At 64.0% G+C, this 114,492-nt stretch carries 104 protein-coding genes and 1 pseudogene (2 of these 105 running past the window's edge); 46 read left to right on the top strand and 59 right to left on the bottom strand.

The window, feature by feature from the left end:
• Positions 1-430, bottom strand: partial view of an aldose 1-epimerase family protein gene (locus BLS75_RS23230; RefSeq protein WP_072451856.1) — the 5' portion only. Its footprint begins 785 nt before the window's first position; only the first 430 of its 1,215 coding nucleotides appear in the window; its start codon is at positions 428-430; its stop codon lies off the left edge, out of view.
• A 113-nt stretch (positions 431-543) separates the two neighbouring features.
• Positions 544-1,122, bottom strand: coding sequence for a TetR/AcrR family transcriptional regulator (locus tag BLS75_RS23235; protein ID WP_015637458.1), 579 nt, complete (start codon positions 1,120-1,122; stop codon positions 544-546).
• 113 nt (positions 1,123-1,235) lie between these two features.
• On the opposite strand from BLS75_RS23235, the gene BLS75_RS23240 reads away from it, so the two are divergent.
• Entirely contained in the window at positions 1,236-2,162 is a 927-nt protein-coding gene (locus tag BLS75_RS23240) for an ABC transporter six-transmembrane domain-containing protein (protein WP_169892424.1), read from the top strand.
• A 3-nt stretch (positions 2,163-2,165) separates the two neighbouring features.
• On the opposite strand, the gene BLS75_RS23245 is transcribed toward BLS75_RS23240, so the two are convergent.
• From BLS75_RS23245 to BLS75_RS23255, 3 genes are all read right to left on the bottom strand, one after another.
• The gene (locus tag BLS75_RS23245; protein ID WP_015637460.1) at positions 2,166-3,134 is read right to left on the bottom strand and encodes a Ca2+-dependent phosphoinositide-specific phospholipase C; all 969 of its coding nucleotides are present in this window, start codon (positions 3,132-3,134) and stop codon (positions 2,166-2,168) included.
• A gap of 119 nt (positions 3,135-3,253) precedes the next feature.
• Positions 3,254-5,230, bottom strand: coding sequence for a methyl-accepting chemotaxis protein (locus BLS75_RS23250; protein WP_072451858.1), 1,977 nt, complete (start codon positions 5,228-5,230; stop codon positions 3,254-3,256).
• A 192-nt stretch (positions 5,231-5,422) separates the two neighbouring features.
• Positions 5,423-6,343 (bottom strand): LysR substrate-binding domain-containing protein, encoded by a 921-nt coding sequence (locus tag BLS75_RS23255; protein ID WP_011064199.1) that lies wholly within the window; start codon positions 6,341-6,343, stop codon positions 5,423-5,425.
• Positions 6,344-6,493: 150 nt separating this feature from the next.
• Between BLS75_RS23255 and BLS75_RS23260 the strand changes: the two genes are divergently transcribed.
• Positions 6,494-7,900, top strand: coding sequence for a NorM family multidrug efflux MATE transporter (locus BLS75_RS23260; RefSeq protein ID WP_011064200.1), 1,407 nt, complete (start codon positions 6,494-6,496; stop codon positions 7,898-7,900).
• 18 nt (positions 7,901-7,918) lie between these two features.
• On the opposite strand, the gene BLS75_RS23265 is transcribed toward BLS75_RS23260, so the two are convergent.
• Entirely contained in the window at positions 7,919-9,592 is a 1,674-nt protein-coding gene (locus tag BLS75_RS23265) for a putative bifunctional diguanylate cyclase/phosphodiesterase (protein WP_011064201.1), read from the bottom strand.
• 268 nt (positions 9,593-9,860) lie between these two features.
• On the opposite strand from BLS75_RS23265, the gene rep reads away from it, so the two are divergent.
• Positions 9,861-11,870 (top strand): DNA helicase Rep, encoded by a 2,010-nt coding sequence (gene rep, locus BLS75_RS23270; RefSeq protein WP_011064202.1) that lies wholly within the window; start codon positions 9,861-9,863, stop codon positions 11,868-11,870.
• A gap of 56 nt (positions 11,871-11,926) precedes the next feature.
• The gene (locus BLS75_RS23275; RefSeq protein WP_011064203.1) at positions 11,927-12,499 is read left to right on the top strand and encodes a xanthine phosphoribosyltransferase; all 573 of its coding nucleotides are present in this window, start codon (positions 11,927-11,929) and stop codon (positions 12,497-12,499) included.
• Positions 12,500-12,603: 104 nt separating this feature from the next.
• On the opposite strand, the gene BLS75_RS23280 is transcribed toward BLS75_RS23275, so the two are convergent.
• The 6 genes from BLS75_RS23280 to dadA all read right to left on the bottom strand — a co-directional run bounded on the left by BLS75_RS23280 (position 12,604) and on the right by dadA (position 18,742).
• Positions 12,604-14,535, bottom strand: a complete 1,932-nt coding sequence (locus tag BLS75_RS23280; RefSeq protein WP_072451859.1) for an acetyl-CoA hydrolase/transferase C-terminal domain-containing protein — start codon at positions 14,533-14,535, stop codon at positions 12,604-12,606.
• Between the two features lie 136 nt (positions 14,536-14,671).
• Positions 14,672-15,088: a c-type cytochrome gene (locus tag BLS75_RS23285; protein WP_011064205.1), complete on the bottom strand. Its 417-nt coding sequence runs from the start codon at positions 15,086-15,088 to the stop codon at positions 14,672-14,674.
• Between the two features lie 182 nt (positions 15,089-15,270).
• Positions 15,271-15,819: a cupin domain-containing protein gene (locus BLS75_RS23290; RefSeq protein ID WP_015637462.1), complete on the bottom strand. Its 549-nt coding sequence runs from the start codon at positions 15,817-15,819 to the stop codon at positions 15,271-15,273.
• A 131-nt stretch (positions 15,820-15,950) separates the two neighbouring features.
• Entirely contained in the window at positions 15,951-17,024 is a 1,074-nt protein-coding gene (alr, locus tag BLS75_RS23295) for an alanine racemase (protein WP_019093097.1), read from the bottom strand.
• A 91-nt stretch (positions 17,025-17,115) separates the two neighbouring features.
• A complete protein-coding gene (locus tag BLS75_RS23300) occupies positions 17,116-17,469 on the bottom strand; it encodes a RidA family protein (RefSeq protein WP_011064208.1) in 354 nt (117 codons plus the stop codon).
• On the bottom strand, positions 17,441-18,742 hold the full coding sequence (dadA, locus tag BLS75_RS23305) for a D-amino acid dehydrogenase (RefSeq protein WP_011064209.1): 1,302 nt from the start codon (positions 18,740-18,742) through the stop codon (positions 17,441-17,443). The genes BLS75_RS23300 and dadA overlap by 29 nt, the downstream gene beginning before the upstream one ends.
• A 156-nt stretch (positions 18,743-18,898) precedes the next feature.
• On the opposite strand from dadA, the gene BLS75_RS23310 reads away from it, so the two are divergent.
• Positions 18,899-19,387 (top strand): Lrp/AsnC ligand binding domain-containing protein, encoded by a 489-nt coding sequence (locus BLS75_RS23310; protein WP_011064210.1) that lies wholly within the window; start codon positions 18,899-18,901, stop codon positions 19,385-19,387.
• A gap of 44 nt (positions 19,388-19,431) precedes the next feature.
• Here BLS75_RS23310 and BLS75_RS23315 read toward each other — a convergent pair whose 3' ends face one another.
• Complete coding sequence (locus BLS75_RS23315) at positions 19,432-19,785, bottom strand: YkgJ family cysteine cluster protein (protein WP_072451860.1); 354 nt, start codon at positions 19,783-19,785, stop codon at positions 19,432-19,434.
• Between the two features lie 148 nt (positions 19,786-19,933).
• Between BLS75_RS23315 and BLS75_RS23320 the strand changes: the two genes are divergently transcribed.
• Positions 19,934-21,226 carry an NAD(P)/FAD-dependent oxidoreductase gene (locus BLS75_RS23320; protein WP_072451861.1) on the top strand — a complete coding sequence of 431 codons (1,293 nt, stop codon included), beginning with the start codon at positions 19,934-19,936 and terminating at the stop codon, positions 21,224-21,226.
• Between the two features lie 27 nt (positions 21,227-21,253).
• Here the strand turns inward: BLS75_RS23320 and BLS75_RS23325 are convergent, their stop codons facing one another.
• On the bottom strand, positions 21,254-21,499 hold the full coding sequence (locus tag BLS75_RS23325; RefSeq protein ID WP_011064213.1) for a DUF1127 domain-containing protein: 246 nt from the start codon (positions 21,497-21,499) through the stop codon (positions 21,254-21,256).
• Between the two features lie 180 nt (positions 21,500-21,679).
• On the opposite strand from BLS75_RS23325, the gene BLS75_RS23330 reads away from it, so the two are divergent.
• Positions 21,680-23,104, top strand: coding sequence for an aminotransferase-like domain-containing protein (locus BLS75_RS23330; RefSeq protein ID WP_011064214.1), 1,425 nt, complete (start codon positions 21,680-21,682; stop codon positions 23,102-23,104).
• 66 nt (positions 23,105-23,170) lie between these two features.
• Positions 23,171-24,739, top strand: a complete 1,569-nt coding sequence (locus BLS75_RS23335; protein WP_011064215.1) for a phospholipase D family protein — start codon at positions 23,171-23,173, stop codon at positions 24,737-24,739.
• Between the two features lie 4 nt (positions 24,740-24,743).
• Here the strand turns inward: BLS75_RS23335 and BLS75_RS23340 are convergent, their stop codons facing one another.
• A complete protein-coding gene (locus BLS75_RS23340) occupies positions 24,744-25,889 on the bottom strand; it encodes an MFS transporter (RefSeq protein ID WP_072451862.1) in 1,146 nt (381 codons plus the stop codon).
• Between the two features lie 128 nt (positions 25,890-26,017).
• Complete coding sequence (locus BLS75_RS23345; RefSeq protein WP_011064217.1) at positions 26,018-27,511, bottom strand: aldehyde dehydrogenase; 1,494 nt, start codon at positions 27,509-27,511, stop codon at positions 26,018-26,020.
• 238 nt (positions 27,512-27,749) lie between these two features.
• Between BLS75_RS23345 and BLS75_RS23350 the strand changes: the two genes are divergently transcribed.
• The gene (locus BLS75_RS23350) at positions 27,750-28,112 is read left to right on the top strand and encodes a cupin domain-containing protein (protein WP_015637468.1); all 363 of its coding nucleotides are present in this window, start codon (positions 27,750-27,752) and stop codon (positions 28,110-28,112) included.
• A gap of 58 nt (positions 28,113-28,170) precedes the next feature.
• Here BLS75_RS23350 and rpmG read toward each other — a convergent pair whose 3' ends face one another.
• Together rpmG and rpmB are read right to left on the bottom strand one after the other, a co-directional pair.
• The gene (gene rpmG / locus BLS75_RS23355; RefSeq protein ID WP_003177274.1) at positions 28,171-28,326 is read right to left on the bottom strand and encodes a 50S ribosomal protein L33; all 156 of its coding nucleotides are present in this window, start codon (positions 28,324-28,326) and stop codon (positions 28,171-28,173) included.
• A gap of 11 nt (positions 28,327-28,337) precedes the next feature.
• The gene (gene rpmB / locus BLS75_RS23360; RefSeq protein WP_011064219.1) at positions 28,338-28,574 is read right to left on the bottom strand and encodes a 50S ribosomal protein L28; all 237 of its coding nucleotides are present in this window, start codon (positions 28,572-28,574) and stop codon (positions 28,338-28,340) included.
• Between the two features lie 475 nt (positions 28,575-29,049).
• Here rpmB and BLS75_RS23365 point away from each other — a divergent pair, with 475 nt between their 5' ends.
• On the top strand, positions 29,050-30,633 hold the full coding sequence (locus tag BLS75_RS23365; RefSeq protein WP_072451863.1) for an ABC transporter substrate-binding protein: 1,584 nt from the start codon (positions 29,050-29,052) through the stop codon (positions 30,631-30,633).
• A 48-nt stretch (positions 30,634-30,681) separates the two neighbouring features.
• On the opposite strand, the gene radC is transcribed toward BLS75_RS23365, so the two are convergent.
• A complete protein-coding gene (radC, locus tag BLS75_RS23370) occupies positions 30,682-31,356 on the bottom strand; it encodes a RadC family protein (protein ID WP_011064221.1) in 675 nt (224 codons plus the stop codon).
• A gap of 132 nt (positions 31,357-31,488) precedes the next feature.
• Here radC and coaBC point away from each other — a divergent pair, with 132 nt between their 5' ends.
• From coaBC to argB, 4 genes and pseudogenes are all read left to right on the top strand, one after another.
• Positions 31,489-32,697 (top strand): bifunctional phosphopantothenoylcysteine decarboxylase/phosphopantothenate--cysteine ligase CoaBC, encoded by a 1,209-nt coding sequence (gene coaBC / locus BLS75_RS23375; RefSeq protein ID WP_072451864.1) that lies wholly within the window; start codon positions 31,489-31,491, stop codon positions 32,695-32,697.
• A gap of 5 nt (positions 32,698-32,702) precedes the next feature.
• Complete coding sequence (gene dut, locus BLS75_RS23380; protein WP_011064223.1) at positions 32,703-33,158, top strand: dUTP diphosphatase; 456 nt, start codon at positions 32,703-32,705, stop codon at positions 33,156-33,158.
• Between the two features lie 300 nt (positions 33,159-33,458).
• Positions 33,459-34,817: pseudogene (locus BLS75_RS23385) on the top strand (phosphomannomutase/phosphoglucomutase); the annotation flags it as partial.
• Between the two features lie 24 nt (positions 34,818-34,841).
• Positions 34,842-35,747, top strand: coding sequence for an acetylglutamate kinase (argB, locus tag BLS75_RS23390; RefSeq protein WP_011064225.1), 906 nt, complete (start codon positions 34,842-34,844; stop codon positions 35,745-35,747).
• A gap of 151 nt (positions 35,748-35,898) precedes the next feature.
• Here argB and pyrE read toward each other — a convergent pair whose 3' ends face one another.
• Complete coding sequence (pyrE, locus tag BLS75_RS23395; RefSeq protein WP_072451865.1) at positions 35,899-36,543, bottom strand: orotate phosphoribosyltransferase; 645 nt, start codon at positions 36,541-36,543, stop codon at positions 35,899-35,901.
• Positions 36,544-36,624: 81 nt separating this feature from the next.
• Here pyrE and BLS75_RS23400 point away from each other — a divergent pair, with 81 nt between their 5' ends.
• Positions 36,625-37,404 carry an exodeoxyribonuclease III gene (locus BLS75_RS23400; protein WP_011064227.1) on the top strand — a complete coding sequence of 260 codons (780 nt, stop codon included), beginning with the start codon at positions 36,625-36,627 and terminating at the stop codon, positions 37,402-37,404.
• Between the two features lie 61 nt (positions 37,405-37,465).
• Here BLS75_RS23400 and BLS75_RS23405 read toward each other — a convergent pair whose 3' ends face one another.
• Positions 37,466-37,834, bottom strand: coding sequence for a DUF4870 domain-containing protein (locus tag BLS75_RS23405; RefSeq protein ID WP_011064228.1), 369 nt, complete (start codon positions 37,832-37,834; stop codon positions 37,466-37,468).
• A gap of 30 nt (positions 37,835-37,864) precedes the next feature.
• Entirely contained in the window at positions 37,865-38,587 is a 723-nt protein-coding gene (gene rph, locus BLS75_RS23410; protein WP_011064229.1) for a ribonuclease PH, read from the bottom strand.
• Between the two features lie 272 nt (positions 38,588-38,859).
• Here rph and BLS75_RS23415 point away from each other — a divergent pair, with 272 nt between their 5' ends.
• From BLS75_RS23415 to BLS75_RS23440, 6 genes are all read left to right on the top strand, one after another.
• Positions 38,860-39,723, top strand: coding sequence for a YicC/YloC family endoribonuclease (locus tag BLS75_RS23415; protein ID WP_015637471.1), 864 nt, complete (start codon positions 38,860-38,862; stop codon positions 39,721-39,723).
• 10 nt (positions 39,724-39,733) lie between these two features.
• Positions 39,734-40,354: a guanylate kinase gene (gene gmk / locus BLS75_RS23420; protein ID WP_011064231.1), complete on the top strand. Its 621-nt coding sequence runs from the start codon at positions 39,734-39,736 to the stop codon at positions 40,352-40,354.
• 168 nt (positions 40,355-40,522) lie between these two features.
• The gene (rpoZ, locus tag BLS75_RS23425; RefSeq protein ID WP_007921129.1) at positions 40,523-40,786 is read left to right on the top strand and encodes a DNA-directed RNA polymerase subunit omega; all 264 of its coding nucleotides are present in this window, start codon (positions 40,523-40,525) and stop codon (positions 40,784-40,786) included.
• 57 nt (positions 40,787-40,843) lie between these two features.
• Positions 40,844-42,949, top strand: a complete 2,106-nt coding sequence (gene spoT, locus BLS75_RS23430; RefSeq protein ID WP_072451866.1) for a bifunctional GTP diphosphokinase/guanosine-3',5'-bis pyrophosphate 3'-pyrophosphohydrolase — start codon at positions 40,844-40,846, stop codon at positions 42,947-42,949.
• A gap of 24 nt (positions 42,950-42,973) precedes the next feature.
• Positions 42,974-43,354, top strand: a complete 381-nt coding sequence (locus BLS75_RS23435; protein ID WP_007921133.1) for a RidA family protein — start codon at positions 42,974-42,976, stop codon at positions 43,352-43,354.
• Between the two features lie 55 nt (positions 43,355-43,409).
• Complete coding sequence (locus BLS75_RS23440; protein WP_011064233.1) at positions 43,410-44,150, top strand: hypothetical protein; 741 nt, start codon at positions 43,410-43,412, stop codon at positions 44,148-44,150.
• A gap of 121 nt (positions 44,151-44,271) precedes the next feature.
• On the opposite strand, the gene BLS75_RS23445 is transcribed toward BLS75_RS23440, so the two are convergent.
• The gene (locus tag BLS75_RS23445; RefSeq protein ID WP_072451867.1) at positions 44,272-45,129 is read right to left on the bottom strand and encodes an SDR family oxidoreductase; all 858 of its coding nucleotides are present in this window, start codon (positions 45,127-45,129) and stop codon (positions 44,272-44,274) included.
• Between the two features lie 190 nt (positions 45,130-45,319).
• Here BLS75_RS23445 and exbB point away from each other — a divergent pair, with 190 nt between their 5' ends.
• The 6 genes from exbB to BLS75_RS23475 all read left to right on the top strand — a co-directional run bounded on the left by exbB (position 45,320) and on the right by BLS75_RS23475 (position 52,148).
• Positions 45,320-46,330, top strand: coding sequence for a tonB-system energizer ExbB (gene exbB, locus BLS75_RS23450; protein WP_072451868.1), 1,011 nt, complete (start codon positions 45,320-45,322; stop codon positions 46,328-46,330).
• A gap of 6 nt (positions 46,331-46,336) precedes the next feature.
• The gene (exbD, locus tag BLS75_RS23455) at positions 46,337-46,765 is read left to right on the top strand and encodes a TonB system transport protein ExbD (RefSeq protein ID WP_011064236.1); all 429 of its coding nucleotides are present in this window, start codon (positions 46,337-46,339) and stop codon (positions 46,763-46,765) included.
• On the top strand, positions 46,762-47,514 hold the full coding sequence (locus BLS75_RS23460; RefSeq protein WP_011064237.1) for an energy transducer TonB family protein: 753 nt from the start codon (positions 46,762-46,764) through the stop codon (positions 47,512-47,514). Before exbD ends, BLS75_RS23460 begins: the two co-directional genes overlap by 4 nt.
• A gap of 148 nt (positions 47,515-47,662) precedes the next feature.
• Positions 47,663-48,583 (top strand): hydrogen peroxide-inducible genes activator, encoded by a 921-nt coding sequence (locus BLS75_RS23465; protein ID WP_011064238.1) that lies wholly within the window; start codon positions 47,663-47,665, stop codon positions 48,581-48,583.
• Between the two features lie 9 nt (positions 48,584-48,592).
• Positions 48,593-50,668 carry an ATP-dependent DNA helicase RecG gene (gene recG / locus BLS75_RS23470; protein ID WP_015637474.1) on the top strand — a complete coding sequence of 692 codons (2,076 nt, stop codon included), beginning with the start codon at positions 48,593-48,595 and terminating at the stop codon, positions 50,666-50,668.
• 79 nt (positions 50,669-50,747) lie between these two features.
• Positions 50,748-52,148 carry an aminoacyl-tRNA deacylase and HDOD domain-containing protein gene (locus tag BLS75_RS23475; RefSeq protein ID WP_011064240.1) on the top strand — a complete coding sequence of 467 codons (1,401 nt, stop codon included), beginning with the start codon at positions 50,748-50,750 and terminating at the stop codon, positions 52,146-52,148.
• Positions 52,149-52,206: 58 nt separating this feature from the next.
• On the opposite strand, the gene BLS75_RS23480 is transcribed toward BLS75_RS23475, so the two are convergent.
• The 13 genes from BLS75_RS23480 to tagH all read right to left on the bottom strand — a co-directional run bounded on the left by BLS75_RS23480 (position 52,207) and on the right by tagH (position 70,078).
• Entirely contained in the window at positions 52,207-52,590 is a 384-nt protein-coding gene (locus tag BLS75_RS23480; RefSeq protein ID WP_015637475.1) for a hypothetical protein, read from the bottom strand.
• A 140-nt stretch (positions 52,591-52,730) separates the two neighbouring features.
• The gene (gene tagQ, locus BLS75_RS23485; protein WP_011064242.1) at positions 52,731-53,660 is read right to left on the bottom strand and encodes a type VI secretion system-associated lipoprotein TagQ; all 930 of its coding nucleotides are present in this window, start codon (positions 53,658-53,660) and stop codon (positions 52,731-52,733) included.
• Between the two features lie 83 nt (positions 53,661-53,743).
• The gene (locus BLS75_RS23490; protein WP_239690688.1) at positions 53,744-55,426 is read right to left on the bottom strand and encodes a formylglycine-generating enzyme family protein; all 1,683 of its coding nucleotides are present in this window, start codon (positions 55,424-55,426) and stop codon (positions 53,744-53,746) included.
• A 22-nt stretch (positions 55,427-55,448) separates the two neighbouring features.
• Positions 55,449-56,651 carry an ABC transporter permease gene (locus BLS75_RS23495; protein WP_015637478.1) on the bottom strand — a complete coding sequence of 401 codons (1,203 nt, stop codon included), beginning with the start codon at positions 56,649-56,651 and terminating at the stop codon, positions 55,449-55,451.
• The gene (locus BLS75_RS23500) at positions 56,651-57,367 is read right to left on the bottom strand and encodes an ABC transporter ATP-binding protein (protein WP_011064245.1); all 717 of its coding nucleotides are present in this window, start codon (positions 57,365-57,367) and stop codon (positions 56,651-56,653) included. Before BLS75_RS23500 ends, BLS75_RS23495 begins: the two co-directional genes overlap by 1 nt.
• Entirely contained in the window at positions 57,367-60,450 is a 3,084-nt protein-coding gene (locus BLS75_RS23505; RefSeq protein ID WP_072451870.1) for a serine/threonine-protein kinase, read from the bottom strand. Before BLS75_RS23505 ends, BLS75_RS23500 begins: the two co-directional genes overlap by 1 nt.
• Before the next feature lie 2 nt (positions 60,451-60,452).
• Positions 60,453-61,187, bottom strand: a complete 735-nt coding sequence (locus BLS75_RS23510; RefSeq protein WP_011064247.1) for a PP2C family protein-serine/threonine phosphatase — start codon at positions 61,185-61,187, stop codon at positions 60,453-60,455.
• Positions 61,188-61,841 carry a type VI secretion system-associated protein TagF gene (gene tagF / locus BLS75_RS23515; RefSeq protein WP_053154571.1) on the bottom strand — a complete coding sequence of 218 codons (654 nt, stop codon included), beginning with the start codon at positions 61,839-61,841 and terminating at the stop codon, positions 61,188-61,190. It abuts the gene before it with no gap.
• Positions 61,838-65,344 carry a type VI secretion system membrane subunit TssM gene (gene tssM / locus BLS75_RS23520; protein ID WP_072451871.1) on the bottom strand — a complete coding sequence of 1,169 codons (3,507 nt, stop codon included), beginning with the start codon at positions 65,342-65,344 and terminating at the stop codon, positions 61,838-61,840. Before tssM ends, tagF begins: the two co-directional genes overlap by 4 nt.
• The gene (locus tag BLS75_RS23525; RefSeq protein WP_072451872.1) at positions 65,341-66,666 is read right to left on the bottom strand and encodes a DotU family type VI secretion system protein; all 1,326 of its coding nucleotides are present in this window, start codon (positions 66,664-66,666) and stop codon (positions 65,341-65,343) included. Before BLS75_RS23525 ends, tssM begins: the two co-directional genes overlap by 4 nt.
• A 6-nt stretch (positions 66,667-66,672) precedes the next feature.
• Entirely contained in the window at positions 66,673-68,007 is a 1,335-nt protein-coding gene (tssK, locus tag BLS75_RS23530; RefSeq protein WP_011064251.1) for a type VI secretion system baseplate subunit TssK, read from the bottom strand.
• A 15-nt stretch (positions 68,008-68,022) separates the two neighbouring features.
• A complete protein-coding gene (gene tssJ, locus BLS75_RS23535) occupies positions 68,023-68,529 on the bottom strand; it encodes a type VI secretion system lipoprotein TssJ (RefSeq protein WP_011064252.1) in 507 nt (168 codons plus the stop codon).
• A 64-nt stretch (positions 68,530-68,593) separates the two neighbouring features.
• Positions 68,594-70,078 (bottom strand): type VI secretion system-associated FHA domain protein TagH, encoded by a 1,485-nt coding sequence (tagH, locus tag BLS75_RS23540; RefSeq protein ID WP_072451873.1) that lies wholly within the window; start codon positions 70,076-70,078, stop codon positions 68,594-68,596.
• A 392-nt stretch (positions 70,079-70,470) separates the two neighbouring features.
• Between tagH and tssA the strand changes: the two genes are divergently transcribed.
• The 12 genes from tssA to BLS75_RS23600 all read left to right on the top strand — a co-directional run bounded on the left by tssA (position 70,471) and on the right by BLS75_RS23600 (position 88,044).
• Positions 70,471-71,490: a type VI secretion system protein TssA gene (gene tssA / locus BLS75_RS23545; protein ID WP_072451874.1), complete on the top strand. Its 1,020-nt coding sequence runs from the start codon at positions 70,471-70,473 to the stop codon at positions 71,488-71,490.
• An 81-nt stretch (positions 71,491-71,571) separates the two neighbouring features.
• On the top strand, positions 71,572-72,087 hold the full coding sequence (gene tssB / locus BLS75_RS23550) for a type VI secretion system contractile sheath small subunit (protein WP_011064255.1): 516 nt from the start codon (positions 71,572-71,574) through the stop codon (positions 72,085-72,087).
• Between the two features lie 16 nt (positions 72,088-72,103).
• Positions 72,104-73,597, top strand: a complete 1,494-nt coding sequence (tssC, locus tag BLS75_RS23555; protein WP_011064256.1) for a type VI secretion system contractile sheath large subunit — start codon at positions 72,104-72,106, stop codon at positions 73,595-73,597.
• Between the two features lie 118 nt (positions 73,598-73,715).
• Positions 73,716-74,204, top strand: coding sequence for an Hcp family type VI secretion system effector (locus BLS75_RS23560; protein ID WP_011064257.1), 489 nt, complete (start codon positions 73,716-73,718; stop codon positions 74,202-74,204).
• A gap of 160 nt (positions 74,205-74,364) precedes the next feature.
• Positions 74,365-74,880, top strand: coding sequence for a type VI secretion system baseplate subunit TssE (gene tssE / locus BLS75_RS23565; protein ID WP_011064258.1), 516 nt, complete (start codon positions 74,365-74,367; stop codon positions 74,878-74,880).
• Complete coding sequence (gene tssF, locus BLS75_RS23570; RefSeq protein ID WP_011064259.1) at positions 74,877-76,736, top strand: type VI secretion system baseplate subunit TssF; 1,860 nt, start codon at positions 74,877-74,879, stop codon at positions 76,734-76,736. Before tssE ends, tssF begins: the two co-directional genes overlap by 4 nt.
• Positions 76,700-77,752 (top strand): type VI secretion system baseplate subunit TssG, encoded by a 1,053-nt coding sequence (gene tssG, locus BLS75_RS23575; protein WP_011064260.1) that lies wholly within the window; start codon positions 76,700-76,702, stop codon positions 77,750-77,752. The genes tssF and tssG overlap by 37 nt, the downstream gene beginning before the upstream one ends.
• Positions 77,745-80,420 carry a type VI secretion system ATPase TssH gene (gene tssH / locus BLS75_RS23580; RefSeq protein WP_072451875.1) on the top strand — a complete coding sequence of 892 codons (2,676 nt, stop codon included), beginning with the start codon at positions 77,745-77,747 and terminating at the stop codon, positions 80,418-80,420. Before tssG ends, tssH begins: the two co-directional genes overlap by 8 nt.
• Before the next feature lie 130 nt (positions 80,421-80,550).
• Entirely contained in the window at positions 80,551-82,488 is a 1,938-nt protein-coding gene (locus tag BLS75_RS23585; protein ID WP_065365024.1) for a type VI secretion system Vgr family protein, read from the top strand.
• Between the two features lie 18 nt (positions 82,489-82,506).
• Entirely contained in the window at positions 82,507-82,932 is a 426-nt protein-coding gene (locus BLS75_RS23590) for a DcrB-related protein (RefSeq protein ID WP_011064263.1), read from the top strand.
• Between the two features lie 9 nt (positions 82,933-82,941).
• Entirely contained in the window at positions 82,942-87,402 is a 4,461-nt protein-coding gene (locus BLS75_RS23595; RefSeq protein WP_072451876.1) for an RHS repeat-associated core domain-containing protein, read from the top strand.
• A 15-nt stretch (positions 87,403-87,417) separates the two neighbouring features.
• Entirely contained in the window at positions 87,418-88,044 is a 627-nt protein-coding gene (locus tag BLS75_RS23600) for a hypothetical protein (protein WP_072451877.1), read from the top strand.
• A gap of 19 nt (positions 88,045-88,063) precedes the next feature.
• Here BLS75_RS23600 and BLS75_RS23605 read toward each other — a convergent pair whose 3' ends face one another.
• The 7 genes from BLS75_RS23605 to BLS75_RS23635 form a co-directional block, all read right to left on the bottom strand.
• Positions 88,064-88,327: a hypothetical protein gene (locus BLS75_RS23605; protein ID WP_072451878.1), complete on the bottom strand. Its 264-nt coding sequence runs from the start codon at positions 88,325-88,327 to the stop codon at positions 88,064-88,066.
• 53 nt (positions 88,328-88,380) lie between these two features.
• Entirely contained in the window at positions 88,381-88,815 is a 435-nt protein-coding gene (locus BLS75_RS23610) for a DcrB-related protein (protein ID WP_011064267.1), read from the bottom strand.
• Positions 88,816-88,926: 111 nt separating this feature from the next.
• Positions 88,927-89,298: a hypothetical protein gene (locus tag BLS75_RS23615; RefSeq protein WP_072451879.1), complete on the bottom strand. Its 372-nt coding sequence runs from the start codon at positions 89,296-89,298 to the stop codon at positions 88,927-88,929.
• Positions 89,286-89,810: a hypothetical protein gene (locus BLS75_RS23620; protein WP_053154599.1), complete on the bottom strand. Its 525-nt coding sequence runs from the start codon at positions 89,808-89,810 to the stop codon at positions 89,286-89,288. The genes BLS75_RS23615 and BLS75_RS23620 overlap by 13 nt, the downstream gene beginning before the upstream one ends.
• 164 nt (positions 89,811-89,974) lie before the next feature.
• Positions 89,975-90,250, bottom strand: a complete 276-nt coding sequence (locus BLS75_RS23625; RefSeq protein WP_011064269.1) for an HU family DNA-binding protein — start codon at positions 90,248-90,250, stop codon at positions 89,975-89,977.
• 189 nt (positions 90,251-90,439) lie between these two features.
• Entirely contained in the window at positions 90,440-91,588 is a 1,149-nt protein-coding gene (locus tag BLS75_RS23630) for an NAD(P)/FAD-dependent oxidoreductase (protein WP_072451880.1), read from the bottom strand.
• A 42-nt stretch (positions 91,589-91,630) separates the two neighbouring features.
• Positions 91,631-91,798: a rubredoxin gene (locus tag BLS75_RS23635; RefSeq protein WP_011064271.1), complete on the bottom strand. Its 168-nt coding sequence runs from the start codon at positions 91,796-91,798 to the stop codon at positions 91,631-91,633.
• A 215-nt stretch (positions 91,799-92,013) separates the two neighbouring features.
• Here BLS75_RS23635 and BLS75_RS23640 point away from each other — a divergent pair, with 215 nt between their 5' ends.
• Together BLS75_RS23640 and ubiA are read left to right on the top strand one after the other, a co-directional pair.
• The gene (locus tag BLS75_RS23640) at positions 92,014-92,577 is read left to right on the top strand and encodes a chorismate--pyruvate lyase family protein (protein ID WP_041120419.1); all 564 of its coding nucleotides are present in this window, start codon (positions 92,014-92,016) and stop codon (positions 92,575-92,577) included.
• Positions 92,577-93,467, top strand: coding sequence for a 4-hydroxybenzoate octaprenyltransferase (gene ubiA / locus BLS75_RS23645; protein ID WP_072451881.1), 891 nt, complete (start codon positions 92,577-92,579; stop codon positions 93,465-93,467). The genes BLS75_RS23640 and ubiA overlap by 1 nt, the downstream gene beginning before the upstream one ends.
• Positions 93,468-93,583: 116 nt before the next feature.
• Here the strand turns inward: ubiA and BLS75_RS23650 are convergent, their stop codons facing one another.
• Positions 93,584-93,967, bottom strand: a complete 384-nt coding sequence (locus BLS75_RS23650) for a COG4315 family predicted lipoprotein (protein ID WP_072451882.1) — start codon at positions 93,965-93,967, stop codon at positions 93,584-93,586.
• A 151-nt stretch (positions 93,968-94,118) separates the two neighbouring features.
• On the opposite strand from BLS75_RS23650, the gene phoB reads away from it, so the two are divergent.
• The 3 genes from phoB (at position 94,119) to BLS75_RS23665 (ending at position 97,687) form a co-directional block, all read left to right on the top strand.
• A complete protein-coding gene (gene phoB, locus BLS75_RS23655) occupies positions 94,119-94,808 on the top strand; it encodes a phosphate regulon transcriptional regulator PhoB (protein WP_003177195.1) in 690 nt (229 codons plus the stop codon).
• Between the two features lie 128 nt (positions 94,809-94,936).
• Entirely contained in the window at positions 94,937-96,229 is a 1,293-nt protein-coding gene (phoR, locus tag BLS75_RS23660) for a phosphate regulon sensor histidine kinase PhoR (RefSeq protein WP_186355251.1), read from the top strand.
• A 117-nt stretch (positions 96,230-96,346) separates the two neighbouring features.
• Positions 96,347-97,687, top strand: a complete 1,341-nt coding sequence (locus BLS75_RS23665) for a hemolysin family protein (RefSeq protein ID WP_011064276.1) — start codon at positions 96,347-96,349, stop codon at positions 97,685-97,687.
• Between the two features lie 37 nt (positions 97,688-97,724).
• Here BLS75_RS23665 and BLS75_RS23670 read toward each other — a convergent pair whose 3' ends face one another.
• The 10 genes from BLS75_RS23670 to BLS75_RS23715 all read right to left on the bottom strand — a co-directional run bounded on the left by BLS75_RS23670 (position 97,725) and on the right by BLS75_RS23715 (position 109,509).
• Positions 97,725-98,621, bottom strand: a complete 897-nt coding sequence (locus BLS75_RS23670; RefSeq protein ID WP_011064277.1) for a peptidoglycan DD-metalloendopeptidase family protein — start codon at positions 98,619-98,621, stop codon at positions 97,725-97,727.
• Between the two features lie 61 nt (positions 98,622-98,682).
• A complete protein-coding gene (locus tag BLS75_RS23675) occupies positions 98,683-98,997 on the bottom strand; it encodes a helix-turn-helix domain-containing protein (protein ID WP_011064278.1) in 315 nt (104 codons plus the stop codon).
• The gene (locus BLS75_RS23680) at positions 98,990-99,325 is read right to left on the bottom strand and encodes a type II toxin-antitoxin system RelE/ParE family toxin (protein WP_019093931.1); all 336 of its coding nucleotides are present in this window, start codon (positions 99,323-99,325) and stop codon (positions 98,990-98,992) included. The genes BLS75_RS23675 and BLS75_RS23680 overlap by 8 nt, the downstream gene beginning before the upstream one ends.
• Before the next feature lie 437 nt (positions 99,326-99,762).
• Positions 99,763-100,722 (bottom strand): response regulator, encoded by a 960-nt coding sequence (locus tag BLS75_RS23685; RefSeq protein WP_019093932.1) that lies wholly within the window; start codon positions 100,720-100,722, stop codon positions 99,763-99,765.
• Positions 100,723-100,888: 166 nt separating this feature from the next.
• Positions 100,889-101,650 carry a phosphate signaling complex protein PhoU gene (phoU, locus tag BLS75_RS23690; RefSeq protein WP_011064281.1) on the bottom strand — a complete coding sequence of 254 codons (762 nt, stop codon included), beginning with the start codon at positions 101,648-101,650 and terminating at the stop codon, positions 100,889-100,891.
• A gap of 121 nt (positions 101,651-101,771) precedes the next feature.
• Positions 101,772-102,605 (bottom strand): phosphate ABC transporter ATP-binding protein PstB, encoded by an 834-nt coding sequence (gene pstB / locus BLS75_RS23695; protein WP_011064282.1) that lies wholly within the window; start codon positions 102,603-102,605, stop codon positions 101,772-101,774.
• 185 nt (positions 102,606-102,790) lie between these two features.
• Positions 102,791-104,461 (bottom strand): phosphate ABC transporter permease PstA, encoded by a 1,671-nt coding sequence (pstA, locus tag BLS75_RS23700; protein ID WP_011064283.1) that lies wholly within the window; start codon positions 104,459-104,461, stop codon positions 102,791-102,793.
• Between the two features lie 15 nt (positions 104,462-104,476).
• Positions 104,477-106,510, bottom strand: coding sequence for an ABC transporter permease subunit (locus tag BLS75_RS23705; protein WP_176876769.1), 2,034 nt, complete (start codon positions 106,508-106,510; stop codon positions 104,477-104,479).
• A 488-nt stretch (positions 106,511-106,998) separates the two neighbouring features.
• The gene (locus tag BLS75_RS23710; RefSeq protein ID WP_011064285.1) at positions 106,999-107,982 is read right to left on the bottom strand and encodes a phosphate ABC transporter substrate-binding protein PstS; all 984 of its coding nucleotides are present in this window, start codon (positions 107,980-107,982) and stop codon (positions 106,999-107,001) included.
• A 237-nt stretch (positions 107,983-108,219) separates the two neighbouring features.
• Complete coding sequence (locus BLS75_RS23715) at positions 108,220-109,509, bottom strand: MFS transporter (RefSeq protein ID WP_169892549.1); 1,290 nt, start codon at positions 109,507-109,509, stop codon at positions 108,220-108,222.
• 403 nt (positions 109,510-109,912) lie between these two features.
• Here BLS75_RS23715 and BLS75_RS23720 point away from each other — a divergent pair, with 403 nt between their 5' ends.
• Positions 109,913-110,317, top strand: a complete 405-nt coding sequence (locus BLS75_RS23720; protein ID WP_003229628.1) for an acyl-CoA thioesterase — start codon at positions 109,913-109,915, stop codon at positions 110,315-110,317.
• A 58-nt stretch (positions 110,318-110,375) separates the two neighbouring features.
• Positions 110,376-111,275, top strand: coding sequence for a D-hexose-6-phosphate mutarotase (locus BLS75_RS23725; protein WP_015637503.1), 900 nt, complete (start codon positions 110,376-110,378; stop codon positions 111,273-111,275).
• A gap of 104 nt (positions 111,276-111,379) precedes the next feature.
• Here the strand turns inward: BLS75_RS23725 and BLS75_RS23730 are convergent, their stop codons facing one another.
• The 5 genes from BLS75_RS23730 to BLS75_RS23755 all read right to left on the bottom strand — a co-directional run.
• A complete protein-coding gene (locus BLS75_RS23730; RefSeq protein ID WP_011064288.1) occupies positions 111,380-111,916 on the bottom strand; it encodes a DUF3299 domain-containing protein in 537 nt (178 codons plus the stop codon).
• A gap of 137 nt (positions 111,917-112,053) precedes the next feature.
• Positions 112,054-112,299, bottom strand: coding sequence for a GlsB/YeaQ/YmgE family stress response membrane protein (locus tag BLS75_RS23735; protein WP_011064289.1), 246 nt, complete (start codon positions 112,297-112,299; stop codon positions 112,054-112,056).
• A gap of 107 nt (positions 112,300-112,406) precedes the next feature.
• On the bottom strand, positions 112,407-113,489 hold the full coding sequence (locus BLS75_RS23740) for a 5-(carboxyamino)imidazole ribonucleotide synthase (RefSeq protein ID WP_065365019.1): 1,083 nt from the start codon (positions 113,487-113,489) through the stop codon (positions 112,407-112,409).
• An 11-nt stretch (positions 113,490-113,500) separates the two neighbouring features.
• Positions 113,501-113,992: a 5-(carboxyamino)imidazole ribonucleotide mutase gene (purE, locus tag BLS75_RS23745; RefSeq protein WP_011064291.1), complete on the bottom strand. Its 492-nt coding sequence runs from the start codon at positions 113,990-113,992 to the stop codon at positions 113,501-113,503.
• Positions 113,993-114,409: 417 nt separating this feature from the next.
• Positions 114,410-114,492, bottom strand: the 3' end of a protein-coding gene (locus BLS75_RS23755) for a LysR substrate-binding domain-containing protein (RefSeq protein WP_011064292.1). The gene runs 832 nt beyond the window's last position; only the last 83 of its 915 coding nucleotides appear in the window; the start codon falls outside the window, past its right edge; it ends in the stop codon at positions 114,410-114,412.

The following is a 114,492-nucleotide window of genomic DNA, read 5'->3' on the forward strand; positions in this document are numbered from 1 at the left end:
GGCCCGGGTGCCCGACCCACTCATAGCCACAGCGGGCCACCAGTTCGTTGAAGCCCTCCAGCCAGCCCAGGCCGCCGCGGCCGTTAAGCTCGATGAAGGCCGGGTTGACCACCTCCTTGACCGGCGAATCCCAGCCCAGGCGCACATCGCCCACCGAAGCCTGCAGCACGTTCATGCCCCGGGTCGGCACCACCGAGAGCTGCATCACGCCGTTGTCGATGTCGACGATGCTCACCCCCTCCTGGCGTCCGCCATGCAGGGTGCGCAGGGTCACGGAAAACGGCCGCTCGGTCTTGACCCCCAACTGTTCACTGGTCAGGTGCAGGTTGCGGGGAGCCTTGTCGGTATCGAGCAATACATAGTCCCAGGCCACGGCGTGGGAGGTGGCGGCCAGCGCGCCAAGGGTGACCAGCAGTTTCAGCGGAGTCATGCAGGAGTGCCTTTTTTTGGAGTTGTACGGTTTTTATAGCCATGAAGAATCGTTTCAGCAAGGCAAAAAACTCCAATTAGCCGGACAAACTCCACTCCACTGGCCGTTTCCTGTCAGCCCTCGAACCCCAGCAGCAGGCCGGCCACTTCCATGACTTCCTGCAACGCAGCCTGGGCAGCTTCAGGGGAAGCCCGCAGCAACAGGTCATCGGCGTAACCCATGGTCTGGGCGAACAGTTGCCTTGCCGCGCGCTCGGGGCTGGCGCAGCGGAACACCCCCGTGCGGACCCCATCGGCAATGATCGCCGCCAGCATGTCCCGCCACTGGCCGTTGATCCTCAGGTAGGCCTGCGCCAGCTCGGCGTCATGCATGGCTTCGTCCCAGGCATCGAGCCACAGCGCCCAGCCGGCTTCGGCGGAATCGGGCAGGCAGTCACGGAGAAACCCCAGCAAGGCGTCCATGGGCGCGGCACCGCGCAGGGGCTGGCCCACCGCCTCCAGCTGGTCATCGGCAAACCGCACGAAGGCTTCGCGGCGCAGCCCCTTCCAGTCACTGAAGTAGTGATAGACGTGGCTGCGAGACAGCCCCGCATGCTCGGCCAGGTCACGGGTGGAAACCTCGGCGAAACCCTTGCTGCGGAATAATTCCAGGGCCGCCTGGATGATCTGGTCTTTACGGTCGTTACGCGACATGTGCAATCAGGCCTCTTGGCGCCAGGATGGACGGCGCTTGCATTTTGAGCGTTCGCTCAAAGATAATTGAGCAGTCGCTCAATATTAACCGTTATCACTCTTGTGGTGCACTCATGTCCGCCGTCACCCCACTCATCGCCGTGGATCCAACCCAGAAAATCGGCCAGCAGACCGCCAGCCAGACCCTCAAGGCCATTGCCCGGGCCTATCCGGGCAAGCTGTTCGTCACCTTGTCCCTGGTGGCCCTGGAAAACGCCCTGCTGCTGGCCTACCCGCTGTTCGCCGGCTTCGCCGTGGATTCGATCCTGCGGGGCGACGCTGCCCATGCGCTGATCTATGCCCTGGTGGTGCTGGGCTTCTGGGTAGTGGGCGCGGCGCGGCGCGCGGTGGACACCCGTACCTTCACCCGCATCTACGCGGACCTGGCGGTGCCGGTGATTCTCAACCAGCGCCTGCAACAGCAGGACACCTCCACCGCCGCGGCGCGGGTGGTGCTGGCCCGGGAGTTCGTCGACTTTTTCGAAAAGCACGTGCCGACCATCGCCACGGCCCTGGTGTCGATCGTCGGGGCGGCAGTGATGCTGCTGGTGATCGAACCCTGGATCGGCCTCGCCTGCCTCACGGCGCTGTTGCTGTGCATGACCCTGCTGCCACGTTTTGCCCGGCGCAACCAGCAACTGCACGAACGCCTGAATAACCGGCTGGAAAAGGAAATCGGCCTGGTGGCCAGGGTCGGCGCGGTCTCGCTGCAGCGTCACTATCGCCTGCTGTCGCGGCTGCGCATCGGGCTCTCGGATCGGGAAGCCGCGGCCTATCTGTTCCTTGGCGCTGTGGCAGCGGTGCTGTTCGTCATTGCCATCAGCCAGTTGGCGCTATCGCCCGAGATCAAGGCCGGCCATGTGTATGCGGTGATGACCTACCTGTGGACCTTTGTCAGCAGCGTCGATGAAGCACCGACCATGGTCGATCAGCTGGCGCGCCTGCGGGACATCGGCAAGCGCGTGGACCCGGGGCTCGGTGAACCGACCGAACCCCGGTGAAGCTCAGAACGGCCGGATGCGATAGCCGCCGGCGTTCTGCTCGGCGAACTTGTAGTAGGCCGAGAGGTTGACCTTCTCGCTGATGTGCTGGGCGAACGACACCCCGTCATCGCCCCAGACCCGGCCCACATGGCTGTAGGCAAAGGCCTGGGCCGCCCACTTCTTATCGCCCTTGGACATGTTATTCATGGCCACGTAGCCGGACGACTGGCCGGACATGCCACTGACCTTGCCGCTGACATCGTTCTGGCCATTGGTCACTGGCGAGATGAACACCTTGGCGCTGGAAGTCCGGGCCTCGGCGTACTGCGAGAGCTTCTGGTTTTCCGAGTGGTTGAGCACCAGCAGGACCTTGCCCTGAAGCTGGCTGGCGGTGGGCCAGGACTTGCCCTTGAGGTTGCCCTGCAAGGCGCCCGCGCTGCTGCCGATGTGCGTGGCCAGGTCCTGGGGGGTATAGAGCTTGCCCTGGAAGACCCGGGTCACCAGCTCATCGAAATCCTTGGGCGTGCGCCCCGAGCTTTCCTTCGACCAGCCCTGCTTCTTGTCGAGGATCACCGTGATGGGAAAGTGCCCGGGGTGGTTGTCGCTCCAGTTCTTGACGTCGTTGAGGCAGGCTTCGAGATCGTTCTTGCCGGTGCCATCGCCCGTGCAATTGTTGTCGTTGCCGGACTGGAACAGGGTGCCGGGGTTGTGCCGCACGAACCAGTGCCGGGGCGAGCCGCCGGTCACCGCATCGCGCTGGTCCCAGAAGTCCAGTTCCAGGGTGCGCACACTGTCGAGCACGCTGCTGAAGGTGCTTGCGTATTGCTTCTCGTAGCAGTTGTGACAGGCCACCTGGGCGATGCCGTTGAACGGGGTATTCCAGGTAGCCGGGGCGATGAACGCCGGGCTTTCCTGGCTGAACGCCGCCGGGCTGAGCAAGAGTGCCGACAGCGCCAGGGCGCGGGGGACGAAACGGGAAAGATGAGTCATGCCAGCTCCTGCTGAAAGGGAGGTCCTTGGGGCAAACCACTGCTCATCTGTTTTAGTCGAATCAGGCCTCATTGCAACTTTCGCCCCCCAACGCGGATTGAGGGGCGAAGCGCCAGCCGTCAGCGGAAGCGATCGACTTCCTGGCGCAGGTCCGCGGCCAGGGTTTCCAGCTCACGGGCAGTGACCGCCAGGTTGGACACCACTTCACGCTGCTCGCTGTTGGCCTGGGCAATGCTCTGCAGATTGCTGCTGAGTACCGTGGCGGTGCTGCTCTGCTCCTGGGTCGCGGTGGTGATGGCGGCAAACTGCTCGCCGGCGCTGCGGCTCTGCTCGTCGATCAGGGCCAGGGCCGAGGCCACGTCGGCGTTGCGCGACAGGCCTTCCTGCATCAGGCGGTTGCCCTGCTCCATGGTCTGGATGGCGTGGCCGGTTTCCTGCTGGATGCTGGTGATCATCTGGGAGATTTCATCCGTGGCTTCACGGGTACGCGAGGCCAGGTTGCGTACCTCATCCGCCACCACGGCAAAACCGCGGCCCTGCTCACCGGCCCGGGCGGCCTCGATAGCGGCATTCAGGGCCAGCAGGTTGGTCTGGTCGGCAATCGCGGTGATCACTCCGACAATTCCGCCGATCTCCTGGGAGCGCTGGCCCAAGGTGTTGATCACCGTGGCCGTGCTGTTGAGGGCTCCGGCGATCTGTTCCAGGGAAGACGAGGCCTCTTGCATGGAGGTGCGGCCAATATGGGTCTGCTGGGCGTTTTCCTGCGCCAGGCGCTGGGTACTGCCCATGTTGTCGGCGATGTTCAGCGAGGTGGCGCTGAACTCCTCCACCGCCCCGGCCATGCTGGTGATCTCGCCGGACTGCTGCTCCATGCCTTCATATGCACCGCTGGACAAGCCGGACAGCACCTGGGCCCGACCATTGACCTCGGCGGCAGAGCGGCGGATGTGCTCGACCATGGTCGACAGGGCTTCGCCCATCTGGTTGAAGCTGCGGGCCAACTGGCCGATTTCGTCATGGCTGGCAACATTCAGCCGTGCGCTCAGGTCACCGCCGCCCAGGGCCTGGGCCTGGCGCACCAGGTCGCTCAGCGGTGCCAGCTTGCTGCGCAGCAGCCAGACCGTAGCGCCCACCGCCAGCAGCATGGCCAGCAGGCTGCCGATCACCAGCCGAATACCAACGCTCCAGGTCACCGCGCGGATCTCTGCCTTGGGCATGCTCGTCACCACCGACCAGGGGCCACCCTCGAACGGCACTGCCAGGCTGTAGAAGTCTTCGCCGTGATCACTCCAGAAACGCCCCTTGCCCGGCTCCTTGGCCGCTTGCGCCATGACCTGCGCCGCCTGCTCCGGCGCCTGCACGCCGGCCGGTGGCACCAGCCACTTGTTCTGCTCGTCGAGCAGGGCCAGGGAGCCGCTCTGGCCGATGCGGAAGCGCTTGAGGTTGGCGAACTGGGCATTTTGCGCATCGGTGTAATCGAAGCCGACAAACAGCACCGCGATGACCTTGCCGCTGCGGTCCAGCACCGGGGTGTACTGGGTCATGTAGAAGCGTTCGAAGAGCAAGGCCCGGCCCACATAACCCTGGCCCGCCATGAGTTTCTGATAGGCCGGGTGGGCATGGTCGAGCAAGGTGCCGATGGCACGGCTGCCATCCTGCTTGCTCAGGGAGGTACTGACCCGCACGAAGTCATCGCCACTGCGCACGAACAAGGTCGCCACACCGGCGGTCATCTGCTTGAACTGGTCGACTTCGGCGAAGTTGTTGTTCAGCACCACATCCCCCAGGTGCAATCCCGGGGTCTGCACCCCGGCCACGCTCACCGGTTGTTCCGGATGCAGGCTCAGGCCGCTGCTGAAGCGGTTTTCGAACAGGCCGCTGAGGCGCTGGGTGCTCTCGCGCAGGCTGCCGTGGAACGTGTTGAGCTGATCGGCCAGCAGACGGGCCTCACTGGCCAGGTGTTCCTCTCGGGTGTCGAGGTTCGCCGAGTCCAGCGAACGCAAGGCGAACAGGGTGCTGCCGCTGATCACCAGGGCGAGTATCAAGGCAAGGGCGAGCCCTAGCTGAGAGGCTATGCGGGCACGGGGTTGGGACATGATGGCTCCTTGCCGAGAAGGCGGATCATCCTGATCGGTCAGCACCCTCGGCAGTCATAATTCTAAGATTTTTAATCAGTTAGGACCTTCCTGAACGCTGGTTCCATAACCCATGGATTCGGCGGCACGAGCCAATACTTGAGCGCTTTGCAGGGATATTTGCACGCCCCGCCAGCCGGGTACTGCAACGTTTCAGCCCAGGCGCTCTACGGCGGGCAGTTGCATGGCCTGGACCTCGCCCTGAAGGAAGTCGCTGAGGCGCCGCAAACGCTCGCCTCCGGGCCGGGTCCTGGGCCACACCAGGTAGTAGTTCAGGCCACTGGCCACCGCTGTCGGCCAGGGCAGGCTCAAGCGACCCTGGGCCACATCCTCGGCCACCATCAGCAAGTCCCCCATGGACACGCCGTAACCCCGCGCGGCGGCAATCATCCCCAGCTCCAGGGTGTCGAACACCTGCCCGCCCTTGAGGGACACCTGGTCGGTCAGGCCCATGTGCTCCAGCCAACTGCGCCAGTCGCGGCGGTCCGGGGTCGGGTGCAACAGCTCGGTGGCTGCCAGACGCGCCACGTCCCAGGGCTGATCATTGAGCAGGTTCGGCGCGCCCACCGGAATCAGCAGTTCGGGAAACAGGTAGCTGGCCTCCCAGTCCGGGGGGAAGTGACCGTTGCTCAGCAGCACCGCGCAGTCGAAGGGCTCCTGGTTGAAGTCCACCGAGTCCACGTCCATCCAGGCACTGGTGAGCTGCACCTCATTGCCCGGCTGCAAATGGCGGAAGCGGCTGAGCCGCGCCAACAGCCAGCGCATGGTCAGGGTCGAGGGCGCCTTCATGCGCAGGATGTCATCTTCGGCACGCAGGGTATTGCAGGCCCGTTCCAGGGCACCGAAGCCCTCGCGTATCCCCGGCAGCAGCAAGCGCGCCGCCTCGGTCAGTTGCAAGTTGCGCCCGCTGCGCTGGAACAGCCGGCAAGCGAAGTGATCCTCTAGGGTCCGGATATGCCGGCTGACCGCGCTCTGGGTGATGGACAGCTCTTCGGCTGCCCGGGTGAACGAGCTGTGCCGGGCCGCTGCCTCGAAGGCGCGCAGGGCATACAGCGGAGGAAGACGACGGGACATGCAGGCACTCCAGAACGTGACAGGGCCACGCTACCAGAAAGTGCTTCGCATGAGTTTTAATCATGCCAGCAATCGTTTTTATCCCTTTGTGCTATGGGCCAAGAGCGCCGAGAATCAGCGCTCTCCCGGACTTTCCCCTGATCGAGCCTGATGACCATGCAGCATCCAGCACGTACCGAACTCTGGGCCATCCTGCGGCTGGCGGGGCCGCTGATCGCCTCGCAGCTGGCGCACATGCTGATGGTCCTCACCGACACCCTGATGATGGCCCGCCTGAGCCCCGAGGCCCTGGCCGGCGGCGGCCTGGGTGCGGCCAGCTACTCCTTCGTATCAATCTTCTGCATCGGCGTGATTGCCGCGGTGGGCACACTGGTAGCAATCCGCCAGGGCGCTGGCGACATCGAGGGCGCCGCGCGCCTGACCCAGGCCGGGCTCTGGCTGGCCTGGCTGATGGCCCTGGTGGCCGGCCTGCTGCTGTGGAACCTCAAGCCGCTGCTGTTGCTGTTCGGCCAGACCGAAAGCAACGTCCACGCCGCCGGCCAGTTCCTGCTGATCCTGCCGTTCGCCCTGCCCGGCTACCTGAGTTTCATGGCCCTGCGCGGCTTCACCAGCGCCATCGGCCGGGCCACGCCGGTGATGGTCATCAGCCTGGGCGGCACCGTGGCCAACTTCCTCCTCAACTACGCGCTGATCACCGGCATGTTCGGCCTGCCGAAGCTCGGCCTGGTGGGCATTGGCCTGGTGACCGCCATCGTCGCCAACTGCATGGCCGTGGCCCTGGCCTGGCACATCAAGCGCCACCCGGCCTACGCCGCCTACCCGCTGCGCCAGGGCCTGTCCCGGCTGAACACCCATTACCTGCGGGAACTGTGGCGCCTGGGCCTGCCCATCGGCGGCACCTACGCGGTGGAAGTCGGGCTGTTTGCCTTCGCCGCCCTGTGCATGGGCACCATGGGCAGCACGCAACTGGCAGCGCACCAGATCGCCCTGCAGATCGTCTCGGTGGCGTTCATGGTGCCGGCAGGGATTTCCTACGCCATCACCATGCGCATCGGCCAGCATTACGGCGCCGGGCAATTGCTCGATGCACGATTGGCCGGGCGCGTGGGCATCGCCTTTGGCGCGGTGGCGATGCTGGGGTTCGCCATGATCTTCTGGCTGCTGCCGAACCAACTGATCGGGCTGTTCCTCGACCACAACGACCCGGCCTTCGCCGAGGTGATCCGGCTGGCCGTGAGCCTGCTGGCGGTGGCCGCCTGGTTCGAGCTGTTCGACGGCACCCAGACCATCGCCATGGGCGCGATCCGTGGCCTCAAGGATGCCAAGACCACCTTCCTGGTGGGCCTGGGCTGCTACTGGCTGATTGGCGCACCTTCGGCCTGGCTGATGGCCTTCACCCTGGGCTGGGGGCCGACCGGTGTCTGGTGGGGCCTGGCCCTGGGGCTGGCGTGTGCGGCCATCAGCCTGACCCTGGCATTCGAGTGGCGGATGCGCCGCATGATCCGGCGCGAGCCCCCCGTGCCGGCCATGACTCTCCAGGCCGGCCAGGCGGATTGAGCCCGAACCGGCGCCGGTTTAAACCGTCCCTTCCTGCAGCGCCTGCTGGCTGCTGCCGAAGGTCAGATAGTCCATCAGTTCCGCCAGGGGCAGCGGCTTGCTGATCAGATAGCCCTGGGCCTGGTCGCAACCAAAGCCCCGCAGCAAGGCCAGCTGTTCCGCCGTCTCCACGCCTTCGGCCACCACATTCAGGTTCAGGTTATGGGCCAGGTTGATCATGGCGTGGACCAGCTTGCGGTTCTCTTCGCGCTGCTCCATGCCGCCGACAAAGCTCTTGTCCACCTTGAGCAGGGTAATGGGCAGGCTGTTGAGGTGGACGAAGGAAGAGAAGCCGGTACCGAAATCGTCCAGGGAGAAACGCACTCCCAGGCGCCCCAGGGCATCCATGGTCTGCTTCACCAGGTCACTGCGGCGCATCACTGCGGTCTCGGTCAATTCGAATTCCAGCCACTGGGCCTCGACTCCGCGTTCGGCAATCAGGCGGCTCAGGGTCGAGAGCAGTTGGCTGTCCTGGAACTGGCGGAACGACAGGTTCACCGCCATGTGCAACGGCGGCAGGCCGCGTTCGCGCAAGGCCTGCATGTCCCGCAGGGCTCGGGAAATCACCCAGTAGCCCAGGGGCACGATCAGCCCGCTCTGCTCGGCCAGGGGCACGAACTCGCTGGGCGGCAGCAGGCCGCGCTCGCCATGGCGCCAGCGCACCAGGGCTTCGAGGCCCACGATCTTGCCGTCATGCAGGTTCAGCCGGGGCTGGTAGTGCAGCTCCAGTTCGTCGCGGCGCAGGGCCCGGCGCAGTTCGCTTTCCAGGTCGGCCAGGCTGCGAGCGTTGCGATTGATCCGCTCGTTGAAGATATGAAAGGTACAGCCCTGGGTGCTCTTGGCCTGTTGCATGGCGATGTGTGCATGCCACATCAGCGGGTCGGCGCCGGCATTGGCCCGGGCATGGGCAATCCCCAGGCTGCAGCCGATCAACAGGCTTTCGCCATCGACCCAATAGGGCTCGGCCATGGCTTCGGTGATGCGCTCGGCCATCCACTCGGCCCGCTGTGGGGCGCGGCGGGTGTCGATGAGCAAGGCAAACTCATCACTGCCCAGGCGGGCCAGTTGATCGCCGGCCTCAAGCTGGCTTTTCAGGCGCGAGACCACCTGCAGGATCAGCCGGTCGCCGGCCTGGTGGCCCAGGGCGTCGTTGGCGTGGCGGAAATTGTCCAGGTCGAGATGGCCCAGGGCCAGGCCACGGCCTTCGTTTTCCGCCAGGCGCGCGGCCAGCAAGGTCTGGAACCCCTGGCGGTTGGCGATACCGGTCAGGGGGTCCTGTTCGGCCAGGCGCTGCAGGGTGTTTTCCAGCAGGCCGCGCTCACGTACATGGCGCAGGCAACGGCGCAGGGCATCGGTACTCAGGCAGGAACTCACCAGCCAGTCGCTGACGCCTACAGGGGCTACGGGCGGTTCCTGGTCCAGCAGCAACACGGTGGGCAGGCTGCAACGCCCGGGGCCGGGCTGCAAATGAGGAAGGGTCAACAGGACCGCGTTGCGGTCGTCTTCAAACAAACGGCTGACAGACTCCCAGCTGGGAGCACTGATCAATACCACCGAGTCTCCCAACGGAGCGACACACTCGCGCAACAACGCTGTCCACACCGGCTCTTCAGCCAGTAGCAGCAAACGCAAGGGTTCGACAGGCTTAGACAAGCTAGCTCCCTAGACTCTGCAAATTAAGTTGGCGGCGGGCATTATGGCGCGCAAATAAACAATAACAATTGATATTGATTATCATACGCAATTTCTTGTACCGCTCTAACTCGAACATTAGACGCATATTCAGCGCGCATCCTGAGGGAAAGTATCAAAACCGGCAAATTTAGATCGCGTTGTGCGTCACAAGTCGGACAGAGGCAGCAGAATCCGTCCAGCCTGTTAAAATGCCCGCCCTTTTCGTAACCGATCCCTTTTTACCGTCATGTCCCGACTCAATCCCCGGCAGCAAGAAGCCGTGAACTATGTCGGCGGCCCTCTTTTGGTGCTCGCCGGCGCAGGCTCCGGCAAGACCAGCGTGATCACCCGCAAGATCGCGCACCTGATCCAGAATTGCGGCATCCGCGCCCAGTACATTGTCGCCATGACCTTTACCAACAAGGCCGCGCGGGAAATGAAAGAGCGGGTCGGCACCCTGCTGCGCAGTGGCGAAGGCCGTGGCCTGACGGTCTCGACCTTCCACAACCTGGGCCTGAACATCATCCGCAAGGAGCATGTGCGGCTGGGCTACAAGCCGGGCTTCTCGATCTTTGACGAGACTGACGTCAAGGCCCTGATGACCGACATCATGCAGAAGGAGTATTCCGGGGACGACGGCGTCGACGAGATCAAGAACATGATCGGCTCGTGGAAGAACGACCTGATCCTGCCCGCCGAGGCCCTGGAAAACGCCCGCAACCCCAAGGAACAGACCGCCGCCATCGTCTACACCCACTACCAGCGCACGCTCAAGGCGTTCAACGCAGTGGACTTCGACGACCTGATCCTGCTGCCGGTGAAGCTGTTCGAAGAGCACGCCGACATCCTGGAGAAATGGCAGAACAAGGTGCGCTACCTGCTGGTGGACGAATACCAGGACACCAACGCCAGCCAGTACCTGCTGGTGAAGATGCTGATCGGCAAGCGCAACCAGTTCACCGTGGTGGGCGACGATGACCAGTCGATCTACGCCTGGCGCGGCGCACGCCCGGAAAACCTGATGCTGCTCAAGGACGACTACCCGTCCCTGAAAGTGGTGATGCTGGAGCAGAACTACCGCTCCACCAGCCGTATCCTGCGCTGCGCCAACGTGCTGATCTCCAACAACCCCCACGAATTCGAAAAGCAGCTGTGGAGCGAGATGGGCCACGGCGACGAGATCCGCGTGATCCGCTGCCGCAACGAAGATGCCGAGGCCGAACGGGTGGCCATGGAAATCCTCAGCCTGCACCTGCGCACCGACCGCCCCTACAGCGACTTCGCCATTCTTTACCGGGGCAACTACCAGGCCAAGCTGATCGAACTGAAGCTGCAGCACCACCAGGTGCCCTATCGCCTATCCGGCGGTAACAGCTTCTTCGGACGCCAGGAAGTAAAGGATCTGATGGCCTACTTCCGCCTGATCGTGAACCCGGATGACGACAACGCCTTCCTCCGGGTGATCAACGTGCCGCGCCGGGAAATCGGTTCCACGACCCTGGAAAAACTCGGCAACTATGCCACCGAACGCAAGATCTCGATGTACGCCGCCACCGACGAAATCGGCCTGGGCGAACATCTGGACAGCCGTTTCACCGACCGCCTGGCGCGCTTCAAGCGCTTCATGGACCGGGTCCGCGAACAGTGCGCCGGCGAAGACCCGATTTCCGCCCTGCGCAGCATGGTCATGGACATCGACTACGAGAACTGGCTGCGCACCAACAGCTCCAGCGACAAGGCGGCGGACTACCGGATGGGCAACGTCTGGTTCCTGATCGAGGCCTTGAAGAACACCCTGGAAAAAGACGAAGACGGCGAGATGACCGTCGAAGACGCCATCGGCAAGCTGGTCCTGCGCGACATGCTGGAACGTCAGCAGGAAGAGGAAGACGGCGCCGAGGGCGTGCAGATGATGACCTTGCATGCCTCCAAGGGTCTGGAATTTCCCTACGTGTTCATCATGGGCATGGAAGAGGAAATCCTCCCGCACCGCTCCAGTATCGAAGCCGATACCATCGAGGAAGAACGACGCCTGGCCTATGTGGGCATTACCCGCGCGCGTCAGACCCTGGCCTTTACCTTTGCGGCCAAGCGCAAGCAGTACGGTGAAATCATCGACTGCGCGCCAAGCCGCTTCCTCGATGAGCTGCCCCCGGACGATCTGGCCTGGGAAGGCAACGACGACACCCCGACCGAAGTGAAGGCCGTTCGCGGCAATAGCGCCTTGGCGGATATACGCGCGATGTTAAAGCGTTAAAATCGACTATTTTTTAACAGACCTTTGGCCCAGACGTGGCCAGTAGAGGAAGCTCCGTGGAAGCACTGCACAAGAAAATTCGCGAAGAAGGCATCGTGCTTTCCGATCAAGTACTGAAGGTCGACGCCTTTCTGAACCATCAGATCGACCCGCAGTTGATGAAGTTGATCGGCGACGAATTCGCCACGCTGTTCAAGGATTCGGGCATCACCAAGATCGTCACCATCGAAGCCTCAGGGATAGCCCCGGCGATCATGACCGGTCTGAACCTGGGCGTGCCGGTGATCTTCGCCCGCAAGCACCAGTCCCTGACCCTGACCGAGAACCTGCTGTCGGCCACCGTGTACTCCTTCACCAAGCAGGTGGAAAGCACCGTCGCCATTTCCCCGCGGCACCTGACCAGCAGCGACCGCGTGCTGATCATCGACGACTTCCTGGCCAACGGTAAGGCGTCCCAGGCCCTGATCTCGATCATCAAGCAGGCCGGCGCTACCGTGGCCGGCCTGGGCATCGTCATCGAGAAGTCGTTCCAGGGCGGCCGTGCCGAACTGGACTCCCAGGGCTACCGCGTGGAATCCCTGGCCCGGGTCAAATCCCTGGCCGGCGGCGTGGTCACCTTCATCGAGTAACCTCGCCCGCCAGAGCAATAGACTTGTGTAGGAACTGGCTTGCCAGCGAAGACGCCCTTATAGCAGCGCAAGACTTCAAGGCCCATTCGCCGGCAAGCCGTCTCCTACGACAAGGTGGGTGCCGTGGCCTGCAGACCCGCCAGCAGGAACCGCTGGTACAGGTCTTCACGCAGGCCTTCGGGTTTCTCCAGCCCCATGCGTTCCAAGTGCTCGGCAAACGCCGCGGGCTCCGGTGCGTCGAGTGCCGCCTTGCCCAGCTCGAGGATCTCACTGAGCTTGAACTTGCTCTTGAGCCAGTTCAGCGCCCGCAGCAGATCGCGCTCCTGGGCGCTGAAATCACTGCCCAGCGGATACTCCGGGAACAAGTGGCGATGACGCGCCTGAATGTTCTGCAAACGCTGTGGGCTGTTGTCGGCAAAACGCGGCTCCAGACGAAAGTCCTTCGCCAGCTTGCCGGCTTTCTGTGCCTGCTCGATCAATCCGGCCTGGAAGCGTGAATCGCTGATATTGAGCAACGCCTCGATCACCTTGGCGTCCGTCTTGCCCCGCAGATCGGCGATGCCGTACTCGGTGATCACGATGTCCCGCAGGTGACGGGGGATGGTGCAGTGGCCGTATTCCCAGACAATGTTGGAACTCACCTCCCCCGCCGACTCGCGCCAGCTGCGCAGGATCAGCACCGAGCGGGCATCCGCCAGGGCATGGCCCTGGGCGACGAAGTTGTATTGCCCGCCCACCCCGCTCAGCACGCGCCCGCCCTGCAACTGGTCGGACACCGCCGCCCCCATCAGGGTCATGGTGAAGGCGCTGTTGATAAAGCGCGCATCCCGGCGTTGCAGACGCTTGAGCTCCTCATGGCCATACAGCTCGTTGATGTAGCTGATGGCGGTCATGTTGAACTGCGCCAGCCTGCTCTTGGGCAGCTCCCGCAGGCGCTGATAGAAGCTGCGCGGGCCAAGGAAGAAACCGCCATGGATCGAGACCCCGCCGACAGCCGAATCCGGATCCAGGGTGCCGGCATTGGCTTGCTCTTGCAGCGCCACGGTCGGGTACACCTTGCGCCGCACGATGCCCGCGTCGGCCAGGGCCAGCAGGCCGTTGACGAACATTTCGCTGCAGCCGTAGAGCCCTTGGGCAAAGGGCTCGACACCCCCTTCGCGATCGATCAGCGGCTGCCAGTAATCCACCTGCAGGTCTGCCAGCAGTGCGCGGTAGCCCTCGTTGTCCGCCTGCCGTGCGAGCAAGGCCGCGGTCAGCGCATCGCCCATGGAGCCAATGCCGATCTGCAGGGTGCCGCCGTCGCGCACCAAGGTGCTGGCGTGCAGGCCTATGCAATGGTCCTGGATACCCACGGGCATGTTCGGCGTGGAGAACAACGTACTGCGCTCCTCCTCGTCGATCAGCAGGTCGAGGTCCGCGGCATCGATTTCCGAGTCACCCGGCATATAGGGCAGGTCGCTGTGGACCTGGCCGAGGATCAAGATGGTTTCCCCCTGCGCCCGGCGCTTGGCAATCATCGGCAACATGTCGAGGGTGATGTCCGGGTTGCAGCTCAGGCTCAGGCGTCCCGCGTCTTGCGGGTCCCTGGCCAGCAGTTGCGCCACCAGGTTCAGACCGGCTGCGTTGATGTCCCGGGCGGCATGGCTGTAGTTGCTGCTGACGTAGTCCTGCTGCGCCGGGGCACTGTGCAGGAGGCTGCCGGGCTGCATGAAGAACTGCTCGACGCGAATGTTCGCCGGCAGGCTGTCGCGATGCAGGTCAGCGAGAAAATCCAGCTCCGGGTAGTCACCGAATACCCGTTCGACGAAGGGTTCGAGGAAGCGCTTCTGCAAACCGTCGCCCAGGGCCGGCCGGCCCAGGCTCAAAGCGGTGTAGATGGTCAGCTGGCGTTCCGGCATCCCGGCGATGCGCCGGTACAGGGCATTGGCGAAACGGTTGGGTTTGCCCAGCCCCAGAGGCATGCCCATGTGAATGTGTTGCGGCAAACGCGCGAGCACTTCATCCACCGCATGCTCGATAGAACAGGATTGCAGCATCTGACCCTCCGGGGACCGTCCATGAATTGAGGTTGGACCGAGCTTGCCGGGAGTTTGCTGCATTGACCAGTACACAGGGCAAATTACGCCCACAAAAAAGCCGCTCGTAAGCGGCTTTTTCGCTGAAGATGGCGGCTTATTTCAGACCGGACATCTTCTGGATTGCACCTTTGAGCTCGTCATCGGAGCAATCGGCGCAAGTGCCTTTAGGCGGCATTGCGTTGATCCCGGTGATGGCCTTGGCCAGGATGCCGTCGAGGCCGCCCTGGTGATCGGCGCGCTCTTTCCAGGCTGCGGTGTCACCGATTTTCGGTGCGCCCAACAGGCCGGTGCCGTGGCAAGCGTTGCAGTGCTTGGCGATCACGTCATCCGGGGATTTCGCGCCACCGCCACCGCCCGCAGAGGCGGCCACTTCCATACCCTTGCATTCCTGCCCCTGGACGCAGACCTGGCCGACAGGCTCAAGACGCTTGGCAATATCATCATTAGTCGCAGCTTGAGCGCTGACTGCCCAAAGGGCCAATACGGTTGCTGGTGCGGCCAGCATTTTCATAATTAGGTTCACGCGTACACCCTCAATGGTGGCTAGTCACGCCTGCGGCCACGGTTTCGCAGGCGGGCGAAAGTATAACGGTTAGCCCGCCACACTGAAACAACCCCAAAGTCGAAGGGGTCTTATTCGCGGCAAAATGTCGCTGGGGGCCTCTCTGCAAGCCTTGCAGGACGCCTCTTGATCTAGAAGTTCGCCGGAGTGGCTGCGCTGATTAGCCGCGCCGGAACATCGAACGGATTACGGAAACGGTGCGGCTTCGTACTCTCAAAGTAGTAGCTGTCGCCGGCTTCGAGGACAAATGTTTCAAGCCCTACCACCAGTTCCAGACGCCCCTCGAGGAGAATCCCGGTTTCCTCGCCGTCGTGGGTGAGCATCTCTTCACCGGTATCGGCACCCGGCGGGTAGATCTCGTTGAGGAAGGCAATGGCGCGGCTCGGATGAGCCCGGCCCACCAGCTTCATGGTCACCGCACCATCGGAGATGTCGATCAGTTCGTGGGCCTTGTAGACGATCTGAGAAGGCGTTTCCTGGAGAATTTCCTCGGAAAAGAACTCCACCATGGACATGGGAATGCCGCCCAGCACCTTGCGCAGCGAGCTGATCGAGGGGCTGACGCTGTTCTTTTCGATCATTGAAATGGTGCTATTGGTGACGCCCGCACGCTTGGCGAGTTCACGCTGGGAAAGACCTTTCAGTTTACGGATGGATTGCAGTCGTTCACCGACGTCCAATGCGGCAGCCTCCTAGGCGGGAATCAGGCGTTGTTGTAATTGAGCGTTATCATGGCGACAGCGTTCAGTATTTACAACACTTGCTCCCGATTCCCTCCGGGAAGGCGACTTTCGGTACAGCCCACGGAATCTCAGCCTTCGCAGTACACCAACGGTACCCGGCGCAGGTTGCAGAACAGCTGATAAGGGATGGTATCGGCGGCCTGCGCAACATCGCTGGCGAGGATGTTCTTGCCCCACAACTCCACGGTCGAACCAAGACCGGCCTGGGGCACGTCCGTCAGGTCGACACACAGCATGTCCATGGACACCCGGCCCAGCAGGCGGCTGCGCTGGCCGGCCACCAGTACCGGCGTACCAGTAGGCGCATGGCGCGGATAACCGTCGGCATACCCCATGGCAACCACGCCGATGCGCATTGGCCTGTCGGTGATGAACCTGGCGCCGTAGCCCACCGGCTCGCCGGCCGGCAGTTCACGCACGCAGATCACCTTGGACTCCAGGGTCATTACCGGCTGCAAGCGCGCGGCCACCGAGTTGTTTTCTTCGAACGGCGTCGAACCGTAGAGCATGATGCCCGGGCGCACCCAATCACTGGGTACGCTGGGCCAGCCCATGACCGCCGGCGAATTGCGCAGGCTGATTTCCGCTCCGAGGCCCTGGCGAGCCGCTTCGAATACCGCCACCTGCTCGCTACTACGCGGGCAGTCCAGTTCATCGGCGCGGGCAAAGTGGCTCATCAGCACGATCTTCTCGACCTTGCCGCTGGCCTGCAGGCGCTGATACGCCGCCTGGTAATCCTTGGGATGCAGGCCGACCCGGTGCATGCCCGAATCCAGCTTGAGCCAGACCGTCAGTGGCTTGGCCACGGCCGCCTGCTCGATGGCTTCGAGTTGCCACAGCGAATGCACCACGCACCAGAAATCATGCTCGACGATCAGCGCCAGCTCGGATGCTTCGAAAAAACCTTCCAGCAGCAGCACCGGCGCACGAATGCCCGCGGCGCGCAGCTCCAGGGCTTCTTCGATGCAGGCCACGGCGAAACCGTCGGCCTCGCCTTCCAGTGCCTGGGCGCAGCGCACCGCGCCATGGCCGTAGGCATCGGCCTTGATCACCGCGAGAGCACGAACTCCCGAGATTTCACGGGCCAGTTGGTAGTTGTGACGCAGGGCTTGGAGATCGATCAGGGCACGGGCAGGGCGCATGGCGGCAGACTTCTAGGCGGTCATGGGGAATAAAAAACCGGTGCTGGATAACGGCGAGCCGCCACCGGCACCGGGAGAGGGATCTTGTCGCTTAAGGCAGAGCGGCCACTACGGACAGCTCGACCAGGATTTCCGGTTCGCACAGCTTGGCTTCGACCGTGGCCCGGGCCGGCGCCACGCCTTTTGGCAGCCACTGGTCCCAGACACTGTTCATGCCAGCGAAGTGGGCATCGATGTCCTTCAGGTAGATGGTCACCGACAGCAGCTTGCTCTTGTCGGTACCGGCCAGGTCCAGCAGGCGTTCGATGTTGGCCAGGGTCTCGCGGGTCTGCTGTTCGATCCCGGCCTGCATGTCATCGCCGACTTGCCCGGACAGATACACCGTACCGCCGTGGACAACAATCTGGCTCATGCGCTCATTGGTGAGCTGGCGCTGGATTGACATGTTTAGCTGACTCCTGAGGGTTACCGTAACGGGAAATATCGAGGCCTTCGGCGCTGATCTGCGGCTTTTTCTTGGCCATCAGGTCCGCCAGCAGGCGACCGGAACCGCAAGCCATGGTCCAGCCGAGCGTACCGTGGCCAGTGTTCAAGAACAGGTTGCGGAACGGTGTGGCGCCCACAATCGGCGTGCCATCCGGGGTGGTAGGACGCAGCCCCGTCCAGAAACTGGCCTGGGACAGGTCGCCGCCCTGAGGATAGAGATCGTTGACGATCATCTCCAGCGTTTCACGCCGGCGCGGATTGAGCGAGAGGTCAAAACCGGCTATCTCCGCCATGCCGCCGACCCGGATCCGGTTGTCGAAACGGGTGATCGCGACCTTGTAGGTTTCGTCGAGGATGGTGGAAGTCGGGGCCATGGCCGGGTTGGTGATCGGCACGGTCAGGGAGTAACCCTTGAGCGGGTACACCGGCGCCTTGATGCCCAGCGGCTTGAGCAATTGCGGCGAGTAGCTGCCCAGGGCCAGCACGTAGCGGTCGGCGGTTTCCAGCTTGCCGTCGATCCACACGCCGTTGATCCGGTCACCGGCAAAGTCGATGCGCTGGATGTCCTGGCCGAAGCGGAACTCCACACCCAGCTTGCTGGCCATTTCCGCCAGGCGCGTGGTGAAGATCTGGCAGTCGCCAGTCTGGTCGTTGGGCAGGCGCAGGGCACCGGCGAGGATGTCAGTGACGTTGGCCAGGGCCGGCTCGACCCGGGCGATGCCTTCGCGGTCCAGCAGTTCGAACGGCACGCCGGATTCCTTGAGCACGGCGATGTCTTTCGCCGCACCGTCCAGCTGCGCCTGGGTGCGGAACAGCTGGGTAGTGCCCAGGCTGCGGCCTTCGTAGGCAATGCCGGTTTCCGCTCGCAACTCGTCGAGGCAGTCACGGCTGTATTCGGACAGGCGCACCATGCGTTCCTTGTTCACCGCATAGCGGCTGGCGGTGCAGTTGCGCAGCATCTGTGCCATCCACAGGTACTGGTCGATGTCGGCCGTGGCCTTGATCGCCAGTGGCGCGTGGCGCTGCAGCAGCCATTTGATGGCTTTGAGCGGTACACCCGGAGCGGCCCAGGGCGACGCATAGCCAGGCGAGACCTGGCCGGCGTTGGCGAAGCTGGTTTCCATGGCGGCGGCCGGCTGACGGTCCACTACGGTCACTTCAAATCCGGCTCGAGCCAGATAATAGGCACTGGTGGTTCCGATAACGCCACTGCCCAAGACCAGAACGCGCATTTTCATATCCTCATCGCGGCTTGACCGCTGACGTTTGTTATTCAGAGCAAAGATGGGCGCAGTGTAAGAAACATTGAGCAGTGATTTTCACTATATAACCGCCTATATTTGGCGAGAATTCTCGGCGATATTGCTTTTCACGGAGGGGCATCCCCTATGCGCACCAACCATCAGACCCGTCGGGCCCTGGACAAGATCGATCGCAATATCTTGCGGATACTCCAGGCCGACGGACGCATTTCCTTCACCGAGCTGGGGGAGCGAGTGGGCCTCTCCACCACCCCCTGCACCGAGCGCGTGCGCCGCCTGGAGCGCGAAGGGATCATCATGGGCTACAACGCGCGGCTCAATCCGCAGCACCTCAAGGGCAGCCTGCTGGTGTTCGTCGAGATCAGCCTGGACTACAAGTCCGGCGATACCTTCGAGGAGTTTCGCCGGGCGGTGCTGAAGCTGCCCCACGTGCTGGAGTGCCACCTGGTGTCCGGCGACTTCGACTATCTGGTCAAGGCGCGGATCTCGGAAATGGCGTCCTACCGCAAGTTGCTGGGGGACATCCTGCTCAAGCTGCCCCACGTGCGCGAGTCCAAGAGCTACATCGTCATGGAAGAGGTGAAGGAGAGCCTGAGCCTGCCGATTCCGGATTGAAGCGAGAGGGTGCAGCCTTCGCCGGCAAGCCGGGGTGCTCGGGGCTAGACCAGGACCTGGCGAGTGCTGGCCATGTAGTCGTGGATCTGTTTTTCGACCCGGGGGTGGATCATATCCACCGGGCGCCGGCCGTTGGGGCAAGGCAGGCTCGGCGTGGTGCCGAACAGGCGGCAGATCAGCGGACGCTCGTCATACACGGTGCAACCGTTGGGTCCCAGGTGCACGCAGTTGAGCTCGTCCATGGCAGCTTCCTGCTCGGCAGCGGTCTTGCGCGGCAGGCGGGACATTTCCTCCGGCGAGGTGGTCACCGGGCCGCAGCAGTCGTGGCAGCCGGGAACGCACTCGAAAGAGGGAATCTGCTGACGCAGGCTGCGGACGATTTGACGGTTACAGCTCATGAAAAAGACTACCGGGGCATGAATAGCCGTGAATTCTGCCCTAAATGCCTGGCGGCAGACAGGACCGGGCGTCCTGCGGTTGCCCCGGCGCAAAGGCCCGACTTATGCTCCGCGCATTTTTACCGACACCATCATCAGGACGCATCCCATGCCCGCCAGCCTTCAGCACGCCGCTTCCTACTATGCCGCCAGCAGCCTGCCGCAACCTGACTACCCAGCGTTGGCGGGCGATCTGACAGCCGATGTGTGCGTGGTCGGGGGCGGTTTTTCCGGGCTCAACACCGCGCTGGAACTGGCCGAGCGTGGCCTCAGCGTGATCCTGCTGGAGGCACACAAGATCGGCTGGGGCGCCAGCGGGCGCAATGGCGGGCAGTTGATTCGCGGCGTCGGCCACGGCCTCGACCAGTTCACCAAGGTGATAGGCGAGGACGGAGTGCGGCAGATGAAGCTCATGGGGCTGGAGGCGGTGGAGATCGTCCGCCAACGCATCGAGCGTTTCCAGATCCCTTGCGACCTGACCTGGGGCTACTGCGACCTGGCCAACAAGCCGGCCGACCTTGAAGGCTTCGCCGAAGACGCCGAGGAACTGCGCAGCCTGGGCTATCGCCACCAGACCCGGCTGCTGCAGGCCGATGAAATGCACAGCGTGGTGGGTTCCAAGCGCTATGTTGGCGGCTTGATCGACATGGGTTCGGGCCACCTGCACCCGCTGAACCTGGCCCTGGGCGAAGCCCGGGCGGCGCAGCAACTGGGGGTGCAACTGTTCGAGCACTCTGCGGTGACCCGCATCGACTACAGCCCCGAGGTCAAGGTCCACAGCAGTCGCGGCACCGTCCGGGCCAAGACCCTGGTGCTGGGCTGCAACGCCTACCTCAACGATCTCAATCCGGAATTGGGGGGCAAGGTGCTTCCGGCCGGCAGCTACATCATCGCCACGGAACCCTTGAGCCCGGCCCTGGCCCAGGAACTGCTGCCGCAGAACATGGCGGTCTGCGACCAGCGCGTGGCCCTGGACTACTACCGCCTTTCGGCTGACCGGCGCCTGCTGTTCGGGGGTGCCTGTCATTATTCGGGGCGTGACCCCAAGGACATCGCCGCCTACATGCGGCCGAAGATGCTGGAAGTGTTCCCGCAACTGGCCGCAGTGAAGATCGACTACCAGTGGGGCGGCATGATCGGCATCGGCGCCAACCGCCTGCCGCAGATCGGCCGGCTCAAGGACCAGCCCAATGTGTATTACGCCCAGGCCTATTCGGGCCACGGCCTGAATGCCACGCACCTGGCGGGCAAGCTGCTGGGCGAGGCCATCAGCGGCCAGCACGGCGGCGGTTTCGACCTGTTCGCCAAGGTGCCGCACATCACCTTCCCGGGCGGCAAGCATCTGCGCTCGCCGCTGCTGGCCCTGGGCATGCTCTGGCACCGCTTGAAGGAACTGCTCTGACCCTCCCCGTGGCTGCGCGGCGTCGGCCTACAGCCGCCAGAACGGCTTGAGACCTTCGGCCCGCGCCTCTTCCCGACTCAGGCCGACATCGCGCAACTGCTCGGCAGTCAGCTCCAGCAACGCCTTGCGCGTGCGCAGCCGATGCCAGTACAGACCCAGCGGGCTCAGCCCGGGCGGTGCAGAACGTGGCAGGCGTGCCGCCAGTGCCTGCTCCTGCTCTGCCTGCAGCTCCTGACTCCGTAACGACAGACGCACATCGCTCAAGCCGTTCATCTGTATTGCTCCTGTTTGCTCAAAGTTGCCATGAGCCAATAGGATGCTTGGTGCGCAAAAACCATTACAGACTCAATACAGCAGTATTAACTCCATACAGTTTTGCCAAAAATCCTGCTGAATCCTGTATTTTTGCCCCATCTGTACCGGTCCTCGCGCCCCCCACTACGAGCCAATGCCATGACCCTCTACGTCAACCTCGCCGAACTCCTGGGCACCCGCATTGAGCAGGGCTTCTACCGCCCCGGCGATCGACTGCCCTCCGTGCGCGCCCTGAGCGTCGAGCACGGGGTCAGCCTGAGTACCGTGCAGCAGGCCTACCGCCTGCTGGAAGACAACGGCCTGGCGATGCCCAAGCCCAAGTCCGGCTACTTCGTGCCGCCCAGCCGCGAACTGCCCGCCCTGCCCGCCGTTGGCCGCCCGGCCCAGCGGCCGGTAGAGATCTCGCAGTGGGACCAGGTGCTGGAACTGATTCGCGCCGTGCCGCGCAAGGACGTGGTGCAACTGGGCCGCGGCATGCCGGACATCACCACACCCACCCTCAAGCCTCTGCTGCGGGCCCTGGCTCGCCTCAGCCGGCGCCAGGACATGCCAGGCCTGCACTACGACAACATCTACGGCGTGCTGGAGCTGCGCGAGCAGGTCGCGCGGCTGATGCTGGATTCCGGCTGCCAGCTGGGGGCCGGCGACCTGGTGATCACCACCGGCTGCCACGAGGCGCTGTCCACCAGCATTCGCGCCATCTGCGAACCGGGGGACATCGTCGCCGTGGACTCGCCGAGCTTCCACGGCGCCATGCAGACCCTCAAGGGCCTGGGCATGAAGGCCCTGGAGATCCCCACCGACCCCATTACCGGAATCAGTCTGGAAGCCCTGGAACTGGCTTTGGAACAGTGGCCGATCAAGGCCATACAGTTGACACCCAACTGCAACAACCCCCTGGGCTACATCATGCCGGAGCCGCGCAAGCGGGCACTGCTGACCCTGGCGCAGCGCTTCGACGTGGCGATCATCGAGGACGATGTGTATGGCGAACTGGCCTACACCTACCCGCGCCCGCGCACCATCAAGTCCTTCGACGATGATGGCCGGGTGCTGCTGTGCAGCTCGTTCTCGAAAACCCTGGCCCCAGGCCTGCGCATCGGCTGGGTGGCGCCCGGCCGCTACCTGGAACGTGTACTGCACATGAAATACATCAGCACCGGTTCCACGGCCCCGCAGCCCCAGGTAGCCATCGCCGAGTTTCTCAAGAGCGGCCACTTCGAGCCGCATTTGCGCAAGATGCGCACCCAGTACCAGCGCAATCGTGACCTGATGCTCGATTGGGTCAGCCGCTACTTCCCCGCCGGCACTCGCGCCAGCCGGCCACAGGGCAGTTTCATGCTGTGGATCGAACTCCCCGAGGGCTTTGATGCTCTGAAGCTCAACCGAGTGCTGCTCGAGCAAGGGGTGCAGATTGCTGTGGGCAGCATCTTTTCCGCCTCGGGTAAGTACCGCAATTGCCTGCGGATGAACTACGCTGCCAAGCCAACCGCGCAGATCGAAGACGCGGTACGCAAGGTCGGCGCTGCAGCCATCAAGCTGCTCAGTGAAACCTCGGACTGACCCCGACCCGAAGCAGGAAGCCAGCCGTCCCATGCCAACCCGTGCCGTGATGCGAGATGACCTGACTTGAACCCTATACAGGCCTTCACCTGGCTTCTGCTGCTGAGCCTCGGGCTGGGCGGCTGCGCTACCCGCGAGGTCCCGTACCAACCCAGCCAGGCCCTGCCCGCCCGTGATTCGGGCTTTGCCCAGTCGATCCGGGCCCAGGCCGCGCCCTACCAGGGGCGTTCCGGCTTTCGCCTGCTACCCAACAGCACCGAAGCGTTCATGGCCCGCGCCGAGCTGATCCGCAACGCGCAAAGCAGCCTCGACCTGCAGTACTACATCGTCCACGACGGCATCAGCACCCGCATGCTGGTGGACGAACTGCTCAAGGCCGCCGACCGTGGCGTGCGGGTACGCATCCTGCTGGACGACACCACCAGCGACGGCCTGGACCAGATCATCGCCACCCTGGCCGCCCATCCGCAGATCCAGATCCGCCTGTTCAACCCTCTGCACCTGGGCCGCAGCACCGGCCTGACCCGGGCCATGGGCCGCCTGTTCAACCTGTCGCAGCAGCATCGGCGGATGCACAACAAGCTCTGGCTGGCAGACAACAGCGTAGCCATCGTCGGCGGGCGCAACCTGGGGGATGAATACTTCGACGCCCAGCCCAACCTGAACTTCACCGACATCGACATGTTCAGCGTGGGGCCGGTGGCCGAGCAACTGGGCCACAGCTTCGACCAGTACTGGAACAGCGCCCTGAGCCGCCCCATCGGCGAGTTCCTGTCCAGCACACCTTCCGCCAAGGCGCTGGACAACACCCGGCTGCGCCTCGAGGAATCCTTGCAGGACAGCCGCCGGCAGAACCAGGCGCTGTACCGGCAGTTAATGACCTACCAGACCCAGCCGCGCATGGACATCTGGCGCAAGGAACTGATCTGGGCCTGGAACCAGGCCCTGTGGGACGCTCCGGCCAAGGTCCTGGCCAAGGGTGACCCCGACCCGCACCTGCTGCTCACCACCCAGCTGGCACCGGAACTGAGCGGGGTCGGCAAGGAACTGATCATGATCTCGGCCTACTTCGTTCCGGGGCAGCCCGGGCTGGTGTACCTGACCGGGCGCGCGGACGCCGGAGTCTCGGTGAGCCTGTTGACCAACTCCCTGGAAGCCACCGACGTGCCAGTGGTGCATGGCGGCTATGCGCCCTATCGCAAGGCATTGCTGGAACATGGAGTGAAGCTCTACGAACTGCGCCGACAACCCGGCGAGCGCGGTGGCAGCGGGCCGCACCTGTTCCACAGCGGCTCCTACAAGGGCTCCGACTCCAGCCTGCACAGCAAGGCGATGATCTTCGACCGACGAAAGAGCTTCATCGGCTCGTTCAACTTCGACCCCCGTTCGGTGCTGTGGAACACCGAGGTCGGGGTGCTGGTGGACAGCCCCGAGCTGGCTGAACATGTCCGCGCTCTGGCCCTGCAGGGGATGGCGCCGGCCCTGAGCTACCAGGTCAAGCTGCTGGACGGCAAGCTGGTCTGGGTGACCGAGGACCAGGGCCAGTTGCACAGCCTGGGCCATGAACCCGGCAACTGGTGGCGCCGCTTCAATGCCTGGCTGAGCACCCGCATCGGCCTGGAACGCATGCTCTGAGTGGCTACAACGCAGCCTGGGCCTCGCCAAAGGCCCCCTGGCGCAGCAGCAGGACAAGCAAGCCAAAAGCCCCGGCCGCCACCAGCAGCAACATGGCGTGGCCGCTCACCCACTGGCTGCCGGCCCCTGCCACCAGCGGCCCGATCAGGCAGCCAATGCCCCAGAGCTGCGCCACATGGGCATTGGCCCGCACCAGTGCGTCATCGCGGTAACGCTCGCCGATCAGGATCAGCGACAAGGTGAACAAGCCCCCGGCGCTGGCCCCGAACAACACCCACAGTGGCCAGATCAGCACGGTGCCCAGCAACAGCGGAATGGCCAGGCTGGAACACAGCAGGATCACCGCGCAGCCGGTGAACAGGCCGCGCCGGGAAATCCGATCCGCCAGGGCGCCAATCGGCAGCTGCAAAAGTGCATCCCCCACCACCACGGTGCTGACCATGGCCAGGGCAACGTCTTGGGTGAACCCCTGACTCAAGCAATACACCGGCAGCAGGGTCAGAATCAGCGCCTCGAAAGTAGCGAACAATGCAACTGCCCAGGCAATCGCCGGCAACTTCTGACAGAAGTGCCACAGGTCAAACAGGGTCACGCTGCACGACTCGGTGCTCGGCGCCCCGCCGCGCCCCAGCAGCAGGAGCGGTGATACCACCAGCAAACCCACCGCGGTCCAGAAACCGTAATCATGCTCAGTACCCAGCACGCCCAACAGCAGCGGCCCGGCCAACTGGCTCAAGGCATAGCTTGCGCCATACAGCGCCACCAGCCGGCCACGCCACTGCTCCACCACCAGCTGATTGATCCAGCTTTCCCCCAGAATGAAGATGATGGTCAGGACCACTCCCAGTATCAGGCGCAGCACCAACCACAACGGATAGCTGGGCAGCAGCGCCAGCAAGGCAATGGAGATCGCCCCGCCCCACAGGCACAGGCGCATCAGGCCGGCGGTGCCGAAGCGCGCCGCCAGGCGGCTGGAGATCTTCGCCCCGAGCAACACGCCAATGGCCGGCATCGCCGCCACCACGCCAATTGCAAAAGGCCCGTAGCCCCAGCTTTCGAGACGAAACGACACCAGGGGCATGGTCACGCCCAGGGCCAGGCCGACACTCAAGACTGCGGCCAAAACGGCGAAATAGGTCGCCCAACGCATTTCCACGCTCCTGTGGATCATTGTTTCACAAGGCACAGACAACACAGCCGGACTCCCCTTGCGGAAAGTCCGGCTGCGCTATGGATCGACATCAGGCGGGGGCACTGCCCCGCCTCAAACGACACGACTCAGAGCTTGATCCAGGTGGCTTTCAGCTCGGTGTACTTGTCGAACGCATGCAGCGACTTGTCGCGACCGTTGCCCGACTGCTTGAAGCCGCCGAACGGCGCGGTCATGTCGCCGCCGTCGTATTGGTTGACCCAGACGCTGCCGGCACGCAGGGCCTTGGCGGTCTGGTGGGCCTTGGAGATGTTGGCGGTCCACACCGCAGCTGCCAGGCCGTAAGGCGTGTCGTTGGCAATCTGGATCGCCTCTTCCACGCTGTCGAAGGCGATCACCGACAGTACGGGGCCGAAGATCTCTTCCTGGGCGATTTTCATCGCGTTGCTGACACCATCGAAAATGGTCGGCTCGACGTAGGTGCCACCGGTTTCTTCCAGGGTGCGCTTGCCACCGGCCACCAGCTTGGCGCCATCGGCATGCCCGGCTTCGATGTAGGACAGCACGGTGTTCATCTGCTGGGTGTCCACCAGGGCACCGACATTGGTGGCCGGATCCAGCGGGTTGCCCGGCTTCCAGCCCTTGAGGGCCTCGATCACCAGCGGCAGGAATTTGTCCTTGATGGAGCGCTCCACCAGCAGGCGCGAGCCGGCGGTGCAGACTTCGCCCTGGTTGAAGGCAATGGCGCTGGCAGCGGATTCGGCGGCGGCCTGCAGGTCCGGAGCATCGGCGAACACGATGTTCGGGCTCTTGCCGCCGGCTTCCAGCCACACGCGCTTCATGTTGGATTCGCCGGAGTAGACCAGCAACTGCTTGGCGATCTTGGTGGAGCCGGTGAACACCAGGGTGTCCACGTCCATGTGCAGGGCCAGGGCCTTGCCGACGGTGTGGCCGTAGCCTGGCAGTACGTTGAACACGCCCGCCGGAATCCCGGCTTCCACTGCCAAGGCAGCGATGCGGATGGCGGTCAGCGGGGATTTTTCCGAAGGCTTGAGGATCACCGAGTTACCGGTGGACAGCGCCGGGCCCAGTTTCCAGCAAGCCATCATCAGGGGGAAGTTCCACGGCACGATGGCCGCGACCACGCCTACCGGCTCACGGGTGACCAGGCCCAACTGGTCGTGAGGGGTGGCAGCGACTTCATCGTAGATCTTGTCGATGGCCTCGCCGCTCCAGCTCAGGGCCTGGGCGGCGCCGGGAACGTCGATATCCAGGGAGTCGCTGATGGGCTTGCCCATGTCCAGGGTTTCCAGGAGCGCGAGTTCTTCAGCGTGCTGCTTCAACAGGCCGGCAAAGCGGATCATCACCGACTTGCGCTTGGCCGGCGCCAGGCGCGACCAGGCGCCGGAGTTGAAGGTGGCGCGGGCGTTTTCCACGGCGCGCTGGGCATCGGCGGCATCACAGCTGGCGATGGTCGCCAGTACGCGACCGTCTACCGGGCTGATGCATTCGAAGGTGTCGCTGGAAGCCGATGCGGTGTATTCGCCGTTGATGTAGGCACGACCTTCGATTTTCAGGTCGCGGGCACGTTGTTCCCAGTCGGCACGAGTCAGGGTGGTCATACGAGTGTCCTCCTCTTATTTGTATACAAGCGCCATGCGAACTACGCCGGCACTGCTGAAGAATTCTGCCCGGCCAGCCTGTTTTCGGCCAAAGGCACCCGCCACCCTAAACCAGCGACACCTGTACTTTCAATATATTTGACAAAGCCCGGGCAAACGCCATTGCTATGTGCATTTTAATAAACATAGACTTTGGCCTTCATAGCCACTCGCGCCGCAATCACGGGGGAATACAACAATGAGCATCCATAACGTCGTCGACTTCAGCCAGGCCACCACCGAGGGCGAACGCTACCGCCCCGCTGCGGAAAAAATCCTCAAGGGCGACCCCGAGCAGGCGGTGTTCAACCATTACGCCAGCCCGTGCGGCCAGCTCAATGCCGGGATCTGGGAAGGCGCGGTGGGCCAGTGGACGGTGAACTTCACCGAACACGAATACTGCGAGATTCTCCAGGGCGTATCGGTACTGCGTGATCACGACGGCAATGCCAAGACTCTGCGGGTCGGCGACCGCTTCGTGATCCCGGCCGGCTTCAAGGGCACCTGGGAAGTGCTGGAGCCCTGCCGCAAGGTCTATGTGGCCTTCGAACAGAAAGCCTGAATCCCGGGCACAAAAAAACCCGCTTGAAGGCGGGTTTTTTTGTCAGAAGAAAAATCAATTACTTGATTTTGCCTTCCTTGTAGATCACGTGCTTGCGAACAACCGGATCATATTTCTTGATCTCGATTTTGTCCGGAGTAGTACGCTTGTTCTTGTCGGTAGTGTAGAAGTGACCAGTACCGGCGCTCGAGATCAAACGAATCAATTCACGCATGATTAGCTCCCTTAAACCTTGCCGCCATCGCGACGGATTTCGGCCAGCACGACATCAATGCCGCGCTTGTCGATGATACGCATGCCTTTGGCAGATACGCGCAGACGCACAAAACGTTTCTCGGACTCAACCCAGAAGCGGTGATGCTGCAGGTTCGGCAGGAAACGACGACGGGTTTTGTTGTTTGCGTGGGAAATGTTATTCCCAGTCACCGGACCCTTACCGGTAACTTGACAGACTCTAGACATGCCTCAGCCCTCTAAAACCACATGCCCAACCCGGCATGGGTTGGCCGCTTAATCTCTCAGTCATTTGGCGCCAGGCGCCGCGTTTCTTTAGGGTCTTACCGGCTACACCTACAAGCGAAGGAACCGGGCCCCTAGAAAAGAGCGCTGCTTTATACCAGAAAGACCCCAGAGCAACAACAACCGCTGTGCCCAGGATGACGAAAAGTCCTGATTTTCTTGCGCCGGACGCCTGCGGCAAAGGCTACCGCAGAAATCTACCGCTCGTCGCAGAATATATTTCTCCCGAAACCCCCGGCACAAAACCGCCATTGGGCGCGGTCATGCCTGCGGAAAATCACGCCTGGAACCCCGGCCGAGCCCGAGGTTTCGTCACTCGATACAAAAGGGATAGTCATTTTACAAAGAGCCCACTAGGGTAAGGCATTTCCAGACTGCACTCGCAGATGGGCTTTCGATCTGCACAAGGAACCCGACCATGCGTCTTGCCGCCCTCCCGCTCCTGCTCGCCCCTCTCCTGAGCCCCCTGGCCCAGGCTGCCGCGCTGAGCGTCTGCACCGAAGCCAGCCCGGAGGGCTTCGACGTGGTGCAGTACAACTCACTGACCACCACCAACGCATCCGCCGACGTGCTGATGAACCGCCTGGTGGAGTTCGACGCCGGTAGCGGCAAGGTAGTCCCCAGCCTTGCCGACATCTGGGAGGTCTCTGCCGACGGCCTGACCTACGTGTTCAAGCTGCACCCCAAGGTCAAGTTCCACCGCACCGAGTATTTCAACCCCAGCCGCGAGCTGACCGCCGAAGACGTCAAGTTCAGCTTCGAGCGCATGCTCGACCCGGCCCATCCGTGGCACAAGATCGCCCAGAGCGGCTTTCCCCACGCCCAATCCCTGCAGTTGCCCAGCCTGATCAAGAAGATCGATGCCCTGGACCCGTTGACCGTACGCTTTACCCTGGACCACGCCGATTCGACCTTCCTCGCCACCCTGAGCATGGGCTTCGCCTCGATCTACTCGGCGGAGTACGCCGAGCAACTGCTCAAGGCCGGCACCCCGGAGAAGCTCAACAGCCAGCCGATCGGCAGCGGCCCATTCATCTTCGGGCGCTTCCAGAAAGACGCCTCGATCCGCTACAAGGCCAACCGCGACTACTTTGCCGGCAAGCCTGCGGTCGATTCGCTGATCTTTGCCATCACCCCGGACGCCAACGTGCGCCTGCAGAAGCTGCGCCGCAACGAGTGCCAGATCGCGCTGTCGCCCAAGCCCCTGGATGTCCAGGCCGCCAGCGAGGATCCGGCACTGAAGGTCGAGCACACCGCAGCCTTCATGACCGCCTTCGTCGCCATCAACAGCCAGCACCCACCCCTGGACAAACCCGAGGTACGCCAGGCAATCAACCTGGCCTTCGACAAGGGCAGCTACCTCAAGGCGGTCTTTGAAGGCACCGCCGAAGCCGCCAACGGCCCTTACCCGCCCAATACCTGGAGCTACGCCAAGGACCTGCCCGGGTACGCCCACGACCCGGAAAAGGCTCGCCAACTGCTGGCCAAGGCTGGCCTGAAGAACGGCTTCCAGACCACCATCTGGACCCGCCCTTCTGGCAGCCTGCTCAACCCCAACCCCAGCCTGGGCGCACAGTTGCTGCAATCGGACCTGGCCCAAGTGGGGATCCAGGCGGAAATCCGCGTGATCGAATGGGGTGAACTGATCCGCCGCGCCAAGGCCGGCGAGCACGACCTGCTGTTCATGGGCTGGGCTGGCGACAACGGCGACCCGGATAACTTCCTCTCGCCACAGTTCACCTGCGCCGCCGTCAAGTCCGGCACCAACTTCGCCCGCTACTGCGACCAGAACCTGGATAAGCTGATCACGGCCGGCAAGACCACCAGCGAACAGGGTGTGCGCAGCAAGCTGTACCAACAGGCCCAGACCCAGATCCAGCAGCAGGCGCTGTGGCTGCCCCTGGCACACCCGACCGCTTTCGCCCTGACTCGCAAGCAGGTCGAGGGCTACCAGGTGAGCCCCTTCGGGCGCCAGGACTATTCGAAAGTCAGCATCAAGTGAACTGCCGGCCGGCTTCAAGGCCCACCCAGACCTTGAAGCCGGTCGCATTCAGATCCAGCCGTACTCGGCCATCGACAGCGGGTCGCCCTCCCCCACGATGAAGTGGTCCAGCACCCGCACATCGATCAACTCCAGTGCCTCCTGCAAACGTCGGGTCACTACCCGGTCGGCCGGGCTGGGCTCGCAAATGCCTGACGGGTGGTTGTGGCAGAGGATCACCGCCGCTGCATTGTGCGCCAAGGCGCGCTTGATCACCTGCCGCGGGTACACCGTGGTGCTGTCGATGGAGCCCTGAAACAGCACTTCGAAGGTCAGTACACGATGCCGCGTGTCGAGAAACAGGCAACCGAACACTTCATGGGGCTCGTGGCGCAGCATCGACTTCAGGTAATCGCGCACCACCAGCGGGTTCTCCAACGCGGACTGGCGATGCAGTTTCTCCGCCAGATGCCGGCGGGCCATTTCCAGCACCGCCTGCAACAAGGCGTACTTGGCCGGGCCCAGCCCCAGTTGGCGGGTGAAGGTCAGTTGATCGGCCTCCAGCAGCCTGCGCAGGCTGCCAAAGCGCCGCAACAGATGCCGCGCCAGGTCCACCGCGCTTTTACCGGCCACCCCGGTGCGCAGGAAAATAGCCAGTAGCTCGGCGTCGGAAAGGCTGATGGCGCCCTGCTCCAGAAGCCGTTCCCGCGGACGCTCCGCCGCGGGCCAGTCACGAATACTCATCACACCTCCCTGTGCATGGCGCCGCTGTTCGACAGCGGGCGCTGTGCTATCTTAGCCCCCTCTTTTTTGCGTGGTATTTCACCTGGGGAGGGGGCATGCCACGCAGCAATCACTGAACGGAAAGACAGGCCTATGCAGCGGCTGTATCGGAAACGCATCGTGCTCGGCGTCGGCGGCGGCATTGCCGCCTACAAGAGCGCGGAGCTGGTTCGCCGACTCCTCGACCAGGGCGCCGAAGTGCGCGTGGTCATGACCCGGGGCGGCAGTGAATTCATTACCCCGCTGACCCTGCAAGCGCTCTCCGGGCACCCGGTCCACCTCGACCTGCTGGACCCGGCTGCCGAAGCCGCCATGGGCCATATCGAGCTGGCCAAGTGGGCCGACCTGGTGCTGATCGCGCCGGCCACCGCGGACCTGATTGCCCGCCTGGCCCAGGGCATTGCCGACGATCTGCTGACCACCCTGGTGCTGGCCACCGATGCCATCGTCGCCATCGCCCCGGCGATGAATCAGGCCATGTGGCGCGACCCTGCCACCCAAGCCAACACCCAACTGCTGCAAAGCCGTGGCCTGAAGGTCTTCGGCCCGGCTTCCGGCAGCCAGGCCTGTGGCGATGTCGGCCTGGGCCGCATGCTGGAGGCCAACGACCTGGCCCAGTGCGCCGCCGATTGCTTCCAACATCTGGCGCTGACCGGCAAGCACCTGCTGATTACCGCCGGGCCGACCCAGGAAAACATCGATCCGGTGCGCTACATCACCAACCATAGCTCAGGAAAAATGGGCTTCGCCCTGGCCGAGGCTGCGGTTGAAGCCGGTGCCCGGGTGACCCTGATCACCGGGCCGGTACACCTGCCAACCCCCGATAGAGTCACGCGGATCGACGTTGTCAGCGCCCGGGACATGCTCGCGGCCTGTGAATCGGCGATCCCATGCGACGTTTTCATCGCCTCTGCGGCGGTCGCGGACTACCGACCGGAAGTCGTCGCCCCACAGAAATTAAAGAAAGACCCTACGAAAGGTGACGGCCTGTTGCTGCAGATGGTGCGCAACCCGGACATCCTGGCCACCATTGCCAGCCGTCCGGATCGGCCTTTCAGTGTCGGTTTCGCCGCAGAAACCGAAAACTTGCTCGACTACGCTGCACGCAAATTGAAGGACAAGAACCTCGATCTGATCGTCGCCAACGACGTTGCCAACCCGAGCATTGGCTTCAACAGCGAGGAAAACGCCTGCAGCGTGATTGACCGGGAGTTGCACGCAACTCTCTTCGCCCAGACCAGCAAGGGCAAGATTGCCCGCCAGCTGATCTCTTTTATCGCCGAACGGCTGAACCAGGTTTAACTCGCATGCACGCTTTACAAGCCAAGATCCTCGACCCACGCATCGGCAACGAATTCCCTCTGCCGCAGTACGCCACGCCGGGCTCCGCCGGCCTCGACCTGCGAGCGATGCTCAAGGAAGACACCCTTCTGGAGCCAGGCCAGACGCTGCTGATCCCTACCGGGCTGTCGGTCTACATTGGCGACCCGGGCCTGGCGGCTCTGATCCTGCCCCGCTCCGGCCTGGGCCATAAGCACGGCATCGTGCTGGGCAACCTGGTGGGCCTGATCGACTCGGACTACCAAGGCGAACTGATGGTGTCCTGCTGGAACCGTGGCCAGACCGCCTTCAACATCGCCGTCGGCGAGCGCATCGCCCAACTGGTGCTGGTGCCTGTGGTCCAGGCGCATTTCGAAGTGGTCGAAGCCTTTGATGAAAGCCAGCGTGGCGCAGGTGGCTTCGGCCACTCCGGCAGCCACTGATCTGCCTCGCGGAGTGGGCAGCCTGCCCGCTCCGCCCCCTTGCGAGAGCAATCAAGGACCGAGGACCAGCATTTTTTTGCAGGGCGCCTGGCCCCCGCCAGGCCTGGCTGCTGACCGGTTCCGGAGGGGACGGAGCCCGTCAGATGGCACTTTCGCAGTACGAACTCTATGCTGAAAACGCCGTCATACCCTTCAGTTTGAGCCTGCCGGCCTGTCCTCCCACGGCCGTACTGCACCCCTTCAGATGGAGCACCCTCAGTGATGAGCAACGCAGCTAAAGTCGCCCCGAAATTCCCCGACAGCATCTTCCGCGCCTACGACATCCGCGGCGTTGTACCGCAAACCCTGACCGCTGAAACCGCCTACTGGATCGGCCGCGCCATCGGCTCCCAGAGCCTGGCCCAGGGTGAACCGAACGTCTCCGTGGGCCGCGATGGCCGCCTGTCAGGGCCGGAACTGGTGGCGCAACTGATCCAGGGCCTGCACGACAGCGGCTGCCACGTCAGCGACGTCGGCCTGGTGCCGACCCCGGCCCTGTATTACGCGGCCAACGTACTGGCCGGCAAGTCCGGCGTAATGCTCACCGGCAGCCACAACCCCTCGAACTACAACGGTTTCAAGATCGTCATCGCCGGCGACACCCTGGCCAACGAACAGATCCAGGCCCTGCACGAGCGCCTCAAGAGCAACAACCTGAGCAGCGCCCAGGGCAGCGTCACCCAGGTCGACATCCTGCCGCGCTACGCCGAGGAGATCATCCGTGACGTCAAGCTGGCCCGCCGCCTGAAAGTCGTGGTGGATTGCGGCAACGGCGCCGCCGGGGTGATTGCCCCACAATTGATCGAAGCCCTGAACTGCGAAGTGATCCCGCTGTTCTGCGAAGTGGACGGCAACTTCCCCAACCACCACCCGGATCCAGGCAAGCCCGAGAACCTCGAGGACCTGATTGCCAAGGTCAAGGAAACCGGCGCCGACCTGGGCCTGGCCTTCGACGGCGACGGCGACCGCGTCGGCGTGGTGACCAACACCGGCAGCATCGTCTTCCCCGACCGCCTGCTGATGCTGTTCGCCAAGGACGTGGTGGCGCGCAACCCGGATGCGGAGATCATCTTCGACGTCAAATGCACCCGACGCCTGATTCCGCTGATCAAGGAATATGGCGGTCGCCCGCTAATGTGGAAGACCGGTCACTCGTTGATCAAAAAGAAAATGAAGCAGACCGGCGCTCTGCTGGCCGGCGAAATGAGCGGCCATGTGTTCTTCAAGGAACGCTGGTTCGGCTTCGACGACGGCATTTATAGCGCCGCACGGTTGCTGGAGATCCTCAGCAAGGAAAAATCCACCGCGGAAGAGCTGTTCGCCACCTTCCCGAACGATATTTCTACGCCGGAAATCAATATCCATGTGACCGAAGAGAGCAAATTCAGCATCATTGACGCCCTGCACGACGCGCAGTGGGGTGCAGGCGCCGACCTGACCACCATTGACGGGGTGCGGGTCGACTATGCCAAGGGCTGGGGCCTGGTTCGCGCCTCCAACACCACCCCTGTGCTGGTGCTGCGCTTCGAGGCTGATGATGCAGCCGAACTGCAGCGCATCAAGGATGTGTTCCACACCCAGCTGAAACGTGTTGCACCTGATCTCCAACTACCGTTTTGATTGTTTGAAGCACCGGAGCCCTGAATGACCATCGAACGCGATGCCGCCGCCAATACCGCCAAGGTCCTATCCGAAGCGCTGCCTTATATTCGCCGCTATGTCGGCAAGACCCTGGTGATCAAGTACGGCGGCAACGCTATGGAAAGCGAGGAGCTGAAAACCGGCTTCGCCCGCGACATCGTGCTGATGAAGGCTGTCGGGATCAACCCGGTGGTGGTGCACGGTGGCGGCCCGCAGATCGGTGACCTGCTCAAGCGCCTTTCCATTGAAAGCCACTTCGTCGATGGCATGCGCGTGACCGATGCGCAAACCATGGACGTGGTGGAGATGGTCCTCGGTGGCCAGGTCAACAAGGACATCGTCAACCTGATCAACCGTCACGGCGGCAGCGCCATCGGCCTGACCGGCAAGGATGCCGAGCTGATCCGGGCGAAAAAACTTACAGTGACCCGCCAGACGCCGGAAATGACTACCCCGGAAATCATCGATATCGGCCATGTGGGCGAAGTGGTCGGGATCAACACCGACCTGCTGAACCTGCTGGTCAAGGGTGATTTCATCCCGGTGATCGCACCGATCGGGGTCGGCGCCAACGGCGAGTCCTACAACATCAACGCCGATCTGGTGGCTGGCAAGGTGGCCGAAGCATTGAAAGCCGAAAAGCTGATGCTGCTGACCAACATCGCCGGCCTGATGGACAAGTCGGGCAAGGTCCTCACCGGCCTGAGCACCCAGCAGGTCGACGAGCTGATCGCCGACGGCACCATCTACGGCGGCATGCTGCCGAAAATCCGCTGCGCGCTGGAAGCCGTGCAAGGCGGGGTCGGCAGTTCGCTGATCATCGACGGTCGCGTGCCCAACGCGATTCTGCTGGAGATCTTCACCGATACGGGTGTCGGCACCCTGATCAGCAACCGCAAGCGTCCTTAAGCACCAGGCACAAAAAAGCCCCCGCCCGGGATCCCGGGCGGGGGCTTTTTTATCGACGCAATCTTTGTGGGAGCCGGCTTGCCGGCGAAGGCACTCACGCGAGCAACTCAAGGCCCAAAGGCCTCTTCGCCGGCAAGCCGGCTCCTACAGGTCAGATTCCGTACTGCGCGCGGTAGGCTTCCACCGCCGGCAGATGCTGCTTGAGCGCCGAATCATCCGCCAGGAACTGCAGGACCTGGGTCAGGGAGACAATGCTCACCACCGGAATGCCGAAGTCACGCTCGACCTCCTGGATCGCCGACAACTCGCCGTTGCCGCGTTCCTGACGGTTCAGGGCGATCAGCACCCCGGCCGCCTTGGCGCCGTCCTGGGACTCGATGATCTGCATCACTTCGCGGATCGCCGTGCCGGCGGTGATCACGTCGTCGATGATCAGCACATCGCCGGTCAAGGGAGCCCCCACCAGGCTGCCGCCTTCGCCGTGAGCCTTGGCTTCCTTGCGGTTGAAGCACCAAGGCAGATCGCGCTGGTGATGCTCGGCAAGCGCCACCGCAGTGGCCGCCGCCAGAGGAATGCCTTTATAGGCCGGGCCAAACAGCACATCGAAGGGAATGCCGCTTTCGACGATCGCCGCGGCGTAGAAACGCCCCAGCTGGGCCAGCGCCGAACCGCTGTTGAACAGGCCGGCATTGAAGAAGTAAGGGCTGGTGCGCCCGGACTTCAGGGTGAACTCACCGAAGCGCAAAACCCCGCGATCGATGGCAAAACGAATGAAATCGCGCTGATACGCCTGCATGAAAAAACCCCAGATACCACGGATTTAGCTAATTAGGTAGAGCTCGGGTATCATACACGCACGTGATTTTTGGGGCCATTTATGCGGATCATCAGTGTGAACGTCAATGGTATTCAGGCTGCAGTGGAGCGTGGTTTGCTCAGTTGGCTGCAGGCACAGAATGCCGACGTCATCTGCCTGCAGGACACCCGCGCCTCTGCCTTTGAACTGGACGACCCAGCCTTCCAACTGGATGGCTACTTCCTTTATGCCTGCGATGCCGAAGTCCCTGCCCAAGGCGGTGTGGCTTTGTATTCGCGGTTGCAGCCGAAGGCGGTCATCAGCGGCCTCGGCTTCGAGACAGCCGATCGTTACGGGCGCTACCTGCAAGCCGATTTCGACAAGGTCAGCATCGCGACCTTGCTGCTTCCATCAGGGCAGAACGGCGATGAAGACTTGAACCAGAAGTTCAAGCTAATGGACGATTTCGCCCGTTATCTGGATAAACAGCGGCGCAAACGTCGCGAGTACATTTATTGTGGCTCGCTGTACGTGGCGCAACAGAAGCTGGATATCAAGAACTGGCGCGACAGCCAGCAATCTCCGGGCTTCCTGGCACCTGAGCGTGCCTGGATGGACGAGATCATTGGCAACATGGGTTATGTCGACGCATTGCGTGAAGTCAGCCGTGAAGGCGACCAGTACAGCTGGTGGCCGGACAACGAACAGGCCGAGATGCTGAACCTGGGCTGGCGTTTCGACTACCAGTTGCTGACTCCCGGCCTGCGTCGCTTTGTCCGCAGCGCTCGCCTGCCGCGCCAGCCACGCTTCTCGCAGCACGCACCGCTGATCGTGGACTATGACTGGACGCTGACCATCTAAGCGTCCTTTCACCGCCACAAAAAAGCCGACATCGCTGTCGGCTTTTTTGTGCTTGCTCGAGCTACTTGATCAGGCGCCAGGTGAAGGGGTAGCGATAAGGCACCCCTTCGCCAGCCTTGACTCCGCCGATGATGGTCAGCACCAGGGCTCCGATCGCCAGCAGGCCGAACATGAAGAACCCGATCACCACGATCATCAACAGGAAGCACACCGCCGACGCAATGGCGACGGTCAGCTGGAAGTTCAGTGCTTCCTTGCCCTGGGCATCGATAAAGGGATCGGTTTCGCGCTTCATCTGCCAGAGAATCAACGGTCCGATCAGTGTGCCGAAAGGAACCCAGATCCCCAGCAAGGCGGACAGGTGACAAAACATCGCCCATTGCCGGACTTCGTGGCTCGGCGTAGGCAGCGGCAGTTGTTCATCACTCATGGTGCTCTCCTTGCTGAAGACCTGCGCCCATCAATCGGCGAGCGCGGCTTGCTGCAGTTGGAAAATCTCGTTCATGCCTTGCTGGGCCAGGGCCAGCATCGCATTCAGTTCAGCCGGCTGGAACGGCGCACCTTCGGCAGTGCCCTGCACTTCGATGAAACCACCGGTGCTGGTCATCACAACGTTGAGGTCGGTTTCGGCAGCCGAGTCTTCCAGATAATCCAGGTCCAGGACCGGTTCGCCCTGGTACATGCCGACGGATACCGCGGCGATCATCTGCTTCAGCGGATCGCCGCCTTTCAGGCCACCGCGCTTCTTGATCACTTTCAAGGCGTCGACCAGGGCCACCATGGCGCCAGTGATCGATGCGGTACGAGTACCGCCGTCGGCCTGGATCACGTCGCAATCGACATACAGGGTGACGTCACCCAGCTTGGACATGTCCAGTGCGGCGCGCAGCGAACGGCCGATCAGGCGCTGGATCTCCAGGGTCCGACCGCCCTGCTTGCCACGGCTGGCTTCGCGCTGGTTACGCTCGCCGGTAGCCCGCGGCAGCATGCCGTACTCGGCAGTCAGCCAACCCTGGCCCTGGCCCTTGAGGAAGCGCGGCACACCGTTCTCGACGCTGACCGTGCAGATCACTTTGGTATCACCGAACTCGACCAGTACAGATCCCTCGGCGTGTTTGGTGTAGTTGCGGGTGATGCGGATCGAGCGGAGCTGATCGGCGGCGCGACCACTTGGACGTTTCATAGGGGAACACCTGTACGGGGACGGAAAACTGCCGAGCATTATAAAGCCCGCAACCGCGCCAGGGCACGCCTAAAAAGGTCAAAGGAGCATTTACACCGCGGATGAGTCCTGTTGCGACGAGCTGCAATGCATTGGCAGCACCAGGGTTTGGGGGCTCCGACCGCACTGCGCTACAATCCTGCGCCTTCGCAGCCTGTCGGCTTCAATTCATCTTTATCAGGCCCGCCCAACCCCCTCACGGTTGGTGCCGGCGCTGAATCGGAGGTACCTCCATGGTGCACAGCATGACCGCCTTCGCCCGGGTAGAACGGGCAGGCACTCAGGGCACCCTGAGCTGGGAACTGCGCTCGGTCAACAGCCGCTACCTGGAGCCGCACCTGCGTTTGCCGGAAGCCTTTCGCGACCTTGAAGGCGCGGTCCGCGAAGCCCTGCGCCAGGGCCTGTCCCGTGGCAAGGTCGAGTGCACCTTGCGCTTCATCGAGGAAACCGCCGGCAAACCGCTGCAGGTGGATCGCGAGCGCGCCGCGCAACTGGTCGCCGCCGCCGAGTCCGTCGCCAGCCTGATCAAGCAGCCGGCCGCGCTCAACCCGCTGGAAGTCCTGGCCTGGCCGGGCGTACTGGTGGCCGACGCCACTGACCCGCAAGCCTTGAACAGTGACGCCCTGGCCCTGTTCAACCAGGGTTTGAAGGAACTGAAGAACGGCCGCGAACGGGAAGGCGCCGAACTGGCCAGGCTGATCGACGAACGCCTGTCCTCCATCGAGGAAGACGTGGCGACCCTGCGTGAACTGGTCCCGCAGATGCTCGCGACCCAGCGCCAGAAGATCCTCGACCGCTTCGCCGACATGCAAGCTGAGCTGGACCCGACCCGTCTCGAACAGGAGATGGTGCTGCTGGCACAGAAAAGCGACGTCGCCGAAGAACTGGACCGCCTGAGCACCCACATCATTGAAGTACGTCGCGTGCTCAAGTCCGGCGGCGCGGCCGGGCGGCGCCTGGACTTCCTGATGCAGGAACTCAACCGCGAAGCCAACACACTGGGCTCCAAGGCCTTCGACCCGCGCAGCACCCAAGCTGCGGTCAACCTCAAGGTGTTGATCGAGCAGATGCGCGAACAAGTGCAGAACATTGAGTAAGGCAACTGACATGACCCACAGCACCGGCACCCTGTACATCATTTCCGCGCCGTCGGGCGCGGGCAAGAGCAGCCTGGTCAAGGCCCTGACCGACGCCAAACCGGAGATTCGCGTCTCGGTCTCCCACACCACCCGTGCCATGCGCCCCGGTGAGGTGGACGGCGTGAACTATCACTTCGTCTCCCGCGAGACGTTCGTGAAGATGGGTGAGCACGGGGACTTCCTGGAGCGCGCCGAAGTGTTCGGCAACCTCTACGGAACCTCGCAAAGCCACCTGCAGCAAACCCTGGACGCAGGTCACGACCTGATTCTGGAAATCGACTGGCAAGGCGCGGAACAAGTACGCAAGCTGATGCCCCAGGCCCGTTCGATCTTCATCCTGCCACCGTCCTTGCAAGCCCTGCACCAGCGCCTGACCAACCGTGGGCAGGACAGTGACGAGGTCATCGACGGGCGGATGCGCGAAGCCGTCAGCGAAATGAGCCACTACGTCGACTACGACTATCTGATCATCAACGACGATTTCGCCCACGCGCTGGGCGACCTGAAGGCGATTTTCCGCGCCAATCAGCTGCAACAGAAACGCCAGCAGCAGCGTTTCGGCAAATTGCTGGCTGAACTCCTGGGTTAAAACAGCACTTCCCAAAACCGCTGCAAGCGCTTTACATTGGCACTTGCAGCGCGTTGAAGGGCTTGGTTAAAAAATCAGCGCTTCCCTTAACGCTGGTGATTTTTTAAACTGTCGAGTCCGCTCGCCCATCCGGGCAGCGCGCATATTGCATTTGCTACGAGGAAGACCATGGCCCGCGTAACCGTTGAAGACTGCCTAGAACACGTGGATAACCGCTTTGAGCTGGTCATGCTCTCTACCAAGCGTGCCCGTCAACTGGCCACCGGCGGCAAAGAGCCGAAAGTAGCATGGGAAAACGACAAGCCTACCGTTGTCGCCCTGCGCGAAATCGCTGAAGGCCTGATCGACTACGCAGCCATCGCCGAAGCCGAAATCGTTGAAGATGAGCCGCTTTTCGCTGCTTTCGAGGACGAGTCCAACGAGGCCGTCTGAGCCTATGCCTGGTCGACGTAGCACGGCGCGGGATCACAGCTTACGGCAGGAGACATCATGCCGAGCATAGACGCCCTCGCCGCTCGCTTATCGACCTATCTCGGCACGGACCAGGTCAATCTGGTCCGCCGAGCGTATTTCTACGCCGAACAAGCCCATGACGGTCAACGCCGTCGCAGCGGCGAGGCGTACGTCACGCACCCACTCGCGGTAGCGAACATTCTTGCCGACATGCACATGGACCATCAGAGCCTGATGGCCGCGATGCTGCATGACGTCATCGAAGACACCGGCATCGCCAAGGAAGCGCTCAGCGCGCAGTTCGGCGAAACCGTGGCCGAATTGGTGGATGGGGTCAGCAAACTGACCCAGATGAACTTCGAAACCAAGGCCGAAGCCCAAGCGGAAAACTTCCAGAAGATGGCCATGGCCATGGCCCGCGACATTCGCGTGATCCTGGTCAAGCTGGCCGACCGCCTGCACAACATGCGCACCCTGGAAGTACTTTCCGGCGAGAAGCGTCGGCGGATCGCCAAGGAAACCCTGGAGATCTACGCCCCCATCGCCAACCGCCTGGGCATGCATGCCATCCGCATCGAATTCGAAGACCTGGGCTTCAAGGCGATGCACCCGATGCGTTCCGCGCGGATCTACCAGGCGGTCAAGCGCGCCCGGGGCAACCGCAAGGAAATCGTCAACAAGATCGAGGAATCCCTCAGCCACTGCCTGGCCATCGACGGCATCCAGGGCGAGGTCAGCGGTCGCCAGAAGCACCTGTACGGCATCTACAAGAAGATGCGCGGCAAGCGTCGGGCCTTCAACGAGATCATGGACGTCTATGCGTTCCGCATCATCGTCGACAAGGTAGACACCTGCTATCGCGTACTCGGCGCTGTACATAATTTGTACAAGCCGCTGCCGGGACGCTTCAAGGACTACATCGCCATTCCCAAGGCCAACGGCTATCAGTCGCTGCATACCACGCTGTTCGGCATGCACGGAGTACCGATCGAGATCCAGATTCGTACCCGGGAAATGGAAGAAATGGCCAATAACGGCATCGCCGCCCACTGGCTGTACAAATCCAGTGGCGACGAACAGCCCAAAGGCACTCACGCCCGCGCCCGCCAATGGGTCAAGGGCGTGCTGGAAATGCAGCAACGCGCCGGCAACTCCCTGGAATTCATCGAGAGCGTGAAGATCGACCTGTTCCCGGACGAGGTCTACGTGTTCACGCCCAAAGGCCGGATCATGGAGCTGCCCAAAGGCTCCACCGCGGTGGACTTCGCCTACGCGGTTCACACCGACGTCGGCAACAGCTGCATCGCCTGCCGGATCAATCGTCGCCTGGCGCCGCTGTCCGAACCCCTGCAAAGCGGTTCCACAGTGGAAATCGTCAGCGCCCCGGGCGCGCGCCCGAACCCGGCCTGGCTGAATTTCGTGGTCACCGGCAAGGCCCGCACCCATATCCGCCATGCTCTCAAGCTGCAGCGCCGCTCCGAGTCCATCAGCCTCGGCGAACGCTTGCTGAACAAGGTGCTCAACGGCTTCGACAGCTCCCTGGAAAAGGTCCCGGCCGAACGCATCCAGGCGATTCTCCAGGAATACCGCCTGGAACTGATCGAAGACCTGCTGGAAGACATCGGCCTGGGTAACCGCATGGCCTACGTTGTGGCGCGCCGCCTGCTGGGCGAAGGCGAACAGCTGCCAAGCCCGGAAGGCCCGCTGGCAATCCGCGGCACCGAAGGCCTGGTGCTGAGCTACGCCAAGTGCTGCACGCCGATCCCGGGCGATCCGATCGTCGGCCACCTGTCCGCCGGCAAGGGGATGGTGGTGCACCTGGACAACTGCCGCAATATCAGCGAAATCCGCCATAACCCGGAAAAGTGCATCCAGCTCTCCTGGGCCAAGGATGTCACCGGCGAATTCAACGTCGAACTGCGCGTAGAACTGGAACACCAACGCGGCCTGATCGCGCTGCTGGCCAGCAGCGTCAACGCCGCCGACGGCAACATCGAGAAAATCAGCATGGACGAACGCGATGGTCGCATCAGCGTGGTCCAACTGGTGGTCAGCGTGCACGACCGCGTACACCTGGCCCGCGTGATCAAGAAACTGCGCGCCCTGACCGGGGTCATCCGCATCACCCGCATGCGTGCGTAGCCCGTCCATTACAAGGAGTCATTCATGACCAAGACAGTTATCACCAGCGACAAGGCACCTGCTGCCATCGGCACCTACTCCCAGGCGATCAAGGCTGGCAACACCGTCTACATGTCCGGCCAGATCCCTCTGGACCCCAAGACCATGGAGCTGGTGGAAGGCTTCGAAGCCCAGACCGTCCAGGTGTTCGAAAACCTCAAGTCGGTAGCCGAGGCCGCTGGCGGTTCGTTCAAGGACATCGTCAAGCTGAACATCTTCCTCACCGACCTGAGCCACTTCGCCAAGGTCAACGAGATCATGGGCAAGTATTTCCAACAGCCTTACCCAGCCCGCGCCGCCATTGGCGTGGCCGCCCTGCCAAAGGGTGCACAGGTTGAAATGGATGCCATTCTGGTCATCGAGTAACACCCGCGGCGCAGCCCTCAAGGCTGCGCCGTTTTCGTTCTGAAAGGATTTCATCATGCGCCAAGCGCTAGCTGTTTCGCTGCTCGCCGTACTGCTCGGCGGTTGTGCCAGCGACCCCGCCAAAAACGATGTGGGCGGCATCTGGATCAATCAGGTAGCGATCGACGCAGCCTCCAAGGGCGGCCCTTTGCGTGAAGCCCTCCAGGCCTACGGCCCGAACCTGGAATGGGAGCTCAATACCAAGGCTGGCCAGGCCCGCTACACCAACGGTTTCGAAACCGTCGAAGGCAAGATCATCGGCGACGGTTCCAGCACTGCAAAAGTCGAGTTCTATGGCAGCGCCGCCACCGACTTGAAGCGCAACGGCAAGCAACTGCTGCAAGTGGCCAACGACAATGAGCCCGAGCAGGTCTTCGACCGCCCCAAAGACCCCGCCCCCGAAGGCGCGCCGCTAGGCGCCAACTTCGAGCGCGCCTTGTACTCGGCGTATCTGGGTGGCAAGTGGAAGATCGTCAACGGACCGGGCCTGGGCAACGAAGTGCAGTTCCAGGCAAACGGCGCCGTCCAGGGCCTGCCGGGCGCCGATCGCTACGCCTTGTGCCTGGCTGGCGACTGCGCCTCGATGAGCGGCGGCAACGATAGCATCTGGCTGCAGCTCAACGGCCAGGGCAACTCCTGGATCTTCGTGCGCAAGGATCAACAGCTGGAGATCTTCCAGGCGGTGAATACCGCCCTGGCGGATGAAGTGCCCTCGCTGACGCCGGGCAGCCAGCAGTGGTTGCTGGAAAAGCAGTAACTACCCTGTAGCCGCTGCCGCAGGCTGCGACAAGGTCCACAGGACCTTCGGCCTGTCGGCAGCGACGCCCTCGGGAAGCCGGTCGCAGCCTTCGACCGCGACCCCAAGCTGCTCGGGCAACTTAGCCCTGCGTCGTCAAAATCGCTGCATAACCTTCGCGATAACTCGGATAGCGCGGCACCCAGCCCAGCGCCCTGGCCCGGGCATTGCTGCAACGCTTGCTGCCGGTACGACGCACGCTGGCATCGTCCGCCCATTCGGTGACGCCCAGGTAATCGCGCAGCCAGTCGACGACCTCTGCCAGGGGCGCGGGCGCATCGTCCACGCCGATATAGCAATCATCCAGCGCCGTGCCACTGCGGTCCGCCTTGAGCAGGAACGCCAGCAGGCCCGCGGCATCGTCCGCGTGAATACGGTTGCCGTACAGCGGCGGCCCGATCGCCACGCGATAACCCCGGCGCACCTGGGTCAGCAGCCACTCGCGACCCGGGCCATAGATGCCGGTCAAGCGCACCACAGTGGCGGGAATACCGCTGCCCAGAGCCACCTGCTCGGCTTCCAGCATCATGCGTCCGGAGTAGGCCTGGGCCTCGGCCACGGAAGCCTCGTCGACCCACTCACCGTCCTTCTGCTCATAAACGCTGCTGCTGGAGACAAACAGCAAACGCTTGGGCGCCTGGCCGCGCTGCTTGAGCCAGCCCAGTACATGCTGCAGACCATCGACATAAGCCGCGCGATATCCGGCTTCGTCATGCTCGGTGGCCGCCGCGCAATACACCAGATAGTCCGGCGACTTCTGCGGCCATTGCCCGGGGCATTGCTCGCTGAACAGGTCACCTGCAATGCCCACCACCCCCTGTGGCAAGCGCGATACGTTGCGACGCAGGCCGTAAACCTGCCATTGCTCGGCCAGCAGTTGAGTCGCCAGGCGACTCCCGACATCACCGCAACCGGCGATCAATACAGAGGGGGAGGACATCAGAAAACTCCTTTGGGAAAGGTCAAGACTAGCCCTCGCACTGGACGAACGGCTAGCAATCAAGGAAAAAAAGATACTCTATTACTTCTGTTAACAAGAATTACTTGCAATAATAACCGCCCATTTTGTTCTCGGCCCTGCGAGGCCTAGAAGGACATTTCACCCTTTTCTCCTCTCAGGTCCGGCCAGCATGACAAGCAACCAACTCTCCGTCTCGCCAACCAAATGCCCAAGCCCGCTGCGCGCCATGAGCGCGGTTGCAGCGCTGTTGTGCAGCCTGCTGCTGGCACCGACCGCAGCCTTTGCCGACCAGCACGCCCCAGCCACCGCCGCAGCCCCTGCCCCTGCCGCGACCGCTCCAGCCGCTGAACATACGGCCACCGACCCGACCGCTCCAGCCGCAGCCCCAGTGGCCGGCGAGCCAGTCCAGGCCGAAGGCCAGCCCGCTATCGGCGAAGACGCTCCTGAGGTCCTGGAGGCCGACAACACCCTGGGCATGGCCCATGACCTGTCGCCGTGGGGCATGTACCAGAACGCCGACATCATCGTGAAACTGGTGATGATCGGCCTGGCCATCGCCTCGATCATCACCTGGACCATCTGGATCGCCAAAGGCTTCGAGCTGATGGGTGCCAAGCGCCGCCTGCGCAGTGAAATCGCCGCACTGAAAAAGGCCACCACCCTCAAGGAAGCCAGCGCCACCGCCACCAAGGAGGGCACCCTGGCCAACCTGCTGGTGCACGACGCCCTGGAAGAGATGCGCCTCTCGGCCAACAGCCGCGAGAAGGAGGGCATCAAGGAGCGCGTCAGCTTCCGCCTGGAGCGCCTGGTGGCTGCCTGCGGCCGCAACATGAGCAGCGGCACCGGCGTGCTGGCCACCATCGGTTCCACCGCGCCGTTCGTCGGCCTGTTCGGCACCGTGTGGGGCATCATGAACAGCTTCATCGGCATCGCCAAAACCCAGACCACCAACCTTGCCGTGGTTGCCCCGGGTATTGCCGAAGCCCTGCTGGCCACCGCCCTGGGCCTGGTTGCCGCGATTCCCGCGGTGGTGATCTACAACGTCTTCGCTCGCTCCATCACCGGCTACAAGGCCCAGGTCACCGACGCCTCGGCCGAGGTCCTGCTGCTGGTCAGCCGCGACCTGGATCACCAGCCGAACGAGCGCTCCGCACAACCGCACATGGTGAAAGTGGGGTAATCAGCCATGGGCTTGCATTTGAAAGAAGGCGCAGGCGACGACCTGGCCGAAAACCACGAGATCAACGTCACGCCGTTCATCGACGTGATGCTGGTGCTGCTGATCATCTTCATGGTGGCCGCACCGCTGGCCACCGTGGACATCAAGGTCGACCTGCCCGCCTCCAGCGCCAAGCCGGCGCCGCGGCCGGAAAAACCGGTGTTCCTCAGCGTCAAGGCCGACAAGCGCCTGTTCCTCGGCGAAGACGAAGTCAAGGCTGAAACCCTTGGCGCCATCCTCGACGCCCGGACCCAGGGCAAGAAAGACACGACCATCTTCTTCCAGGCCGACAAAGGTGTGGATTACGGCGACCTGATGAGTGTGATGGACACCCTGCGGGCGGCCGGCTACCTGAAAGTCGGCCTGGTCGGACTTGAGACGGCAGCCAAGAAATGATCACGACGCGCCAAAGACTGACGCGTTACAGCGGTAGCCTGGCGGTGGTGTTGGGCGTCCATGGGTTGGCGATCCTGCTCGCCCTCAACTGGTCCAAGCCACAGCCCATGCCCATTCCCCCCCAAGCCATGGTGGTGGAATTGGCACCTGCCCCTGTGCCGCCTCCACCGGCGCCGCCGAAAGTGGTGACCCCACCACAACCGCCGGCCCCCGTGGAAGAACTGCCGCTGCCGAAACTGGCCGAAGCGCCGAAGCCGACCATCTCGGTACCCAAGCCGGTGAAGCAGAAGCCCAAGCCGCAACCGCCAAAGCCGGTGGTCAAGCCTGAACCGCCCAAGGAAAAGCCCTCCGAGGAAAAGCCCAGCGACGCTCCGGTCACACCGGCTCCGTCCAAGCAGCCCGCTCCTGCGACCCCTGGCCCGTCACCGGCCCAGGCCGCCGCCAAGGCTAACTGGCAGGGGGAATTGCAGGCGCACCTGGCCAAGTACAAGCGCTATCCGAGCGAGGCTCAGCGTCGAGGCAAGGAAGGCACCAACTCCCTGCGCTTCGTCGTCGATGCCGAAGGCAAGGTGCTGTCCTATGAGCTGGTAGGCAGGTCGGGCAACGCCGATCTGGACCGGGCCACCCTGGACATGATCCGTCGTGCCCAGCCGCTGCCCAAGCCACCGGCAGACATGCTCAACAACGGCAGCGTGGAAATCACCGCCTCGTACAACTACGAGATCGACCGCAGCCGCGGCCGCCGCTGATCCACCGCAAGGGCACCTTCAAGGTGCCCTTCGCATTTGTGCCGCCTGAAGCAGGCATTGGCGGGTGTCGCATTCCACCCTCGGTCTGATAACGTGCGTCTATCGATTGCAGCCGTTATGCTTGGCCGCAACCTCACGGACGCCCGCTATGACTCTTACAGAATTGCGCTACATCGTTACCCTCGCCCAAGAGCAGCACTTCGGCCATGCCGCCGAGCGCTGCCATGTCAGCCAGCCCACCCTGTCGGTCGGCGTGAAAAAGCTTGAAGACGAACTCGGCGTGCTGATTTTCGAGCGCAGCAAGAGCGCCGTGCGCCTGACCCCGGTGGGCGAGACCATCGTCGCCCAGGCGCAAAAGGTCCTGGAGCAGGCCCAGGGCATCCGTGAGCTGGCCCAGGCCGGCAAGAACCAGCTGACCGCACCGCTCAAGGTCGGGGCGATCTACACCGTCGGCCCCTACCTGTTCCCGCACCTGATTCCCCAGCTGCACCGGGTCGCCCCGCAGATGCCGCTGTATATAGAAGAGAACTTCACCCACGTACTGCGCGACAAACTGCGCAACGGCGAGCTGGACGCGATCATCATCGCCCTGCCGTTCAACGAGGCCGATGTCCTGACCCTGCCGCTGTACGACGAACCCTTCTATGTGCTGATGCCCAGCGGCCACCCCTGGACCAAGAAGGAAACCATCGACGCCAACCTGCTCAACGACAAGAGCCTGTTGCTGCTGGGCGAAGGCCACTGCTTCCGCGACCAGGTCCTGGAGGCCTGCCCGACCCTGACCAAGGGCAACGACGGCGCCAAGCACACCACCGTGGAATCCAGTTCCCTGGAAACCATCCGCCACATGGTCGCCTCCGGCCTGGGCATCTCGATCCTGCCGCTGTCGGCCGTGGACAGCCATCACTACGCCCCCGGGGTGATCGAAGTCCGCCCCCTGACCCCGCCCGTGCCGTTCCGCACCGTGGCCATCGCCTGGCGCGCCAGCTTCCCGCGGCCCAAGGCCATCGAGATCCTCGCCGACTCGATCCGCCTGTGCTCGGTGGCCAAGCCGCCCGCCGCGAGTTAAGCGCTCGCAATGACTGAGCTGTCGAAAGTGCCGGTCACGGCACTCAAGGGCGTCGGCGAAGCCATGGCCGAGAAGCTGGCCAAGGTCGGCCTGGAAAACCTTCAGGACGTGCTGTTCCACCTGCCCCTGCGCTACCAGGACCGCACCCGCGTGGTGCCGATCGGCGCCCTGCGCCCCGGCCAGGATGCTGTGATCGAAGGCACCGTCAGTGGCGCCGATGTGGTCATGGGCAAGCGCCGCAGCCTGCTGGTGCGCTTGCAGGACGGTACCGGCGGCCTGAGCCTGCGCTTCTACCATTTCAGCAATGCGCAGAAGGACGGCCTGAAGCGCGGCACCCGTGTGCGCTGCTATGGCGAAGCCCGGCCCGGCGCCTCGGGCCTGGAGATCTACCACCCGGAATACCGTGCCATCAGCGGCGACGAGCCGCCGCCGGTGGACCAGACCCTGACACCGATCTACCCCCTGACCGAAGGCCTGACCCAGCAGCGCCTGCGCCTGCTGTGCCAACAGAGCCTGGCCCTGCTGGGCCCGCGCAGCCTGCCTGACTGGCTGCCGGAAGAGCTGGCCCGGGACTATCAGCTGGCGCCCCTGGACGATGCGATCCGCTACCTGCATCACCCGCCGGCGGACGCCGATGTCGACGAACTGGCCCTGGGGCACCACTGGGCCCAGCACCGCCTGGCGTTCGAGGAGTTGCTGACCCACCAGCTGTCCCAGCAGCGTCTGCGCGACAGCCTGCGCTCACAGCGCGCCCCGGTGCTGCCATTGGCCAGGAAACTGCCGGTCAAGTACCTGAAGAACCTGGGCTTCGCTCCCACTGGCGCGCAACAGCGCGTGGGCAACGAGATCGCCTACGACCTGAGCCAGCCCGAGCCCATGCTGCGGCTGATCCAGGGCGACGTGGGCGCCGGCAAGACCGTGGTCGCCGCCCTGGCCGCCCTGCAGGCGCTGGAGGCCGGCTACCAGGTGGCGCTGATGGCGCCGACGGAAATCCTCGCCGAGCAGCACTTCATCACCTTCAAGCGCTGGCTCGAGCCCCTGGGCCTGGAAGTCGCCTGGCTGGCTGGCAAGCTCAAGGGCAAGGCCCGCAGCGCAGCCCTGGAACAGATTGCCGGTGGCGCACCGATGGTGGTGGGCACCCACGCGCTGTTCCAAGACGAAGTGCAGTTCAAGAACCTGGCCCTGGTGATCATCGACGAACAGCACCGCTTCGGCGTGCAGCAGCGCCTGGCCCTGCGCCAGAAAGGCGTGGGCGGCCGCCTGTGCCCGCACCAGTTGATCATGACCGCCACGCCGATCCCGCGAACGCTGGCCATGAGCGCCTACGCCGACCTGGACACCTCGATCCTCGACGAACTGCCTCCCGGTCGCACCCCGGTGAACACCGTGCTGGTGACCGACAGCCGGCGCATCGAAGTCATCGAGCGGGTACGCGCCGCCTGCGCCGAAGGGCGCCAGGCCTACTGGGTCTGCACCCTGATCGAAGAGTCCGAGGAACTGACCTGTCAGGCCGCGGAAACCACCTTCGAAGACCTTTCCAGCGCCCTCGGCGAATTGCGCGTAGGGCTGATCCACGGCCGCATGAAGGCCCCCGAGAAAGCCGCGGTGATGGCCGAGTTCAAGGCCGGCAACCTGCAACTGCTGGTGGCCACCACGGTGATCGAGGTCGGGGTCGACGTACCCAATGCCAGCCTGATGATCATCGAAAACCCCGAACGCCTGGGCCTGGCCCAGTTGCACCAGCTGCGCGGCCGGGTCGGGCGCGGCAGCGCCGCCAGCCACTGCGTGCTGCTCTACCACCCACCGCTTTCACAGATCGGTCGCCAGCGCCTGGGCATCATGCGTGAAACCAACGACGGTTTCGTCATCGCCGAAAAGGACCTGGAGCTGCGCGGCCCCGGGGAAATGCTCGGCACCCGGCAGACCGGCCTCCTGCAATTCAAGGTCGCCGACCTGATGCGCGACGCCGACCTGCTGCCGGCGGTACGCGATGCCGCCCAGGCCCTGCTGGAGCGCTGGCCGGACCATGTCAGCCCGTTGCTGGAGCGCTGGCTGCGCCACGGACAGCAATACGGCCAAGTGTGAACCAACACTCAGTTAGTGAACCCTCGCCATAACCAAGCTGGTTATACTCGTCAAATTGTAGAAAAACGGATACCAGACCATGACAGAAGTTGCCCTCGACATTGCAACCCCACACGCTCCGTCTGTTATCCGGTTGCTGCTCGGCAAGCTGGCCATCAGCTACAACGAAGTGATCGACCAGCCGGGCCTGCCGGCTGCGCGCAAGGTCCAGGCGGTACTGCTGGACGACGCCGTCGGCGCGCTGATGGTGCTGTTCCCGCAGAGCCAGTTACTGGACCTCAACCGCCTGGCCGAACTCACCGGCCGCCGCCTGACCGCCGTTTCCACCGAACGCCTGGAGCGCATGCTCGGCAAGCACAGCCTGAGCCTGCTGCCCGGCCTGCCGGCGCTCACCAGCTCACCGTGCCTGTACGAAGAAAGCCTGCTGCGCGAGCCCTGCCTGCTGATCAACTCCGGCGAGCCCGGGGTACTGCTGGAGATCACCAGCGAAGCCTTCAAGAGCATGCTCAGCAAAGCCAGCGCCGGCAACTTCGGCGAGCCCCTGAGCAGCATTCGCCCCAACCTCGACCGCCCGGACGATGACCGCGAGGAAATCTCCCAGGCGATGCAGGCCTTCACCGCGCGGCGCATCCAGCAGCGCCTGGAAGCCACCATCGAGATCCCGCCCCTGGCGGAAACCGCGCAGAAGATCATCAAGCTGCGGGTCGACCCCAACGCCACCATCGACGACATCACCGGTGTGGTGGAAACCGACCCGGCCCTGGCCGCCCAGGTGGTCAGCTGGGCCGCCTCGCCCTACTACGCCTCGCCCGGCAAGATCCGCTCGGTGGAAGACGCCATCGTCCGCGTGCTGGGCTTCGACCTGGTGATCAACCTGGCGCTGGGCCTGGCCCTGGGCAAGACCCTGAGCCTGCCCAAGGACCAGCCGCAGCACGCCACGCCTTACTGGCAGCAGTCGATCTACACCGCCGCGGTGATCGAGGGCCTGACCCGCGCCATGCCCCGTGCCCAGCGCCCGGAAGCCGGCCTGACCTACCTGGCCGGCCTGCTGCACAACTTCGGCTACCTGCTGCTGGCCCACGTGTTCCCGCCGCACTTCTCGCTGATCTGCCGGCATTTGGAGGTCAACCCGCACCTGTGCCACAGCTATGTCGAACAGCACCTGCTGGGTATCAGCCGCGAACAGATCGGCGCCTGGCTGATGCGCTACTGGGACATGCCGGAAGAGCTGTGCACCGCCCTGCGCTTCCAGCACGACCCGAGCTACGACGGCGCCTATGCCGAGTACCCGAACCTGGTGTGCCTGGCCGTGCGCCTGCTGCGCAGCCGGGGCATCGGCTCCGGGCCCCACGAGGATATCCCCGACGCCCTGCTGGAACGCCTGGGCCTGACCCGGGACAAGGCGGACGACGTGGTGAGCAAGGTGCTGGAAGCCGAAGTACTGCTGCGGGAACTGGCTTCGCAGTTCAGCCAGGCCTGAGCCCATTCGCCGGCCAGCCCACTCCTGCAGGAGGCGGCTTGCCGGCGAAGTTTCCCGGTCAAGCCTTGGGCTTGGCCTTTTTCGGTTTCAGGTACTTGGTCAGCCCCTGGAACCAGATCACCAGGGCCGGGTTGCCCTTGATCTGGATCGACTTATCCTGAATACCGGTCATGAATGCCAACTGCTTGTTCTTCGCCTGCAGGGTGGCGAAGCCGTAGGCGGCATCCTTGAAGGCGATGGCGAATGCCGGCTCGGGATAGAACCCCGAACGGCTGGTGACGCGCTGGTCCTTGACGAAAAAATGCCGAGCAACCTTGCCGTCGAGCGTCTGCAGCTGGAACACCAGCTCCTTGTCACCCAACTGTTGCTGGAAAGCAGGATTGTTGCGGCTGGCTTTGCCCATCAACAGGCCAAGCACCCAGAGAAGAAAACGGAATTTCATGCACGGCGCCTCAGTGGAATTATTGGATGGCCGGCGCAGTTTAACCTGTAACTCGAAGAGCGCCAGCCGATCTGTTCGATTGCTCGGAGATCGGCTGGCGTTCAACGCTTATCGCGACATCTTGTCAGACAATCGCTAACTCAGACGTTAGGGCAAGGCACCGGTGCCCAGTCACCCAGGTCCGGGTTCTTGCACATGCTGTTGACCTGGGTCTGGCCGGTGGTCGCGACCTTGTTGCTTTCGGCCTGCTTGATCTTGGCATCCTGGATCGACCTCTCGGTGCTCACCGCTTCCTGAGGCACGGTCGGCAGCTTGGGCTGCTTGACCTTCTGTGGCTGTTTTCTCTTGCCACCGGTGGTCACCGTGGTGGTATCGGCGGTGGCGACTTTCACCACGTCGGTACGCTGCACGCCCACTTGCTGCAGATCCTGCTCGTAGGCCTGGTTGTACTTGCTCAGGTCTTCGCTGGCACGGCCGTTCACCGCGGTGATCAGGTCGTTGGACTCTTTCAGGCCGCTGACGATTTCCGCCAGGCGCTTGCGCCCTTCCACGTCATTGATGGTATTGGCCTTGCGGGAGCTGATCAGGCTGTCGAAGGCGCGCTGGTAGCAGGTCTGGGAAGCGCGGGCATAGGCCGTGCTGCGGTCGATGTCGGCCGCGCTCTTGTTGACGTCGGCAGCGTAGGAAGCGATGCGCTGGTTGTCGTCGGCGATCTGCTTCTGGCGCTCGGTGTAGTAACCGGCTGCACCACCGGCCAAGGCACCGCCTGCGGCACCGATGGCGGCGTTGCGGCCACGGTGGTCGCCGTCACCGGTCAGGGCACCGAGCAAAGCGCCGCCAGCAGCGCCCAGGGCAGCACCGGTGACCACCGACTTGGTCATGTCCGAATCCGTGGCGCGCAGGTGCTGCACCGGCTCGTAGCAGCTCGGGTAGTACTCGACCTTGGTGGTCGAGGCGACCTTGGACACCGGAGAGGTCGCGCAACCGGTCAATACGGTGCTGAACCCGGCGGCAACCAACAGCAGGTGACGCTTGGACGTTGAAGCAAATGGGTTGCGGGAAAAAAGCATGTTCGTGATCTCGATTAAGTTTGACCAACTCGGCGCGACGCAATGTCGTCCGAGATCCTCCAGGCTCGACAGACAGCGGCCGGTCATGACTTCTGACCGGTCGATGCGAGCAGTTCCTTCAAAATCGTCGCCGGGTCGGCTCGCCGTTGCTGGCGATAATTCCCGACATGGCGAACGAATAACGTAGCGCGCGTCACCAGGCTCTTGCCGAGCACCGGCTTGCGATTGAGCTCTTCCTTGATTCGTTGAAATTGCGCCTGGATCACCGCGTCGGTGTAACGGGTACCCGTGGCCAGGTTGTCGATGTAGATCGCCACCGCCCCGTCCAGCGCGCTGCGGCCGTTGTCGATGGCTTCGGCGAACAGCTTGGCGCTGGGCTCGTCCTTGGCATCGATGGCCTGCTGCTGGCTCTTCTTCAGGTTGGTCAGGCGGATGTTGTAGTTGTTGATGGTCTCGGCCACCAGTGCCGACGACTGGATCAGGTTGCCGGCCGCTTCCTCGCGCTGCTGGGCGATCAGCGAGACGTTGCGCTTGAGCTCTTCGTTGACCAGCCCCAGCTCCGCCTGCAGGCGCGGGTCGACGCTGGCGGCGATGATGGCGTCCAGGCGCTTGGTGGGGTCCTGGGCGTCGTCGATGGCGTCGGTCAGGGACGCCAGGCGGCCCTCCTTCTGCCACTGGGCAAACAGCTCCTTGTAGCGCGAACGGGGCGCCGACAGCGCGCCGATGGCCACCCGGAAACCGGTGGTTTCGTTGCTCTGCTCAGTGCCGTCGGCGCCAAACAGCGGGTACTCGCGGCGCATCCCGGTGAACAGCGTGCCTTCGCCTTCCAGGTAGTTGCCGCCCTTGACCACGAAACCGCCGTAGGTGCCCTGGCGGCGCCCGGCGCGCACCAGCTGGAAGGACTCCTGGACCATCTCGGCGGCGTTGCCGATCACGTCGAACATGCCGATGGGGTTGGGCAGCTTGGTGCCGATGGGCATCAGGCGCGCGGCCTGGCCGGTGCCGCCGGCCACCTGGTTGAACACCGCCCAGTCCGCCAGCGGGCCGTCGTCTTCGCTGCCCTCCACGCGCCGCGGGAACAGGCGGCCTTCCAGCTCCTGGCGGCTGACCGCCTGGCCGCCGCGGGCGGCGTATTCCCACTCCACCTCGGTGGGCAGGCGCACAAAGCCCAGGCCACCGTCTTCCGAGGAACTGCCACGGCCGCTGACCGGCAGCAGGTCGCGGTGGTTCTTCATCAGCCAGGCGCTGTACACCGCGGCAAAGCGCTCGGCCTCGAAGCGCGACAGCTTGACCTTGGGCAGGCGCCCCTGCAGGCCATCCGGCGCCTCACAGGCCGGGGCCGGATCACCGCTGGCCAGGGACTGGGCCTGGGCCATGACCTGAGCGTACTGGCGGGCAGTGACCTCGTACTTGCCGATGAAATACAGCATTGGCTTGAGGGGCACCCCGGCGCCACTTTTCGGCAGCGCCGGGCCAATGGTCTTGCCCCAGGCGCCAGGCAGGTCCTTGAGGGTGAACTGGCCGTTGATGTAGTCCCGGCGATAGCCGGAAATGAACGACTGCTGGTAACCGCTCTCGCCCTCGCTGAAGGGGTAGCCGAGGTTCACCTCACGGTCGTCCAGGGTGCCCTGGGCCAGCACGTAGACGTAGCGGAACACCATCTCGCCGTCGCAGGGCAGCGGCAGGCTGACGTCGTCCGGCAGCGGCTTGGGGTTGTCCATCTTGTTCGCCGGCTCTTCGGCCCACACGGCCCCGGCCAGGGTCATGGCCAGCACGGTGCTGATCAACTTATACATCGCGAATTCCTTCACAGGCTTCTATGCGCGACACCCGCCAGCCGCCCAGCGCGGCGGCCAGGGTACTGACGCCCAGCGTCGCCAACAGGGCCAGCCCGTAATGGGCCGGCAGCAGGTGGCTGGCGTATTCGCCGGGCGCCTGCATGAACAAATGATTCAGCCCGGCCTGGGCCAGGCCATACAGGGCGCCGCTCAACAGCGCGGCAAAACCGGCGCTGTACAGCGCCTGGGCCACCACGAACAGCAGCAGCGCACCGGTGGAAAACCCCAGCAGGCGCAACACCGACAGCTCCCGGCGCTTGCGCTCCACCGCCGCCAGGGCCCCGGCGAAGATCGCCGCAAAGGCACCCGCCAGGGCCAGCCCGGCGATCACCCAGAAGACGATGGCCAGGTTGCGGCTCAAGGACTGCACCTGGGCTATGGTCTGGGCCTGGGTCGACACCAGCAGGCCGCGCTCGGCGAAATACAGACGCAATGGCTCGACATCCCCCAGGTCGCGGGCATACAGGCGAAACGCCGGGTAAACCCGCTGCCCGGCAGTTGCCTGGGCATCGCCGAGCCAGCCCAGGGCCGCCACAGCGCGTCCGTCGCGGTAATCCTCGGCGGCCTCCAGCAGCGCCAGCGGGGCGAACAGCGCGTCCCGGGCAAAGGCCTCCAGCGGCAGAACGCCCTCCACCTGGACCCGGGTCCGCTGTACCTCGCTGCGCCCCGCCACCTGCCGGCCAAAGGTCGCCTGCAACCAGTCCCCCGGCTGCACCCCAAGCTTCTCGGCGGCGGTGCGGCTGAGCAGCACGCCACTCATGCCCCGGGGCGCCGGCAAGCGCCCGAGCAAGGGGTCGCCGGCCGCGGTGGGGAGCATTTCCACGGTCAGGCCGATATCCCCCGTGCCCCGGGACAGGTCCGCGGTGGCGGCGATCTGCCGGGTACGCGGCAAGGCAAAGGCCACGTCCGGACGCTGCCCCAACTGGGCGATGAAGTCGGCGCTGAAGCGCCCGCCGCCCAGGGGAATGATCTCGCGCACCGCCGGGTCCTTTTCCAGGCGCTCGGTGAGGCTGCTCACCAGCCCGAACTTGAGCCCGAACAGCACCAGCAAGGGGGCGATCACCGCCACCAGGGCCAGCACCGAACAGGCCGACAGCCAGCTGTCGGCCCGGTAGTCCTGCCAGGCCAGTGCCGCGGTCAGGGAGGCGCGCATCAGCAGGCCTCCCCAAGCGTGGCAGTGACTCCGCCATCGGCGTCGCGCTGGCAGGCGATGCGTCGTACCTGCAAGCCGTTGGCCCGGGCCAGGGGTTCGTCGTGGGTGGCGATCACACAGCACACCCCCTGGTCCCGCGACTGCTGCACCAGCAGTTGCATCACCCGCTGAGCGTTCAAGGGGTCCAGGGCCGCTGTCGGCTCGTCCGCCAGCAATACCTGAGGGTTGTGGGCCAGGGCCCGGGCGCAGCTGACCCGCTGGCGCTGGCCCACCGACAGCGCGGCGGGTTTCTTGTGCAGCTGGTCGGCGATCTCCAGGCGCTCGGCCAGGCGCCGGGGAATGCCCTCGTCCGCCAGCCCCAGCAACTGCCGGGGCAGGCTGATATTCGCGCGCACGTCGAGAAAGCCCAGCAGGCCGCCGGTCTGCAGCACATACCCCAGGTGCCGGCTGCGCAACTGCGCCAGCGCGCTGTGGCCGTCGCCGCGCCAGATCCCGGCAATGTCGATGGCATCCCTGGCCGGGGAGAACTCGAAGCGCGCCGCCGAATCCGGGGCCAGCACCAGCGCCAGCAGGTCCAGCAGCGTGCTCTTGCCGCAACCGCTGGGGCCGACCACCGCCAATTGATCACCGGCACGCAGTTGCAGCCTGGGGATCACCAGGCTGTAGCGTTGGCGACCCTCGCCGCGGCTCTTGTGCACCTGCGCCAGATTGAGCATCACGGCAGGGTCGACAACGGAACGCGGTACAGGGCATCACCCGGCTCGGCATCACCGAAGCGCACCCAGTTGGCCAGGTCGTTATGGAAGGTTTCGTAGAGGCGGATCTTCGAATCCAGCTCGTCGATGAAGTCTTCCTGCTCGGCCACGCTCAGGGACAGCCACAGGTCCTGGGTCATGTTCAGCGACTTGCTGCGGTACGGCAGGCCTTCCAGGTATTCCCCCAGCACGCCGCCGTCGGCCAGGTTGCCGCCCTTGCGCAGGGCCGACGGGTCGCGGCTCATGTAGGCACTGGCGCTGGCGATTTCCTGGAAGAAATCCTTGGGCGAGGTCTGGGTCTTGCGCGCCGCGTCGACGATCAGTTTCAGCGACTGCTGCAAGTCGTTGAGTTGCAGCTTGGTGAGCATCACACAGACCTGGAACGCCGGCAGCGCCGGGTTGGTCAGGTCGCGGTCGGCGGTCCAGGCGCTGACCAGCTGGGGCGCCTGGCTGGCGGACTTGCGGCCGAGGAAATCCATGTGCATGGCGTAGCCGATGGCCGCCGACTTCTGCGCGATGCTCGGCGCCGCCGCCAGCACCGGGACTTCCTGGCTCTGGTTGCTGCGCACCTGATGCACCAGGTCGGCGAACACCGTGCCGATCTCGTCGACCCGCTCGCCGAACTTGCCCACATCGCCGCCGGGCACCGGAATGTACAGGTCGCCGATTTTCGGGTTGGCGTCGGCGGTCAGCACCCGGTACTGGGTTTCCGCCTGGGCGTGGTTCTTCTTGCCGGCATCGGTACGCAGGTGCAGGGCGTAGATCTTGATCTGCTTGCCCAGGGCTGCCTGGCGCACTTCCGCCTCGTTCATCTGGGTGCGGCTGTAAGGGTCGTTCTTGCGCAGCGCCCCGGCATCGCTGACCAGCAGGATCAGGCGGCCGCCATAGCCCTTCCAGTCCATGCCCTCCACGGCCTGCATCACGCCGGCAAAGGCGTCTTCGTTGAACGAATGGCTGGAGACACTGGTGGCCTTGACCTGGCTCACCAGCTCCTGGAAGCGCTGGGGATCGCGACCCTGGTCCAGGGTCACCAGGGTCTTGGTCACGTACTCCAGGCCCGGGGTCTTGCTGGTGTTGTTGCGAAAGCCCACCAGGCCGAAGCTGACGCTGTCCAGCTCGCCGCGCTGGGCGATCTTGCTTTGCAGCTCGTGCACCACATCGCGCACCTGGTCGATGTAGGGCTGCATCGACACCGAGGTGTCCACCACCAGCACCACCGCAGTGCGGAAGGCATCGCCGGCCGCCGGCGGAGCATTGGCCGGCAGGCGCTTGCCGCTACTGTCGCTGATGCTCTGCGGGCTGTTGCCCGGGTCGATGGAAGCCACATTGAGCAACTGCACCGGCTGGCCGTTCTCGTCGAAACTCTCCTTGGAATCGAAGATCGGCAGCAGGTAGAACTGGTCCTGTGGCACCGCGCTGGCGTTGGGTTCCAGGGCCAGCACCTGCTGTTCGTCCTGGGGATTCTTCTGTGCCTTGAGCAGCAGGTTCTTGGCCGCCGCAGGGTCCGCCAACAAACGCTCCAGCTCGCTGGCCTGACGCACGAACATCACCGGTGCACGACCGGAACGCTCGGTGAATTTCAGCACCAGGCTCTGCTTCCAGTCGCTGACCTGTTCGGCCGGCAACCAGCCGGCGCTGCGACCGTCACTGGCGGCCCCCAGGCGCAGCCAGGAGCGGCCGTCGAGGTTCTTGCGCTGATACACGTAGAGCACCGAGAACGCCGGCACCGCCTGGCCCGGCGCAGCCCCAGGCTCGCTGGAGAAACTCGCCCCTGGCTTGCTCAGCACCCGCTGGAACAGGGTTTTCTTGCCCGGCATCAGCAGTGGTCGCTGGCCGCCGTCGACATCCGCGGCCACCGGCTGACTGGCCGGGGGCGCCACCACCGCAGGCGTGGTGCCGGCTGTCGAGGCGGTCTTGGGTTCTGGCGCCGGGCTGTCGCCCGACAGCCACCAGTAACCGGCGCCCGCCACTGCCAGGGCCACCGCCACGGCGACCCCGGCCAGGGCCAGCACCGGGCCGCGCCGCTGTTCGGAAGGCCCGCTGCCGGCTGGAGGCAGATTGGCCGTGCGCGGCGGCGCGGGCGGCTCCTCGGGCGGCTCGCGGCGCGGCGCCGGTCGGGGCGCCTGCTGCGGGATCTCGATGGACACCGGGGTCAGCCCGGCCAGGTCGTTGCTCTGAGGTACAGGCTGCGACGCAGCCTGGGGTGGCAGCGGCAAGGGCTGGATCAGCGTCGCTTCCACCTCGGAGGTGGCGGCCGGCAGGTTGTCCAGGGCCGCCAGCAAGGCGGCGGCATCCGGGTAGCGCTCGGCCGGGTCCTTGGCCAGCAGCTTGCGCAGGATGTGCTGGTAGCGACCGTGGTGCAGCGGCAGCTCCGGCAGCGGCTCGGTCAGGTGGGCCAGGGCCGTGGACAGCGCGTCGGTGCCGTTGTAAGGCAACTCGCCCACCAGGATTTCATACAGCACCACCCCCAGGGCATAGAGGTCGGCGCGGCCGTCGATGTCCTGGCCACGAGCCTGTTCGGGGCTCATGTAGCTCGGGGTGCCCACGGCAAAACCGGCCTGGGTGAACTGGGTGCGGTCGTCCAGGGACTTGGCGATGCCGAAGTCCGAGAGCACCGCGGTGCCGTCGGCGCGGAACAGGATGTTGGCCGGCTTCACATCGCGGTGTACCAGCCCCTGGGCATGGGCATAGCCCAGGGCCGAGGCGATCTGGCGAATGTAGGTCAGGCCCTGCTCCGGGGTCAGCCCGGCGGCGATGCGCTCTTTCAGCGTGCCGTTGGGCAGGTACTCCATGGCCATGTAATACAGCTCGCCGACATTGCCGATGTCGTGGATGGTCACGGTGTGCGGGTGCGACAACCGCGCCAGGGTCTTGCCCTCGCGCAGGAAGCGCTCGCAGAAGCTCGGGTCGGCGGCCAGCGCCGCGGCCATCACCTTGAGTGCCACCTTGCGTTCCAGGGAACGCTGGGTCGCCAGGTACACGCTGGCCATGGCGCCTTCGCCAATTTCGCCCTGGATGTCAAAGCCGGGAATCAGAATGTCCATGGTCAGTGTCCTGCGGCCTTGATCACGATGGCGGTGATGTTGTCCGGAGCGCCCCGGGTCAGGCCCAGGTGGATCAGGCTGCGCACCACGTCATTGGGCTCGCTGTGGCTGAGCACGTCACGCAGCTCAAAGTCCTCGGCGGTCTTGTTCAGGCCGTCGCTGCACAGCAGGAAGGTGTCGCCGTCCTGCACCTGCAGGTCAATCTGGGACAGCTCCAGCTGGGCCTCGACGCCAATCGCCCGGGTCACGATGTTGGCCCGCGGGTGCACCCGCGCCTCGGCCTCGCTGAGCAGGCCGCTGTCCTGCAGGTCCTGGACGTAGCTGTGGTCCCGGGAAATGCCTTCCAGCTGTTCGTCCCGCAACCGGTACAGGCGGCTGTCGCCGGCCCACAGGCACACGGCCCGGGCCCCGCGTACCGCCAGCAGCACCACGGTGCTGCCCATCATGGTCACCCCACGGTTGGCGGTTTCCTCGCGCACCGCGGCGTTGACCGCGGCCAGGCCGTTGCGCAGCGCGGCGACATAGTCGTCCAGGCTGTCGGCGGCCGGAACCGCCCGCAGGCTGTCGACGATCAGGCTGCTGACATAGTCCCCGGCGGCGTGCCCGCCCATACCGTCGGCCACCAGCCACAGGCCGGTCTCCGGGGCTTCGAGCCAGGCGTCTTCATTGATTTTCCGCACCATGCCGACATGGCTGTAGCTGGCGGACTGGTAGGACAGTTGCGGCGCTGAACGCATTTAGACGGCACCCTCTTGTCCGAGCAAAAATTGCGCAAATTCACTGGCCGGCGGCAAGCCCTGGCAGCGCAACAGCATTGGGCTGATGTACTGCGAACCGCGCCCCCACCAAGCACTCGATCCCGCGCAGGCCTGGGCCGCGAGTACCGCGCCCCGGGCCTGTGGATCGCTGACATAAAACCGCTGCAGGCCGGCGTAGTGGCTGCCTTCGATCCGGCTGGCCGGGCTTGGCGCGCCCAGGGCCTGCAAGCCCTCTTCCAGGGCTTCGAAACTGGCGCCCTCTTCCAGGGTCGCCAGCAACAGCTCTTCCACCTGTTCGAACCACTGCTCCGGGCCGCCGACCAACGAAGCCAGGTCAGCCTCGGGCTCCAGCAGCGCAGCCACGGTCAGGGGGAAATAGCGCCCCACCCGGTCGATGCTCGGCATCACCACCCCGACCACCGCCTGGGGCCCGCAGACCCCGGGGGCCAGGGCGAAGCGCCACAACGGGCTGATCAGGTAGGCGTTCAGCCACTGCTCGCCCAGGGCGTTCTGGCTGGCCAGCAGCCCCGCCGCCAGCCAACTGTCCCAGGGGCCGATGAAACTCTGCGGCAGGCCACGGCTGACAAAATCGCCGCGGCTGGCCAACTTGCCGTACAGGCCGGGCGCCGTCATAGCCGCTCCGGAAGGCTGAAGCCACTGAGCACCCGGCTCTTGAACGGGTTGAAGGCGCTGCTGGCCCGCAGCTCGTAGGAAATGCTCGCACCGTCCACCCGTAGCCGCAGGTTGAAGCGGTCCGGCGAATTGGTGGCGGTCAGGTCCGACTGCTCCAGCAGGCGGAACCAGGCCCAGGGGCCATCCAGGGTGATCCCGGAACGCCCGGTGGGCGACGGCGGCATGATCGACAGGCGCACCACGCCGATGCTCCCCGGGTTGGGCCATTGCATGGCCACCGGCCGGCTCGGGCCGTGGTCGTAGCTCAGTTGCTGGCCGTCCAGGTCGAGCAGGAACTGGCTGATATTGGCGTCCATCGCCACCGGCTTGAGTTCGAAACGCACGGCCGGCTGGGTACCGCCACTGGAGCGGAAGAAGGCGTCGCGAATGTTCGAAGCGCGCTGGAAGGTCTGCAGCACGCCTGGGGAAATCCCCAGCTTCTGCGCCGCGCCCGGCTGCCAGCTCCAGGTGGTGGTCGAGGTGTTGACGTAGGGCTGCAGGTACTTGCGGAAGTAGTTGTCCATCACCCCGCCGGTGCCGAAGAACTGGCCGAAATCTTCCAGGGTCGCGTCCCGGGAGCTGCCCGGCGACATCGGATAACGGCCGCTCAGGGACTGGCGATAGACGTTCACCACTTCGCTGACCCAGGCCGCGTTCAGCTGGTTGCGCACCCCGCCCATCATGGTGTTGGTGGTGGAGCCCACCACCGACTTGACCAGCCCCTGGACCACCGGAGGCTGGCGCTCGGCGGTCAGGCTGACCCGCGCCGCAGCGGCGCTGGCCTGGTTCTTGGCCTCGCCGAGCAGCGCGTCGCCGCTGGCCCCGACCATGGCGCTGACCTGCACGTACAGGGCGTTCATGTCCGCCAGCAGGCCGTCGATGGCCGCCGGCTCGCCCTCGCCCTTGCTCACCAGGCTGTTGAGTTCGGCGAAGTGCGCGCTCACCGGGTCTTCGCTGCTGGCCACGGCCGCCGGGTTGGCCGACTGTTCCTGGCCCAGCAGGTTACCCAGGCGTTGCTTGAGCTGGTCCACACCGCCCTCGACCTTCTGGCCCTGGGCCGCCAGCAGGCGTTCTTCCTGTTGCAGGTCGGTTTCCTTGGCCACGGCCACCAGCAGTTTCTTCAGCGGCGAAGTGGGCCCGGACAGAATCCGCAGCACGTCGGCGGCCTGGGCCACGCTGGTGATCGGCACGAAGTCGATGTCCGCCAGCAAGGCGTCCCACTGGCGCAGGTAATCCTGGAAGTACAGGCGGCGCACGTCGGCGGCAAGGCTGGCGACGTTCTGCTGGTCGGCCTGATCGCGACCCAGCACCCACTGTTCTTCCGCCAGGGTGCCTGCCTGGTTGAGGCTGGCCAGGAGGAAGCCCTGGCGGTAGCCCTTGGCGGTGAACAGCCCGCTCAGGGGCTCGCTCAACGGCTTGCCGCTCTTGCGGGTGAACACCAGCGCGGCGTCACGGCCACCGGCCTCGCTGAGGCGAAAGTCCGGCACGCCGTCCGGCAGCTTGGCGCGCTTGACCCGGTCATACACCCGCTGGGCCACCGGCAGCTGTTGCAGCTGGCGGCGCAGGTCGTCGATCAGGCGCTGGTCCAGGCGCGCGTTGGGCGGATGCTTCTCGAACAGCGCCTGCAGGTGGCCGGTCAGGGCTTGGCGTTGCTCGGGCGGCAGGTCGCGGGCCAGGGTGTGATCCCAGTCCAGGGTGATCCAGGCCTTGATGAAGTCCGGGTCGTAGTGCTCGCTGTCCGCCAGCATCAGGTAGGCCTTGAGCCCCTCGTAGAGGAAGTCCGAGTTGCCGCCGCTGTGCAGTTGCTCTTCGATGCGGGTCATCAACCGTGGAGCGAACACCGCCACCAACAGCTTGCGATAGACGCTGGCGGACTCGGCTTCGAGCATGTCGCCCTGGTACAGGCCCAGGCCTTCGGCCCAGCCCGGGGCGTCGCCGGCCAGGTGGCGGGTGGCGTTGAGCAGCGGCAGCACCGCCAGCACATCGCGCTGGGCCGGGCTGAGGTTCTGCACGTCCTGGCGCACCGGGCCGACGCGCTGGTCGACCTGGGCAATGTAGGCCTGGTTGGCCCTGTAGCTGATGATCCACAAGGTGCTGACCACCAGCACCAGGGCTACGGTGCCAGCCAGGGCGCCACGGGCGATCCATTTGCGCCGGCGCTCGACCTTGGGGTTGACCCCTACCAGCCCGCGCTCGGCAAAGGCCACGGCACTGAACAGCTTCTCGATGAAGTAGCTGCGCCCGGTGCCGGTCTGCCGCGCCAGGTGCTGGCGGTCCAGGTTCATGCTCTGGGCCATGGCGCCGATCAGGCGGTCGATCGGGCTGCCTTCCTGGGTGCCGCTGGTGAAGTACACCCCGCGCAGCAGTACCCGCTCTTCGAAGGCATTGGGCTTGAACACCCCTTCCAGGAAGCTCTGCAAGGATTCCTTGAGCGCTGCGAACTGCTGCGGAAAGCCGTAGATCAGGTCGCGCCGCGCCGGGTCGCGCTCCTGCTGCAGGCGTTCCACCAGGCGCTCGTTGAGCCGCTGCTCCAGGGCCGCCAGTTCCGCCGGCAGGTGGGCCAGGGGGCTGTCACCGCTCTTGCCGTCGTCCAGAGCGAAGGTCATGCCCCAGACCTGGGCCCGCTCTTCCTTGCTCAGGGAGTCGAAGAACTCCATGAAACCCGGCACCAGATCGAGCTTGGTGAGCATCAGGTAGATCGGGAAGCGCACTCCCAACTGGGTGTACAGCTCTTGAATCCGCAGGCGGATCGCTGCGGCGTGGGCAGCGCGCTCCGCTTCGCTGCCGAGCAGCAGGTCGGAGAGGCTGATGGCAACGAAGGCGCCATCAATCGGCCGCCGCGAGCGCTGGGTTTTCAGCAGGTCGAGAAAGCCCAGCCAGGCCGCCTTGTCCACCGTGGCATGGCTGTCCTGAGTGGTGTAGCGCCCGGCGGTATCGAGCAGCACGGCCTGGTCGGTGAACCACCAGTCGCAGTTGCGGGTGCCGCCCACGCCGCGTACGGCACCGGCGCCCAACTGGGCGGCCAGGGGGAAATGCAGGCCGGAATTGACCAGTGCGGTGGTCTTGCCGGAACCCGGCGGACCGATGATCACGTACCACGGCAGCTCGTAGAGATTGCGTCGCTCGTCACCGCCGAGCTTGGCCTTCTTCAGCAGCGCCAGGGCTTCGTCCATGCGCTGGCGCAGGGCGGCCAGTTCCTCGGCAGTGGCCACGCTGTCCGGGTCCGGCGGGGTGTCGGCGGCCAGGCTCTGCAAGACCTTGGCCGCATGCCGACGGGCCTGGATGATGCAAAACACCCGGTAGCCGATCCACAGCGCGAAGATGAAAATGATCAGCGTCCAACGCCGGCCTTCCGGTACCAGGAACTCCAGCAACGGGCCAATGAACCAGATGATCAGGCTCAGGGCGATCAGCCCCAGCAGCGGGATCACCCAGCGAATCACAAAACTGAAAAACGCCTTCACTCGACCCCCTCCGCCAATACGCTGATTTCTACCCGACGATTACGTGCCCGCCCTTCGGCGGTGGCATTGGTTGCCAGTGGCTCGGTGTCGCTGCGGCCTTCGGCGCTGAAGCGCTCCGGCTGCCCGGTCTTCGCCGCGAGGATCTGCAACACCGATTCGGCGCGCGCCTGGGACAGCTTCCAGTTGGACGGGAAGCGCAAGGTGGCGATCGGTCGGTTGTCGCTGTGGCCGGTGATCCGCACCTGGCCCTTGACCTTGCGCACGGCGTCGGCGATGCGCAGCATCAGCGGCTGGTAGTCGTCGAGGATGCTGGCGCTGGCCGAGGCGAACAGCTCGTCGCCACGGATGGTCACCACCGAACGGTCGACGGCATCTTCCACCGCCACCCGCCCGGCCTTGATGTCCTCGGCGAGGAAGCCCGCCAGGCGCGGACGCTCGACAATCTTCGGCTGGATCACCGGGCGGTCCAGGGTCTGCACCGGGATCTCGCCCAGGGCATGGATGTTCTTGAACACCGGCTCGGCGTCCGCCGCCAGTTTCAGGCGCAGGCCGAACAGCAGCGCCAGGAGCAAGGCCACGCCGATGGCGATGCCGACCCAGGGCGGCATGAACTGGGCCAGCCGGTCACGGGCCACGGTGACCCCGCGCCAGTGTGGCGACAGCTCGCGCTCGTGCTCGCCACGGGCGCTGCGGATGGTGGCCGCGGTGCGCTCGCGCAGGGCCTCGAGCTGGCTGCGACCATCGATCATCACCCGGTAGCGGCCTTCGAAACCCAGGCACATGCACAGGTACAACAGCTCCAGCAGGTACAGGCGCTCGCGCGGGCTTTGCAGGCAGTGCTCCAGCAGCTGGAAGACCTTCTCGCCGCCCCAGGCCTCGTTGTGCACGGTGATCAGCAGGCTCTGCTTGCCCCAGTCGCTGGTGCTGCCCCAGGGCGTGCTCAGCACGGCTTCATCCAGGGCAGTACAGAGCGCATAGCGCGCCAGCAGCACGTCGTTGCGCGGCACGCCGACCGCTTCCGCGCGCTCCTCGAACTGGCGCAAGTAGGCCAGCAGTTGCGCCCGCAGGCTGGCCGGCGCCGGGTGCGCCAGGGTGCTGCGCAGCCTTGTGAGCAAGGCCAGCAGTGGGCCCGCGGCGCTTTCCAGGGGGTTCAGGCCACGGGCCTGGCCGGCCGGCAGCGGCGCCGCCGGCATGGCCAGCGACGGCGCGGGCGCAGCAGCCGGGCGCCCGGGCTCGGGAGCACGGCCACCGGGGCGCGGCATGAATTGGGTACGGTCGTTGGGCGGGGACGGCTGCCCTGGCGAATCGTCGAAAGGATGCATCGCGACTTATCCTCGAATGGCCCAGAAGGCCAGGTTCAAGCCCGGGAATTCTCCCGCGACGTGGAACGCGAAGCCGCCGGAGTGAACCAGTTGTTTCCAGTGCTCGCTGCCACGGTCCAGCTCGTAGTAGGTCGAGCCTGCGTGGTACGGCAGTTGCCGCGGCGCCACCGGCAGCGGCAGCAGGCCGATACCCGGCAGCTGCAGGTTGACCAGGTCGCGGATGTGCTCCACCGAACCCACCTTGCTCTGCTGGGCGAAGCGCCCGCGCAGGGTTTCGCCCGGCACGTCGGCACGCACCACCAGGATGAAGCTGGCGTTCTCCAGCAGGGTGCGGTCGGCCAGCATCGCCACGTGTACGCCGTAGGCTTTCTCGACGATGGGGATCGGCGTTGCCTTGCTGTCGATCAGCATCGACAGCGCTTCACGCAGGGCCTGCATCACCGGGGCGAAACTCATGGCTAGCTCATCGTGCTGGTACTGCGGGTATTGCTCAGGGCGCCGGGCGCTGTGGGTGAAGGTCGAGAACTCGCCGGCCAGGCTCACCAGTTCGCTGAACAGGCGCTCGGGGTGCAGCGGGCTGATCTGGCTCAGGTGGTTGACCAGGGGCTGGGCGCGGTTCACCAGTTGCAGGAGCATGAAGTCGGCGATTTCCGAAGCGCCCCCCGCGCCCGATGCCACCACGCGCCCGGCCAGGGCCTCGCCGCGCTGGTGCAGCAGGCCCAGCAGCTCGCTGCGAAAGGCGCTCAACGGCTTGGACGCGGCCACGTCCAGCACCGGCGGAATGTAGCTGTCGTCCAGCACCAGAGCACGGTCGGCGCGTTTCTCCTTGACCCGCACCACGCCAATGGCGGCGTAGTCGCTGAGGCCGTCCTGGGCGGTGAGCAGGCGCAGGGCCCGAGAGCCCACGGCCACCGGCGCGCGGTTCTCGAACGGTGCGTTGTCGTCACGCACCTCGCGCACCTGGCTCAGGTAGCGGGCACCGCCCAGCTCTTCGCCCTCGTCCACGGTGTCCCGGGCGCCGGCGCGCTTGAGGGGCAGCGCCAGGTACACCAGGCCGTCACGCAGGTTGTCGTCGATGCACAGCGGGCTGGGCGCCAGGTCGTCATGGGGAATGTTGAACGGGGTGCCGTCGGGCAGCAGGCCACGGGCGCTGACGATGGCCAGCTTGCCCTGGGCCAGCAGGCCCTGATCGATACGCAGCTCGGAGAACCCCCAGGCTCCCGTCGACAGCGGGCGGCTGCGGGCGTCGATGAGGTTTTCCAGGTAACGGTCATGCTGCTGGAAGTGCTGGGTTCCAATGAACATGCCTTCCGACCAGACCACGCGATTGTTCCAGGACATGGTTGCTCCGATTGCCTATTGGGCAGGGCTGGATGGGGATGCCACGAGCTCGGCGCTGACCGCGCGGACGTCGAGGACGATCTGATATTGGTTGCTCAGGCGCTGCGCGGTGTTGACCCCGACCCGCCACAGGGCCTGGTCCACTTCGCGATAGCCCACCAGCAGGCCGACCTGACGGGTGGCCGGGTCCAGGGTGCGCTTGAGGGTGAACTGGTCGCCAGGCTTGACCAGCACTTCATCCTGGTCGATCAGGTCCGGGCCGAGGGTAGCCGGCGCCCGCTCCGCCAGGGCGAAGTAGTCGGCGCGCATGAAGGTGGCCGGATTCTTCAGCTCGAAGATCCGTACCCGCACCGGCGTGCTCTGGCCATCAGGCCCGGGGTTGAGCCCGCTGACCGCCTGGAAATGCAGCTCCACAGTCGTGGCGCCGGGCGCTTCCTTGGCCGGTTCGCCGGGAGGTGGTGTGTCCTTGGCACAGGCCGCCAGTACCAGCATGGCAACCAATGTCAGCAATCGTTGAATCATCCTGCGTCCTCAATGACGTATCAGCTGTCCGTGTATCCGTGTTTTTCGGGTGTTCCAGGCGCGCTCAGGAACGGCGCAGCCGGTGGGTGTGTTCTTCATAGGCGCGGCTGAACTCACGACCGAAGAGGTCCTGGAAATCGTCCTGGGCCTCTTGGGAAATCTGTTTGTAGAGTGCAGTGAACTGCTGCCAGTTCTGCGCCTGGCGCGAGCCGCTGAACAGGTTGCCCAGGCCGCCGGGGCGAGCCATGCGAGCTTCCAGTTCAGTGGGCTCGAAGCGCCCCAGCAGGTGCTTGATGGCCGCTTCCACACCGGCCATGACCGCCAGCTGGTGCGCCCGCAGGTCATCGAAACTGTCCTGCACGGCCTGATCCGGAGCCATGAATGCCTGGTTGCTGTGGCGCAGCAGCAGGAGCATGGCCTCGTCCACATTGGGGGCGAACTTCAGCGGGTTGTTTTCCACCGGGCGGATCATCGTCTGCTGCATGCGGAACTCGCCCTTGAGGCTGCTGCGGGCACGCAACACATCGATCAGGCCCTCGACCATCAACCGGTAGCTGCGACCCAGGCTTTCCATCTGGGCCTGGGCCTGCTGCGGCTCGATGCGCAGTTGATCGAGCCCGGCCCCGCGCAGGAAGGCCTGGAGCAGATCCCCCTGGGGGGCGACCGGGGCCGGCGCGGGCGTGACAACAGGAGCCAGCTCCACTTCGGAAACCACCGGTGCCACGGGCGCCTGGGCGATCGGCTGCGGCTGCGGCTGCGGCTGCGGCTGCGGCTGCGCGGGTTCTGCCGCGAACGAGGCCTGGTGGGCAATCGGCGCGGCAGCAACCACCGGCGGGGCAACCACGGGCGGCGCACTGGGCACTGGCGCAGGGCTGGCGGGCGTCGAGCCGAACAGGTCCCAGTCCTCCGGAATCATCGCCCCGCCCTGGGGCGCCGATGGCTCAGGTGGTGCCACGGGCAGGGGCACCGCGGTGGGGGTCGGCGGGCGAAAATCGTGCTGCTCGGCCGGCACGTGGTCCGGCTGGGTGGCCGGCGGGGTCGCGCTGGGGGCGAGAAAGTCGAACAGATCGGGAAAGGTGTCCTGGGCCGAGGCACCCTGGAAGTGCGCCACCGGGGCCATGGAAATCGGTTCGATGGGGGTCGGCGACGCCGCCTGACGCCCCATCAGCGCCTCGAAACTATTGGAGCTGTCCCCGGAAAAGGGTTCAGCCCCCGGGCGGTTCAGACTGAAATCGATGCGCGCACTGATTTCATAATCGCCAATGCGAATAACCTCGCCATCTTCCAGAGGCTCGCTGCTACCCCGGCGCATACGAATACCGGCACGGACTAACTCCACACCATTAGTACTGTTATCGGTCAAATAATAACGGCCATCCTTGTATTGGATGACACAGTGCCGCGCGGAAACTAAGCGTTCGGGATCAGGAAGTACCCAGTCATTATCGGAACTGCGGCCAATTGCCATCACTCCCTGGTCCATTAGTTTTTCAGGGCATTGACCAGGGGTAATCTTGTGATAACTAGTGATAGTCAAACACAGCGACATCGCGCCTCCTTGCTGTACTTCCGCGTGCGAACCGGCGAAGGGAAAAAAGTTCCGTGAAAAAATGAAAAGTCCGCAAAAAATCCTTTAAACAGCGCCGTTCACAGCATGATCGCTCAACTTAAACTACACGCATGACAAAAGCCTTTCGTACCGCCCCGATCTGACTCGCCGGTCAAGGAACTAATAAGGCGACATAACACTGTCATGCGGGGCGAATAGCTTACCTTGACAAGGCACAACTACTACACCAAAAATGCACAACTTCTTGAACACGGATGATGGCTCACTAGTATCAACGAGTCCATATAAACCAAGAAATGTGCGCGAGTTCACAAACAACTAGTGCATTAATTGCCTGACTGTCCTGCAGGCTGATAGGGAGATCAAACCAGGTGGATGTACCGATGTTGCTCGCCGCGGTTTCAGCAACTTCGCCTTGTGGCGAAGACCTGGAATATGACGCGGATTTCTTGCACTTGGAGCGGGCCGCACAGGGCCAGCCCGAGCGCAGCATGGGCGACTCGATCCTGCCGGCCGAGCCGCCGGACTGGCGCAGCATCCAGCAACAGAGCCTGGGCCTGCTGGCGCGCAGCAAAGACCTGCGCATCACCCACTTCCTCCTGCAGAGCACCCTGGCCCTCGAAGGCCTGCCGGGCCTGGCCACCAGCCTCGAACTGATCGACGGCCTGCTCCGCGATTACTGGGCGGACCTGCATCCGCGCCTGGACGCCGACGACGACAACGACCCCACGGTGCGTATCAACGCCCTGGCCGGCCTGGCGTCCGACACCACCATCGGCCTGCTCCGCGAAGCCATCCTGACCCGTTCCCGGACCTTCGGCCCGGTGAGCCTGCGAGCCGCGCTGAACGCCGCCGGCCTGCAGCACTTTTCCGGCGAGAGCCTGGGCTCCGACCACCTGGCCGGCGCCCTGCAAGACAGCGACCCCGAGCACCTGGATGCGATTCGCAGCGCCTTGAGCGCAGCCCGCTCGGCGGCCGAAAGCATCGAGAAACAGGTCAGCGAACAAGTAGGCTCGGCCAGCGGTGTAGACCTCACGGCCCTCAAGCAACCCCTGCGCCTGGCGCTGCAGGTGCTGGGCCAGCACGCCCCGCAAGGCGCGCAGAACGCGGTCGAGGAACACGCCGATGGGCCGTCCACCGAAGAGCCCGGTGCGCCCGCAGCGCCAGCCCCGGTACGGATTTCCGGCGAGATCAGCAGCCGCGAAGACGTGCTGCGCAGCCTTGACCGGCTGCTGGCCTACTACAGCCGCCACGAGCCTTCGAGCCCGTTGCCGGTGCTGCTCAACCGGGCCAAGAACCTGGTCAACGCCGACTTCGCGGCCATCGTGCGCAATCTGATTCCCGACGGCATGTCCCAATTTGAAAACCTGCGCGGCCCTGAATCCGACTAACCCCGGAACAACCGAGCAGTATCGTCAGCGGCAACCACCGACCGACGCCAACACCGTCGCAGCAGCGACCAGGAGCACAACGTGGCGAAGCAAAGTTCTCAAAAGTTCATCGCGCGCAACCGCGCGCCCCGGGTGCAGATCGAGTACGACGTCGAACTCTACGGCGCCGAGAAAAAGGTCCAGCTGCCCTTCGTCATGGGCGTGATGGCCGACCTCGCCGGCAAGCCCGTGGAGCCCCTGGCGGCCGTGGCCGATCGCAAGTTCCTGGAAATCGACGTCGATAACTTCGACTCGCGCCTCAAGGCCATGCAGCCTCGGGTGGCCTTCCACGTGCCCAACGAACTGACCGGCGAAGGCAACCTGAGCCTGGACATCACCTTCGAGAGCATGGACGACTTCAGCCCGGCGGCCGTGGCGCGCAAGGTCGATTCGTTGAACCAGTTGCTGGAAGCCCGCACCCAGCTGGCCAACCTGCTGACCTACATGGACGGCAAGACCGGCGCCGAAGAAATCATCATGAAAGCCATCAAGGATCCGGCGTTGCTCCAGGCCCTGGCCAGTGCGCCAAAGCCTGCTGACTCCGAGCCGAACGCGTAAATCAGGACCAACGATCATGACCGAATTGATGCGTGACAATCAGGCGCAACCCGGCGCCACCGAGCAGGCCAGCGAATTCGCATCGCTGCTGCTGCAGGAATTCAAGCCCAAGACCGAGCGTGCTCGCGAAGCCGTGGAAACCGCGGTGCGGACCCTGGCCGAACAGGCCCTGGCGCAGACCGACCTGGTGTCCAACGACGCCATCAAGTCGATCGAGTCGATCATCGCCGCCATCGACGCCAAGCTCACCGCCCAGGTCAACCAGGTGATCCATCACCCGGAATTCCAGAAGCTGGAAAGCGCCTGGCGCGGCCTGCACTACCTGGTGAACAACACCGAGACCGACGAGCAGCTCAAGATCCGCGTGCTCAACATCTCCAAGCCGGAGCTGCACAAGACCCTGAAGAAATTCAAGGGCACGGCCTGGGACCAGAGCCCGCTCTTCAAGAAGATGTACGAAGAGGAATACGGCCAGTTCGGCGGCGAGCCTTACGGCTGCCTGGTGGGCGACTACTACTTCGACCAGTCGCCACCGGATGTCGAGCTGCTGGGCGAGCTGTCCAAGGTTTGCGCCGCCATGCACTCGCCGTTCATCGCCGCGGCTTCGCCGACCGTGATGGGCATGGGCTCGTGGCAGGAACTGTCGAACCCGCGCGACCTGACCAAGATCTTCACCACCCCGGAATACGCCGGCTGGCGCTCGCTGCGTGAATCGGAAGACTCGCGCTACATCGGCCTGACCATGCCGCGCTTCCTGGCGCGCCTGCCATACGGCGCCAAGACCGACCCGGTGGAAGCCTTCGCCTTCGAGGAAAACACCGACGGCGCCGACAGCTCCAAGTACACCTGGGCCAACGCCGCCTACGCCATGGCCGTGAACATCAACCGTTCGTTCAAGCATTTCGGCTGGTGCTCGCGGATCCGCGGCGTGGAGTCCGGTGGCGAGGTGGAAAACCTCCCGGCCCACACCTTCCCCACCGACGACGGTGGCGTGGACATGAAGTGCCCGACCGAGATCGCCATCTCCGACCGCCGTGAAGCGGAACTGGCGAAGAACGGCTTCATGCCCCTGCTGCACAAGAAGAACACCGACTTCGCCGCCTTCATCGGCGCCCAGTCGCTGCAGAAGCCGGCCGAATACGACGACCCGGACGCCACCGCCAACGCCAACTTGGCCGCGCGCCTGCCGTACCTGTTCGCCACTTGCCGCTTCGCTCACTACTTGAAGTGCATCGTGCGCGACAAGATCGGCTCCTTCAAAGAGAAGGACGAGATGCAGCGCTGGCTGCAGGACTGGATCCTCAACTACGTCGACGGTGACCCGGCGCACTCCACCGAAACCACCAAGGCCCAGCACCCACTGGCCGCGGCAGAGGTGGTGGTCGAGGAAGTCGAAGGCAACCCCGGCTACTACAACTCGAAGTTCTTCCTGCGCCCGCACTACCAGCTCGAAGGGCTGACCGTGTCGTTGCGCCTGGTATCCAAACTGCCGTCCGCCAAGGGCGCCTAACCCATAACCGACTCAAACCTGCGGCCGCAGCCACAGGCCGCGCGAGGTCCCCAGGGCCTCGCGCAGCGGCGACAGAAGCTGAATCAACATCGTGGCAAGTGCCACACAGGGAGAAAACATGGCTGTTGATATTTTCATCAAGATCGGTGACATCAAGGGCGAGTCCATGGACAAAGCCCACAAGGACGAAATCGACGTGTTGAACTGGAGCTGGGGCATGTCCCAGTCCGGCAACATGCACGTTGGCGGTGGCGGCGGCGCGGGCAAGGTGAACATCCAGGACCTGTCGCTGACCAAGTACGTGGACAAGGCATCGCCGAACCTGATGATGCATTGCTCCAGCGGCAAGCACATCGACAAGGTGCGCCTGACCGTGCGCAAGGCCGGCGGCGAAAGCCAGGTCGAGTACATGATCATCGACCTGGAAGAAGTGCTGATCACTTCGCTGAGCACCGGCGGTTCGGGCAGCGATGACCGCCTGACCGAAAACATCACCCTGAACTTCGCTCAGGTGATGGTCGAGTACCAGCCGCAGAAAGCCGACGGCACCAAGGACGGCGGCCCGATCAAGTACGGCTGGAACATCCGCTCCAACACCAAGCGCTGATCCGCTTCGGTCGCCGCCCCGTGGCGGCGACCGGCCCGGCCCTCGCGTTGCGCCTGGCGCAACGCGAGGACGGTTGGCCAGGACCGCGTCCTCGTGAGTCTTTGGTTATGCCCCTTTTCGTGACGTCATGCCTGCGCAATCCGATCCTGGAGCGAACCCCTTGGTAACCGACATCGCCGCCCGCGATCGCTTGCAACCCTCCCTGCTGGATCGTCTGACCGACGATGAACCCGGCAACCTGAAAGAAAGCCCGGACAAACGCGTGCTGTCCCTGAGCCAGCTCAAGGCCTCGGTACTGCGCGACCTGGCCTGGCTGCTCAACACCACTTCCCTGCTGGAAGCCGACGCCACCCTGCACACACCCGCCGGTACTTCGGTGGTCAACTACGGCCTGCCGGCCCTGGCCGGGTACAGCGCTTCGAGCATCGATATCCCTGCCCTGGAGGCGCTGATCCACCAGGCCATCGCCACCTTTGAGCCGCGCATCCTGCGCAGCACCCTGCGGGTACGCGCACGCACCGCGCCCGGGGAAATGAACCACAACGCCCTGAGCTTCGAGATCGAAGGCGACCTCTGGGCCCAGCCGATGCCCCTGCGCCTGCTGCTGCAAACCGACATGGACCTGGAATCGGGCCACGTACGAGTGGTGCACGCCGACTCCCGGAGGCGCTCATGAACCCGCGCCTCTTGGAGCTGTACAACCAGGAACTGCACCACGTGCGCGAAAGCGCCGCGGAGTTCGCCAAGGAATTCCCGAAGATCGCCAGCCGCCTGACCCTGTCGGGCATGGACTGCGCCGACCCCTATGTCGAGCGCCTGCTGGAGGGCTTCGCCTACCTGACTGCCCGGGTGCAGCTCAAGCTCGACGCCGAGTACCCGACCTTCACCCACAACCTGCTGGAGATCGCCTACCCGCACTACCTGGCACCGACCCCGTCGATGACCGTGGTGCAGTTGCAGGCCGATCCCGACGAAGGTTCCCTGAGCAGCGGCTTCACCCTGGAGCGCGACACCAGCCTGCGCGCCGCCCTGGGCCGCGATACCCAGACCTGCTGCGAATACCGCACCGCGCACTCGGTGACCCTGTGGCCACTGCAAGTGGCCCAGGCCGAATACTTCGGCAACCCGTCGGCAGTGCTCGGGCGCCTGGCCGCCAGCGAGCCCAGGGCCAAAGCCGGGCTGCGCCTGACCCTGCGCACCGGCGCCGAACTGCCGTTCAACAGCCTGGCCCTGGACGAGTTGCCGCTGTACCTGAACGGCAATGACGAACAGCCGTTCCGCCTCTACGAACAACTGCTGGGCAACGTCTGTGCGGTGTTCGCCCGGGCCCCGGGCGGCGACTGGGTCGAGCGCCTGCCCCCGGACGCCCTGCGCTCGCGCGGTTTCGACGACCGCGACGCGGCGCTGCCGGTGGTGCCCCAGGCCTTCCAGGGCTACCGCCTGCTGCAGGAATACTTCGCCCTGCCCAACCGCTTCCTGTTCGTCGAATTCGCCCAGCTGGGGCGCGCGGTCCAGCGCTGCGCCGGCCAGGAGCTGGAGCTGATCGTGCTCTTCGAGCGCTTCGACCAGAGCCTGGAAGGCAGCGTCGGCACCGCTCAGTTCGTGCCCTTCTGCACCCCGGCGATCAACCTGTTTCCCAAGCGCCTGGACCGTATCCACCTGTCCGACCGGGTCAACGAGCACCATGTGATCGCCGACCGCACCCGACCGATGGATTTCGAGGTCCACTCGCTGACCGCCATCAGCGGCCACGGCACCGGCCCGGAACAGCCGTTCCTGCCGTTCTACGCCGTGCGCGATCCATCCCGCTACGGCCGCGACCAGTCCTACTACATCGTCCGGCGCGAGCCGCGGGTGCTGTCCAGCGACCAGCGTCGCAACGGCCCGCGCTCCACCTACATCGGCAGCGAATCCTTCGTCAGCCTGGTGGACAGCCAGCAGGCGCCCTATCGCCACGACCTGCGCCAGCTCGGGGTCAGCGCGCTGTGCACCAACCGCGACCTGCCACTGTTCATGAACACCGGCAACGGCAAGACCGACTTCACCCTGGCCGACAGCGCCCCGGTACAGGCCATCCGCTGCCTGGCGGGCCCGAGCCGGCCGCGCCCCAGCCATGCCCACGACGGCAAGGCCTGGCGCCTGATCAGCCAGCTGTCGCTGAACTACCTGTCCCTGAGCGAACAGGGCCAGGGCGCGGCGGCCCTGCGCGAACTGCTGCGGCTGTACGGCGACAGCAACGACGCGGCCCTGCAGTTGCAGATCGAGGGCCTGCGGGAAGTCAGCAGCAAGGCGGTGACCCGGCGCCTGCCGATGCCCGGGCCGATCGTCTTCGGCCGGGGCCTGGAGATCACCCTGGAGTTCGATGAAAACGCGTTCCGCGGCACCGGGGTGTTTCTGCTCGGCGCGGTATTCGAGCGCTTCCTGGCACGTTATGTGTCGATCAACAGTTTTACCGAGACGGTGATCCGTACCACCGAACGCGGCGAGATCATGCGATGGAAAGCCAAGCCCGGACGTCGTCCGACTCTTTGAATACGCTGACGGCGATGCACGCCGAGCCCTGGGAGTACGACTTCTTCCAGGCCCTGCGGCGTATCGAATGCCTGTCGCCGCAACTGCCGCGCTTCGGTCACTCCGTGCGCCTGGCGGACGATCCGCTGCGCCTGGGACAGCAGGCCGACTGCAGCTTCGCCCCGGCCACCCTGGCCTCGGTCACCCCCGGCAGCGACGGCGCCGCGACCCGCCTGGAGCAGTTCTTCTTCGGCCTCGGCGGGCCCAACGGGCCGCTGCCGCTGCACATCACCGAATACGTGCGCGAGCGCCAGCGCAACAACGCCGACAGCACCAGCAAGCGCTTTCTCGATGTGTTCCACCACCGCCTGCTGAGCCTGTTCTATCGGGCCTGGGCCGAAGCCCGGCCGACGGTGAGCCACGATCGCCCGGACGACGACTACTGGTCGGCGCGGCTGGCGGCGCTGTCGGGCCGGGGCATGCCCAGCCTGCTCAAGCAGGGTCTGATAGCCGACACCGCCAAGCTGCACTACAGCGGCCACCTGGCGGCTCAGACCCGCTACCCGGACGGCTTGCGGGCGATCATCAGCGAGTATTTCGGCCTGCCGGTGCAGATCGAGGAATATGTCGGCCAGTGGCTGGAGTTGCCCGAACGCAGCCGGGTCGGGGTGCAATCCCATCAGCTGGGGGTGGATTTCTGCCTGGGCAGCCACGTCTGGGACCGCCAGCACAAGTTCCGCATCCGCCTCGGCCCGATGAAACTGGACGACTACCTGGGGATGCTGCCCGACGGCCAGCAATTCCAGGAACTGGTGGCCTGGGCCGCCGAATACCTGGGCTTCGAGCTGGACTGGGACCTGAACCTGGTCCTGCTCAAGGACGAAGTGCCCAAGCTGCAACTCAACGGCCGCCAGCGCCTGGGTTTCAACACCTGGCTCGGCCAACCCGGCAGCGATGCCAAGGATCTAATACTGGCCCGGCACTACGCCGACCTGGCCACTACCTCACGTACACCAAGGAGCACAGAGCATGGGTGAAATCAGTCGCGCGGCGCTGTTCGGCAAACTCAACAGCGTTGCCTACAAAGCCATCGAAGCCGCCACGGTCTTCTGCAAATTGCGGGGCAACCCCTATGTGGAACTGGCCCACTGGTTTCACCAGTTGCTGCAACTTACGGACTCGGACCTGCACCGCATCATCCGCCAGTTCAACCTGGAGCCGGCGCGCCTGGCCAAGGACCTGACCGAGGCCCTGGACCGCCTGCCCCGGGGCTCGACCTCGATCACCGACCTGTCGTCCCACGTCGAGGAGGCGGTGGAGCGCGGTTGGGTCTACGGCAGCCTGATGTTCGGCGAAAGCCAGGTGCGCACCGGCTACCTGGTGATCGGCATCCTCAAGACCCCGAGCCTGCGCCATGCATTGCTGGGGCTGTCCCGCGAGTTCGACAAGATCAAGGTCGAGACCCTGTGCGAGCGCTTTGACGAATACATCGGCGACTCGCCGGAAAACGCCCTGAGCGCCAGCGACGGCTTCAGTGCCGGTGCGGTGCCCGGCGAAGCCAGCGGCGCCATGGCCCCCAGCGCCCTGGGCAAGCAGGAAGCCCTCAAGCGCTTCACCGTCGACCTCACCGAACAGGCCCGCAGCGGCAAGCTCGACCCCATTGTCGGCCGTGACGAAGAGATCCGCCAACTGGTGGACATCCTCATGCGCCGCCGGCAGAACAACCCGATCCTCACCGGTGAAGCCGGGGTGGGCAAGACCGCGGTGGTGGAAGGTTTCGCCCTGCGCATCGTCGCCGGCGACGTGCCGCCGGCGCTCAAGGACGTTGAACTGCGCAGCCTCGACGTCGGCCTGCTGCAGGCCGGCGCCAGCATGAAGGGCGAGTTCGAACAGCGCCTGCGCCAGGTCATCGAGGACGTCCAGGCCTCGCCCAAGCCGATCATCCTGTTCATCGACGAAGCCCACACCCTGGTGGGCGCCGGTGGCGCCGCCGGCACCGGCGACGCGGCCAACCTGCTCAAGCCGGCCCTGGCCCGTGGCACCCTGCGCACCGTGGCCGCCACCACCTGGGCCGAGTACAAGAAGCACATCGAGAAAGACCCGGCCCTGACCCGGCGCTTCCAGGTGGTGCAAGTAGCCGAGCCTTCGGAAGACAAGGCGCTGCTGATGATGCGCGGCGTGGCCTCGACCATGGAACAGCACCATCAGGTGCAGATCCTCGACGAAGCGCTTGAAGCCTCGGTCAAACTGTCCCATCGCTACATTCCCGCGCGCCAGTTGCCGGACAAATCCGTCAGCCTGCTGGATACCGCTTGCGCCCGCGTCGCCATCAGCCTGCACGCCGTGCCGGCCGAGGTGGACGATAGCCGCCGGCGCATCGAGGCCCTGGAAACCGAGCTGCAGATCATCGCCCGGGAACAGGCGATCGGCGTTGCCATTGGCAGCCGCCAGGTCAACAGCGAGAACCTCCTGACTGCCGAGCGCGAGCGCCTGGCCGAGCTGGAAAGTCGCTGGGCACAAGAGAAGACCCTGGTGGACGAACTGCTGGCAACCCGCGCCCAATTGCGGGAAAACGTCGGCCTGGTGGACAGCGACGTCGGCGACGACAGCCACGGCCTGCGGGAAAAACTGGTGGACCTGCAACAGCGCCTCAGCACCCTGCAAGGCGAGACCCCGCTGATCCTGCCGACCGTGGACTACCAGGCCGTGGCCTCGGTGGTCGCCGACTGGACCGGCATTCCAGTGGGGCGCATGGCCCGCAACGAGCTGGAAACCGTGCTCAACCTGGACCAGCACCTGAAGAAACGCATCATCGGCCAGGACCACGCCCTGCAGATGATCGCCAAGCGCATCCAGACCTCCCGCGCCGGCCTCGACAACCCCAACAAGCCGATCGGCGTGTTCATGCTGGCCGGCACTTCCGGGGTGGGCAAGACCGAAACCGCCCTGGCCCTGGCCGAAGCCATGTATGGCGGTGAGCAGAACGTCATCACCATCAACATGAGCGAGTTCCAGGAAGCCCACACCGTGTCCACCCTCAAGGGCGCCCCGCCGGGCTATGTCGGCTACGGCGAAGGTGGCGTGCTCACCGAAGCGGTACGGCGCAAGCCCTACAGCGTGGTGCTGCTGGACGAAGTGGAAAAGGCCCACCCGGACGTGCACGAGATCTTCTTCCAGGTATTCGACAAGGGCGTCATGGAAGACGGCGAAGGCCGCATGATCGACTTCAAGAACACCCTGATCCTGCTCACCACCAACGCCGGCACCGAGCTGATCGCCAACGTCTGCAAGAACCCGCAGGCGGTGCCCGAGCCGGAGGAAATCGCCAAGGCCCTGCGCCAGCCACTGCTGGAGATCTTCCCGCCGGCACTGCTGGGGCGCCTGGTGACCATTCCCTACTACCCGCTGAGCGACGAGATGCTCAAGGCCATCACCCGCCTGCAACTGGGGCGGATCAAGAAGCGCGTGGAAAGCACCCACAAGGTGGATTTCGATTTCGACGACGAGGTCATCGACCTGATCGTCTCGCGCTGCACCGAGACCGAAAGCGGCGGGCGGATGATCGACGCCATCCTGACCAACAGCCTGCTGCCGGACATGAGCCGCGAGTTCCTCAACCGCATGCTCGAAGGCCGCGCCCTGGCCGGGGTGCGCATCAGCCAGCGCGACAACGAACTGCACTACGACTTCAGCGAGCCGGCCTGACCCCACGCCCTGCGCAGGAGCCGGCTTGCCAGCGAAGCGACCGCCACGGTGATGGACCTGGCGCCTTCGCGAGCACGCTCGCTCCTGCAGGGGGCTGACCTGGCACACCACGCATTCAACGAGACTGACGATGTTATTTCAGCAATCCACACGACTGGCACAGGTCAACTGCCCCCTGGGCCCGGACGTCCTGCTGCTCAAGAGCCTGGGCGGCGGCGAAGAGCTGGGGCGGCTGTTCGACTACCAGCTGCAACTGGCCTCCAGTGACGCCAACATCGACCTCAACCAGTTGCTGGGCAAGCCCATGGGCCTCAGCGTACAGCTGGACGGCGGCGGCCAGCGGTACTTCCACGGCATCGTCGCGCGCTGCAGCCAGAACATCGACACCGGCCAGTTCGCCAGCTACGAGGTGACGCTGCGCCCCTGGCTGTGGCTGCTGAGCCGCACCTCCGACTGCCGGATTTTCCAGAACCTGAGCATCCCGCAGATCATCAAGCAGGTATTCCGCGACCTGGGCTTTTCCGATTTCGAAGACGCCCTGAGCCGCCCCTACCGGGAGTGGGAGTACTGCGTGCAGTACCGCGAGACCAGCTTCGATTTCGTCAGCCGGCTGATGGAACAGGAAGGTATCTACTACTTCTTCCGCCACGAGAAGGACCGCCACGTGGTGGTGCTGGCCGACGCCTATGGCGCTCACAGCAGCGTGCCCGGCTACGCCTCGGTGCCCTACTACCCGCGAGACGAGCAGCAGCGCGAGCGCGACCACATGTTCGACTGGCACCTGGCCCAGGAGGTGCAGCCCGGCTCGCTGGAGCTCAACGACTATGATTTCCAGCGCCCCAGCGCCCGGATCGACGTGCGCTCGGCCATGCCGCGGCCCCACAGCGCCGGCGACTACCCGCTCTACGACTACCCCGGCACCTACGTGCAGAGCAGCGACGGCGAGCACTATGCCCAGACCCGCATCGAGGCCCTGCAAAGCCTGCATGAGCGCATCGAGCTCAGCGGCAACGCCCGGGGGTTGGGAGTGGGCAACCTGTTCAGCCTCACCGGCTTCAGCCGCCAGGACCAGAACCGCGAATACCTGATCGTCAGCATCCGCTACTACCTGGTCCAGGAAAGCCTGGAGAGCGGCGCTGGCGGCGGTTCGGCGCAGTTCGAGAGCCACCTGACCTGCATCGACGCCCAGCAGAGCTTCCGCCCCCTGGCCACCACCCACAAGCCCATGGTCCAGGGCCCGCAGACCGCGCGAGTGGTGGGCCCGGCCGGGGAAGAGATCTGGACCGACCAGTACGGCCGGGTCAAGGTGCACTTCCACTGGGACCGCCACGACCAGTCCAACGAAAACAGCTCGTGCTGGATTCGCGTGTCCCAGGCCTGGGCCGGGAAGAACTGGGGCTCGATGCAGATCCCGCGCATCGGCCAGGAAGTCATCGTCAGCTTCCTGGAAGGCGATCCCGACCGCCCGATCATCACCGGCCGGGTCTACAACGCCGAACAGACCGTGCCCTACGACCTGCCCGCCAACGCCACCCAGAGCGGCATGAAGAGCCGTTCGAGCAAGGGTGGCAGCCCGGCCAACTTCAATGAAATCCGCATGGAAGACAAAAAGGGCGCGGAGCAGCTGTACATCCACGCCGAGCGCAACCAGGACATCGTGGTCGAGGTCAACGAAAGCCATTCGGTGGGCAACAACCGCAACAAGAGCATCGGCCACGACGAGTACGTGACCATCGGCAACAAGCGCACGCGCATTGTTCAGCACGTGGATGAGCTGACGGTGGGCGAGAAGAAGCTCGACAGCGTCGGCCAGAGCTATGTGATCGAGGTCGGCGAGCGCCTGCGCCTGGTATGCGGGGCCAGCATCTTGGAGCTCAACGCCAGCGGCCAGATCAACCTGTGCGGGGTCAACATCAGCGTGCATGCCTCGGCCGATGCCGAGATCAATACCGGTGGCGTGCTGCACCTGAACAACGGCGGCGGCCCGGGCACCACCACCGAGGGCCAGGGTGTGCAGGGTGCCATCAGCGCCAAGGCCAAAGCCCCCTTTTCCGCCCCCAAAGGCTAATGAACGGATGCCCACGCCATGACCTATCGCCTCAATGAATTGCAGTTCCAGCTGCCTGCCGGCGAACTGCAGGACGCCTCGATCAACATCCTCAAGTTCCCGGCCCTGGGCACTTCGCTGATCGTCAGCCGCAGCCTGCTGGGGGACGGCGAAACCCTGGAGAGCAACCTGGCCAGCCAGCTGCAGCGTCTGGAGCAGCAAGTCCAGGACCTGCGCTGCCAGGCTCCGCAACCGGTGCAGCTGGGCCCGGCCCAGGACATCCAGGGCCTGGAGCTGCGCAGCCAGTTCAACAAGGGCAAAGAACAGGTGTTCCAGTTCCAGCTGGCCCTGGTGCTGCCCGGCACCCGACAGATGCTCGCCATGAGCTACGTCAAGGCACAGAAGCTCGGCGACGCGGAAGCCGCCCATTGGGCGCAGATCAAGAACACCCTGGTGCTGGGCTGAGGCAGGGCCATGTCTGACGCACTGTGGGCGGCCCGCCTGGGCGACGGGCTGGAACACACCTCGATGATGGCCGACATTCTCGGCGGCGTGCTGGAGGTGGCGGCCAACGTTGCCATCGGCGCCCTGGCGACCATGGCAGTAGCCGCGGCGGCAGGCATCACCGTGGCCACCGGCGGCCTCGGCGCCTGTGTGCTGGGGCTGGTGGTGGGCGTCGTCGTCGGTGTGGTCATGAGCAAGACCGGAGCCGACAAGGGCCTGAGCAATTTATGCGAGGGCATCGCCAACGCCCTGTTCCCGCCCTCGATCCAGGCCACCATCGCCAGCGGCTCGAAAAAGGTCCTGACCAACAACAAGCCGGCGGCCCGCGCGGCCGGCATCGCACCGCCGACACAGATCAGCGGCGACGGCGCCGAAGAAGGCGAAGCCACCGACACCCCGTCGGCAACGCCCGAGGAAGGGCCCGGTTTCCTCGACATGGCCAAGGAGTTTTTCTCGCAGATGTGGCGGCCCACCGTGGCCTCCCCGGCGCCAGGCTCCCAGACCAAGGAACTGGATCTGGTGACCTGCACCAAGCACCCGCCGATGCCGGTGCAGTATCTGGCTGAAGGCTCGGAAAAGGTCAGCATCGACGGCCAGCCGGCAGTACGCAGCGGCGACCGCAGCACCTGCGATGCCAAGGTAGTGTCGGCCGGGCCTATCTCCCCGAACGTGACCATCGGCGGTGGCTCGGTGGTGGTGCGCGAGATCCGTAGCGGCAAGACCCCGGGGGTGGGCCTGGCGGTGACCGTGCTGATGATGCTCAAGGGCGGCAAGGGCAAGTTCCTCAGCAACCTGCCGTGCATGCTGATGGCCGGAGTCAATTCCTTTGTCGTCAGCCAGGCCACCAATGCTTTGACTCAGGCCGTCGTCGCCTCGACCCACCCGGTGCATGCAGCCACCGGGGCCAAGGTGCTCGGAGCCGACGACGATCTGGATTTCACCCTGCCCGGGCTGATGCCCATCGAATGGCAACGCTTCTACAACAGCCGCGACGAACGTCGTGACGGCCTGCTCGGGGCCGGCTGGAGCTTGCCTTACGAGATCAGCGTCCAGATCGAGCCCCACCCCGAAGGTGGCGAGCGCCTGCTCTACATTGATGAGCAAGGACGCCGCATCGACATGGGCTCCATTGCCCTGGGTGCAGGAGCCTTCAGCCCCGGTGAAGGCTTGAGCGTGCGACGCAACGAGAACGGACAGTTGCTGATCGAAAGCAGCGACGGTATCTACCGTCTGTTCGAGCCGCTGCCGGGCGACTCCTCGCGGCTGCGCCTGAGCCAACTGGGGGACCGCAACGACAACCGTCTGCACCTGGAGTACGACTCGTCCGGACGCCTCTGGCTGCTGCGTGACACCTTTGAACAGGCGCAGCTCGAACTGAGCTACAGCACGCTCTGGCCCGGTCGGATTGCCCAGGTCGAACGGCTGTACCCCGACCAGCAACGGGAAGTGCTGGTCAGCTACGACTACGATGCGGCAGGAGACCTGGCACAGGTGCGCGATAGCGAAGGCCAGGTACAGCGTCGCTTCGCTTATGACGCCGGCCACCGGATGATTGAACATCAATTGGCCACCGGGCTGCACTGCTTCTATCAATGGACACAATTTGCCGACCAGCAGTGGCGAGTGACGCGTCACTGGACCGACGAAGGCGATAGCTATCAGTACGACTATGATCTGGAGGCGGGAATCACCCAGGTCACCGACAGCCTGCAACGCCTCAGCCGCCGCCGCTGGAACAGCCAGTTACAGATCGTCGAGTACACCGACAACCTCAACCAGACATGGGCCTTCGAGTGGAACGATGAGCGCCAACTGCTCAGCGCCACCGACCCCTTGGGAGGGCGCTATGCCTATAGCTACGACGAAACCGGCAACCTGATAGCCGAGACCGATCCTCTGGGGCACAGCCATTCGACCTTGTGGCTGGAGCACTGGTCGCTGCCACAGACCCTGACCGATCCCGCCGGAGAAAGCTGGCACCTGCGCTACGATCCCCGGGGCAACTGTATCGCCGAAGTAGACCCGCTGGGCCAGGTGACCCAGTACCGCCATGACGCGCACGGCCAGGTGGTGGAGATCATCGATGCCGCGGGAAGAAGCCGGAAGATGCGCTGGAACTCGTCCGGGCAACTGCTTGAACACCTGGACTGCTCGGGCTATCCAACCCGCTTCGAATACGATCGACGCGGCAACGTGAAAGCCATCATCGATGCCCTTGGCGAGCACACCCGGTTCCATTACGACTGCCAGGGACGGTTGCTGAGCAGTCAACTGGCCGATGGGCGCGCCGAGCATTTTCAACGCAGCAGCAACGGCCAGCTACAGGGCTACACCGACCCTTCCGGCTACACCACGCTCTACCAGTACAACCGGCGCGGGCAGATACGCCAGCGCATCGACGCTCACGGCCGACAGGTCCGGTTCGACTATGACGCGTACGGACGGCTGCTGGCGCTCACCAACGAGAACGGCGAAAGCTATCGCTTTGCGTGGGACGCCGGCAACCGCTTGAGCGAACAGCAGGACCTCGACGGCAGTGCCAAACGCTATGGCTATGACCTGCTGAACAACGTCGTCGAACTCCAGTCCCACCCCGCCCCTTATGGCACGGGGCTGAGCGCCGTGCCCGCGCAACCTATCGCGCCGATCATCCACCGGTTCGAACGCGATGCCGTGGGACGGCTGCTGGCCAAAATCACAGACGATGGCCGCAGCCAATACACCTACGACCCCTTGAACCAACTGACCGCCGCCAGCTTTACCGACAACCTCGGCAACCAGCAGGCACTGAGTTTCAGCTACGACGCCCTGGGCCAATTACTCGAAGAACACACCGTGGCCGGCAGCCTGATCCATCGATACGACGAACTGGGCAATTTGACTCAGACCCAGCTACCGGACAAGCGTTGGCTCAACCGGCTCTATTACGGCAGCGGCCATCTGCACCAGATCAATCTCGATGGCCAGGTAGTCAGCGACTTTCAACGTGACCGCCTGCACCGTGAGGTGCTGCGCACCCAGGGTCAGATCAGCACTCGCAGCGAATACGACCGTTGTGGCCGCCTGCGCGCACGCCTGCAGCATTCCAGCCTGCTGGCAAACACCTTGCCAACAGCCCCGGAGCGACACCTGGAGTACGACGATAGCGATAATCTGGTGGGCCTGGCCGAACGACATGCCACCGGGCAACATCGGCAACTGTTCCATTACGACGCGACCGGGCGAATCATTGCCAGCCAGGACGGCCTGCAGGGCCAGAAAGAAACCTTCGCCTATGACGCCGCCGCCAATTTGCTTGATGGCCCGAAGGCGGGCGCCGGGCTGGTGGTGCACAACAAATTGCTGACCTACCAGGACAAGCGCTACCGCTACGATGCCTTCGGGCGAATGATTGAAAAACGCAGTGGTCGGCGAGGCGTGCAACGTTTTGCCTACGACGCCGAACACCGGTTGATCGAAGTGCGCAATCAGACCTCCAGCGGCGAAACCCTGGTCAGGATGCGCTACGACGTCTTGGGTCGCCGCATCAGCAAGAGCGAGTACGACAGCCAGGGCAACCTTCTGGGTGAAACGCGATTCGTCTGGGATGGCCTGCGGCTGCTGCAGGAACAGCGTAATCAACAGACCAGCCTCTATGTCTATGAAGACCTGGGACATGCGCCCCTAGCGCGGGTCGACGGCCTCGGCGCGCAGCAGAAGATCCGCTACTACCACAACGACCTGAATGGCCTGCCTCAACAGCTTTGCGAGCCTGACGGCCATAGCGTCTGGCAGGCCCGCTATCAGGTCTGGGGCAACACTGTCGAAGAAATACGCGAGCCCTACTACATCGAGGAACAGAATCTCAGGTTCCAGGGCCAGTACCTGGACCGCGAGACTGGATTGCACTTCAACACATTCCGTTTCTACGACCCGGATATCGGGCGCTTCACCACGCCGGACCCCATCGGCCTGGCCGGAGGCTTGAACCTTTATCAGTACGCTCCCAACCCAATCGGTTGGATCGATCCGCTGGGCTGGATCTGCAAATCGGCCTACAGCGGCAGAAGGGGCACTACAAAAGCCAAAGCGGACCTCGAGAGGAACGGTTTCACTGTGGTAGGTGAAGAATTAACCATGAAGGTCAAACACCCTGTCACCCAGAAGTCCTATCGCATCAGGGCAGATATCATCGCCAAGGACAAAGCCGGCAACTACCACGTGTTCGAAGTCAAAAATGGCAGCGGCAAACTGACCAAGAACCAACAGGGATCGGGAATGTTCGACATGAGCAATCCGGCCAATACGAACGGTGGCCTGGGCGGTGGCATGATCAAACCGTCGGGCGCTACCCAAGGCCAGTTCGAAGTTGCGACCAAAACCGCCAGAGGTACCCAGTTCGGTGGCAATGGCGCACAGCATTCGGCCACCTTCTGGCTTCTTCGCTATTGAACGAGTAATCGAGAAATGAAAGCAGACACCAAGGAATTGCGCAGCAACTTTGAAAAGGCGCTCCAGCTTTTTTTGAAGAGCGAGCTCTCGGGTTACCCCGGAGTAAAAGTCACCAAGAACAAAGTGGTGGTTGCACAGAAAGAATCGGGCGCCGTGGCGACCCTGCATTTCGAATACCTGGCCAACACTCGCGCCTACGAAATCATCATCTTCGTCGAACACCCGGCCCTGCAGGCCGAGATCGACCAGATAAACCCGCCCTACCCGTCCAACCTGGCCAATCCGAAATTTATCTACAGCTTGTCGACGGTCAGTGAAAAAGCTGCCTGCCCGCTACTGCCCGTGACAGAGCAAGGTATTGAAAATACCTGCCAGGTGATTCTGCGCCAGCTCCAGGATGTTCACCTGCCTATTCTGTTCAACCTCTTCAACGTCAGCCCCGCGCTGGTGAGCGATGTCATAGACAGGCCAAAGTATTACTCCTATCCGGTCCCACTGATTTTCATCGCCTTGAAAACCAACAAAATCAAACCGGACGACGAAACGCTAGCGAAGATCATGAGCGAGCAGACCCTGGGCTACACCGGTCATCAGGACCTGAAAGAGTCGTTCAACAAGCAACTACTGGCAGCACTGAACTGAGCGCCTGCTGGAGGCCGGGTCAAATCGCCGAGCCGCGATTCTTGCCCGGCCTGATGATCAGCAACGCGTCCAGCTCGCGCTTTCTGGCGCGGCTGACGAACGCCAGCGCGGCCTGCAGATCCTGTTCGAACAGTTCGAAGGTCGCGCGCTCGATGGCGTAGTACTCCTCGTAGTCGACCACCCCAAGGCTCACCGGAAAGGTCAGGTAGTACTGGCCGGTGGATTCCTCGATGCCCATCGAGAACATCTCCTCGCGACTGACGAACAGATCGTTGAACTTCATGCGGTTCCTAGAGTTCGGCTACCGGGCAATGCGCCTCAGGGCAGGTTGACCGATCAGGCTTTCGAAGGCTGCGGCTTGAGGCTCTGCATGGCCTGTTTCCAGGCCGGCTCATGATGCACCAGGTCGTTGACCGTGGTGGTCAGGGTGGTGATCAGCACGGCCGGCTTACGCTCGATGAAGACCTGGCGCAGCATCAGCTCGCGCCCTTCGCGTTTCCAGCTGTAGTCCAGCAGCACGGCGGCATGGCCTTGCATGTCGAAGTCCCAGCGCTTGATCAGGTTGAAACCTGGCAGTTGCTGCTCGGCAGCATTCAGCTGCGCGGCGACATAATCGGCAAAGGCGGCGTCGCCCTGGCTCGGGTCGCGGCTGATGACGAAGCTGGCTTCCTGGGCACCGCCAACGGCTGGCAGCTTGAAGATATTGATGCTCTGGTCCTGCCAGGCGTCAGGAATATCGAGATCGGCTTCTTGAATGCGGTAGGTGGACAAGAGTTTGGCGTTCCATGCTGAAAGGGTGATTCGGAGAGTGGCAAATATTCAGGCAACGGCCGGCAACAATCAAGGAACCACTCGGCAACTCTGCGCAGCGGCCGTGGCCCCTCAACGCGCTTCCAGGCAGGACGCGTAGGCACGGGCGAAGCCTTGATCGAACTTGAGGGCCTGGGGCTCTTCGGGGTCGATGCTGACGTTCCACAGGGCCTGCTGCGGCACGTCGTAGCGGACCCAGCCGATGGTCCCGCTGCCGGAGGTTTCGTAGAACAGCTGCAGGCTCAGCTGGTCGCCATCGTCGCGGTCGATCAGCAGCTTGAGGTGCTCCGGGGTGGTGAAGTCGCGGTAGGGGAAATCGCTGCTGCGCACCAGTTCGGTGAGGTAGCCGTAGCAACCCTTGCCCGGGTTCGATTCATCCGCCAGGGCGGGCGTGGTCGCACAGGCGATCAGCAGGCCCAGGCCTGCCAGGTTCAGGTACCGCATGATTGCCCCTTGAGGGTGAGGGTTTCGACCTGGTCGTTCATCTCGATGCGCGCCAGCACCTGGCGGTCGTGAGACTCCTGGTACTCGCTGAAATTGTTGCGCTTGAGGATGTTCAGGGTGACCCGGATATGAGCGCCGGTGTTCTGGTACTCGCTGCGTTCCAGGCCCTGGGCGGCGCCGGTGAGTTCCACCAGCTGGCCGGCGGTCTTGAGGTAAAGAAAGCGCTGGTCCACTTCCACCAGCAGGCGCGGAGCCTTGGGCGCTACGCTGTAGTCCTCGCGGGCCAGGGAATAGCCGCAGAGCCAGGCGCCGGAACTGTCGTATTTCTGGCTGTGGAACCAGCTGAGGGCCTCGCGATAGCCGATCTGCTCCAGTCGCGAGTCGTTGCCGGCAGCGGCCGATGACAGGCCAAGGCTGAACAGGCAGCCCACGACCAGGGCAACTAAACCGGGGCTTGCCAGGCCGTGCAGCAGGGCGGCCCATGAAAGGGGGCTGTCAGTGGGGCGGGTCATCCTTGGCCTTAGATCAAAAATCGAACGATCGCGCATCCTAGCCACGCCAAAGCGGCTTCGCAAGAACATCCGCGGGCAAACGGCAGGCAAAAAAATAGGCACCCGATGCGCTCGGCGTGCCTATTTCCCCTGCGTGCTCCCGCTGCCGGGAGCCCGCTCAATGCTTATGGGTTGACGCTGTCTTTCAGCGACTTGCCCGGTTTGAATGCCACGGTGTTGCTGGCCTTGATCTTTACCGGCTCGCCGGTCTGCGGGTTCTTGCCGGTGCGGGCGCCACGGTGGCGTTGCAGGAAGGTGCCAAAACCAACCAGGGTGACGCTGTCTTTGCGGTGCAGAGCCCCGGTGATCTCTTCAAGAATGGCGTTGAGCACGCGATTGGCCTGCTCTTTGGTCAGGTCCGCTTTTTCAGCAATGGCTGCGGCGAGTTCTGGTTTACGCATAGTGTGAAGCCTCTTTGACGGTTTTTTGTTGTTATGTCCGTGCTGTTCACGGGAACAGCGCCCAAGGCGCCGCAGGCTCTACGCTGCGGCAGACGGGTGTGAGGATGGCACGCGCTTGAGAGTGGCGCCAGTCTCCCCGCGACCTTTGTGAGGGCAAGAACCGGGTTATTCCGACAGAACGACCGGTATTTAAGCCAGCAGCGCAGGAAGTTCCTTGTTCAGGGCCAGTTTTTCCATCACCGCGGCCCCGGTCAGGGCGTAGCCCAGCAACTGGCCTTCGGCGTTGCGGCACAGGACCTTGATGTCGGCCCCCTGCCCTTCTGCAGTCCATACGCCTTCGGCGCCACGGGGCGGCGGCGACACCACCAGGGGGCAGACCGGAGTCTTGACGGTGATCGGCATCGGCCCGTAGCTGACCGCCGTCGGCTTGCCCGCCAGGGTCTGCGCCAGCGCCCGGGCGCAGCTCATCAGCGGCATCACGTACAGCAGGTTGAGACCGTCGACCTCGGCGCAATCGCCCAAGGCGTAGATATTGGCGTGGGAGGTTTTCAGCTCGCGGTCCACCACCACTCCGCGATTGACCACCAGCCCGGCGGCAGCCGCCAGGTCGATGCGCGGGCGCAGGCCGATGGCCGAGACCACAAGGTCGCAGGCGATCACCTGGCCATCGGACAGGTGGGCTTCCAGACCGTCGGCGCCGCGCTGCAGGCGGTTGAGCACCGGGCCCAGGTGGAAGCGCGCGCCCAGGCTCTCCAGCCCGGCCTGGACCGCCGCCGCTGCGGCCGGGTGCAGCAGGGTCGGCATCACCTGCTCGCAAGGTGCCACCAGGTCCACGCTGTAGCCGCCAAGGATCAGGTCATTGGCGAACTCGCAGCCGATCAGCCCGGCGCCCAGCAGCAGCACCCGACGCTTGCCGGCCGCGGCGCTGCGAAAGCGCGCGTAGTCTTCCAGGTCATTGATGGGGAAAATCAGTTCGGATGCGTCGCCCTGCACCGGCACCCGCACGGTTTCCGCGCCCCAGGCCAGGATCAGGTCGCGATAGGCCACCGCTTCCTCGCCGATCCACAGGCGCTTGTGGCCCGGGTCGATGCCGCTGATGCGGGTGTGGGTGCGGACCTCGGCCCTGAGCTGCTCGGCCATGGCGCCGGGCTCGGCCATGCTCAGGCCGTCGGCGTCCTTGTTCTTGCCGAAGCCGGTGGACAGCATCGGCTTGGAGTAGGAACGGCCATCGTCGGCAGTGATCAACAGCAGCGGCGTCTCGCTGTCGAGCTTGCGAAACTCCCGGGCCAGGTTGTAACCCGCCAGGCCCGTCCCCACGATCACTACCGGTGCGCTCATTCCCTGCTCCTTGTTATTGGTTGTTCAAGCCACAAAAGTCGATCAAGCGATCTCGATCATTTCGAAATCCATCTTGCCCACGCCGCAGTCCGGGCAGAGCCAGTCCGCGGGCACATCTTCCCAACGGGTACCCGGCAAAATACCGTCGTCCGGCCAGCCTTCCGCTTCGTTGTAAATCAGGCCGCAGACCACACATTGCCACTTTTTCATTGATGCATTTCCTCAAGGGTTCAGGCTTCGCCGGTGGGTCGGTCGATGGATCGACTCTAGAAGGCCACGCTGATCAGCGTCCGGCACTGGGGTTTTTTACTGATCACTACCGGCAGATGCAAGCACGTTCGTGCCGCCGGGCGTCCTGGATCAATCAAAACCGGCGATCGCCATGCTAAGCTCGCCGCCTCATTTGCTGCCAATACTGACCCACTGTGCCGCACTCAATGCCCCCCGCCCCGGCCCCCACCTGGCTGGTGCAAAGCCGTTTGTCCCCCTTCCCCGGCGCAGCCGTTGCCAACTGGCTGTTCGATGAAGGGTCGCTGACCCGGCGCCTGACCCGGCTGTCCCACAACGCCTTCAGCGTCACCCCGCTGGTGCAAGAGTGGCAAACCCTGCGCAACGACGAATGCGCCGCCCTGGGCCTGCCCGAACAGAGCGAAGGCTGGGTGCGCGAGGTGTACTTGCGCGGGCACGGCCAGGCCTGGGTGTTCGCCCGTAGCGTCGCCGCCCGCAGCGCCCTGCTCGAAGGCGGCCTGAATATCGACGAACTGGGCAGCCGCTCCCTGGGCGAGTTGCTGTTCTGCGACCAGGCCTTTACCCGCCAGCCCATCGAAGTCTGCCGCTACCCCCGGCACTGGCTGCCCGCCGCCGTTGCCGACAACGGCCTGTGGGGCCGTCGCTCACGCTTTGACCGAGGGCCCCTGAGCCTGCTGGTGGCGGAAATCTTCCTGCCCAGCCTGTGGACCGCCATAGACGCCCGACCGGAGGCCTGCTGATGTACCTGAGCCTGCTCAAATCCCTCAATCGCCTGCACCCGCGGGCCTGGGACTTCCTGCAACTGGCGCGCATGGACAAGCCCATCGGCATCTATCTGCTGCTATGGCCAACCCTGGTGGCGCTGTGGATCGCCGCCGAGGGCCAGCCGTCCCTGAGCCATGTGCTGATCTTCACCTTCGGGGTGGTGCTGACCCGCGCCGGCGGCTGCGCCATCAACGACTTCGCCGACCGCAAGGTGGACGGCCAGGTCAAGCGCACCGACCAGCGGCCCCTGGCCACCGGCAAAGTCAGCGCCAAGGAGGCCCTGATACTGTTCGCGGTGCTGATGGGCGCCGCCTTCCTGCTGGTGCTGTGCACCAACGCCACCACGGTCTGGCTGTCGTTCGGCGCCCTGGCCCTGGCCGCCTGCTACCCCTTCATGAAGCGCTACACCTATTACCCGCAGGTGGTACTGGGAGCGGCGTATTCCTGGGGCATCCTGATGACCTTCACCGCGCAGAACGGCGAACTGCCGGCCACCGCGTGGCTGCTGTACATCGCCAACCTGCTGTGGACCGTGGGCTACGACACTTACTACGCCATGACCGACCGTGACGATGACCTGAAAATCGGGGTCAAGTCCACGGCTATCCTGTTCGGCGATGCCGACCGGGTGATCATTCTCACCCTGCAGGGCTTGTCCCTGGGCTGCCTGCTGCTGGCCGGGGCACGGTTCAATCTGGGGGGCTGGTTCCACCTGGGGCTGGCGGTGGCGGCGGCGTGTTTCGCCTGGGAGTTCTGGTATACCCGGGATCGCGACCGGATGAAGTGCTTCAAGGCCTTCCTGCATAACCACTGGGCGGGCCTGGCGATCTTTGTCGGGGTGCTGCTGGACTACGCGTTGCGCTAGACCGTCAAGCAAGGCCCTATGGGCCTTTTCGCAGCTTCACGATGGCTCGGCAGCGGCTACAGAGATCGGTGTAGCCGCTGCCGCAAGCTGCCAATGGCCCGGAGGGCGGCGGGAGGTCAGTCGGATTTCGCGACCTTCCAGGCGCCGTCCATCTTGCCTTCGCCGGTCATGTCACCGGCCTTCTTGTCCATCACGAAGCCGTACAGCGGCTTGCCGTCGTAGGCCCACTGCATCTTGCCGTCGTCACGCTTGACCACCGTCCACTTGCCCATGGCCTTGTCACTGCCCTCGGCCATCAGCGGCGGCCAGTTGGCAGCGCATTTGTCATTGCACATGGACTTGCCGTCGGCATCCTTGGCAAAGGTGTAGAGGGTCATGCCCTTGTGGTCCACCAGCACGCCGTCCTTGCTCATTGCCGGGTCGGCGGCCATGGCGAATGTCGGCAGGGCCAGGACAGCGCCTACCAGCAGGACTTTCAACGATTGCTTGAACAGAGTCATGGAAACCTTCTTTTGTGGTTGTCAGGAATCGGACTCAAAGCTTAGTCCACGAAGCAGCACCCCGCCCCGCGACCTGAAATACTGTCACACGACTGCAATAATTCCGTTATCTAATGCGGCGCAAGACAGTTAAATGACAAGAGGTTCAAGCATGGTTGGCAGAAGCATTCTGATCGTTGACGACGAAGCGCCTATTCGCGAAATGATCGCCGTTGCGTTGGAAATGGCCGGCTATGACTGCATGGAGGCAGAGAACTCTCAGCAGGCCCATGCCATCATCGTCGACCGCAAGCCGGACCTGATCCTGCTGGACTGGATGCTGCCCGGCACTTCCGGCATCGAGCTGGCGCGGCGCCTCAAGCGCGACGAGCTGACCGGGGACATCCCGATCATCATGCTCACCGCCAAGGGTGAAGAGGACAACAAGATCCAGGGCCTGGAAGTCGGCGCCGACGACTACATCACCAAGCCGTTCTCCCCCCGCGAACTGGTGGCCCGCCTCAAGGCCGTGCTGCGCCGTGCCGGCCCTACCGATGGCGAAGCGCCAATCGAAGTCGGCGGCCTGCTGCTGGACCCCATCAGCCACCGGGTGACCATCGACGGCAAGCCCGCGGAAATGGGCCCTACCGAATATCGCCTGCTGCAGTTCTTCATGACCCACCAGGAGCGTGCCTACACCCGTGGCCAGCTGCTGGACCAGGTCTGGGGTGGCAATGTGTACGTCGAGGAACGCACCGTGGACGTGCATATCCGCCGGCTGCGCAAGGCCCTGGGCGATGCCTACGAGAATCTGGTACAAACCGTGCGCGGCACCGGCTATCGTTTTTCCACCAAGGCCTGACGGCAGCGGCAAGCGACAAGCGGCACGCCGATGAGTGACCGCTTCAACACTTGCAGCTTGGAGCTGCGCCACCCTCCACGGACGTGTTTCAAGTGAATCAAAACTGGCATGGCACCCTGATTCGCCACATGTTGCTGTTGATCACCGGCTGCCTGCTGGTGGGCCTGATCAGCGGCTACTACGGCTGGAGCCTGGCCGCTGGCCTGGGCATCTACCTGGCCTGGACCCTCAAGCAGTTGCTGCGCCTGCACGAATGGCTGCGCCTGCATCAACCCGACGAAGCGCCCCCCGACGGCTATGGCCTGTGGGGCGAGGTGTTCGACAGCATCTACCACCTGCAACGCCGCGATCAGCGGGTGCGCGGGCGCCTGCAGGCGGTGATCGACCGGGTCCAGGAGTCCACCGCGGCCCTTAAGGACGCGGTGATCATGCTCGACAGCGACGGCAACCTGGAATGGTGGAACCGCGCCGCCGAGACCCTGCTGGGGCTCAAGACGCCCCAGGACAGCGGCCAGCCGGTGACCAACCTGGTGCGCCATCCGCGCTTCAAGGAATACTTCGAGCAGGACAGCTACGCCGAGCCGCTGGAAATCCCCTCCCCGGCCAACGACCGGGTACGCATCCAGCTCTACATCACCCGCTACGGCAACAACGAGCACCTGATGCTGGTGCGCGACGTGACCCGCATCCACCAGCTGGAACAGATGCGCAAGGACTTCATCGCCAACGTCTCCCACGAGCTGCGCACGCCGCTGACGGTGATCTGCGGCTACCTGGAGACCCTGCTGGACAACGTCGAGGAAGTGAACCCGCGCTGGAGCCGCGCCCTGCAGCAGATGCAGCAGCAAGGCGGGCGCATGCAGACCCTGCTCAACGACCTGCTGTTGCTGGCCAAGCTGGAGGCCACGGACTATCCGTCGGACAACCAGCCGGTGCCCATCGACGTGCTGCTGCAATCGATCAAGAGCGACGCCCAGGCGCTGTCCGGGGAGCGCAACCAGCGCATCACCCTGGAAGCCGACGCGTCGGTGCAACTCAAGGGCAGCGAGGCCGAGCTGCGCAGCGCCTTCTCCAACCTGGTGTTCAACGCGGTGAAATACACCCCGGCCGAAGGCAATATTCGCATTCGCTGGTGGGGCGACGAACAGGGCGCGCACCTGAGCGTGCAGGACTCGGGGATCGGCATCGACAACAAGCACCTGCCGCGCCTCACCGAGCGCTTCTACCGGGTGGATTCGAGCCGCAACTCCAACACCGGCGGCACCGGCCTGGGCCTGGCCATCGTCAAGCATGTGCTGCTGCGCCACCGTGCGCGCCTGGAGATCAGCAGCGTGCTGGGCCACGGCAGCACCTTCACCTGCCATTTCGTTCCGGCCCAAGTGAAGAAAAACCGCACCCAGAGCCTGACCGACCAGCGCTGACAGCCACTCGCCCCTAGGCAATTGCCCTGTCAGCCGCTACATTGCGTAACTTGTGCCTGCCTTTCAGGCACCGCATTTCCTTCCTTTTCGAATACACGGAACCCGCAAAACTCCATCATGGACCCTTCCCCTGGTTTTACCCTCGCGTCTCTTTTCGCCGACTTCGGCATGATTCTTTTTGCTCTGATCCTGGTCCTGCTCAACGGCTTTTTCGTTGCGGCGGAGTTCGCCATGGTCAAGCTGCGCTCGACCCGGGTCGAGGCCATTGCCCACAAGAACGGCTGGCGCGGGCAGATCCTGCGCACCGTGCACAGCCAGCTCGACGCCTACCTCTCGGCCTGCCAACTGGGCATCACCCTGGCCTCCCTGGGCCTGGGCTGGGTCGGTGAGCCGGCCTTCGCCCATCTGCTGGAGCCGCTGCTGGGCGCCCTGGGCGTGAGCTCTCCGGAAGTGATCCGCGGCGTGTCGTTCTTCACCGCGTTCTTCATCATTTCCTACCTGCACATCGTGGTCGGCGAGCTGGCGCCCAAATCCTGGGCGATCCGCAAGCCGGAGCTGCTGTCGCTGTGGACGGCGGTGCCGCTGTACCTGTTCTACTGGCTGATGTACCCGGCCATCTACCTGCTCAACGCCAGCGCCAACACCATCTTGCGCATCGCCGGGCAGGGCGAGCCCGGCCCGCACCACGAACACCACTACAGCCGCGAAGAACTCAAGCTGATCCTGCACTCCAGCCGCGGCCAGGACCCCAGCGACCAGGGCATGCGCGTACTGGCCTCGGCGGTGGAAATGGGCGAACTGGAAGTGGTGGACTGGGCCAATTCCCGGGAAGACCTGATCAGCGTCGAGTTCAACGCGCCGCTCAAGGAAATCCTCGCCCTGTTCCGTCGCCACAAGTTCAGCCGCTACCCGGTCTACGACAGCGAGCGCAACGAATTCGTCGGCCTGCTGCACATCAAGGACCTGCTGCTGGAACTGGCGGCCCTGGACCACATTCCCGAGTCGTTCAACCTGGCCGAGCTGACCCGCCCGCTGGAGCGCGTATCCCGGCACATGCCGCTGTCGCAGTTGCTGGAGCAGTTCCGCAAGGGCGGCTCGCACTTCGCCCTGGTGGAAGAAGCCGACGGCAAGGTCATTGGCTACCTGACCATGGAAGACGTGCTTGAAGTGCTGGTGGGCGATATCCAGGACGAACACCGCAAGACCGAGCGCGGCATCCTGGCCTACCAGCCGGGCAAGCTGCTGGTGCGCGGTGACACCCCGCTGTTCAAGGTGGAACGCCTGCTGGGCATCGACCTGGACCATATCGAGGCCGAAACCCTCGCCGGCCTGGTGTACGAAACCCTGAAACGGGTGCCGGAAGAGGAAGAAGTACTGGAGGTCGAGGGCCTGCGCATCATCATCAAGAAGATGAAGGGACCGAAGATCATCCTGGCCAAGGTGCTGATGCTGGATTGACGGCCCTTTCGCCGCCAAGCCGGCGCCTACGGGCAGGTTATTGGTTGCCCAGGGCAAAATTCGGCAAATCCCCCAGGGGCTGGTTGAACTGATAGGGAATCGACACCAGCCCCAACCCGGTATTGCGCTGCACCACGAAATGCAGGTGCGGCCCGCTGCTGTTGCCGGTGTTGCCCGACAGCCCCAGGGCGCTGCCCACCGCCACTCGCTGGCCCTCCCGCACGCTGACCGAACCCTGCTTGAGGTGCAGGTACACGCCCATGGTGCCGTCGTCGTGCAGCACCCGGACGAAATTGCCCGCCGGGTTATTGCCCCGCCCGTTCTGGGCGTTCTCGGTCTTCACCACCACCCCGCCCCGGGCAGCAATGATCGGCGTCCCCACCGGCATGGCGATATCCATCGCATAGCGGCTCTTGGGGCTGAAATGGCTGTATTGGCCATTGGCGCCCTGGGTCAGGCGAAACGGCCCGCCACGCCAGGGCAGCGGGTAGCGATAGGCCTGGGTGGCGCCTGCCGGATCCCCCAGGGAATAACGGAACCTGGGGGCATAGCTCAGAGGCTGGTCGGCGCGAATCGCCGTGAGCAGCGCCAGGCGCTGCCTGCTGCGGGCCGGCAGCACCTGGCGGATCGGCTGCCCCGGAGCGCCGCTGACATTGTTCAACCCGGCAAAGCTCAATTCCACTTCCACCGGGGCATACAGGTCATTGCGCACATACACCGCATCCACCCCCCTGTGCTTCTGGATATCCAGGCGCACCTGGCGCTCAAGGTGCTCCACCATGCGGTCGCGGAACACGAACTCCTGGGCCCCCGGCGAAGGCCGGTCGCTGTAGGAGACCACGCCATTGGCGTCGATGGACTTGTATACAGTCATCGCCGCCAGCGACGTGGCGGCTAAAGACAATCCACAGAAAAACAGCAGGCGCACAAACATTCGGCAGCTTCTTGGCAGAGGGTGGAATCACGCTAGCAGCCTGATATGGAGCTTGTATGAATCAGGCGGGCGCCAAGGGTTCAATGCCGCCGGCGTCGAAGTGGATGTCCACCCCCAGTTGCGCCGCCTCGCAGAGGTTGACCAGCGCATCGAGGGAGAACTTGTTGATCTTGCCGCTGAGCACATCGTTGAGCCGGGGCTGGGTGATATTGAGGCGCCTGGCCGCCTCCTTCTGCGATACCCCCCAGGCCTGCACGGTCTTGCCCAGTTCCAGCATCAGCTTGGCCCGCAGGCGCATGTTGGCAGCCTCCTGGGGAGTGGCTTCAAGGGCATCCCAGACACTGGCAAAGCGCTGGTTGATCGGTTGGTCAGTCATGGCGTGAACCTGTTTCCTGATATCTGGCACGAGCCAGCTCGATATCCCGCGCCTCGGTCTTGCGGGTGGTCTTGCGCACCGCGTGCAACACATAAATGGCCGCGGCCCGCCGGACCACATGGAACAACCGAAACGCCCCTGAATCCTCATGGATCCTGATCTCGAAAACGCCCGGGCCAATGGTTTTCACCGACCTGCAATCGTAGGGCTGTTCACCCTGCTGCAGCAGATCCAGCTGGAAACCGGCGGCCCGACGGGCATCTTCAGGGAACGCCCTGAGATCCCGCAGCGCGCTCCCGACAAACACCACATCCTTGTGCCTGGGCATCGAACCTCTCCTGTTAATGACCAGGAACAAGGCTAATCAACACGGCCAGGACCCGCCGCGCCGGGTTGTTTCAAGGCATGGCCGCGAGGGGTGAGCAATAAAGAGCGCCACCTGAAATCTATATCCAAACAGATATAAATCAAGCGCAAAGAAATTAATCTGACGTACGGCGGAAAGTACCGAGGGGGACGGCGCACGCCTTGTGGCTTGAGGGTTACGACCTATGTTGCGAGTTGCTCGCTCGATAGCGGGATGACGCAGCAGCCCGCCTCGGCGGCCGGCAAAAGCCCGCAGTGGGAAAGTGTTTTCAGCAGATTTCCACTGCCTACCATCACCGTAGGAGCCGGCTTGCCGGCGAAGAGGCCTTCAAGCCTTGTGCTGCCCTTGCGGGCGCCTTCGCTGGCAAGCCAGCTCCTACAGCGAGGCGGCCGGCAGGATCAGGCGCCTGGAACGAAATGCTTCTGGGCGGTGCCGCGGGCGATTAGGCGGGAGATGTAGTCGAGCTTCTGGGCATCCTGGTCCACGAAGCGGAAAGTCAGCTGCAGCCACTCGCTGTCCGGCTTGGGTTCAAAGGCCACCACCGCATGCAGGTAGCCATTGAGCCGCGCCACTTCGGCGTTATCGCCCTGCTCCAGGTCCAGCACCGCGCTCTCCAGCACCTGGGGCAGGCTGTCGGTGCGCTTCACCACCAGCAAGGCTTCCTTGATGCTCAGGGCCTTGATCACACACTGCTGGTTGCCGCTGGACAGCCGCAGCTGGCCCTGGCCACGACCACCACCGGCCGCTGCCGCAGGCGCCGGGGCCTTGACCGGAGGGCTGTTGAGCAAACCGCGGGCCGGCGCTGCTGCCGCTGGAGCTGGAGCCGGGGCGGCAGCCGCCGGTTTGGCGAACGGATTGACCGGAGCGGAAGCCGCCCCCACCACCGCCGGCTTGCCGCCAGTCAGGGCGCTCAGGGAGTCGTTGCCAAAGGCCGAGTTCATCTTGGTCGGCGCGCTGTTCATCAAGGTGTCGAGCTTGCCGACCTTGTTCAGCGCCTGCTTGACCTTGGTCAGCAGCTGTTCGTTGGTAAAAGGCTTGCTCACATAACCGGAAACCCCGGCCTGGATCGCCTGCACCACGTTTTCCTTGTCGCCCCGGCTGGTGACCATGATGAACGGCATGGCCTTCAGCGCATCTTGCTCGCGGCACCAGGTCAGCAGCTCAAGGCCGGACATTTCCGGCATTTCCCAGTCGCACAGGACCAGGTCGAAGGCTTCACGGGCGAGCATCGCCTGGGCCTTCTTGCCATTGATCGCGTCTTCGATCTTGATGCCAGGGAAGTAGTTGCGCAGGCACTTCTTCACCAGGTCACGAATGAACGAAGCGTCATCCACCACCAACACACTTACCTTACTCATCGACCACCCCTTTAAAAATCCCGGCAAGCATAACGCTGGCTGATGGCACTTTGCCAAAACTCTTCAGTCACGCCGGGACTTTTCGTTCGCGGGTGCTGCTTTTCAATTTCCAGGAGCACAAACAAAAACGCCCGGCCAAAAGGCCGGGCGCTCTTCTCGGGCACTCTTACTTATCGTCAGTTTCATCCGGAACATTAGCGGATTCGCCACTGGTACCTTCAACTTCCTGCTTCATGCGCTTGAGCCCAAGGTGACGAACATCGGTGCCGCGCACCAGATAAATCACCAGCTCGGAAATGTTGCGCGCGTGGTCGCCGATCCGCTCCAGCGAGCGCAGCACCCAGATAATGCTCAGAACCCGCGAGATAGAGCGTGGGTCTTCCATCATGTAGGTGGCCAGCTCACGCAGCGCGGTCTTGTATTCGCGGTCGATGATCTTGTCGTACTGGGCCACCGAAAGTGCCAGGTCGGCATCGAAGCGGGCAAAGGCGTCCAGGGCATCGCGCACCATGTTGCGCACCTGGTCGCCGATATGCCGCACTTCCACGTAGCCACGCGGGGCCTCGCCCTCTTCGCAGAGCTGGATGGCCCGGCGGGCGATCTTGGTGGCTTCGTCGCCGATGCGCTCCAGGTCGATCACCGACTTGGAGATGCTGATGATCAAACGCAGGTCCGAGGCCGCCGGCTGGCGACGGGCGAGAATGCGCAGGCATTCCTCGTCGATATTGCGTTCCATCTGGTTGATCTGGTCGTCGATCTCGCGCACCTGCTGGGCCAGGCCGGAGTCGGCCTCGATCAGCGCTGTGACCGCGTCATTGACTTGCTTCTCCACCAGCCCGCCCATGGCCAGGAGGTGGCTGCGTACTTCTTCCAGCTCGGCATTGAACTGCTGGGAGATGTGATGGGTTAAGCCTTCCTTCGAAATCATCGTGTTCGCTCCGCGAAAGTTGCAAGCTTCAAGCCGCAAGCTTCAAGCAGTTAAATAGTGATCCGGATGTCGCGCACCGCCTCTGTTGCGCCGCGTGAAACCTGCGGCTGGCAGCTGCTTTCTAGCCATAGCGCCCGGTAATGTAGTCTTCGGTCTGCTTCTTCGCCGGGTTGGTGAACAGCGTGTCGGTATCGCCGAACTCCACCAGTTTGCCCATGTACATGAAGGCGGTGTAGTCGGAAACCCGCGCCGCCTGCTGCATGTTATGGGTCACGATGACGATGGTGAACTTGGACTTGAGCTCATAGATCAGTTCCTCGACCTTCAGGGTCGAGATCGGGTCCAGGGCCGAGCAGGGTTCGTCCAGCAGCAGCACTTCCGGCTCCACGGCGATGGTCCGGGCGATCACCAGGCGTTGCTGCTGGCCGCCGGACAGGCCCAGGGCCGAATCATGCAGGCGGTCCTTGACCTCGTCCCACAGCGCCGCGCCCTTGAGGGCCCATTCCACGGCTTCGTCGAGCACGCGCTTCTTGTTGATGCCCTGGATGCGCAGGCCGTAGACCACGTTTTCATAGATGGTCTTGGGGAACGGGTTGGGCTTCTGGAACACCATGCCGACCCGGCGACGCAGCTCGGCCACGTCTTCGCCCTTGCGATAGATGTTGTTGCCGTAGAGGTTGATCGCACCCTCTACGCGGCAGCCGTCCACCAGGTCGTTCATGCGGTTGAAGGTCCGCAGCAGGGTCGACTTGCCGCAACCGGACGGGCCGATAAAGGCGGTCACGCGCTGCTTGGGGATGTTCATGCTGACGTCGAACAACGCCTGTTTCTCGCCGTAGTACAGGCTCAGGCCGGGCACTTCGATGGCCACGGTTTCCTGTTCCAGGCTCAGGCTCTGCTTGTCGCGGCCCAGGGCGGACATGTTGATGCCATGAGTGTGTGCTTCGTGTTGCATGGGATGCTCCCTGTGCTACCAATTCGTTTGTCGTGAACCGCAGGCATCAGGCCAGCGGCGACATCATTCTGTTTGTAGGAGCCGGCTTGCCGGCGAAGAGGCCTGCAGGCCTTGTGTCGCCCTTGCGGACGCCTTCGCTGGCAAGCCAGCTCCTACGCAAGCCAGCGTCCACACAAGCCAGCCGATCAGCTGTCCAGTGCCTTGTATTTTTCACGCAGGTGGTTACGGATCCACACCGCCGACAGGTTCAGGGTGGCGATCACCAGCACCAGCAGCAGCGCGGTGGCGTACACCAGCGGCCGCGCCGCCTCGACGTTGGGGCTCTGGAAGCCGACGTCGTAGATGTGGAAGCCCAGGTGCATGATCTTCTGGTCCAGATGCAGGTACGGGTAGTTGCCGTCCAGCGGCAGCGACGGCGCCAGCTTCACCACACCCACCAGCATCAGCGGCGCCACTTCACCGGCAGCGCGGGCGACCGCGAGGATCATCCCGGTCATCATCGCCGGGCTGGCCATGGGCAGAACGATCTTCCACAGGGTCTCGGCCTTGGTCGCACCCAGGGCCAGGGAACCTTCGCGCACGGTGCGGGGAATCCGCGCCAGGCCTTCTTCGGTGGCCACGATCACCACCGGCACCGCCAGCAGCGCCAGGGTCAGGGAAGCCCAGAGCAGGCCCGGGGTGCCGAAGGTCGGCGCCGGCAGCGCTTCGGGGAAGAACAGACGGTCCACGGAGCCGCCCAGCACGTAGACGAAGAAGCCCAGGCCGAACACACCGTAGACGATGGCCGGAACCCCCGCCAGGTTGTTCACCGCAATGCGGATCACCCGGGTCAGGGTGTTCTGCTTGGCATATTCACGCAGGTAGACCGCTGCCAGCACGCCGAACGGGGTGACGATCATGGCCATGATCAGGGTCATCATCACGGTGCCGAAAATGGCCGGGAAAATACCGCCCTCGGTGTTGGCTTCGCGCGGGTCATCGCTGAGGAACTCCCAGACCTTGCTGAAGTAGAAACCGATCTTGGTAAAAGTGCCCATGGCGTTCGGCTGGTAGGCGTGTACCACCTTGCCCAGGCCGATCTCCACTTCCTTGCCGTTGGCATCACGGGCGGTCAGGCTGTCGCGGTTGAACTGGGCGTGCAGGTCGCTCAGGCGCGCCTCGATGTCCTGGTAACGGGCATTGAGTTCGGCGCGCTCGGCATCCATGTCGGCCTGGGCCGCGGCATCCAGCTTGCCGTCCAGCTCCAGCTTGCGGCCGTGCAGGCGGATGCGTTCCAGGCCGGCGTTGATGGCGCCGATATCGGATTTCTCCAGGGTCTTGAGCTGGGCGGCCAGCTTGTTCACCCGGTCGATCCGCGCTTGCAGCTCGGGCCAGGCGGCTTCGCCTTCGGCGATCACCTTGCCGCTTTCCTTGACGTTGACCAGGTAGCCGTAGAAGTTGCCCCACTCACGGCGCTCGATGGCCATCAGCTCTTTGGGATAGCTCTGGTTGGTCAGCCACTCGCCGACGATCCAGGTGAAGTCGTTGCCGTTCAGGTCACGGTTGCCGACCTTGATCAGCTCGCGGGTCATGAACTCCGGGCCCTGGTCGGGCACCGGCAGGCCGGCACTCTTCAGACGCGCCCGGGGCACTTCTTCCTTCTGCACCACTTCACCGATGACCAGGTGGTTGGCCTGGCCCGGAACGTCGTAGTTGGCGTGCACCAGGTCGGCTGGCCAGAAGTGGCCGAGGCCACGCACGGCGATCACCGCCAGCAGGCCGATGGTCATGATGACCGCGATGGACACCGCGCCACCGCTGATCCAGACGCCGGGGGCGCCGCTCTTGAACCAGTCTTTTAGGGAGTTCTGTTTCACAGACTTCTACCTTTCTTAAAGCGACGAGTATTTCTTGCGCAGACGCTGACGGATCAGCTCGGCGAGGGTGTTCATGACGAAGGTGAACAGCAGCAGCACCAGCGCCGAGAGGAACAGCACGCGGTAGTGGCTGCCGCCGACTTCCGATTCGGGCATTTCCACCGCGACGTTGGCGGCCAGGGTGCGCAGGCCTTCGAACAGGTTCATTTCCATGACCGGGGTGTTGCCGGTGGCCATCAGTACGATCATGGTCTCGCCCACGGCGCGGCCCATGCCGATCATCAGCGCCGAGAAGATCCCCGGGCTGGCGGTGAGGATCACCACCCGCGTCATGGTCTGCCACGGCGTGGCGCCCAGGGCCAGGGAGCCCAGGGTCAGGCCCCGCGGCACGCTGAACACGGCGTCTTCGGCGATCGAGTAGATGTTCGGGATCACCGCAAAGCCCATGGCCAGGCCCACTACCAGGGCGTTGCGCTGGTCGTAGGTGATCCCCAGGTCGTGGGAGATCCACATGCGCATGTCGCCCCCGAAGAACCAGTTCTCCATGAACGGGCTCATGTACAGCGAGAGGAAGCCGACGAAGATGATCACCGGGATCAGGATCGCGCTTTCCCAGCCTTCCGGCACTTTCAGGCGCAGCGACTCGGGCAGGCGGCTCCAGGCGAAACCGGCCACCAGGATGCCGATCGGCAGCAGGAGCAGCAGGCTGAAGATGCCCGGCAAGTGGCCTTCGACATAGGGCGCGAGGAACAGGCCGGCGAAGAAGCCGAGGATCACCGTCGGCATCGCCTCCATCAGCTCGATCACCGGCTTGACCTTGCGGCGCATGCCCGGGGCCATGAAGTAGGCGGTGTAGATCGCCGCCGCCACCGCCAATGGCGCCGCCAGCAGCATGGCGTAGAACGCCGCCTTCAGGGTGCCGAAGGTCAGGGGCGAGAGGCTCAGCTTGGGTTCGAAATCGGTGTTGGCCGCGGTGGATTGCCAGACGTATTTAGGCTCGTCGTAGTTCTCGTACCAGACCTTGCTCCACAGCGCACTCCAGGACACTTCCGGGTGCGGGTTGTCGAGCACCAGGGGCTGCAGCTTGCCGCCGGCCTCGACGATTACCCGGTTGGCCCGTGGCGACAGGCCGAACAGGCCCTGGCCGTCTACCACCTGGTCCACCAGCAGGGTGCGGTGGGCGGTGCTGTGGAACACCCCGAGCTTGCCGGCGGCGTCCAGGGCAACGAAGCCCTTGCGACGCTCTTCGGCGGTGATTTCAACAATGGGCGCGGTGCCCATCTGGAAGGTGCGGATCTGCTTCAGGCGCAGCTCGCCGTCCGGGTCGCGGGCCATGAACCACTGGGCCAGGCCGCCCTTGGAGGTCCCGATGATCAGCGAGATGCCGCCCACCAGCTGGGTGCTGGCGGTGACTTCGGTATCGGCGTCTTCCAGCAGTTTGTAGCGACCGTTGAGGCTCTTGTCCCGCAGGCTGAAGACGTCGGCCTGGGCGCGCCCGTTGATCACGTACAGCCACTGCTGGCGCGGGTCGATGTACATGGCCTTGACCGGCTCGGTCATCTGCGGCAGCTCGATGCGGCTCTGCTCGCTGGTGACCTCGCCGGTCATCATGTTTTCTTCGCGGGTCAGCTTCAGCACTTGCAACTGCGAAGCGGTAGAACCGGCAACGATCAGCGACGAATCGGTGGCATTGAGGTTGACGTGCTCCAGCGCACCGCCCTGCTCGTTCAGGGTGATGGGGGTTTCGCCGTAGGGGTACTCGATGGCCGGCGAGATGGTCTTCTTGCCGTCCGGGTAGCTGACCTTGTAGGTATGACGGAACACCAGGGCCTGGCCGTTGGACAGGCCGACCACCACCAGCGGGTTGCCGGGCTGGTCCTTGCCGATGGAGGTGACGCTGGCGCCCGCCGGGATCGGCAGGTCGACCTTGCGCAGCTCGGCGCCACTGTCGATGTCGAAGAACAGCGCCTGGCCCTTGTCGGAGACACGCATGCCAACCTGGTTCTGCTCTTCCAGGGAGAACATCAGCGGCTTGCCGGCGTCCTGCATCCAGGCGGGAGTCAGAGGGTCCTTGGCGGTCAGCTCGGCGCCCTGGAACAGCGGCGCGACGACATAGGCGAGGAAGAAGAAGATCAGGGTGATAGCACCCAGTACCGCGAGGCCGCCGACAAGGACGTACCAGCGGGTCAGGCGGTCTTTGAGCGCGCGGATGCGGCGCTTGCGTTGCAGTTCAGGCGTATTGAAGTCAATGCGCTTGGGGGGAGAAGTCGTAGTCATGGTGGAGTTGGCCAGATCATTCATGCGCACACCCTAGCGATCCTGTATGACAGAAAGATGACAATGCAGTGACGCAACAAATCCGCCGCATGGCAGGGCCGGCAGCGGACAGAAAATGAGGTTGCAGGAGCCGGCAGGCCGACGAACCAGCCTTGAGCCTGGGTCGCCATTTCGGGCGCTTTGCCTGGCAAGCGGAACGCCGCCCGGCCAGCTCCTACGAAAACGAGAAGGTCCGGGGAGCCCGGACCTTCGGAGGCGGCTTATGCGCCTTCTTTCAGGCCCAGGTCAGCCAGTGCCTTGGCGGCCACCTTGGCTGGCAGTGGGATGTAGCCGTCTTTGACGACCACTTCCTGGCCTTGTTTGGACAGGACCAGTTTCACGAACTCGGCTTCCAGCGGGGCCAGAGGCTTGTTCGGGGCCTTGTTGACGTAGACGTAGAGGAAGCGCGACAGCGGGTACTTGCCGTTCAGGGCGTTTTCTTCGGTGTCTTCGATGAAGTCGGTGCTGCCTTTCTTGGCCAGGGCCACGGTCTTCACGCTGGCGGTCTTGTAGCCGATGCCCGAGTAGCCGATGCCGTTCAGCGAGGAGCTGATGGATTGCACTACCGACGCCGAACCAGGCTGTTCGTTGACGTTAGGCTTGTAGTCGCCTTTGCACAGGGCTTCTTCCTTGAAGTAGCCGTAGGTGCCGGATACCGAGTTGCGACCGAACAGCTGAACCGGCTTGTTGGCCAGGTCGCCCTTCACGCCCAGGTCGCCCCAGGTCTTCACTTCTTCCTTGGCGCCGCACAGACGAGTCGAGGAGAAGATCGCGTCGACCTGTTCCATGGTCAGGTGCTGGATCGGGTTGTCCTTGTGCACGAACACCGCCAGGGCGTCCACGGCCACCGGGATAGCGGTTGGCTTGTAGCCGTACTTCTGCTCGAAGGCCGCCAGTTCCGTGTCCTTCATCTTGCGGCTCATAGGGCCCAGGTTGGAGGTGCCTTCGGTCAGCGCGGGTGGCGCGGTGGCGGAGCCGGCGGCCTGAATCTGAATGTTGACGTTCGGGTATTCCTTTTTGTAGTTCTCGGCCCACAGGGTCATCAGGTTCGCCAAGGTATCGGAACCGACGCTGGACAGGTTGCCCGACACACCAGTGGTCTTGGTGTAGCTCGGGATAGCAGGGTCAACAGCGGCAACCGCGTGGGCAGTCGCAACGCCAGCGGCGACAAAGGTCATTGCCGCCATCAAACGCTTCAGTTTCATGCCTTACTCCTAGCAGATAGGGTGTGTTAAGTCGGGGCCAAGTATCTGTAGGCCGTGTGAACACTCTATGTCCGGAATATGACAATTAGATGAAAGGCCAGCATTCCTGAACGCAAGCGGGCCTTTCTTTGTTCGGCGATAAAAACCTCTGTAGCCGCTGCCGCAGGCTGCGATCGATCCGCAGGGTCGCGGCGCCCTTCAGCGCACAGCAGGGCCTGAGCGGCTACAGGGTGGTGGTCAGCGGCCCTTGGCCCACAGGTACAGCCCCACCAGCAGGCCGATGCCGCAAATAATTGCAACATAATAGGCCGGGCCCATGGGGCTTTCCTTGAGCAGCCAGGTCACCACCATCGGCGTCAGGCCACCGAAGATCGCGTACGCCAGGTTGTAGGAAAACGACAGGCCGCTGAAGCGCACCACCGCCGGGAACGCCTTGACCATCACATAAGGCACCGCACCGATGGTGCCGACGAACAGGCCGGTCAGGGCATACAGCGGGAACAGCCACTGCGGGTTGTCCAGCAGGCCGTGATAGAAGGTCCAGGAAGTGACCAACAACAAGGCGCTGCCGAACACGAACACCTTGCCCGCACCGAATCGGTCCGCCAGGGCACCCGAGGCCACGCAGCCCAGGCTCAGGAAGATAATGGCCAGGCTGTTGGCCTCCAGGGCGGTGATGGCCGGGAATTTATAGACGGTCTGCAGCACGGTGGGGGTCATCAGGATCACCACGATGATCCCGGCGGACAGCAGCCAGGTCAGCAGCATGGAAATCACGATCGCCCCGCGGTGATCACGCAGCACCGTGCGCAGCGGCAGTTCTTCGGCCAGAGCCTTGCGCAGTTGCAGTTCGGCGAACACCGGGGTTTCGTGGAGCAGGCGGCGCAGGTACACCGAGAACAGGCCGAACACCCCACCCAGCAGGAACGGGATCCGCCAGGCGTAATCCGCCACTTCCACCGGGGTATAGATGCTGTTGATCGCAGTGGCCACCAGCGACCCCAGGAGAATCCCGGCAGTCAGGCCCGAGGTCAGGGTGCCGCAGGCATAGCCGATATGCCGCTGGGGCACGTGTTCGGAAACGAACACCCAGGCCCCGGGCACTTCACCACCGATGGCCGCCCCCTGGATCACCCGCATCAGCAACAGCAGGATCGGCGCCCACATGCCGATCTGCGCGTAGGTCGGCAACAGGCCCATGATCAGGGTCGGCACCGCCATCATGAAGATGCTCAGGGTGAACATCTTCTTGCGCCCCAGCAGGTCGCCAAAGTGGGCCATGACGATCCCGCCCAGGGGCCGCGCCAGGTAACCGGCCGCGAAGATCCCGAAGGTCTGCATCAGGCGCAGCCACTCGGGCATGTCCGCCGGGAAGAACAGCTTGCCGACCACGGTGGCAAAGAACACGAAGATGATGAAGTCGTAGAACTCCAGCGCCCCGCCCAAGGCAGACAGGGACAATGTCTTGTAGTCACTACGGGTCAGCGGACGGGCGGGTTGCGCAGGCTGCGCGGCGCTCGAGGGCACAGTGGTCATGGCAAGGGCTTCTCTTATTAGTCGGTTCTGGAAGCCGCAACAGCGCTGGTTGGGGCCTGGCAGGTTCGGCACGATAGCAAATTGTTCGAATGCGTACACAGCGGCGCACAAATGACTCACAAATTTGCGAACTGGACGGGTCGTCGCGGAGTCTATCGACCGATATACTCGCAGACCTCGAAGCGCAAAGCCGCTTCTGGCAAGGGTTGCTGTGCGAAAACGCTGCTGCGCGCCCCTGGCCCTGGCCAGCGCCAGTCGATTTCGCAGAGTTTCCCTTTAGCACGCCTTAGAAAGAACGTGACGAACGTAGTATGTTCGGGCTGAATCGTTTTTCCTGAAGACGGCTATTCACCTGAAGTACCCATGAAGCGTCACGGGTCAGAGGCCCCCCGGCATGATAGAACTCGAACAAGAAGATCCAATCCCGCAAGGCGACCTGGCCTTGCAAATCACCGCACTGCCCCGTGAAACCAACGGCTTTGGCGATATTTTCGGCGGCTGGCTGGTCGCGCAGATGGACCTGGCGGGCACCGCCATGGCCAGCCGCGTGGCCGGCGGCCGGGTGGCCACGGTGGCCATCGACCGCATGGCGTTCCTGGTGCCGGTGGCGGTGGGCGCGCAGCTGTCCTTCTACACCCAGACCCTGGAGATCGGCCGCAGCTCGATCCAGATGATGGTGGAAGTGTGGAGCGACGACCCGCTGTCCAGCGAATGGCGCAAGGTCACCGAGGCGGTGTTCGTATTCGTCGCCATCGATGGCAGTGGCCGCACCCGCTCGGTTCCGCCGCGCGCGCGCTAAACCTGATGACCGTTCTGCGGTCCATAGCAGCCCACACCTTGCGAACGAGAACAGCAGCATGCCTACGCCCCAGGTCGAAACGGTAAAACTGGATGAACTGAACTGCTGGCGCATCCGCCACGGTGACGCCGAACTGCTGGTGGCCCAGCAGGGCGCGCACATCCTCAGTTATCAAGTGGCCGGGCAACAGCCGCTGATCTGGCTCAACGACGAGGCCGTGTTCAAGCGCGGCAAGAGCATCCGCGCCGGGGTGCCGGTGTGCTGGCCCTGGTTCGGCAACTTTGCCCGCAACCCGCAGGCGGTGCAGGCCATGCGCCAAGGCACTGACCCGGCGCCGGCCCACGGCCTGGTGCGGGCCACCGACTGGGAGCTGCTGGGCATCGAAAGCCAGGGCGACAGCCTGCTGGTGGAGCTGCGCCTGCCCTGCCCCGCGGGTGGTTTTCCCGGCTGGCCCCATCAAGTGGAACCGCGCCTGAGCATCCGCCTCGACCAGCAACTGCACATCAGCCTCAGCAGCCACAACCTGGGCACTGAAAGCGTGAGCATCAGCCAGGCGCTGCACAGCTACTTCGCGGTCAGCGATGTGCGCCAGGTGCAGGTCGAAGGCGTGGACGGGCTGAGCTACATCGAAACCCTGGAAGACTGGAAGACCAAGGTCCAGAGCGGCAGCCTGCACTTTACCGGCGAGACCGACCGCATCTACCTGAACGCCCCGGCGCAGCTGGAGATCGTCGATCCGGACTGGCAACGACGGATCCGCCTGCGCAGCGAAGGCTCGCGCACCGCGGTGATCTGGAACCCCTGGATCGACCGCGCCGCCCAATTCAGCGACATGGCCGACGACGGCTGGCAGCGCATGCTGTGCATCGAGACCGCCAACGTGATGGACGACATCGTCACCCTGGCCCCGGGCGCCAGCCACACCCTGAGCGTCAGCATCAGCGCCGCCCCGCTCTGACTCCACCTGCCCCGTAGGAGCTGGCTTGCCAGCGAAAAGGCCCTCAAGACCGCGTTCGCCGGCAAGCCGGCTCCTACCGTTCAGCGGCGTTCAAATGCGCCGCTTCAGAGATCCGACTCCTTGACCACCCGCACCTTCGCCGCATCCAGGGCGTAGGCGGCATCGGCCAGGTCGTTGCTGACCTTTTCGATCTTCAGGGTGCCGGTCACCCACAGCGGCGTGTAGATGTCGTCCAGCTTCAAGCCCTTGGGAAAGCGCACCAGCACCAGCTGGTTGGGCGGCGGTGGCGGCACGTGGATGCAGGCGCCCGGGTATGGCACCAGGAAGAACAGCGTACTGCGCCCCTTGGCATCGGCTTCCAGCGGCACCGGATAACCGCCGATGCGGATCTGCTTGTCATTCATGGCCGGCACGGTCTTGGTGGAATACATCACCGCCGGCAACCCCTTGCTCTGCTTCAGGCCGCCCTTTTCGGTGAAGGTGCCATTGGCTTCCGGGGAGTTGTGGTCGATTTCCGGCATCTGCTCCAGGGCCTTCTGGTCCGACTTGGGCATCAGCTCCAGCCAATCGGTTTCCGGCAGTTCGCCAGCCTGGGCCAGGCCGCAGCCCAGCAGAACAAAGGTCAATAGAAGACGGCGCATGTGAGGGTGGCTCGGTCAAAAGGGAAGGACGGGAAAACCCGGGCATTCTAGTACCCAGACCGTCAGATGCGTTGAAGTTTCAGATGAAGAAAAAGGCTCCCCTCCGCGCGGACGGCAGAGGGGGCTTGTAGCGTGGTTCAGCTCTTCTTGACGAAGCCGTAGATCACCAGCAGGACGATCGCGCCCACCAGTGCACCGATGAAACCGGCGCCCTGGCCAGCCTGGTAGATACCCAGCGCCTGGCCGCCATAAGTGGCCGCCAGCGAACCGCCGATACCCAGCAGGATGGTCATGATCCAGCCCATGCTGTCGTCTCCCGGTTTGAGGAAGCGCGCCAGCAGACCAACGATCAAGCCGATGAAAATGGTTCCAATAATGCCCATGGCTGTTCCTCTGTAAGGGGGGATCAAGCCAAAGCCTAGCCAGCACTTTGGCATCCTGCTATCAGAGAACGGCGGGAAACGAAGGTTCCCGCCAGCCGGAGGATTTGTTACTCGGCGATCAGCGCTTGCACCTTGAGGATCTGCGCTTGCAGGGTCGCCTGATCGGCGCAGCGCAGGTTGGCGTGGCCGACCTTGCGCCCGACCTTGAAGGCCTTGCCGTAGTGATGCAGGTGGCAGTCGTCGATGGCGATGACCTTGTCCACCGGCGGCACTTCACCGATGAAGTTGATCATGGCGCTTTCACCGACCTTGGCCGTGGAGCCCAGGGGCAGGCCGGCTACCGCCCGCAGGTGGTTTTCGAACTGGCTGCACTCGGCGCCTTCGGTGGTCCAGTGCCCGGAGTTGTGCACCCGCGGAGCGATCTCGTTGGCCTTGAGGCCGCCGTCCACTTCGAAGAACTCGAAAGCCATTACGCCCACGTAATCCAACTGCTTGAGCACGCGGCTGGAGTAGTCCTCGGCCAGGGCCTGCAACGGGTGGTCGCTACTGGCCACCGACAGGCGCAGGATGCCGCTGTCGTGGGTGTTGTGCACCAGCGGGTAGAAACGGGTTTCACCGTCACGGGCGCGCACGGCAATCAGCGAGACTTCACCGGTGAAGGGCACGAAGCCTTCCAGCAGGCAAGGTACGCTGCCCAGTTCGGCGAAGGTGCCTGCGACGTCGGCGGCGCTGCGCAGGACCTTCTGGCCCTTGCCGTCGTAACCCAGGGTGCGGGTCTTGAGCACGGCTGGCAGGCCGATGCGCGCCACGGCGGCGTCGAGATCCGCCTGGGACTGGATGTCGGCGAACTCCGGAGTAGGAATCCCCAGGTCCTTGAACATGCTCTTCTCGAACCAGCGATCGCGGGCGATGCGCAGTGCTTCGGCGCTCGGGTAGACCGGCACGAACTGCGAGAGGAAGGCCACGGTTTCCGCCGGCACGCTCTCGAATTCGAAGGTCACCAGGTCCACTTCATCGGCCAGCTGGCGCAGGTGGTCCTGGTCGCCGTAGTCGGCCCGCAGGTGTTCGCCCAGAGGGGCGGCACAGGCGTCCGGCGCCGGGTCGAGGAAAGCGAAGTTCATTCCCAGCGGAGTCCCCGCCAGGGCCAACATGCGGCCCAACTGGCCGCCACCGATTACACCGATCTTCATCGTCAACAACCTCAGGCGACGCGCGGGTCTGGATTGTCCAGGACGCTGTCTGTCTGTTCAGCACGGAATTTTTTCAGCACCGCATGGAACTGCGGGTGCTTGGCGCCCAGGATGCTCGCCGAGAGCAGCGCCGCGTTGATCGCGCCGGCCTTGCCGATGGCCAGGGTGGCCACGGGGATGCCGGCCGGCATCTGCACGATGGACAGCAGCGAATCCACGCCCGAGAGCATCGACGACTGCACCGGCACGCCCAGCACCGGCAGGTGGGTCTTGGCCGCGCACATGCCCGGCAGGTGCGCCGCGCCGCCGGCACCGGCGATGATCACCTCGATGCCTCGCGCCTCAGCCTCATCGGCGTACTGGAACAGCAGGTCCGGGGTGCGGTGTGCGGAAACCACCTTCACCTCGTAAGGGATGCCGAGCTTTTCCAGCATATCGGCGGTGTGGCTAAGGGTGGACCAATCGGACTTGGAGCCCATGATCACGCCAACCAGTGCACTCATCGTCGTGCCTCTTCTCTCTGGGCGCCCGCAGGCGCGTCAAAAACAACAAGCCACGCGAAATGCGTGGCTTAAATTGTACGAATTATGGCCAGGCGAACCGGCCGAAGGCCGCGCAGTATACCGAAAAAGGCGCGTTAAACGCACTTTCGCCGACCATCTGCAAAACAAAGTATTTCCGGCGCAAAACCCCGGTTTTATTGACTCCAAGGTCAATCCCGCCCCCCCCTCGCAGGCGCTGGCTTGCCAGTGAACAGGCCCACCCTGCGATCACCGCCCTCCCGGCCGACGCCTTCGCCGGCAAGCCGGCTCCTACAAAAAAACCTGCGCCTATCTCCCGTAGGAGCTGGCTTGCCAGCGAAGAGGCCCGCCCTGCGATCACCACCCTCCCGACCGACGCCTTCGCCGGCAAGCCGGCTCCTACGTGGCCGCAGCTTGCGCGGCAGCGCCTTCCAGCTTGCGCCAGAGCAAGCGTACGTTGGCCTTGCGCACCAGGGCGCAGC

This window comes from Pseudomonas sp. NFPP12 (genome assembly GCF_900103205.1).
Taxonomy (GTDB): Bacteria; Pseudomonadota; Gammaproteobacteria; order Pseudomonadales; family Pseudomonadaceae; genus Aquipseudomonas; species Aquipseudomonas protegens.

Excerpts from the sequence above, each read along its gene's own strand:
- BLS75_RS23325 (WP_011064213.1), bottom strand. The coding sequence starts at position 21,499 with ATGAACGGCTTGAGCGATGTGCGTCTGTCGTTACGGAGTCAGGAGCTG.
- BLS75_RS23650 (WP_072451882.1), bottom strand. The coding sequence starts at position 93,967 with ATGACTCTGTTCAAGCAATCGTTGAAAGTCCTGCTGGTAGGCGCTGTC.
- dadA (WP_011064209.1), bottom strand. The coding sequence starts at position 18,742 with ATGCGCGTTCTGGTCTTGGGCAGTGGCGTTATCGGAACCACCAGTGCC.
- coaBC (WP_072451864.1), top strand. The coding sequence starts at position 31,489 with ATGCAGCGGCTGTATCGGAAACGCATCGTGCTCGGCGTCGGCGGCGGC.
- BLS75_RS23510 (WP_011064247.1), bottom strand. The coding sequence starts at position 61,187 with ATGCGTTCAGCGCCGCAACTGTCCTACCAGTCCGCCAGCTACAGCCAT.
- BLS75_RS23635 (WP_011064271.1), bottom strand. The coding sequence starts at position 91,798 with ATGAAAAAGTGGCAATGTGTGGTCTGCGGCCTGATTTACAACGAAGCG.
- spoT (WP_072451866.1), top strand. The coding sequence starts at position 40,844 with ATGCCGAGCATAGACGCCCTCGCCGCTCGCTTATCGACCTATCTCGGC.
- tssH (WP_072451875.1), top strand. The coding sequence starts at position 77,745 with ATGGGTGAAATCAGTCGCGCGGCGCTGTTCGGCAAACTCAACAGCGTT.
- BLS75_RS23705 (WP_176876769.1), bottom strand. The coding sequence starts at position 106,510 with ATGCAGGACGCCGGCAAGCCGCTGATGTTCTCCCTGGAAGAGCAGAAC.
- BLS75_RS23310 (WP_011064210.1), top strand. The coding sequence starts at position 18,899 with ATGCGCACCAACCATCAGACCCGTCGGGCCCTGGACAAGATCGATCGC.
- phoB (WP_003177195.1), top strand. The coding sequence starts at position 94,119 with ATGGTTGGCAGAAGCATTCTGATCGTTGACGACGAAGCGCCTATTCGC.
- BLS75_RS23525 (WP_072451872.1), bottom strand. The coding sequence starts at position 66,666 with ATGCATCCTTTCGACGATTCGCCAGGGCAGCCGTCCCCGCCCAACGAC.
- rep (WP_011064202.1), top strand. The coding sequence starts at position 9,861 with ATGTCCCGACTCAATCCCCGGCAGCAAGAAGCCGTGAACTATGTCGGC.
- BLS75_RS23475 (WP_011064240.1), top strand. The coding sequence starts at position 50,748 with ATGACAGAAGTTGCCCTCGACATTGCAACCCCACACGCTCCGTCTGTT.
- BLS75_RS23585 (WP_065365024.1), top strand. The coding sequence starts at position 80,551 with ATGTTATTTCAGCAATCCACACGACTGGCACAGGTCAACTGCCCCCTG.
- BLS75_RS23250 (WP_072451858.1), bottom strand. The coding sequence starts at position 5,230 with ATGTCCCAACCCCGTGCCCGCATAGCCTCTCAGCTAGGGCTCGCCCTT.
- BLS75_RS23595 (WP_072451876.1), top strand. The coding sequence starts at position 82,942 with ATGTCTGACGCACTGTGGGCGGCCCGCCTGGGCGACGGGCTGGAACAC.
- exbB (WP_072451868.1), top strand. The coding sequence starts at position 45,320 with ATGACAAGCAACCAACTCTCCGTCTCGCCAACCAAATGCCCAAGCCCG.
- BLS75_RS23405 (WP_011064228.1), bottom strand. The coding sequence starts at position 37,834 with ATGAGTGATGAACAACTGCCGCTGCCTACGCCGAGCCACGAAGTCCGG.
- BLS75_RS23300 (WP_011064208.1), bottom strand. The coding sequence starts at position 17,469 with ATGTCAATCCAGCGCCAGCTCACCAATGAGCGCATGAGCCAGATTGTT.
- BLS75_RS23255 (WP_011064199.1), bottom strand. The coding sequence starts at position 6,343 with ATGTCCCGTCGTCTTCCTCCGCTGTATGCCCTGCGCGCCTTCGAGGCA.
- BLS75_RS23680 (WP_019093931.1), bottom strand. The coding sequence starts at position 99,325 with ATGCCCAGGCACAAGGATGTGGTGTTTGTCGGGAGCGCGCTGCGGGAT.
- tssG (WP_011064260.1), top strand. The coding sequence starts at position 76,700 with ATGGAAAGCCAAGCCCGGACGTCGTCCGACTCTTTGAATACGCTGACG.
- recG (WP_015637474.1), top strand. The coding sequence starts at position 48,593 with ATGACTGAGCTGTCGAAAGTGCCGGTCACGGCACTCAAGGGCGTCGGC.
- BLS75_RS23465 (WP_011064238.1), top strand. The coding sequence starts at position 47,663 with ATGACTCTTACAGAATTGCGCTACATCGTTACCCTCGCCCAAGAGCAG.
- BLS75_RS23440 (WP_011064233.1), top strand. The coding sequence starts at position 43,410 with ATGCGCCAAGCGCTAGCTGTTTCGCTGCTCGCCGTACTGCTCGGCGGT.
- pyrE (WP_072451865.1), bottom strand. The coding sequence starts at position 36,543 with ATGCAGGCGTATCAGCGCGATTTCATTCGTTTTGCCATCGATCGCGGG.
- BLS75_RS23340 (WP_072451862.1), bottom strand. The coding sequence starts at position 25,889 with ATGCGTTGGGCGACCTATTTCGCCGTTTTGGCCGCAGTCTTGAGTGTC.
- gmk (WP_011064231.1), top strand. The coding sequence starts at position 39,734 with ATGACCCACAGCACCGGCACCCTGTACATCATTTCCGCGCCGTCGGGC.
- BLS75_RS23435 (WP_007921133.1), top strand. The coding sequence starts at position 42,974 with ATGACCAAGACAGTTATCACCAGCGACAAGGCACCTGCTGCCATCGGC.
- BLS75_RS23630 (WP_072451880.1), bottom strand. The coding sequence starts at position 91,588 with ATGAGCGCACCGGTAGTGATCGTGGGGACGGGCCTGGCGGGTTACAAC.
- BLS75_RS23460 (WP_011064237.1), top strand. The coding sequence starts at position 46,762 with ATGATCACGACGCGCCAAAGACTGACGCGTTACAGCGGTAGCCTGGCG.
- tssJ (WP_011064252.1), bottom strand. The coding sequence starts at position 68,529 with ATGATTCAACGATTGCTGACATTGGTTGCCATGCTGGTACTGGCGGCC.
- BLS75_RS23350 (WP_015637468.1), top strand. The coding sequence starts at position 27,750 with ATGAGCATCCATAACGTCGTCGACTTCAGCCAGGCCACCACCGAGGGC.
- BLS75_RS23740 (WP_065365019.1), bottom strand. The coding sequence starts at position 113,489 with ATGAAGATCGGTGTAATCGGTGGCGGCCAGTTGGGCCGCATGTTGGCC.
- BLS75_RS23620 (WP_053154599.1), bottom strand. The coding sequence starts at position 89,810 with ATGACCCGCCCCACTGACAGCCCCCTTTCATGGGCCGCCCTGCTGCAC.
- tssK (WP_011064251.1), bottom strand. The coding sequence starts at position 68,007 with ATGTCCTGGAACAATCGCGTGGTCTGGTCGGAAGGCATGTTCATTGGA.
- purE (WP_011064291.1), bottom strand. The coding sequence starts at position 113,992 with ATGAGTGCACTGGTTGGCGTGATCATGGGCTCCAAGTCCGATTGGTCC.
- BLS75_RS23445 (WP_072451867.1), bottom strand. The coding sequence starts at position 45,129 with ATGTCCTCCCCCTCTGTATTGATCGCCGGTTGCGGTGATGTCGGGAGT.
- BLS75_RS23625 (WP_011064269.1), bottom strand. The coding sequence starts at position 90,250 with ATGCGTAAACCAGAACTCGCCGCAGCCATTGCTGAAAAAGCGGACCTG.
- BLS75_RS23320 (WP_072451861.1), top strand. The coding sequence starts at position 19,934 with ATGCCCGCCAGCCTTCAGCACGCCGCTTCCTACTATGCCGCCAGCAGC.
- rpmG (WP_003177274.1), bottom strand. The coding sequence starts at position 28,326 with ATGCGTGAATTGATTCGTTTGATCTCGAGCGCCGGTACTGGTCACTTC.
- tagF (WP_053154571.1), bottom strand. The coding sequence starts at position 61,841 with ATGACGGCGCCCGGCCTGTACGGCAAGTTGGCCAGCCGCGGCGATTTT.
- tagH (WP_072451873.1), bottom strand. The coding sequence starts at position 70,078 with ATGTCGCTGTGTTTGACTATCACTAGTTATCACAAGATTACCCCTGGT.
- phoR (WP_186355251.1), top strand. The coding sequence starts at position 94,937 with ATGTTGCTGTTGATCACCGGCTGCCTGCTGGTGGGCCTGATCAGCGGC.
- argB (WP_011064225.1), top strand. The coding sequence starts at position 34,842 with ATGACCATCGAACGCGATGCCGCCGCCAATACCGCCAAGGTCCTATCC.
- BLS75_RS23500 (WP_011064245.1), bottom strand. The coding sequence starts at position 57,367 with ATGCTCAATCTGGCGCAGGTGCACAAGAGCCGCGGCGAGGGTCGCCAA.
- BLS75_RS23710 (WP_011064285.1), bottom strand. The coding sequence starts at position 107,982 with ATGAAACTGAAGCGTTTGATGGCGGCAATGACCTTTGTCGCCGCTGGC.
- BLS75_RS23600 (WP_072451877.1), top strand. The coding sequence starts at position 87,418 with ATGAAAGCAGACACCAAGGAATTGCGCAGCAACTTTGAAAAGGCGCTC.
- BLS75_RS23495 (WP_015637478.1), bottom strand. The coding sequence starts at position 56,651 with ATGCGCGCCTCCCTGACCGCGGCACTGGCCTGGCAGGACTACCGGGCC.
- BLS75_RS23245 (WP_015637460.1), bottom strand. The coding sequence starts at position 3,134 with ATGACTCATCTTTCCCGTTTCGTCCCCCGCGCCCTGGCGCTGTCGGCA.
- BLS75_RS23280 (WP_072451859.1), bottom strand. The coding sequence starts at position 14,535 with ATGCTGCAATCCTGTTCTATCGAGCATGCGGTGGATGAAGTGCTCGCG.
- BLS75_RS23590 (WP_011064263.1), top strand. The coding sequence starts at position 82,507 with ATGACCTATCGCCTCAATGAATTGCAGTTCCAGCTGCCTGCCGGCGAA.
- BLS75_RS23260 (WP_011064200.1), top strand. The coding sequence starts at position 6,494 with ATGACCATGCAGCATCCAGCACGTACCGAACTCTGGGCCATCCTGCGG.
- BLS75_RS23235 (WP_015637458.1), bottom strand. The coding sequence starts at position 1,122 with ATGTCGCGTAACGACCGTAAAGACCAGATCATCCAGGCGGCCCTGGAA.
- ubiA (WP_072451881.1), top strand. The coding sequence starts at position 92,577 with ATGTACCTGAGCCTGCTCAAATCCCTCAATCGCCTGCACCCGCGGGCC.
- BLS75_RS23665 (WP_011064276.1), top strand. The coding sequence starts at position 96,347 with ATGGACCCTTCCCCTGGTTTTACCCTCGCGTCTCTTTTCGCCGACTTC.
- BLS75_RS23730 (WP_011064288.1), bottom strand. The coding sequence starts at position 111,916 with ATGCGCCGTCTTCTATTGACCTTTGTTCTGCTGGGCTGCGGCCTGGCC.
- BLS75_RS23315 (WP_072451860.1), bottom strand. The coding sequence starts at position 19,785 with ATGAGCTGTAACCGTCAAATCGTCCGCAGCCTGCGTCAGCAGATTCCC.
- tssF (WP_011064259.1), top strand. The coding sequence starts at position 74,877 with ATGAACCCGCGCCTCTTGGAGCTGTACAACCAGGAACTGCACCACGTG.
- BLS75_RS23285 (WP_011064205.1), bottom strand. The coding sequence starts at position 15,088 with ATGAAAATGCTGGCCGCACCAGCAACCGTATTGGCCCTTTGGGCAGTC.
- BLS75_RS23330 (WP_011064214.1), top strand. The coding sequence starts at position 21,680 with ATGACCCTCTACGTCAACCTCGCCGAACTCCTGGGCACCCGCATTGAG.
- alr (WP_019093097.1), bottom strand. The coding sequence starts at position 17,024 with ATGCGCCCTGCCCGTGCCCTGATCGATCTCCAAGCCCTGCGTCACAAC.
- BLS75_RS23345 (WP_011064217.1), bottom strand. The coding sequence starts at position 27,511 with ATGACCACCCTGACTCGTGCCGACTGGGAACAACGTGCCCGCGACCTG.
- phoU (WP_011064281.1), bottom strand. The coding sequence starts at position 101,650 with ATGATTTCGAAGGAAGGCTTAACCCATCACATCTCCCAGCAGTTCAAT.
- tssC (WP_011064256.1), top strand. The coding sequence starts at position 72,104 with ATGACCGAATTGATGCGTGACAATCAGGCGCAACCCGGCGCCACCGAG.
- BLS75_RS23505 (WP_072451870.1), bottom strand. The coding sequence starts at position 60,450 with ATGGACATTCTGATTCCCGGCTTTGACATCCAGGGCGAAATTGGCGAA.
- BLS75_RS23240 (WP_169892424.1), top strand. The coding sequence starts at position 1,236 with ATGTCCGCCGTCACCCCACTCATCGCCGTGGATCCAACCCAGAAAATC.
- rph (WP_011064229.1), bottom strand. The coding sequence starts at position 38,587 with ATGAAACGTCCAAGTGGTCGCGCCGCCGATCAGCTCCGCTCGATCCGC.
- BLS75_RS23415 (WP_015637471.1), top strand. The coding sequence starts at position 38,860 with ATGGTGCACAGCATGACCGCCTTCGCCCGGGTAGAACGGGCAGGCACT.
- BLS75_RS23480 (WP_015637475.1), bottom strand. The coding sequence starts at position 52,590 with ATGAAATTCCGTTTTCTTCTCTGGGTGCTTGGCCTGTTGATGGGCAAA.
- BLS75_RS23560 (WP_011064257.1), top strand. The coding sequence starts at position 73,716 with ATGGCTGTTGATATTTTCATCAAGATCGGTGACATCAAGGGCGAGTCC.
- rpmB (WP_011064219.1), bottom strand. The coding sequence starts at position 28,574 with ATGTCTAGAGTCTGTCAAGTTACCGGTAAGGGTCCGGTGACTGGGAAT.
- BLS75_RS23735 (WP_011064289.1), bottom strand. The coding sequence starts at position 112,299 with ATGGGCATTATTGGAACCATTTTCATCGGCTTGATCGTTGGTCTGCTG.
- BLS75_RS23670 (WP_011064277.1), bottom strand. The coding sequence starts at position 98,621 with ATGTTTGTGCGCCTGCTGTTTTTCTGTGGATTGTCTTTAGCCGCCACG.
- pstB (WP_011064282.1), bottom strand. The coding sequence starts at position 102,605 with ATGCAACACGAAGCACACACTCATGGCATCAACATGTCCGCCCTGGGC.
- BLS75_RS23615 (WP_072451879.1), bottom strand. The coding sequence starts at position 89,298 with ATGCGGTACCTGAACCTGGCAGGCCTGGGCCTGCTGATCGCCTGTGCG.
- BLS75_RS23725 (WP_015637503.1), top strand. The coding sequence starts at position 110,376 with ATGCCTACGCCCCAGGTCGAAACGGTAAAACTGGATGAACTGAACTGC.
- dut (WP_011064223.1), top strand. The coding sequence starts at position 32,703 with ATGCACGCTTTACAAGCCAAGATCCTCGACCCACGCATCGGCAACGAA.
- exbD (WP_011064236.1), top strand. The coding sequence starts at position 46,337 with ATGGGCTTGCATTTGAAAGAAGGCGCAGGCGACGACCTGGCCGAAAAC.
- BLS75_RS23675 (WP_011064278.1), bottom strand. The coding sequence starts at position 98,997 with ATGACTGACCAACCGATCAACCAGCGCTTTGCCAGTGTCTGGGATGCC.
- BLS75_RS23400 (WP_011064227.1), top strand. The coding sequence starts at position 36,625 with ATGCGGATCATCAGTGTGAACGTCAATGGTATTCAGGCTGCAGTGGAG.
- BLS75_RS23490 (WP_239690688.1), bottom strand. The coding sequence starts at position 55,426 with ATGACCCTGGCCGGGGCCGTGTGGGCCGAAGAGCCGGCGAACAAGATG.
- BLS75_RS23365 (WP_072451863.1), top strand. The coding sequence starts at position 29,050 with ATGCGTCTTGCCGCCCTCCCGCTCCTGCTCGCCCCTCTCCTGAGCCCC.
- BLS75_RS23605 (WP_072451878.1), bottom strand. The coding sequence starts at position 88,327 with ATGAAGTTCAACGATCTGTTCGTCAGTCGCGAGGAGATGTTCTCGATG.
- tagQ (WP_011064242.1), bottom strand. The coding sequence starts at position 53,660 with ATGCTTTTTTCCCGCAACCCATTTGCTTCAACGTCCAAGCGTCACCTG.
- rpoZ (WP_007921129.1), top strand. The coding sequence starts at position 40,523 with ATGGCCCGCGTAACCGTTGAAGACTGCCTAGAACACGTGGATAACCGC.
- BLS75_RS23685 (WP_019093932.1), bottom strand. The coding sequence starts at position 100,722 with ATGAGTAAGGTAAGTGTGTTGGTGGTGGATGACGCTTCGTTCATTCGT.
- radC (WP_011064221.1), bottom strand. The coding sequence starts at position 31,356 with ATGAGTATTCGTGACTGGCCCGCGGCGGAGCGTCCGCGGGAACGGCTT.
- BLS75_RS23720 (WP_003229628.1), top strand. The coding sequence starts at position 109,913 with ATGATAGAACTCGAACAAGAAGATCCAATCCCGCAAGGCGACCTGGCC.